General features: G+C 52.5%; 97 protein-coding genes (2 of these 97 only partly in view). 60 read left to right on the top strand and 37 right to left on the bottom strand.

Features of this window, described 5'->3' with window-relative positions; translation table 11 throughout:
- Positions 1-637: the 5' portion of a glycosyltransferase gene (locus AC2IBB_RS18670; RefSeq protein ID WP_486328267.1), read on the bottom strand. It extends 596 nt beyond the left edge of the window; the window shows 637 of its 1,233 coding nt (coding positions 1-637); the start codon lies at positions 635-637; its stop codon lies beyond the left edge, outside the window.
- Positions 638-640: 3 nt separating this feature from the next.
- Positions 641-1,363, bottom strand: coding sequence for an acyltransferase (locus tag AC2IBB_RS18665; RefSeq protein WP_486328266.1), 723 nt, complete (start codon positions 1,361-1,363; stop codon positions 641-643).
- Positions 1,364-1,649: 286 nt separating this feature from the next.
- Between AC2IBB_RS18665 and AC2IBB_RS18660 the strand changes: the two genes are divergently transcribed.
- From AC2IBB_RS18660 to AC2IBB_RS18640, 5 genes are all read left to right on the top strand, one after another.
- On the top strand, positions 1,650-3,338 hold the full coding sequence (locus AC2IBB_RS18660) for an asparagine synthase-related protein (protein WP_486328265.1): 1,689 nt from the start codon (positions 1,650-1,652) through the stop codon (positions 3,336-3,338).
- Complete coding sequence (locus tag AC2IBB_RS18655) at positions 3,335-4,549, top strand: glycosyltransferase (RefSeq protein ID WP_486328264.1); 1,215 nt, start codon at positions 3,335-3,337, stop codon at positions 4,547-4,549. Before AC2IBB_RS18660 ends, AC2IBB_RS18655 begins: the two co-directional genes overlap by 4 nt.
- 2 nt (positions 4,550-4,551) lie before the next feature.
- Positions 4,552-5,961 carry a lipopolysaccharide biosynthesis protein gene (locus AC2IBB_RS18650; protein WP_486328263.1) on the top strand — a complete coding sequence of 470 codons (1,410 nt, stop codon included), beginning with the start codon at positions 4,552-4,554 and terminating at the stop codon, positions 5,959-5,961.
- Positions 5,949-7,310 (top strand): O-antigen ligase family protein, encoded by a 1,362-nt coding sequence (locus tag AC2IBB_RS18645; RefSeq protein WP_486328262.1) that lies wholly within the window; start codon positions 5,949-5,951, stop codon positions 7,308-7,310. The genes AC2IBB_RS18650 and AC2IBB_RS18645 overlap by 13 nt, the downstream gene beginning before the upstream one ends.
- A gap of 129 nt (positions 7,311-7,439) precedes the next feature.
- Entirely contained in the window at positions 7,440-8,411 is a 972-nt protein-coding gene (locus tag AC2IBB_RS18640) for a glycosyltransferase family 2 protein (RefSeq protein ID WP_486328261.1), read from the top strand.
- 1,886 nt (positions 8,412-10,297) lie between these two features.
- Here AC2IBB_RS18640 and AC2IBB_RS18635 read toward each other — a convergent pair.
- On the bottom strand, positions 10,298-11,257 hold the full coding sequence (locus AC2IBB_RS18635) for a diguanylate cyclase (RefSeq protein ID WP_486328260.1): 960 nt from the start codon (positions 11,255-11,257) through the stop codon (positions 10,298-10,300).
- A gap of 38 nt (positions 11,258-11,295) precedes the next feature.
- Positions 11,296-12,321: a glycosyltransferase gene (locus tag AC2IBB_RS18630; protein ID WP_486328259.1), complete on the bottom strand. Its 1,026-nt coding sequence runs from the start codon at positions 12,319-12,321 to the stop codon at positions 11,296-11,298.
- 346 nt (positions 12,322-12,667) lie between these two features.
- Between AC2IBB_RS18630 and AC2IBB_RS18625 the strand changes: the two genes are divergently transcribed.
- From AC2IBB_RS18625 to AC2IBB_RS18615, 3 genes are all read left to right on the top strand, one after another.
- The gene (locus AC2IBB_RS18625; RefSeq protein WP_486328258.1) at positions 12,668-13,612 is read left to right on the top strand and encodes a hypothetical protein; all 945 of its coding nucleotides are present in this window, start codon (positions 12,668-12,670) and stop codon (positions 13,610-13,612) included.
- Between the two features lie 122 nt (positions 13,613-13,734).
- Complete coding sequence (locus AC2IBB_RS18620) at positions 13,735-14,949, top strand: EAL and HDOD domain-containing protein (protein WP_486328257.1); 1,215 nt, start codon at positions 13,735-13,737, stop codon at positions 14,947-14,949.
- A gap of 276 nt (positions 14,950-15,225) precedes the next feature.
- Positions 15,226-17,571: a S8 family serine peptidase gene (locus AC2IBB_RS18615; protein WP_486328256.1), complete on the top strand. Its 2,346-nt coding sequence runs from the start codon at positions 15,226-15,228 to the stop codon at positions 17,569-17,571.
- Between the two features lie 20 nt (positions 17,572-17,591).
- On the opposite strand, the gene AC2IBB_RS18610 is transcribed toward AC2IBB_RS18615, so the two are convergent.
- Complete coding sequence (locus AC2IBB_RS18610) at positions 17,592-17,972, bottom strand: hypothetical protein (protein WP_486328255.1); 381 nt, start codon at positions 17,970-17,972, stop codon at positions 17,592-17,594.
- A gap of 168 nt (positions 17,973-18,140) precedes the next feature.
- Here AC2IBB_RS18610 and AC2IBB_RS18605 point away from each other — a divergent pair, with 168 nt between their 5' ends.
- Both AC2IBB_RS18605 and AC2IBB_RS18600 read left to right on the top strand, forming a co-directional pair.
- Positions 18,141-18,692: an Mpo1 family 2-hydroxy fatty acid dioxygenase gene (locus AC2IBB_RS18605; RefSeq protein WP_486328254.1), complete on the top strand. Its 552-nt coding sequence runs from the start codon at positions 18,141-18,143 to the stop codon at positions 18,690-18,692.
- Between the two features lie 157 nt (positions 18,693-18,849).
- Positions 18,850-22,272, top strand: a complete 3,423-nt coding sequence (locus AC2IBB_RS18600; RefSeq protein WP_486328253.1) for a carbohydrate-binding domain-containing protein — start codon at positions 18,850-18,852, stop codon at positions 22,270-22,272.
- An 80-nt stretch (positions 22,273-22,352) separates the two neighbouring features.
- On the opposite strand, the gene AC2IBB_RS18595 is transcribed toward AC2IBB_RS18600, so the two are convergent.
- Positions 22,353-22,976: a glutathione S-transferase family protein gene (locus tag AC2IBB_RS18595; RefSeq protein ID WP_486328252.1), complete on the bottom strand. Its 624-nt coding sequence runs from the start codon at positions 22,974-22,976 to the stop codon at positions 22,353-22,355.
- A 336-nt stretch (positions 22,977-23,312) separates the two neighbouring features.
- On the opposite strand from AC2IBB_RS18595, the gene AC2IBB_RS18590 reads away from it, so the two are divergent.
- Positions 23,313-24,683: a tetratricopeptide repeat protein gene (locus AC2IBB_RS18590; RefSeq protein ID WP_486328251.1), complete on the top strand. Its 1,371-nt coding sequence runs from the start codon at positions 23,313-23,315 to the stop codon at positions 24,681-24,683.
- Between the two features lie 49 nt (positions 24,684-24,732).
- Here the strand turns inward: AC2IBB_RS18590 and AC2IBB_RS18585 are convergent, their stop codons facing one another.
- The 4 genes from AC2IBB_RS18585 to rimJ form a co-directional block, all read right to left on the bottom strand.
- Positions 24,733-25,776 carry a methyltransferase domain-containing protein gene (locus AC2IBB_RS18585; RefSeq protein WP_486328250.1) on the bottom strand — a complete coding sequence of 348 codons (1,044 nt, stop codon included), beginning with the start codon at positions 25,774-25,776 and terminating at the stop codon, positions 24,733-24,735.
- A gap of 53 nt (positions 25,777-25,829) precedes the next feature.
- Positions 25,830-26,582: a hypothetical protein gene (locus AC2IBB_RS18580; protein WP_486328249.1), complete on the bottom strand. Its 753-nt coding sequence runs from the start codon at positions 26,580-26,582 to the stop codon at positions 25,830-25,832.
- On the bottom strand, positions 26,582-27,736 hold the full coding sequence (locus AC2IBB_RS18575; protein WP_486328248.1) for a hypothetical protein: 1,155 nt from the start codon (positions 27,734-27,736) through the stop codon (positions 26,582-26,584). The genes AC2IBB_RS18580 and AC2IBB_RS18575 overlap by 1 nt, the downstream gene beginning before the upstream one ends.
- Before the next feature lie 157 nt (positions 27,737-27,893).
- Positions 27,894-28,463 (bottom strand): ribosomal protein S5-alanine N-acetyltransferase, encoded by a 570-nt coding sequence (gene rimJ / locus AC2IBB_RS18570; protein WP_216739281.1) that lies wholly within the window; start codon positions 28,461-28,463, stop codon positions 27,894-27,896.
- A gap of 188 nt (positions 28,464-28,651) precedes the next feature.
- Between rimJ and AC2IBB_RS18565 the strand changes: the two genes are divergently transcribed.
- The 6 genes from AC2IBB_RS18565 to AC2IBB_RS18540 all read left to right on the top strand — a co-directional run bounded on the left by AC2IBB_RS18565 (position 28,652) and on the right by AC2IBB_RS18540 (position 31,279).
- Complete coding sequence (locus AC2IBB_RS18565; RefSeq protein WP_486328247.1) at positions 28,652-28,927, top strand: hypothetical protein; 276 nt, start codon at positions 28,652-28,654, stop codon at positions 28,925-28,927.
- Positions 28,928-29,016: 89 nt separating this feature from the next.
- Positions 29,017-29,838: a helix-turn-helix domain-containing protein gene (locus tag AC2IBB_RS18560; protein ID WP_486328246.1), complete on the top strand. Its 822-nt coding sequence runs from the start codon at positions 29,017-29,019 to the stop codon at positions 29,836-29,838.
- Between the two features lie 80 nt (positions 29,839-29,918).
- A complete protein-coding gene (locus AC2IBB_RS18555) occupies positions 29,919-30,386 on the top strand; it encodes a hypothetical protein (protein WP_486328245.1) in 468 nt (155 codons plus the stop codon).
- Between the two features lie 99 nt (positions 30,387-30,485).
- Positions 30,486-30,668, top strand: a complete 183-nt coding sequence (locus AC2IBB_RS18550; protein ID WP_486328244.1) for a hypothetical protein — start codon at positions 30,486-30,488, stop codon at positions 30,666-30,668.
- A complete protein-coding gene (locus tag AC2IBB_RS18545; protein WP_486328243.1) occupies positions 30,665-30,847 on the top strand; it encodes a hypothetical protein in 183 nt (60 codons plus the stop codon). The genes AC2IBB_RS18550 and AC2IBB_RS18545 overlap by 4 nt, the downstream gene beginning before the upstream one ends.
- 42 nt (positions 30,848-30,889) lie before the next feature.
- Positions 30,890-31,279, top strand: a complete 390-nt coding sequence (locus AC2IBB_RS18540) for a hypothetical protein (protein ID WP_486328242.1) — start codon at positions 30,890-30,892, stop codon at positions 31,277-31,279.
- A gap of 358 nt (positions 31,280-31,637) precedes the next feature.
- Here AC2IBB_RS18540 and AC2IBB_RS18535 read toward each other — a convergent pair whose 3' ends face one another.
- Positions 31,638-32,348 (bottom strand): DNA helicase, encoded by a 711-nt coding sequence (locus tag AC2IBB_RS18535; protein WP_486328241.1) that lies wholly within the window; start codon positions 32,346-32,348, stop codon positions 31,638-31,640.
- Between the two features lie 156 nt (positions 32,349-32,504).
- Positions 32,505-33,059, bottom strand: coding sequence for an RBBP9/YdeN family alpha/beta hydrolase (locus AC2IBB_RS18530; protein WP_486328240.1), 555 nt, complete (start codon positions 33,057-33,059; stop codon positions 32,505-32,507).
- A 221-nt stretch (positions 33,060-33,280) separates the two neighbouring features.
- On the opposite strand from AC2IBB_RS18530, the gene AC2IBB_RS18525 reads away from it, so the two are divergent.
- Positions 33,281-33,889: a hypothetical protein gene (locus AC2IBB_RS18525; protein ID WP_279504445.1), complete on the top strand. Its 609-nt coding sequence runs from the start codon at positions 33,281-33,283 to the stop codon at positions 33,887-33,889.
- Positions 33,890-34,024: 135 nt separating this feature from the next.
- Here AC2IBB_RS18525 and AC2IBB_RS18520 read toward each other — a convergent pair whose 3' ends face one another.
- Positions 34,025-34,612, bottom strand: coding sequence for an IS630 family transposase (locus tag AC2IBB_RS18520; protein WP_486333967.1), 588 nt, complete (start codon positions 34,610-34,612; stop codon positions 34,025-34,027).
- Positions 34,613-34,634: 22 nt separating this feature from the next.
- Positions 34,635-35,033, bottom strand: a complete 399-nt coding sequence (locus AC2IBB_RS18515) for a helix-turn-helix domain-containing protein (protein ID WP_486328239.1) — start codon at positions 35,031-35,033, stop codon at positions 34,635-34,637.
- Positions 35,034-35,235: 202 nt separating this feature from the next.
- On the opposite strand from AC2IBB_RS18515, the gene AC2IBB_RS18510 reads away from it, so the two are divergent.
- Positions 35,236-35,655: a hypothetical protein gene (locus AC2IBB_RS18510; protein WP_486328238.1), complete on the top strand. Its 420-nt coding sequence runs from the start codon at positions 35,236-35,238 to the stop codon at positions 35,653-35,655.
- 85 nt (positions 35,656-35,740) lie between these two features.
- On the opposite strand, the gene AC2IBB_RS18505 is transcribed toward AC2IBB_RS18510, so the two are convergent.
- Positions 35,741-36,271 carry a hypothetical protein gene (locus AC2IBB_RS18505; protein WP_486328237.1) on the bottom strand — a complete coding sequence of 177 codons (531 nt, stop codon included), beginning with the start codon at positions 36,269-36,271 and terminating at the stop codon, positions 35,741-35,743.
- A gap of 136 nt (positions 36,272-36,407) precedes the next feature.
- Entirely contained in the window at positions 36,408-37,574 is a 1,167-nt protein-coding gene (locus AC2IBB_RS18500; RefSeq protein ID WP_486328236.1) for an aldo/keto reductase, read from the bottom strand.
- 277 nt (positions 37,575-37,851) lie between these two features.
- Between AC2IBB_RS18500 and AC2IBB_RS18495 the strand changes: the two genes are divergently transcribed.
- The gene (locus AC2IBB_RS18495) at positions 37,852-38,973 is read left to right on the top strand and encodes a helix-turn-helix domain-containing protein (protein WP_486328235.1); all 1,122 of its coding nucleotides are present in this window, start codon (positions 37,852-37,854) and stop codon (positions 38,971-38,973) included.
- A 16-nt stretch (positions 38,974-38,989) separates the two neighbouring features.
- Here the strand turns inward: AC2IBB_RS18495 and AC2IBB_RS18490 are convergent, their stop codons facing one another.
- From AC2IBB_RS18490 to AC2IBB_RS18475, 4 genes are all read right to left on the bottom strand, one after another.
- Positions 38,990-40,063, bottom strand: coding sequence for an alpha/beta hydrolase family protein (locus tag AC2IBB_RS18490; protein ID WP_486328234.1), 1,074 nt, complete (start codon positions 40,061-40,063; stop codon positions 38,990-38,992).
- A 170-nt stretch (positions 40,064-40,233) separates the two neighbouring features.
- Positions 40,234-40,626: a DUF2750 domain-containing protein gene (locus AC2IBB_RS18485; protein WP_486328233.1), complete on the bottom strand. Its 393-nt coding sequence runs from the start codon at positions 40,624-40,626 to the stop codon at positions 40,234-40,236.
- 157 nt (positions 40,627-40,783) lie between these two features.
- Complete coding sequence (locus tag AC2IBB_RS18480; RefSeq protein WP_486328232.1) at positions 40,784-41,767, bottom strand: hypothetical protein; 984 nt, start codon at positions 41,765-41,767, stop codon at positions 40,784-40,786.
- 206 nt (positions 41,768-41,973) lie between these two features.
- Positions 41,974-42,336, bottom strand: coding sequence for a 5-carboxymethyl-2-hydroxymuconate Delta-isomerase (locus AC2IBB_RS18475; protein ID WP_486328231.1), 363 nt, complete (start codon positions 42,334-42,336; stop codon positions 41,974-41,976).
- A gap of 290 nt (positions 42,337-42,626) precedes the next feature.
- On the opposite strand from AC2IBB_RS18475, the gene AC2IBB_RS18470 reads away from it, so the two are divergent.
- Positions 42,627-42,950, top strand: a complete 324-nt coding sequence (locus AC2IBB_RS18470; protein ID WP_486328230.1) for a hypothetical protein — start codon at positions 42,627-42,629, stop codon at positions 42,948-42,950.
- Positions 42,951-42,970: 20 nt separating this feature from the next.
- Here the strand turns inward: AC2IBB_RS18470 and AC2IBB_RS18465 are convergent, their stop codons facing one another.
- Entirely contained in the window at positions 42,971-43,315 is a 345-nt protein-coding gene (locus AC2IBB_RS18465) for a hypothetical protein (protein ID WP_486328229.1), read from the bottom strand.
- Positions 43,316-44,090: 775 nt separating this feature from the next.
- Here AC2IBB_RS18465 and AC2IBB_RS18460 point away from each other — a divergent pair.
- The 8 genes from AC2IBB_RS18460 (at position 44,091) to AC2IBB_RS18425 (ending at position 54,372) form a co-directional block, all read left to right on the top strand.
- Entirely contained in the window at positions 44,091-45,647 is a 1,557-nt protein-coding gene (locus tag AC2IBB_RS18460; protein ID WP_486328228.1) for a M28 family metallopeptidase, read from the top strand.
- A gap of 317 nt (positions 45,648-45,964) precedes the next feature.
- Entirely contained in the window at positions 45,965-46,396 is a 432-nt protein-coding gene (locus tag AC2IBB_RS18455; protein ID WP_486328227.1) for a hypothetical protein, read from the top strand.
- A gap of 120 nt (positions 46,397-46,516) precedes the next feature.
- Positions 46,517-47,797, top strand: coding sequence for a TolC family protein (locus tag AC2IBB_RS18450; RefSeq protein WP_486328226.1), 1,281 nt, complete (start codon positions 46,517-46,519; stop codon positions 47,795-47,797).
- A gap of 3 nt (positions 47,798-47,800) precedes the next feature.
- On the top strand, positions 47,801-49,333 hold the full coding sequence (locus AC2IBB_RS18445) for an efflux RND transporter periplasmic adaptor subunit (protein ID WP_486328225.1): 1,533 nt from the start codon (positions 47,801-47,803) through the stop codon (positions 49,331-49,333).
- Positions 49,330-52,464 carry an efflux RND transporter permease subunit gene (locus AC2IBB_RS18440; protein WP_486328224.1) on the top strand — a complete coding sequence of 1,045 codons (3,135 nt, stop codon included), beginning with the start codon at positions 49,330-49,332 and terminating at the stop codon, positions 52,462-52,464. The genes AC2IBB_RS18445 and AC2IBB_RS18440 overlap by 4 nt, the downstream gene beginning before the upstream one ends.
- A gap of 96 nt (positions 52,465-52,560) precedes the next feature.
- Complete coding sequence (locus AC2IBB_RS18435) at positions 52,561-53,037, top strand: cupredoxin domain-containing protein (RefSeq protein ID WP_486328223.1); 477 nt, start codon at positions 52,561-52,563, stop codon at positions 53,035-53,037.
- Between the two features lie 313 nt (positions 53,038-53,350).
- On the top strand, positions 53,351-53,908 hold the full coding sequence (locus tag AC2IBB_RS18430; protein ID WP_486328222.1) for an SMI1/KNR4 family protein: 558 nt from the start codon (positions 53,351-53,353) through the stop codon (positions 53,906-53,908).
- A complete protein-coding gene (locus tag AC2IBB_RS18425) occupies positions 53,905-54,372 on the top strand; it encodes a c-type cytochrome (protein WP_486328221.1) in 468 nt (155 codons plus the stop codon). Before AC2IBB_RS18430 ends, AC2IBB_RS18425 begins: the two co-directional genes overlap by 4 nt.
- Positions 54,373-54,459: 87 nt before the next feature.
- Here the strand turns inward: AC2IBB_RS18425 and AC2IBB_RS18420 are convergent, their stop codons facing one another.
- Positions 54,460-54,528, bottom strand: coding sequence for a hypothetical protein (locus tag AC2IBB_RS18420; protein ID WP_486333979.1), 69 nt, complete (start codon positions 54,526-54,528; stop codon positions 54,460-54,462).
- Positions 54,529-54,789: 261 nt separating this feature from the next.
- Here AC2IBB_RS18420 and AC2IBB_RS18415 point away from each other — a divergent pair, with 261 nt between their 5' ends.
- Genes AC2IBB_RS18415 through AC2IBB_RS18405 form a run of 3 tightly spaced genes read left to right on the top strand, consistent with a single transcriptional unit; the run spans position 54,790 to position 56,307 of the window.
- The gene (locus AC2IBB_RS18415; protein WP_486333978.1) at positions 54,790-55,311 is read left to right on the top strand and encodes an NUDIX hydrolase; all 522 of its coding nucleotides are present in this window, start codon (positions 54,790-54,792) and stop codon (positions 55,309-55,311) included.
- The gene (locus AC2IBB_RS18410; RefSeq protein WP_486328220.1) at positions 55,295-56,002 is read left to right on the top strand and encodes a lysozyme inhibitor LprI family protein; all 708 of its coding nucleotides are present in this window, start codon (positions 55,295-55,297) and stop codon (positions 56,000-56,002) included. The genes AC2IBB_RS18415 and AC2IBB_RS18410 overlap by 17 nt, the downstream gene beginning before the upstream one ends.
- Positions 55,999-56,307 carry a hypothetical protein gene (locus AC2IBB_RS18405; protein WP_486328219.1) on the top strand — a complete coding sequence of 103 codons (309 nt, stop codon included), beginning with the start codon at positions 55,999-56,001 and terminating at the stop codon, positions 56,305-56,307. The genes AC2IBB_RS18410 and AC2IBB_RS18405 overlap by 4 nt, the downstream gene beginning before the upstream one ends.
- A gap of 12 nt (positions 56,308-56,319) precedes the next feature.
- Here the strand turns inward: AC2IBB_RS18405 and AC2IBB_RS18400 are convergent, their stop codons facing one another.
- Positions 56,320-56,562 carry a hypothetical protein gene (locus tag AC2IBB_RS18400; protein WP_486328218.1) on the bottom strand — a complete coding sequence of 81 codons (243 nt, stop codon included), beginning with the start codon at positions 56,560-56,562 and terminating at the stop codon, positions 56,320-56,322.
- A gap of 108 nt (positions 56,563-56,670) precedes the next feature.
- Between AC2IBB_RS18400 and AC2IBB_RS18395 the strand changes: the two genes are divergently transcribed.
- The 3 genes from AC2IBB_RS18395 (at position 56,671) to AC2IBB_RS18385 (ending at position 58,471) form a co-directional block, all read left to right on the top strand.
- Positions 56,671-57,156 carry a hypothetical protein gene (locus AC2IBB_RS18395; RefSeq protein WP_486328217.1) on the top strand — a complete coding sequence of 162 codons (486 nt, stop codon included), beginning with the start codon at positions 56,671-56,673 and terminating at the stop codon, positions 57,154-57,156.
- A gap of 12 nt (positions 57,157-57,168) precedes the next feature.
- Complete coding sequence (locus AC2IBB_RS18390; RefSeq protein WP_486328216.1) at positions 57,169-57,780, top strand: protein phosphatase 2C domain-containing protein; 612 nt, start codon at positions 57,169-57,171, stop codon at positions 57,778-57,780.
- A gap of 271 nt (positions 57,781-58,051) precedes the next feature.
- On the top strand, positions 58,052-58,471 hold the full coding sequence (locus AC2IBB_RS18385; RefSeq protein WP_431685697.1) for a hypothetical protein: 420 nt from the start codon (positions 58,052-58,054) through the stop codon (positions 58,469-58,471).
- Positions 58,472-58,518: 47 nt separating this feature from the next.
- On the opposite strand, the gene AC2IBB_RS18380 is transcribed toward AC2IBB_RS18385, so the two are convergent.
- Complete coding sequence (locus tag AC2IBB_RS18380; protein ID WP_486328215.1) at positions 58,519-59,145, bottom strand: response regulator; 627 nt, start codon at positions 59,143-59,145, stop codon at positions 58,519-58,521.
- 600 nt (positions 59,146-59,745) lie between these two features.
- On the opposite strand from AC2IBB_RS18380, the gene AC2IBB_RS18375 reads away from it, so the two are divergent.
- The 3 genes from AC2IBB_RS18375 to AC2IBB_RS18365 all read left to right on the top strand — a co-directional run bounded on the left by AC2IBB_RS18375 (position 59,746) and on the right by AC2IBB_RS18365 (position 64,604).
- Complete coding sequence (locus AC2IBB_RS18375) at positions 59,746-61,026, top strand: YncE family protein (RefSeq protein WP_486328214.1); 1,281 nt, start codon at positions 59,746-59,748, stop codon at positions 61,024-61,026.
- A gap of 480 nt (positions 61,027-61,506) precedes the next feature.
- The gene (locus AC2IBB_RS18370) at positions 61,507-63,654 is read left to right on the top strand and encodes a trypsin-like serine protease (RefSeq protein WP_486328213.1); all 2,148 of its coding nucleotides are present in this window, start codon (positions 61,507-61,509) and stop codon (positions 63,652-63,654) included.
- A gap of 242 nt (positions 63,655-63,896) precedes the next feature.
- On the top strand, positions 63,897-64,604 hold the full coding sequence (locus AC2IBB_RS18365) for a Crp/Fnr family transcriptional regulator (RefSeq protein ID WP_486328212.1): 708 nt from the start codon (positions 63,897-63,899) through the stop codon (positions 64,602-64,604).
- Between the two features lie 12 nt (positions 64,605-64,616).
- Here AC2IBB_RS18365 and AC2IBB_RS18360 read toward each other — a convergent pair whose 3' ends face one another.
- Positions 64,617-65,147, bottom strand: a complete 531-nt coding sequence (locus AC2IBB_RS18360; protein WP_486328211.1) for a DUF7482 domain-containing protein — start codon at positions 65,145-65,147, stop codon at positions 64,617-64,619.
- An 87-nt stretch (positions 65,148-65,234) separates the two neighbouring features.
- The gene (locus AC2IBB_RS18355) at positions 65,235-65,696 is read right to left on the bottom strand and encodes a copper chaperone PCu(A)C (RefSeq protein WP_486328210.1); all 462 of its coding nucleotides are present in this window, start codon (positions 65,694-65,696) and stop codon (positions 65,235-65,237) included.
- A 207-nt stretch (positions 65,697-65,903) separates the two neighbouring features.
- Between AC2IBB_RS18355 and AC2IBB_RS18350 the strand changes: the two genes are divergently transcribed.
- Entirely contained in the window at positions 65,904-66,401 is a 498-nt protein-coding gene (locus AC2IBB_RS18350; RefSeq protein WP_486328209.1) for a hypothetical protein, read from the top strand.
- A gap of 129 nt (positions 66,402-66,530) precedes the next feature.
- On the opposite strand, the gene AC2IBB_RS18345 is transcribed toward AC2IBB_RS18350, so the two are convergent.
- From AC2IBB_RS18345 to AC2IBB_RS18335, 3 genes are all read right to left on the bottom strand, one after another.
- Positions 66,531-67,265, bottom strand: a complete 735-nt coding sequence (locus AC2IBB_RS18345) for a PEP-CTERM sorting domain-containing protein (protein ID WP_486328208.1) — start codon at positions 67,263-67,265, stop codon at positions 66,531-66,533.
- A gap of 440 nt (positions 67,266-67,705) precedes the next feature.
- Positions 67,706-71,041 carry an ImpA family metalloprotease gene (locus AC2IBB_RS18340; protein WP_486328207.1) on the bottom strand — a complete coding sequence of 1,112 codons (3,336 nt, stop codon included), beginning with the start codon at positions 71,039-71,041 and terminating at the stop codon, positions 67,706-67,708.
- A gap of 408 nt (positions 71,042-71,449) precedes the next feature.
- Positions 71,450-72,004 carry a CAP domain-containing protein gene (locus tag AC2IBB_RS18335; protein ID WP_486328206.1) on the bottom strand — a complete coding sequence of 185 codons (555 nt, stop codon included), beginning with the start codon at positions 72,002-72,004 and terminating at the stop codon, positions 71,450-71,452.
- A gap of 259 nt (positions 72,005-72,263) precedes the next feature.
- Between AC2IBB_RS18335 and AC2IBB_RS18330 the strand changes: the two genes are divergently transcribed.
- Positions 72,264-73,109 (top strand): MerR family transcriptional regulator, encoded by an 846-nt coding sequence (locus tag AC2IBB_RS18330; RefSeq protein ID WP_486328205.1) that lies wholly within the window; start codon positions 72,264-72,266, stop codon positions 73,107-73,109.
- Positions 73,110-73,164: 55 nt separating this feature from the next.
- On the opposite strand, the gene pntB is transcribed toward AC2IBB_RS18330, so the two are convergent.
- Positions 73,165-74,541, bottom strand: a complete 1,377-nt coding sequence (pntB, locus tag AC2IBB_RS18325) for a Re/Si-specific NAD(P)(+) transhydrogenase subunit beta (RefSeq protein ID WP_486328204.1) — start codon at positions 74,539-74,541, stop codon at positions 73,165-73,167.
- A 12-nt stretch (positions 74,542-74,553) separates the two neighbouring features.
- Entirely contained in the window at positions 74,554-76,080 is a 1,527-nt protein-coding gene (locus tag AC2IBB_RS18320; protein WP_486328203.1) for a Re/Si-specific NAD(P)(+) transhydrogenase subunit alpha, read from the bottom strand.
- 324 nt (positions 76,081-76,404) lie between these two features.
- On the opposite strand from AC2IBB_RS18320, the gene AC2IBB_RS18315 reads away from it, so the two are divergent.
- The 17 genes from AC2IBB_RS18315 (at position 76,405) to AC2IBB_RS18235 (ending at position 104,090) form a co-directional block, all read left to right on the top strand.
- Entirely contained in the window at positions 76,405-87,921 is an 11,517-nt protein-coding gene (locus tag AC2IBB_RS18315) for an Ig-like domain-containing protein (protein WP_486328202.1), read from the top strand.
- Between the two features lie 58 nt (positions 87,922-87,979).
- On the top strand, positions 87,980-88,468 hold the full coding sequence (locus AC2IBB_RS18310) for a YfbM family protein (RefSeq protein WP_486328201.1): 489 nt from the start codon (positions 87,980-87,982) through the stop codon (positions 88,466-88,468).
- A 153-nt stretch (positions 88,469-88,621) separates the two neighbouring features.
- A complete protein-coding gene (locus tag AC2IBB_RS18305) occupies positions 88,622-90,040 on the top strand; it encodes an RHS repeat-associated core domain-containing protein (protein WP_486333977.1) in 1,419 nt (472 codons plus the stop codon).
- A gap of 14 nt (positions 90,041-90,054) precedes the next feature.
- Positions 90,055-90,492 (top strand): hypothetical protein, encoded by a 438-nt coding sequence (locus AC2IBB_RS18300; protein WP_486328200.1) that lies wholly within the window; start codon positions 90,055-90,057, stop codon positions 90,490-90,492.
- 490 nt (positions 90,493-90,982) lie between these two features.
- A complete protein-coding gene (locus tag AC2IBB_RS18295) occupies positions 90,983-92,668 on the top strand; it encodes an RHS repeat domain-containing protein (protein WP_486333976.1) in 1,686 nt (561 codons plus the stop codon).
- A complete protein-coding gene (locus tag AC2IBB_RS18290) occupies positions 92,668-93,105 on the top strand; it encodes a hypothetical protein (RefSeq protein WP_486328199.1) in 438 nt (145 codons plus the stop codon). The genes AC2IBB_RS18295 and AC2IBB_RS18290 overlap by 1 nt, the downstream gene beginning before the upstream one ends.
- Positions 93,106-93,136: 31 nt before the next feature.
- On the top strand, positions 93,137-94,507 hold the full coding sequence (locus AC2IBB_RS18285; RefSeq protein ID WP_486328198.1) for an RHS repeat-associated core domain-containing protein: 1,371 nt from the start codon (positions 93,137-93,139) through the stop codon (positions 94,505-94,507).
- Positions 94,507-94,755 (top strand): EndoU domain-containing protein, encoded by a 249-nt coding sequence (locus tag AC2IBB_RS18280; protein WP_486333975.1) that lies wholly within the window; start codon positions 94,507-94,509, stop codon positions 94,753-94,755. The genes AC2IBB_RS18285 and AC2IBB_RS18280 overlap by 1 nt, the downstream gene beginning before the upstream one ends.
- Before the next feature lie 4 nt (positions 94,756-94,759).
- Positions 94,760-95,197, top strand: coding sequence for a hypothetical protein (locus AC2IBB_RS18275; protein ID WP_486328197.1), 438 nt, complete (start codon positions 94,760-94,762; stop codon positions 95,195-95,197).
- 380 nt (positions 95,198-95,577) lie between these two features.
- Positions 95,578-97,341: an RHS repeat domain-containing protein gene (locus AC2IBB_RS18270; RefSeq protein WP_486328196.1), complete on the top strand. Its 1,764-nt coding sequence runs from the start codon at positions 95,578-95,580 to the stop codon at positions 97,339-97,341.
- Positions 97,313-98,041, top strand: a complete 729-nt coding sequence (locus AC2IBB_RS18265; RefSeq protein ID WP_486328195.1) for a hypothetical protein — start codon at positions 97,313-97,315, stop codon at positions 98,039-98,041. The genes AC2IBB_RS18270 and AC2IBB_RS18265 overlap by 29 nt, the downstream gene beginning before the upstream one ends.
- A gap of 959 nt (positions 98,042-99,000) precedes the next feature.
- Positions 99,001-99,276 (top strand): hypothetical protein, encoded by a 276-nt coding sequence (locus tag AC2IBB_RS18260; RefSeq protein WP_486328194.1) that lies wholly within the window; start codon positions 99,001-99,003, stop codon positions 99,274-99,276.
- Between the two features lie 24 nt (positions 99,277-99,300).
- Complete coding sequence (locus AC2IBB_RS18255) at positions 99,301-99,789, top strand: hypothetical protein (RefSeq protein ID WP_486328193.1); 489 nt, start codon at positions 99,301-99,303, stop codon at positions 99,787-99,789.
- A gap of 303 nt (positions 99,790-100,092) precedes the next feature.
- A complete protein-coding gene (locus tag AC2IBB_RS18250) occupies positions 100,093-100,407 on the top strand; it encodes a hypothetical protein (protein ID WP_486328192.1) in 315 nt (104 codons plus the stop codon).
- A 957-nt stretch (positions 100,408-101,364) separates the two neighbouring features.
- On the top strand, positions 101,365-101,799 hold the full coding sequence (locus tag AC2IBB_RS18245; RefSeq protein WP_486328191.1) for a hypothetical protein: 435 nt from the start codon (positions 101,365-101,367) through the stop codon (positions 101,797-101,799).
- An 840-nt stretch (positions 101,800-102,639) separates the two neighbouring features.
- The gene (locus AC2IBB_RS18240; RefSeq protein ID WP_486328190.1) at positions 102,640-102,990 is read left to right on the top strand and encodes a hypothetical protein; all 351 of its coding nucleotides are present in this window, start codon (positions 102,640-102,642) and stop codon (positions 102,988-102,990) included.
- A 125-nt stretch (positions 102,991-103,115) separates the two neighbouring features.
- Positions 103,116-104,090, top strand: a complete 975-nt coding sequence (locus AC2IBB_RS18235) for an acyl-CoA desaturase (protein WP_486328189.1) — start codon at positions 103,116-103,118, stop codon at positions 104,088-104,090.
- A 64-nt stretch (positions 104,091-104,154) separates the two neighbouring features.
- Here the strand turns inward: AC2IBB_RS18235 and AC2IBB_RS18230 are convergent, their stop codons facing one another.
- On the bottom strand, positions 104,155-105,654 hold the full coding sequence (locus AC2IBB_RS18230) for a hypothetical protein (RefSeq protein ID WP_486328188.1): 1,500 nt from the start codon (positions 105,652-105,654) through the stop codon (positions 104,155-104,157).
- 317 nt (positions 105,655-105,971) lie between these two features.
- On the opposite strand from AC2IBB_RS18230, the gene AC2IBB_RS18225 reads away from it, so the two are divergent.
- The gene (locus AC2IBB_RS18225; RefSeq protein ID WP_486328187.1) at positions 105,972-106,286 is read left to right on the top strand and encodes an STAS domain-containing protein; all 315 of its coding nucleotides are present in this window, start codon (positions 105,972-105,974) and stop codon (positions 106,284-106,286) included.
- 81 nt (positions 106,287-106,367) lie between these two features.
- Here the strand turns inward: AC2IBB_RS18225 and AC2IBB_RS18220 are convergent, their stop codons facing one another.
- Together AC2IBB_RS18220 and AC2IBB_RS18215 are read right to left on the bottom strand one after the other, a co-directional pair.
- Complete coding sequence (locus AC2IBB_RS18220) at positions 106,368-106,772, bottom strand: hypothetical protein (RefSeq protein ID WP_486328186.1); 405 nt, start codon at positions 106,770-106,772, stop codon at positions 106,368-106,370.
- Positions 106,773-106,901: 129 nt separating this feature from the next.
- Positions 106,902-108,569, bottom strand: a complete 1,668-nt coding sequence (locus AC2IBB_RS18215) for a sensor domain-containing diguanylate cyclase (protein WP_486328185.1) — start codon at positions 108,567-108,569, stop codon at positions 106,902-106,904.
- Between the two features lie 323 nt (positions 108,570-108,892).
- On the opposite strand from AC2IBB_RS18215, the gene AC2IBB_RS18210 reads away from it, so the two are divergent.
- A complete protein-coding gene (locus AC2IBB_RS18210) occupies positions 108,893-112,591 on the top strand; it encodes a response regulator (protein WP_486328184.1) in 3,699 nt (1,232 codons plus the stop codon).
- Positions 112,592-112,622: 31 nt separating this feature from the next.
- Here AC2IBB_RS18210 and AC2IBB_RS18205 read toward each other — a convergent pair whose 3' ends face one another.
- Entirely contained in the window at positions 112,623-112,961 is a 339-nt protein-coding gene (locus AC2IBB_RS18205) for a hypothetical protein (protein ID WP_486328183.1), read from the bottom strand.
- Between the two features lie 400 nt (positions 112,962-113,361).
- Between AC2IBB_RS18205 and AC2IBB_RS18200 the strand changes: the two genes are divergently transcribed.
- Complete coding sequence (locus AC2IBB_RS18200; RefSeq protein ID WP_486328182.1) at positions 113,362-113,652, top strand: hypothetical protein; 291 nt, start codon at positions 113,362-113,364, stop codon at positions 113,650-113,652.
- Here the strand turns inward: AC2IBB_RS18200 and AC2IBB_RS18195 are convergent.
- Positions 113,647-114,288 carry a phytanoyl-CoA dioxygenase family protein gene (locus AC2IBB_RS18195; protein ID WP_486328181.1) on the bottom strand — a complete coding sequence of 214 codons (642 nt, stop codon included), beginning with the start codon at positions 114,286-114,288 and terminating at the stop codon, positions 113,647-113,649. The genes AC2IBB_RS18200 and AC2IBB_RS18195 overlap by 6 nt on opposite strands.
- Positions 114,289-114,292: 4 nt before the next feature.
- Positions 114,293-115,343: the 3' portion of a hypothetical protein gene (locus AC2IBB_RS18190; protein ID WP_486328180.1), read on the bottom strand. The gene runs 539 nt beyond the window's last position; 1,051 of the gene's 1,590 nt are visible here — the last part of the coding sequence; its start codon lies beyond the right edge, outside the window; it ends in the stop codon at positions 114,293-114,295.

Raw genomic sequence — 115,343 nt, 5'->3', positions numbered from 1 at the left:
GGGGTGAGCTGAACAGGCGGTAATCCACCCCGTGGGGCAGGCATTCCGTTTTGGCGGCGGCGAAGCGGCTTCCCAGGGCTTCGCTGGCGACAAAGATCTGATCCGCCTTACGCGCTAGCTCGGACTCCATCATCGCGATAGGTTTGTGGTCGACTCCGGCCAGACTGCTGAAGTCATCGCCGCAGTAATAGACGACGCCGCGTTCGCCGAGGCGTCCCACCAGGTCCGCCATTGAAGGCAGAGAGGACCACAAGATCGGCGCGCTGTCCTTGCGGATATAGGGCGCGAGCTGGCGTTTGAGCAGCGCTGCGTTCAGCTTTCTGATTACTTTCGAGGCGAACAGCGGGATCACCAGCGGGTTAATCACGCGGGAAGGGGAGCTGGAGTCCGGTGTTAGGTCTTTGTCGCCTTCTTTGCTTTGCCGGGGGGAGCCGGCGCTGAAGCGGGAAATCAGCTTACGAGCCAGGCGCAGCAAATCATGCCGGTTCAGGCGCGGGCGGCGCAGGCCGATGGAATTGACCCAGATAATCTCATAATCGTCGCTGAGGTGGCGGATCAGGTGCTGGGTGCTGCTGGGGTGGCCGCCCCAGTCTTCGCCGAAAACGATCAATTGCGGTTTGCTTACTGCGTTCATCATGGCTTATTGCTCCTCCGTCAGCGTTCGCAGCACCCGTGCGGGAACTCCGCCCGCCAGCACGTTGGGAGGGAGGTCGCGGGTGACCACGCTGCCGGCGGCCACAATGGTATTGCGACCGATGCGGACCCCCGCCATCACACTGACGCCAGTGGCGAGCCAGACGTTATCTTCCAGCACGATCGCACCGACCTGGTCGTCGGTTTCAGGCTTGCCGGCGGCGCGGGCGGCCGCGTTCAGAGGATGGCCGGGATAGCCCGCCAGGAAGGCGCGTCCGGCGATGCGCACGTTGTCTCCCAGAATGACTTCGGAGCCCACGGCGATAGTGGTCTGCCAGCCGATATCCACATTGTCGCCAACGATCAGGCGGGGCGTGTTGCAGGACGATGTCCTGCCCGAAAACGTCGCCTGACCAGAGACCCGGCAATCAGCGCCCATCCGCAGATTCAGCGCTCCGGTGACCAGAGGCATGCCGGAGTACAAATAAAGCCCCCGCGCGGGAGACTCCAGACGGGACTGAAACAGCGGCGTCCAATAAAAGATGCGCGACAGATTCTCCAGCATGCCGCTCAGGCTGCGATGGGCTAAATACAACGGCTTGTGCAGAACGCGAATGCAAGGCAATTGAAAACGGCGAACGCCGAAGTAGACGGCGCGCAGGGCCCCTGCCGCCATGGAGTCGCTGTGTTTGATGCGGGTGCGCAGGGTCGTTCCTGAAAGTGTGTTCATAGTAGACCTCCTCGGGTGATTTAGGAGGCGTCAGGCAGTTTATGGGCCAAAGCGAATTATTCTCGAAGGATCAGAATCTTAGCGCCTGGCGGGGGAAGTACGGGCGCTGCGGCGGCGCGGGCGGCATGGCGTTTTGATTTGCAAATTAAAAATACAGCGACGTCTTCGCCTCATCGCCGTGGTGGACGAAAAAGGCTAAGTAGTTGCTGCAAAAGGAGATTAGGCGATTTTTGGCTAACTGGCGCGGAAGTTGATGCCTCTCCTGGCAAAACCATGAGGAACGACTATGACCATTTGCAGCATCAGCATTCCCCTGCAACAGGGGCGCCCCATCCTTTCCCTGGAGCGTGACGCGTCCGTCATGTTCAAACGCAATGCCCACAGCGGACTGACTCATTTTTCCGGTCCCGACTTTCATCTGTTGGCGTGGGGAGATCCCGCTCATTGTGACCAGGATGCGGAAATCAGATCGAACTGTCGTCGTGGATTGTTCAAGGCCTATTGGGGCCGCTCCTGGATTTACGTAGACAGGGAGCGCAATCAAGTCGCCGGGTGCACCGATCGTCTGGGTCTTTTTCCTATTCTCTATAACCATACGTCGAGCCAGTTGACGATCGCTTCCGATCGGGGCGTCATGTTGGAATTATTGGGAGACGCCGCTCAGATCAACCCCCAGGCGCTGCTGGATTTACTGGCATTCGGACAGGTCATGGACGAACAGTCCATCATGCAGGGCGTCACCCAATTGCGCGCGTCGCGGTGCTTCCAGTTTTCCAGCGACGGACAATTGCAGTTGCGGGACTTCCCTCCCTATCGATTGCAGAAGGTGCGGTGCGCCAGCCTTAATGAGGCCATTGACGCCTTTGTCGGCGCGGTGGACAAGTGCTTTCAGTCCAGCCCGCGGATGGCGGTTTCCCTGTCTGGCGGTCTGGATTCCAGACTTATTCTGGCGGCGGCCCTGAAACTGGGGCGCAAGCCTGTGGCCTTTTGTTACGGCTCTCCCGATTCGGCGGATATGAGAATCGCCAGGGACATCGCCGAAACCCATCAGCTGCCGTTCTTCGCTGGCGATATGCGCGGCACGGATCGCTGGAGCTCCATGAAGCGCATCGCCTTGCGAGGCGGCTGTGAGGTGCCGGTGCAACACGGTCACGCTCTGGCGGATGAAGCGCTGCTGGATCAAACCCGCGGCTTCACGGTTGTTACGGGAACCGGCGCAGAGACGTTTCGGGCCTTTTATTACGACCGGGGCGCGCCGGGATACTCGCTGATGGCGGTGGACAAACTGGCGTCGCGCCTGTTGCCCTATGCGCGTCGATATATTCGTGAAGAGTTCGGCAAGCTCGCCAATCCGGTGATTCGCGCTTTTCCTGACCTGGGGGGACGTTTGGAGGAGCGCTTTCAGATGATGCTGGACCGCTATCACGATTGCGAAACTGACGCCGCGGATCTGATGGATAACGTCTATCTGGCGGAGCGGGTCGGGCGCATGGTGGTGTCCGGTCAGCAATTGCTCGACAACGATTACGAGCGCTGCCATCCGTTTCTGCATCCCAGCGTGCTTGAAACCCTGGGCGCGCTCCCGGTGCGTCTGCGTCTGGGCAGTCTGTTTCATCGCAAAGCCATCGCCAGACTGAGCCCGTCTCTGGCGGCGGTCGCCTGGGATAAAACCGGCAGACCTCTGCGCTCGGGGCTGCGCTGGCGGGAGCGTTATCCCGGTCTGGCCGCCAGACTGGGGAGCCAGCCCAGCTGGGGCAAAGCCTCCAACGGCGTTTTCGATTACAACGCCTGGCTGGATCTGGACAACGTAGAGCCCATGCGGTCGCCGCTGTTGCAGGAAGGGCTCAGTGAAGGCGATTTCAAACGTGGCGTGGACGCCTTGCTGACGGATGCTTCAGCGCTGCATGTGCGTGGTCTGAACATGGTGCTGGGGTATTTGAACCCTGGCCGCAGGACGGTGGAGGGCCGAGTATGAATGCAATCTGCAGAGGCGCGTTTGATTTGCCGGCGTCCACGCCACTGAAGCATGTGGGATATGTGTTGCCGCAATTTCCAGTGCTCACGGAAACCTTTGTGGGCGTGGAGATGCGGGCGATGCAGCGGCTGGGGCATGAGGTGACGCCCATCTCGTTGACCTATCCGCAGGATGGCTGGCAGCCCCGGGACGAGGCGCTGGCGGCCGCCGCCTTGTATGTGGGCGATTGCAGTCGCTGGCGGGGCGGGTTTTCCTGGCTGAAGAATCTCAGGGGGTGGGCGCCCAGCGCTCGTTTCGCTCTGGGGCAGGACGGGATTCGCACCCGCTCGCTGTTGCTGCAGGCGGCGCAAGTCGCGGCGTTGGCGCAGAGTCGAGGGTGTCGCCATCTGCACGCGCATTTCGCGTTGCATTCCGCTGCCGTGGCCATCGCCGCCGCTCGGCTGATGGGCGTGACCTGCTCGTTTGTCGGCCACGGTTTTGATGTCTACGTCAGTCCGGCGGATCTTGGCCACAAGCTTTCCTCTGCGGATTTCAGCGTGGCGGTATGCGGCCACATGGAGCAGTACTTCAGCTCACTGACGCGGCGCGGCGCGAAGGTCGTCAACATTCCTTGCGGCGTGGAGCTGGAGCGTTTTCCTTATCAGCACGGGGTGGGCGCCAGAGGCCGGCTGTTGTTTGTAGGCCGGTTGACGGAGAAAAAGGGACTCAGGCATCTGCTGGAAGCGCTGGCGGCGCTGCCTGCGGAGGATCGACTTAAGCTGGACATTGTCGGCGATGGCCCATTAGAGACGGCCCTGCGCGAACAGGTCGCCAGCCTGAGTTTACAGGATCGGGTGACTTTCCTCGGCGGTCGCGAGGCGGAATGGATCAGCGCCGCGATGTCGCGCTATCACGCTTTAGTGGCGCCGTTTTGCGAAGCGCCCAATGGCGACAGAGACACCGGGCCGCTGGTGTTGAAGGAAGCCATGGCGGTGGGATTGCCGGTGGTGACAACCCGGTTTATGGGGGCGGCGGAGATCGTGCAGCCGGAGTGCGGTTTTCTGGCGGCGTCGGGAGACAGTCAAAGCCTGGCGTGCGCTATTCAACGTCTGCTTGACGCGTCAGACCGATCGCTGCAGAAAATGGTGCTGAATGCGCGTCGCAGAGTGGTGGCGGAATATTCCTCCGTGCGCCAGGCCCGTTTGTTGTCGCTCGCAATACAAGAGCTTTAAACATGTCTTCGCTACTCAGGCAGGCGGTGTACTACGGACTGGGGCTGGTGCTCATGAAGGGCGTCAGTTTCGTCATGCTGCCGGTGATCACCCATTATTTGTCTCCCTACGAGTATGGCCGTCTTGATGTCCTGCTGACCCTGATGAACCTGCTTGGGCTGTTGATCGGTCTGGGAGTGGTGGACGCCATGTATCGTTTTGCCGGCATGGCCGCCAGCGAAGAGCAGCGCCGCAAAGTGATCGGTAGCGCCTACTTTCTCAGTTGTCTGGCGGGCGTTGTGGTGTTTGCGGCGTTACGGCCGGCGGCGTCCTGGTTGAATCAGTGGTTGCCCGCTTCATACAGCGATCAGGAGCTGTCGCTGTGCCTGGCGGCGCTGGCGTTGAGCGGGTTTATTTCCGTGCCGTTGGCCTGGATGCGTATGCAGGACCGGGCGGAATGGTTCTTTTGCTTCAGCGTGGGCAAGGCTTGTCTGCATGCGGCGCTGGTCTATCTGCTGCTGCGCAAGGGACTGGGGCTCGATGCGGTGCTGTGGGGAGCGCTGGTTTCCAATGCGGCGCTGGCCCTGGGCGCGCTGGCGGTGCAGGGGCGTTATGTCGCTCCCACCGCAGCGGTGGCGCTGGCGGCGCCATTACTGAAATATGGGGTTCCCCTGGTGGGAGGGGGCGTTTGCATTTTCCTGACCCAGGGGGCGGAGCGTTGGCTCCTGGCGGGTCTGGGCGGTGCGGAGGAGCTGGCGGTATATGGCGTCGCCGCTCAGTTTGCGTTAGTGGTGGCGTTAGCGATTGAGCCTTACACGCTTTGGTGGTTTCCCCGTCGCTTCCAAGTACTGGGTGGCGCCGACGGCGTCGACCTGAACGCTCATTACGCTGCGGCGGGGGCCATGATGGCGTTGTCCGTGGCGATTCTGGCGGGGTGCGCCGGTCCCTGGGCGCTGGCATGGCTGCTTCCGCCTGACTATGACATGGCGGCGCAGTTGCTGCCCTGGCTGGCGCTGGCGATGGGTTTGAAACAGTGCTCCCATATCATGAACGTCGGCTGTTATGTGGACGCCGATACGCGCCTGCCCACCGGGCTTAATGTGCTGGTAGCCGCTGTCGCGGTTCCTGTTTATGCGGTAGCGGCGGCGTACAGCGGGGTCATGGGGGTGGTGTACGCCGCCGTATTGATTTACGCCCTGCGTTTTGCCGTCTTTGTCTACGCCAGCCAGCGCCGGCTGTGGCTGAGTTATCCCTGGCGCGATCTTAGCGTCGTGATCGGCGCCGCCGGGCTCACTCCTGCGCTGATGCAGGTCGAGCAGCCGCTGGCGGCGATGTGCGTGGGCGGCGTTGGGCTGGTCCGCGCAGGGGCGACCTTGTTGCACAAACAGCGTCAGGTGAGCGCATCGATGGGGGCGGAGCCGTGCAATCCTTGAACCATCGCGGCCAATTACTGCTGGGCGTCGGTGGCGTCGCCCTGCTGTCCCTGGGGGTTTATGTGTCGCCTCATCCCATACTGGCCGGCTTGGCGCCCTTGGGGGTGCTGGCGGCGGTGGGCGTGTTTCGGGCCCCGTTTCTGGTGTGTCTCGGTTTTATTCTGTTTTCGTTCTTTCGCCTGCACGAGGCCTTTCCCGTTCTAGGGCCGTTTCGCATTCCCCAGTTGCTGGCGCTGGCCTCTCTGGCGGTGCTGAGCTGGCGCTTATTCGTTTCCAGGACCATGGAAGTTTACTGGAGTCGTGAGCTGACCCTGTTCGCCTGTTTTTTTGCGCTGACGGCCTGTGGCGTCATGCTCGCCACCAACCGGGGCGCAGCCATGGGCGCTTTTACCGGCACTTACGTGAAAATCGCCATTATGGTGCTGGCCATCGCCTGGCTGACGCGCACGTCGCGAGACTTTTCCGTCGCCGCCTGGGCTTTTATCGGCGCGGGCGTGGCGATCGCGCTGGTCGCCATTTCCAACAAGCTTAACGGCATCGGTCTGGTGGAAGGGTCCAGGGTCACCATCGGCCGCAACATCGGCTCAATGATCGGCGACCCCAACGATCTGGCCCTGGTGCTGACTTTTCCACTGAGCTTCGCCGCCAGCATGCTGCTGACTCAGGGGCAAACCCGGGGCAGGGCGTTGCTGGGAGCATGTGCGTACGGCGTTATCGTCTGGGCGATTATTTGCACCCAAAGTCGTGGCGGTTTGCTGGGCATTACCGCCGTGACCGGCGTGCTCGTATGGCGTCGGGTGCGCAATAAAATGCTGGTGATGGTGATTGGCGGGATAGCGCTGACGGTACTGGTCGCCGCTGCGGGCATTTCCGACCGCGCCTCCGGCGGTGCGGCGGAGGACGGCATCGACGAGTCCGCCATGGGACGGATATACGCCTGGCAGGCTGCATTTAATATGGCGCTGGCGCATCCATTCACCGGCGTCGGCATCGACAACTTTTACTCCAATTATTACTTCTACAGCCCTCACTGGGACGGTAAGAATCATGCGGTGCATTCGACCTGGTTTCAGGTGCTGGCGGAAACAGGATTTGTCGGTCTCGGCTGTTTCATCGTGTTGCTGGCGGGGATGTTCAGAAAGATTTTCAGCGTGTTAAGGCGTTTGAGTTATGGCTCCGCACCTGATCATACGCAGTTGATGATGGCTAACGCTCTGTTATCCGGTCTTACTGGTTTCTGTGTTTCCGGAACTTTTCTTACTCAGGGTTTTATCTGGCCGTTGTATATCCTGCTGGCCCTGACTGTGGCGGCGGGACGCGCAGTGGAGCGGCCGCGCGCGCATGGGTGAGCGAGAAGTTGAACAGATCGTTTATGAGTTGGTATGCATGCTGCAACCACCCGTTTATTCACTCCCAGACAGGTTGTTTGGTCTGGCTTTTTTGCAATCTGCGAAGCGTAACGTTATTGAGGTAGCATTATGACCACCCCTTTGCCTTTGGTTTCCGTCATCATTCCGTCTTTCAACTGCCTGAAGTATCTGCCTGAGGCCGTTAACTCCGTGCTGGAGCAGGACTACCCGAACCTGGAGCTGATCATTGTTGATGACGGCTCGACAGACGGCTCCAGAGAGTGGCTGCGTAATTTCACCCTGGGATACAACGGGGCGTTGACCGCGTTGTATGACAAAGGGTTGGGCGCAGGCGGCGCGCGCAATCTGGGCGTGAGCTACGCTAAAGGGGAACTGGTGGCGTTTCTGGACGCCGATGACTTGTGGGAGCCGGGTAAACTCGCGCGGCAGGTGGCGTATCACCAACAAACCCCGGATGCTGTGTTGAGTTTTACTGACTATGTGCATGTCCACGAAAACAACAGCGCCGTGATCTGCGGCTGTTTCGAATTCTGGCCGCATTTTCAGGAAGTCGCCATGAGCGGGCTGAAAGCCGGGGATATGGGCGAGCATGCCTACTGCACGCTGGATCGACCGACCGCGACACTGTATGTTGAAAACGTCGTCGGCACCTCTAGTGTTATGGTTTCCAGAGACGCCTTTTTTGCAGTGGGCGGCTTCGACGTCAGCTTGTTGTCCGCCAGCGACTGGGACCTGTGGCTGAAGCTGTCCACTGTAGGGGACGTCGGATTCACGCTGGCTCAGGATATGCGCTACCTCATTCGTCGCGGCGCCATTTCCCGCAGCATGGGCAAACGTCTGGCGGCGGTGAGAACGATTCTGGCCCGACATTTAGACGCCGCCCTGGAACAGGACCCTCAGTCGTTAAGGCTCGCGCAAGCGCAACTGGCGGCGGCCTATCGAGACTATCATCGCAGCCGCGGAGAATGGTGGAAAGCGGCTACTTCCGGCATGACCGCCTTCCTGAAACAACCCTCGCGCCGCCATTTCAAAGGCGTTATCAGCAGCCTGCTGGCGCACCGGGAAGTGCGTTTGCAGTAAAACGATTAATACTTAAACTAAAACCCCGTTCGCCCTGAGCCTGTCGAAGGGTGGCAGTCCCGCAGTGATCTTGAGCAAATCAATAACTCAACGGGAATAACTTCCATTTGAGTGGACTGGTTTTGGATGAAAGCTCTGGGAGGCCCTTCGACAGGCTCAGGGCGAACGGGGTGGGTTTGTTGTTTGCTTACATGTCCTCTGCTTTATGGGAAAGGCCGCAGCGATCTGACTGCCTGGATTGATAATAACCACCAAAAAAAACCGTTCGCCCTGAGCCTGTCGAAGGGCGGCCGTCTCGCAGTGACTTAGAGCAAATTACTATCCCAACCGGAAATAACGTTCATTTGAGCCGATTGGGTTGGGGACGCTCTGGAAGGCCCTTCGACAGGCTCAGGGCGAACGGGGGGTGAGTTTGTTGTTTGTGGATTGCTTACATGTCCTCTGCTTTATGGGAAAGGCCGCAGTGATCTGACTGCCTGGATTGATAACAACCACCAAAAAAACCGTTCGCCCTGAGCCTGTCGAAGGGTGGCCGTCTCGCAGTGACTTAGAGCAAATTACTATCCCAACGGGAAATAACGTTCATTTGAGCCGATTGGGTTGGGGACGCTCTGGGAGGCCCTTCGACAGGCTCAGGGCGAACGGGTTATGGTTTACTCCGAATCTTTCGTCTTTCAGATGGATGGTGGCGATTTGACTGCCAGATATATAGGCAGTGAGTTGCAAGAAGATTTATCCCGTTCGTTTGATTACGCATCGGCGCGCTTAATCTCAAAATAGGACTTATGTTTACTCTGTCATAAAGACGCACATCTGCAATTTGCAAAAGCATGGGTAGGTCGGAAAAGCGCAGCGCCTTCCGACAACGGCGTTCGAAATAGGTTCATGATATAACTTCGCAGAGTAGCGGCATTGCAATAAATTTCATGCTTTTTCTTGCCCTGGTTGTGACGCTGCGTGTCGGAAGGCGCTGCGCTTTTCCGACCTACCGAGCTAAATTAGCAAGGTGACAATACTTAAGCCCTTCGACAGGCTCAGGGCGAACGGGTTATGGTTAACTCCGAATCTTTCGTCTTTCAGATGAATGGTGGCGATTTGACTGCCAGATATATAGGCAGTGAGTTGCAAGAAGATTTATCCCGTTCGTTTGATTAAACATCGGCGCGCTTAATCTCAAAATAGGACTTATGTTTACTCTGTCATAAAGATGCACATCTGCAATTTGCAAAAGCATGGGTAGGTCGGAAAAGCGCAGCGCCTTCCGACAGCGGCGTTTGAAGTAGGCTCATGATATAACTGCGCCGAGTAGCGGTATTGCAATAAATTTCATGCTTTTTCTTGCCCTGGTTGTGACGCTACGTGTCGGAAGGCGCTGCGCTTTTCCGACCTACCGAGCTAAATTAGCAAGGTGACAATGCCTAAGCCCTTCGACAGGCTCAGGGCGAACGGGTTATGGTTAACTCCGAATCTTTCGTCTTTCAGATGGATGGTGGCGATTCGACTGCCAGATATATAGGCAGTGAGTTGCAAGAAGATTTATCCCGTTCGATTGATTAAACATCGGCGCGCTTAATCTCAAAATAGGACTTATGTTTACTCTGTCATAAAGACGCACATCTGCAATTTGCAAAAGCATGGGTAGGTCGGAAAAGCGCAGCGCCTTCCGACAGCGGCGTTTGAAATAGGCTCCTGATATAACATTTCCGAGTAGCGGCATTGCAATAAACTTCATGCTTTTTCTTGCCCTGGTTGTGTCGCTGAGTGTCAGAAGGCGCTGCGCTTTTCCGACCTACCGAGCATGCTGTTTTCCCAAGGTTAATCACTTCGATCTTCCTACAAAAAACTCACCCACCATTCATCACCACCATTTCCCGACACCCTTAAACTCAAAGAGAAACACAGTTTCGTCCTCTGTTCTTGCTCTCGTAAAGTCGCTCGTCCGCCAGTTGGAGTAACGCTTCCATCTCACAGACGTCTTTCAAGGAGCTGAGGGCGGCGACGCCGAAGCTGGCGGTGAAGCGGAGTTCGCCGTTTTCGGAGGTCATGGCGGAGCGCTCCAGGATGCCTCTTAGTTTTTCCGCTGTATGTACGCCTTTTTCCAGTTCCGTATTGGGCAGTACGATGACGAATTCTTCACCGCCGTAGCGGCATACCCAGTCGACGTTCTGGCGCAGGTTTTCAGACAGGATGCGGGCGAAGAACTTGAGGGCGCGATCGCCGATCAGGTGGCCGTGGCTGTCGTTGATGCGTTTGAAGTAGTCGATATCGGTCATGATGACGGACAGCGGCATGTGGTAGCGCTTGGATCGTTTGATCTCGCCGGGCAGCTTGGTGTACAGAAAGTGGCGATTGTAGACGTCGGTCAGCGGGTCTTGCTCCGCCATCTGCAATATCCTTTCTTTCTGCTCTTCCAGTTTACGTTGCTGCTGAATGATGCGCGCGCCGCAGTTGACCCGCGCCATCACTTCACTGGGCGAGGCGGATTTATTGATGAAGTCGTCGGCGCCGGCGCTCAGCCCTTCGACGACTTCTGCGGAAGAGTCCTTGCCCGTCAGCAGGATGATGTAGTGGTAATTTTTCTCCCAGCGGCGGATTTGCAGACAGAAATCCAGGCCCGAGAACGTAGGCATTATCCAGTCAGTAAGAATGATGGAGCAGGGATGGGTGTTCAGGATGTCCAGTCCCTCCTTTGCGCTGGCGGCCTTGAATACTTGATGGCCGGCTTCTTCCAGCAACAGAGAGAAGTACTCGCGGAAGAATGCGTCGTCGTCCACCAGTAGCACTTGCATGGCGTTCTGCTGATCCGGGCTTGTAACCCTGTTCTTCGGCGCGATTGACGAGTTCATATAGACGCCCTCAATAGAGTGGTTAATAAATAGTTTTTCTACACTGCGCAGGCCTGCTCGTAGATGCTGAGCAATTTGGGTATGCAGGCGGCGGCGCTGTAGCGGCTGGCGATGCGATTGGCGGCGGCGATGCGTACGCTGCGACGCTGATGCGACGTTCGTTCTCGCCAGTGAACAATGGCGTTGGAAAAAGCGTCGGCGGCGCCGGCGCAAATAAAACCATTTTCCCCATGATCAATCAGGTGGGGCAGGTCGCCGACGGGGGTGGAGAATACGGCGACTCCCCGTGACATCGCCTCCAGCGCCGTGTAGGGCAGACCTTCCGTATCTGAAGTAATCAACAGCGCATCGGCGCCTCCCCAGATCTTCTCTTGATCCGCCACACAGCCGTGTAAGGTCACATTGGCGGGCGCTTGCGCCCGAAGCAAAGGTTCCAGCGAGCCTGAGCCGTACATGTGAAAGTCCGCCGCAGGGAGACGGGCGGCGATGTCCAGAAACAGCGCGGGCCCTTTCTCTTTCTCCAGCCTGCCCACAAACAGAATTCGTTCGCGCCCGATCTCCGAGGGCGGATCAAGCTCTGGCGTCTCGATAAAATTGTTGACCAGTTCGCTCGCCCAAGGGCGCAGGCGCTGCTGGATCTCGCGGCTGACGCAAATGTTGGTGGACAAGCCGGCGCTGATTTTGTCGGCCAGGGTGTACAGCCAGAGTTTGCCCGCGCCCCGGTCGCCATTATGGAAGGTCGATACGCAGGGCGCTCCCGTCGCAGTGCTGGCCAGTCGTCCCATCACTCCGGCTTTATAGCCGTGGGTGTGCAATACGTCGAACTGGGCGGTTTTCAACAGTTGTATTAACTCCCTCAGGCCCCGCCGCAGCTTGACGGTGGGTACGCCACTGGCGGAGAGTCGGGCTTCCAAAGGGTGATCGCCGTAGTCCGCCATAAACGCCAACGCCACATTGACGCCGTGGGCCCGCAAGCCGGCGGCGAGGTGGGCGATATGCGTTTCTATGCCGCCGTAGCCGCGGCTGTCCAGGGCCAGCAGCACGTTTTTTGATGTCAGTGTCATGGGCTTCTCTGATTTTCCGTTATCGGTTGTATTGGCGTAACTGGTCTGACGCGCTTTGTTCAGACTCGCTATCAAATCTCAGTGTTTACACACCATCAAAATCCAAGCCAGATGCGCTAAATGAGGTGAAATGCTCTGTTTTTGAAAGGAAATTCGGTGAAATCAAGCTGTCGAAGCGAAGGCTGGACCCTAAGGGTTGGATGGCGTTTCGATAAATCCTATCCCGAATTGCATTGCAATCCGCCAACGGGATAAATCCGAAAGTGCGGAATCGCCGATTTGATGGGCCTCAGAGGGTGGGCATAAAACCTGCTGTAGTCTGGAAAACACATTAGGAAATGAAAACATGACGGAAAAGCAGAACCGCTTATGGCTGGCGGCAGGCGCATTGATGGTGGCGATGGCGTTGACGGCTGGCGCGTTCTGGCCCGTGAAGTCCTGGCCCTGGCCGCGCTTTATGGGGGAGCTGATGGATCTCGCCCACCTTCCGGCTGGGTTTATCCTCTATCTGATCACACCCTTGTTGGTCCCGCCTCTGGCCAGACGTCCGATCGCACGCATTATGCTGTTGGCGGCGCTCCTGGTTGTGTTGGAGGCGCTGCAACCATTGGTGGGGCGAAGCCGCAGTCTGGAGGATGCCCTGATGGGGATGGCGGGATTAGTGGCGGGATGGCTGTGGGGCGGCCAGCCTGGCTCTGGGTGTAAGAACCGCGCTCCTCTGTCGCTCCGGATGCTGGCGGTCAGTCTTATGCTCGGGGCGATCTGCTGGCGGGGAACCGGTTTATGGTGGCTGGCGCGGCAGAATTTCGTATTTCCGGATCTATTGGCGTTACCCTCGTCGTCATCGATGACGCTGGCGTCCTGGCGCGGGCTGGGGACGCCTAAGGTTTTGATATTGCAGGAAATGGACGAGGCGGCTGGGGAGAAAACGTTTATCCGCGCCAAGTCGGGAGAGGGGCGCTGGTTTGGCTTCGAATTCGTCAATCCTGATCGTTCCTGGAGCGGGCGTTCTCAGCTCTGTCTGGTCGCGCGCGCTCATACTGACTCTGGAAGGGGAAGGCTGGTTATCCGAATCGGCGATACGGACTCCACCAACTATATGAGCAGCGCTTCCTTCGAGCTGGATATCGATGCCGCCTGGACGCAGCGCTGCTTTGCTCTGGATGGGCTGCGTGCAGTGGATGGCCGGATTTTAAACCGGGAACGTATCCGCGAAGCGCTGATTTATATGGAGTCTGGCGCGCAAATACGTTATCTGGATTTGCACCGGGTAAGCCTGCGCCAAGCATAGAATCGGGAGAGGTTTAAGCAAGCGCTGTGATAGAAAAAACTGTTCGGACCCACGCCTTGACGGAACTGGCGTCCACTTCTACATTCCAAAGACAGCCCCCCTAGGACATAGCGCTACGTCTCATGGAACAGATACTGCTCGCACGCCAACCTATCGTCGACGCATCGCTTGAGGTGGTGGGATACGAGTTGCTTTTTCGCTCCAATGATCCCGCTTCCGGACCAATTACTGATGGAGATAAGGCGACGTCTGTCGTGTTGTTAAATGCGTTTACGGAAAAGAGCATTCAGGATGTCACTTCCGGTCATCTGGCTTTTGTTAATTTTACGGAGCAGCTATTGATGGCTCCGCCGCCTTTTCCCAAAGACCTTCTGGTGATTGAGATTCTGGAGACGGTAGAGCCCAGTAAAGAGGTTATTGACGCTGTCGGCAAGTTGTACAAGCGCGGGTACGTCATCGCACTGGATGATTACGACCTCAACAGCAAACAGGATGTATTGCTGGAGTACGCATCCATCGTGAAACTGGAGTTCCCGGCGATTGATAAGGCTGCGTTCAAGGGCTTGGTGGATAAACTTCGCAAGCGCAAGAAAGTGCGTTTACTGGCGGAGAAGATTGAAACCCATGACGACTTTGAGTTCTGCCTGAAGCAAGGGTGTGAGCTGTTTCAAGGCTATTTTTTCAGTAAGCCGGAAATTGTCACCGGTCGCAAAATGCCCCAGAGCAAGCTGGCGGTGCTGCGGTTGATCGCCATGGTGCAGAATCCGGACGCCTCGTTCGACCAGATCGTGAAAACCATCGCCAGTGATCCGCCCCTGAGCGTCAAGCTGCTGCAACTGATCAACTCTATCTCGTTCCGGCGCCCGCAACCCATTGACTCCATTCACAAGGCCGCGGTGTTGCTGGGGTTGGAGCAGCTGCGCGCCTGGGTCATGTTGCTGGCGCTGTCCGGTATCGAAGATAAACCAAAAGCGCTGATTGTCATCGCCCTCATTCGCGCCCGCATGTGCGAACAGATCGCGGCGACCATTGAACCGGATAAGCGCGACACCTATTTCACTATTGGTCTGTTTTCCACGCTGGATGCGTTTTTTGATCGCACGATCGAGGACATTCTCAGCAAACTTCCTCTCTCCAGCATGGTTATTGACGCCTTGCTCAAAGGCGAAGGTAAGGCCGGGCTGGCGCTGATCACCGTACGCCTGTATGAGCGTTGCGATATGCAAAGCATTCCCTGGGCGCAGCTGGAAGAACTGGGCCTGAACGGGCCCGCCATCAGTAAACTGTATCGCGACTGCATCGTATGGGCGGATGAGCGCTCCAGTCTGAAGACCTAGCTTCCGCTGACGTTGCAATATTGACGGCATACGGCGGATTTCGTCTTGCGCCACCTGCTTTTCTACCCAAGACAGTGTTTTCTCCCTCAGATAGACTGCCCGGTTCTGGGCGCTCACTCCTTTAAAAATAATTCGCCCACCAAGCCTGAAACGCTGATGAGAAGGTATTTGACAATATCGACGCGATGTCGCTGTGAACTTCCATGGAAGCATGGCGCCGTCTGCAATCGGATCTGAAAGGAATATCGGATTTAATTGATTGGTCGGAGATCCAATATGCGTAAATATCTTTACGGCGCCGGGGTGGCGCTGTTCCCTTGTTTATTATCGCTGCCATCCGGGGCCTGGGCGGCGTCGGAAGCGCCGCCGGTGAAGGCGGTGCTGGTGAAATACAAAAGCGACGCCCTGGCTCACCGAGTCCGGCGCGCTGCGCCGCTGGCGGGCGTTAACGCCGCTGATCCGGTCACCCGGGATGGCGCTCTGGTGCGTTACGATCTGAATGGCATGACGCCGGAAGCGGCGGTGGCGCACTTCGCTGCAGATCCCACAGTGGCCTACGCGGAGCCGGATTATCCTCTGCGTATGGACGCCAGCCCAGACGATCCCGAACTGAGCGAACAGTGGGCTTTGTTCAATGTCGACGATCGCAATAACGACATTCATGCTCTGGACGCCTGGAACCTGCAAACCGGCGACACGCACGTACTGCTGGGTATGATCGACAGCGGCGTGGATTACCGCCACGAAGACTTACAGGACAATCTGTGGAGCAACCCCCGCGAAATTCCCAACAATGGCCGTGATGACGATGGCAATGGCTATGTGGACGACATCTACGGCGTCAATGTGGTGAACCGCTCTGGCGACCCGATGGACGCCAACAAGCACGGCACTCATGTCGCGGGCATCATGGCGGCGGTGGGCGATAACGGACTGGGCGGCGTCGGCGTCAACTGGCGCGGAAGCCTGGTCACCTGCGCATTCATCGACGAAGATGGGTTTGGTTACACCTCTGACGCCATCGCCTGCATGGACTATATGGTCGACCTGAAAAGACGCGGCGAAGCGTTGGCGGCGATCAACAACAGCTGGGGCGGCGGCGCGCCCGGACAGGCGATGGAAGAGGCTATCCAACGAGTGGAAGCCGCCGGCGTGTTGATGGTGTTCTCCGCCGGCAATGACGGTCGCAATAACGATCATTATGGGCATTTTCCCTCCAACTACGACAATCCCGCCATCGTCGCCGTGGCCAGCACGGACCGGGAAGGGGAGTTATCCGGCTTTTCCAATTACGGGCTGGAGAAAGTGCATATCGCGGCGCCGGGCTCGGATATCTATTCCACCTTGCCGAATCACGCCTACGGCTCCCTCAGCGGCACCTCTATGGCGGCGCCGATGATCACCGGGACCCTGGGGTTGATGGCGGCGCATAACCCGGATTTGGACGCTCAGGGGCTGAAACAGGCGTTGCTCGACGGCGCTGATCAGGTCGCTGCGCTACAGGGCAAAATTCCCGAGGGACGCCGCCTGAATCTGGAAAAAGCCCTGCTGGCGGCGGATGATCGACCGGGCTTCCGCATCGCGCCGGAAACGGACGTGGTGGATATTCCCCAGGGCGAGATGCGTTCGTTGACAGCGCGTTTGCAGTCTTTGTTCGACTGGAGCGGCATGGCGGACCTGTCCGTCTCACAGCCCCAGGCTGGCGTTTACGTTCAGCTTCCCCGGGCGTTGCAAGCGAACGAAAGCGGCGATCTGACCTTTAGCGTCGGCGCGGAGACGCCGGTGGGGCGCTATTTCGTGGAGCTTAAAGGCGTGGAAAGCGACAAAGCGAGCCAGCCCTTCAAAAGCGCCAAGCGCATCACCGTCAATGTGCTGCCGCAAGGAACGCGGGACTTTGATTACGCCAACGGCGAAGCGACGCCGATTCCTGACCATAATTCCCGTGGGCTATGGAGCCCGATGCTGGTGTCCGAGAATCTGGAACTGTGGGACGCTGCGGTGAGTCTGGATATCTCTCATCCCTGGCGCGGCGACTTGCTGGTCAATCTGCTATCGCCGGACGGGCGGAGCTTTCGTTTGCGGGAGCGGGGCGGCCTGACGGAAGATGATCTGGTGCGCTCCTATCGACTGCCGCAGATGCGCAATATCCCCTCGCAAGGGCTGTGGTTTCTGCAAGTAATCGACGCCTCGCCGTTTCAGGAAGGCGTGCTCAATCACTGGGACATGCGCTTGCGCGGGCGTCCGCTGGTCGCCGCGGAACTGACCGAGCGCACGTTGCAGACCGAGGACGTCACTCTGCCCAAAGGCGAGACCACGGAAATCGTGCTGCCGCAGCATGCGGTGGGCAAAATTAAAGGCGTCGCCGTGGATCTGGCGATCAGCGGCGCCTGGTTGGGCGGCTATAAAGTCACTCTGCTGTCCCCGGCGGGCACGGAATACGTGCTGCACGACAAAAACGGCAGCTTCAACGACTACGATCTGCAACTGGCGGATCATTTCATCACGGACTTCCATGACGAAAACGCCGCCGGCGTCTGGAAAGTCCAGGTGGCGCGCATAGGTCTGGACGACAAAGCGCTGCTGCGCCATGGCGCCATCAAGCTCTATATCGCGCCTGACTGATGGCTGATCGCCAAGCCGCCTTAATCGGCGGCTTCGGGCTCTCCGTAATGAAACTTCATGTATTCGCAATCCCAGGAGGAATCGTTCAGGACGCGCCTGATCTGATCGCGGCTGAATACATACATGTTACCCTGATAGTTCTTTTTAAATGCTTCATGGCCCATATCGACGCTCTGCGCCAAGGCGGTTCTGAACTCCTTGGCTTTGACTGCTTCGGAAATTTTATCGCCCAACTTGGTTCGATACTCTTCGAGACTCATTGAGTCAACGTCAGGCCAATACTTGGGATTATGGACTTCGCAAAATGCCTCAGCTTCGCTCTTCAAATCCTGCGCGGACGATTCCGCGCATGCTGGCGTAGCGGCGAGCGCAGTCAAGCAGACAATCAAATAAGGTTGCATTCTTATACTCAATAATTCCTGATCGGTGAAAAAGCCGGCGTCGCCAAGGCGTGTCATCTACACGACAGAGTAGGGCTTGTCGCTCACCTATACTCCTCGTTAAACCCATAAAAATAAACCATGGACGCCTGAGTATTATCATTGGCGTCCGATAACGGGAGAAACGGGATGAAAACACTGTCCGAGCATTTGACCCAGTATGCGGCTTATCACCGTGACCGCCGCAATATCGCCACCCACTTTATCGGCATTCCCATGATAGTGCTGTCCATCGCCACGCTACTGTCGCGACCGAGCTTTGAGCTGTTTGATATGGTGATGACGCCGGCGATGATAGTAGTGGTCGCCTCGCTGGTTTTCTATCTGATGTTGGATTTTGCGTTTGCGCTGTTGATGTTGGTGTTATACGTTCTGTCGCTGTGGGGCGGCGCCGCGCTGGCTGCGCAGTCGCAGGCGGTGTGGCTGAGCGCGGGCATTGGTTTGTTTGTGGTGGGCTGGGTGTTTCAGTTCGTGGGCCACTACTACGAAGGGCGCAAGCCCGCATTTGTGGACGACCTGAGCGGCCTGATTATCGGCCCGTTGTTCGTGGCGGCGGAAGCCTGTTTCTACTTCGGTTTGCGGCGGGAGGTTCTGCTTTCCATCGAAGAAAAAGTCGGCCCGACGCTGATACGGGACATGAACGCGCCTCATACCGACAGCAAGCGTTTGCATGAATCTTGATCTGGTCGCCCATTGAGCAAAAAACTGATATTCCCCTCACAGATTTGTAACTGGTGAAGGATTAACCCAAAAAGCCCATTGCCCCAGGGCTTTTTTTTAGGCAATTTATGAAAGCGTTTTCACTAACGGAAATCATAGAATTACAAAGGGGGTAATCATGGCGTTTGTACAGGACAACAAGGAGCGGCCACGCCGTCAAGCAGCCAAAGCCGGGCTGTTTATGCTGTCGGCGCTGTCCGCGGCCATGGCGCATGCGGATGTCGGCGCGTTGCTGTGGGAAGAAAACTTTGACTCATTGAATCCTTCCGTCTGGAATGTCGATGAAGGGGACGGCTGTCCCAGCCTGTGCGGTTGGGGCAACCAGGAACTGCAGTGGTACGCCAAGGACAATCTGTCCATCGAAGAGATTCCCGCAGAACCGGGCAATCGTGCGTTGGCGATTGAAGCCCGTCGCCAGGATGTCGGCGGCAAAGCTTTTACGTCAGGCAAAATCACCACCAAAGACGCGGTCTCCGTTCGCTACGGTATGATCGAAATCCGCATGCAGGCGCCGGAAGTCGGCGTTGGCCTGTGGCCAGCGGCCTGGATGCTGGGGACCAGCACCGCCAATTGGCCGGCCAAAGGCGAAATCGATATCATGGAAATGGGCCACAGCGCGGCGGGACGCAAGAATGCCGGCCATGACGGCGCGCCCATCAATAACTACGTTGGCTCCAACCTGATTTTCTATGCGGACTCAGCCTGCGTGCCGGACAATCCGTCCTGCGCCGCCAGCACCGCCTGGAATACCGACAACGCCTATGTGGCGCCCACGCCGTTGAGCAACCGCTTCGTCACTTATCGTTTGTATTGGACCGATTCCCAGATTCGCTTCGCCATCGTGGATAACGGACAGGAGCACGATCTGTACGACAACCCGATTCCCATTGGCGGCGAGGCGGAAGAGTTTCAGGCTCCGTTCTACTTCCTGCTGAACCTGGCGGTGGGCGGAAACTTCACCGACGCACGCGACAACGGTCAGGTCTCCGCACCGCTGCCGGGAAAAATGCTGGTGGATTACATCCGCGTGTATGAGCTGGACGGCCAGGGCGAAGTCAAACTCGGCCGTCCTGGTCCAGAATCGGGAACCTTTGGCGTATTCACCGACGAGTCCGCCACCACTAACAAGCTGGAAGCGGGTTCTTCATCTGATATCTATGTATGGGACCAATCCACGTCTGGCGGCTCGGAATCGCCTTATGAAGGCGACAAAGTCATCTCCTGGAAAGCCAAGGCTAACACTTGGTTTGGCGGCGGCGTTCAGGCTCGTCAGCCCGTCAATCTGAGCAAGTTTGACGAAGGCGAACTGACGTTCCGCATCAAGATTCCCGCCGACGTTTCCTTCCGCATCGGCGTGACGGACACTCATACCAATCAGAGCTGGCTGGACTTTCCCGCTTATGAAGACAAGTACGGCCTGACCCGCAACGGCGAATGGGGGGAAGTCAGTATTCCCGTAGCGGAGTTGCGCGGCGAACTGATCGACTTGCGTTCGATTCAGTATCCCTTCGCCATCCTGAGTAAAGACGGTCAGTTGCCGGGGGCGGATTTCGCTTTCGCCATTGACGATATTCTCTGGACCGGCGGTGGCGGCCCAGTGGTGGTGGACAGCGATAACGACGGCGTCAACGACAATGAGGACATGTGTCCCGGCACGCCGGCGGGCACGCCAGTCGGCTCCGACGGTTGCCCATTGGAGCAGGACGCGGACGGCGATGGCGTGGAAGACAGCATCGACCAGTGCCCCAACACGCCAGCGGGCGCTGAAGTGGACGAGGTAGGTTGCCAGATCATCGTGACGGATAAGATCAAAGTGCAAGCTGAAGACTACAGCGCGTTCTACGACACGACTCCGGGCAACAATGGCGGCGTCTACCGTGAAGACGATGTGGACATCGAAGCGACCTCTGACGTGGACGGCGGCTACAACATCGGCTGGACCGACGCCAACGAATGGCTGGAGTACAGCGTCACGCTGGGGCAGGGGCAGTACAGTCTGGACGCGCGCGTCGCCTCCCTGGTGGGCAATGGCAAATATGCCGTATTCATTGACGGGGACCTGGTTGGTTCAAAAACCGTCGACGCCACTGGTGGCTGGCAGACGTTTGTGACTCAGGAAGTCGGCAGCTTTAGCGTCGAACGCGGGCAGCACACAGTGCGAGTTGAACTGTATGGCGGCGAGCTGAATCTTAACTGGATGGAAATTCGCTCCATGGATGTCATCGATAGCGATGGCGACGGCGTCAAGGACGAGCAGGATCTGTGCCCGGGCACGCCCGCCGGCGACGAGGTGGACGAGAACGGCTGTACGGTGGTGCGAACCGAGAATGTCGTCGTACAGGCGGAAGACTATGACGCCTATTTCGACACCACGCCTGGCAATCAGGGCGGCGCTCATCGTAATGACGACGTGGACATCGAAGTCAGTGGCGATATCGATGGCGGCCACAACGTGGGCTGGATCGCAGGGTCCGAGTGGCTGGAATACAACGTGTCGCTGGGCGCGGGCGAATATGACCTCACGGCCCGGGTCGCCTCCGCCGTGGGAGGCGGTCGCTTTCGCGTGCTGGTGGATGGCGCGGAAGTGGGAACGGGGTCCGTCGCCAACACCGGCGGCTGGCAGTCCTATCGCACGCTCCCCATCGGAACCTTCTCCATAGACCAGGGCGAACATCGTGTCCGGGTGGAGGCGAGTGCGGGCGAATTCAATCTAAACTGGCTGAATATCCTCACTCACAGTGATGCGGACAGCGACAATGACGGCGTCGCCGATAACCTCGACCAATGCCCAAACACGCCAGCGGGAACTCAGGTGGATGCTGCCGGTTGTCCAGTTGGGGGAGAAGGGGACAATGTCCGGGTAATGACGTTTAACGTCCGCACGGAACAGGCTAACGACCCCGGAGAACGCAACTGGAGCCAGCGCAAGGGCGAAGTGGTGCGCACGATTCAGCGCCAGAACCCGGACCTGCTGGGCCTGCAGGAACCCACCGGAGGACAGTATGACTTCATCAAAAACACCCTGGGCGCCAATTGGAGCGCCACCAGTTACCGTCAGATACTCTATCGCTCCGACCGCTACACCTACGTGGATGGCGGACTGATTGAATTGGTGGCGGATGTGTGGGGGCCTCGCAGCGCGGAGTGGGCGAAAATGAGACGCAACGCGGATGGCCGCGAGCTGGTGTTTATTAACACGCACTGGGGCGTGGATGGGAACTCCCAACAAGGCTCCGCCAACATTCTGAGAGACCGCCTGGGTGAAGTGAATCAGAACTGGTCGACGCCAACGGTATTGCTGGGAGACCTGAACGCCACTCCTGATAGCGGGCCGATTAATACTTTAGTTAACCAAACGCCCCTGAACAGCTTCTTCAGCGGCGGCACCTTCAACAACTGGAATGTCCAGGCCGGACCTCAGCTGGATCATGTGGTTGGAGCTGGCGTCAGCGCCGTCGGCTGTGCGCTGGAAGTATATCGTGAAGGCGACTATCCGCCTTCCGATCATTACCCCATCGCCTGCGAATTGCGCGTGCAGTAGGCGCCCTTCGTGAATACGCCCACATACGCTTTCTCAGTGTATGTGGGCGTATGCTGAGGTTAGGCGGACACTCTCTGGCCTTAGGAGGCGTCGTATTTCGCTTCCATTTCCGCCGCAGCCTGATAGCTGGCATGTTTCTCCAGCACAGCTTGATAACGCTGAATATTGGGATACTTGGCCATTGCGCCGCTGTTTTGCAGGATATCCAGAATGAAGGAGATCATGATATCCGCCCCGGTGAGCCGATTATCGACCAGATAGTCCTTGCCTTCCAAAGATCGCTCCAAGTGGCCGATCACCTTGCCGATTTCCGTCTGCGCATACCCATGCAAAAAGCGGGTTTCAGTTCCCTCTCTATCCGCAAAGAGTTTCAGCAGTAACGGCAGTATTGCCGAGCTTTCCGCAAAATGAATCCAATACAGATACTCCGTGAAGGACTTGCTGTCGCGGGCTGGCGCCAGTCGGTCAGCGGCGTAGCGTTCGATCAGGTATTCCGTAATGGCGCCGGATTCGGGAAGCACGATGTCATCCACTTCGACCACGGGAGATTTGCCCAGGGGATGAATTTGGGTCAATTCCGGCGGGGCCAGGAAAGTGGTTTTGTCCCGTTGATAGGAGAAGACGCTGTAAGGCTGTCCGATCTCCTCCAGCAGCCACATGATGCGCCGGGAGCGGGATTTGTTGAGGTGATGCAGTTTTATCATGAGTATGAAGTCCTGTTTTCTTGCGTGAATGATGAGAGGCGTTTCCTGAGGCGGATCAGCAGGGAAAAAGGGCGGCGCCTGAGCAAAAAACGCCCTTGAATGAGTCAGGCGTCGATGTTAAGTGATTGAAAAAATATGGTAAATAACCATTGGATGTTTTCGGTGTAAATTTTGTTAATCCGCGCCCGGCAGGCTTTTCTCCCTTCACTATAATTAAGGTATAGCCGGGAAAGCCTGGAGTTAGTTCTACTGAGCGTGAGGCGACGTTCCGGACCCACTGCAAAACGTCTCTGCATGGATCATCAACAAGGTCGATTTTATCGGCGGGTGCTGTCTATGAGAGATACCAGAAAAGCGTCCAAATATTTACCTTCTGTCGGTTCATGGTGTTTTTCCCTTCTTTTCAACGTTCTGTGGATTGCGAACCTGCAGGCGGTTGATTTCGATACGTTCAGGCAGGAAGCGGAGAAGGCCGGGGCGGCGTATATGGCCTATTCCGATGGGGAAGAGTTTCATCAGCTTTTTGTTGAGGGGAAAGCCAGTGAGGCGATACAGCGCTTGCAGAGCCTGACCCCTGACGAAGCCAAGTCCGTCTACGACTATTTCATTCTTGGCAATATGCTTTACCAGCTCGATCCGAACGTCAGCTACAACTATATGATTCGCGCCGAACGCCTGGAGCCGGACAACCCCATGATCCTCTACGAACGAGGTATGCATGAACATCGCAACAGTCAGTTCCAGAACGCGTTGCGCTATTACGAGAGACTAGTCAGGGCCAGACCACAGGGACTGAATCCGATCGCCTGGGCGTATATCACCCATGCTTATCTGATGCAGGGAAACGTGGAAAAAGCGCTTAACGCCTGGCGCAAATCAGACTTCAGCGAGCATCATATCGCCATAGAAAAAGGCATGTATACGCTGTTCTCCGATAGCCGTCAGGAGGCGCGCCGCGAGGCGCTCATTCGTGATGTTGAGGCGGGGGCCACGGAGAAGCTGTGTGACTTGTGGTCGCTGGATTCGAACTGGGAAATAGACTGGTGGAATCAGCGTCCGAAGGAGGATTACCTGGCGTTCGACAGAGCTTTAATCGCCAGGACGGTGATGGACGCCAACTCGCCGCAGGCCGCGCAATTGCGTCTGTGTCAGGACATCGACCGGCTCTCGAAAGCGGAGCTGCTGCAACGATTGCAGGCGCTGAAAATTTCTCCGCCGGATAATCATTTGCCTGTTTCCGCAACACTGATCCGCAAGATTTTCGCGCAATTGACCGCGTTGAAGGCGGCGACGCCCAGTCAGCTTTTCGACAGATACGGCGCGCAACTGAAAAACTACGCGGCGCAGTTTCCTCAAGAGCCTTTGTATTACGACTTGCTGGGATTCTTATACGCCAATGCGGGCAAGAGCGATGCGCTGAAAGAAGTGGACGAATACGGCTGGAAAATTCTCAAGAAGGAGAAGTTCGCCAACAGTTATGTGGTCGGTCTGGGGCGGGAAAACAAGGCGTTTATCCCCACGCTCAATGAAGCCCTGCGCGAGTTCCCCAACAGCGTCTTCCTGAATACGATCTATCTGCAATTCGGCGAAAAGAACAAGCAGACTCTGGCGCGTTATGTGGCCTCCCAGTTCAGTAATGTCAGCGGCTCGACCTATCGCTTGAGCGATTACATGGCGAGCCTGCAATACGAGATTGAGAACCTGTAGCCACACCTCAAAGGCCGGTGCGCGTCAGGTTGGACGCGCACTCAAGAGGCTAACAACAGGGAGCGTCTGCGCTGACTGTGGGCGATGCGTCATCAAAGGGAGCCGCGGTTCCGCATCCTTCAAAGATGCCATAGTGTCGGCTAAAGTCCCCGATAAACTGAAAGTGATCGGCGAATCGTGTGTCGCTCAGCATACGCCAGGTATTGCCGCAAACCGGGAAGACGCGGCCGGCTTCGATGGCGTGATGTTTATCAAGAATGAACTGGTGAGGGTGGTCTGGAAGGGTTCCTTGATAGATCACCGCCTGCCCATAGTCCTCACAAGCGGTTTCCAGCGCATCGATATTGAATAGCCTGTAGGTGGCGGAGTAAAAATTAATACTGCCGATACGCTCCGCCAGACTGTTATCAGTAATAGCCAGTGGCCTGTCCTCCACCAGACGCGGATCAGCGAAGCCGGTCTGATGCGCCAAGCGCAGAAAGTCGTTCCAATACAGCGCGCCGCCCAGGCATTCTCCATAAAGGGTGGGGTCGTCATGGAGGTCGGCTGGAACGCGTCTGTCGGCGTAAACATCCGAGAAGTAAAACTCCCCGCCGGGTTTTAACAGACGCTGCAATCCACGCAATACGGAGGCTTTATCCGGCGACAGATTAATCACGCAATTGGAGACAATCACATCAAAAGACCCAGGCTCAAGATTCAGCTCGTCCAGTTTCTCGATATAACCCTGCAAAAAGCGCACGTTATCGAATCCAAACTGCGCTGCATGCCAGGCCTGATGAGATCGGGCGACCTGCAGCTGCTCATCCGTCATATCCACGCCGACCACCTGTCCACGCGGGCCCACCAGCTGAGCCAGCGCATACACATCACGCCCGGAACCACAGCCCAGATCCAACACCCGACAGCCTTCCAACAATGGTGGGCACACCAGGCCGCAACCGTAGTACCGTGAGGACACCTCTGGATGAATCCTCGCCAACAGAGGCTTCAACCAGGCGGGAACACTGCTGACATCGCAACAGGCGGAGGTTTTCAAGTCAGAAGAACTTTGCAGTTGTTTGCCGTAGTAGTCTTTGACGAATTCGTGCATCTGTTAGTACCTTTCTATACTCAGCTTTGAGTCAACTTCGGTTTAAACTACAGCTAAGACTTCTCTAATTCCACCATCGACATTATATGGTTTACATCCTGTAGCATACGCTCACTTCTTGCGTCTTTAGAACCTTGTTCAAAGGTGAGCCAAAAACATATGGTGATATAGAAACAATCATTTAACGGGTAGGCCCAATAGTGAGTGATGTCAGGGCCAGGTATTCCCTCACCTACTAAAGAGTAGTGAAGCCAATTAGTCCCATTTATATGCTGTTTTATATAAGTTTCAGGCAAATGAACAAGTCTGTTTGAAGGAACTTCTCCTTTTGTAGTTATATTGCCCTTGAACTCTTCCCTAGCTCTCCAATTGACTCCCCTTTGGTTGCCTTCTCCAGGAGTTTCATAATAGTCCCAATAGTCCCTTTTTAGATAAGCCTCCAAGCTACCTAGGTCATTTTCTGAAATAGAGCACTGGCTATTTATGCGATTAATATCTATGTGCATAGAAAACTTGCAAAGTTGGCCGAAAGCACCTTGCAGAAAAAAACCTTTATAGCTCCACCATTGAAACTCCACTCGGGAACATAGCCGATTGTACTCTTGTTTCAGCTCATAGGATTCAAATATATCTGGATGAAGATTGATATGATCTGGTTTAGGACCAGAAGGGCGCCCGGACTGAATTCTATTAGATGGAAGCCTATAACTTAGACGATGCTCTCCAATGCTAATACATTTATCTGTTAGCTGACTAAAGTCAGGGCCTTTACCTGTTGTAACTGAGTTCAATATTTTCTTCAGCATCAGCTTAGCAAATCGCGCTCTTTGATCATTTGCTCTGCGTAGTCATCGTAGCCGCACATCTGTAAATGGCGTAGACTACATTCAAAACCCAAGTAAGGTAGCGTATGAGGACTGGTTTGTACAGGATGGCCATCTTCGTAAACTAACTTGCGGAATTTTTTACAGCGGCTTCTTGATGATTTGGTCAGGTTGTTTAACCCTGCCAAATGAGGGACGAGATCGAAAGGGCTTTCTCTGGCTAGTTCAACTATCTCAATACCAGCTTCATTAAATGCTTTCTCAGCTCGCTTCTTCTTGTTGCCTCCAGCATGTATTGCAACTTTCTGACCATCCAAGCGAACTCCCATTTTATTCACCAATTCTACTGCCCGCACAAATATAATACCGCCTTGACTATGGCAAACCCACTTAACCTTCCTATTCTTTCTTTGGCAATCAGTTAGTACAGCCGCTAACTGCTTACTAAGCTTTGATGAGCTTATTCTGTCTAGTGCGCATTCAAAAAGGTCTAACGCAACGCCCTGCGTTGGATTGTGAAAGAGAGTGTAAGTCTTTGGATGGTCATCCCAATAAGCTGTATCAAGGTGCACGCCCATTAACCACCTTGCCTTCCTAAGGTCATTCTGCATACCATTAACTGCAGCATGCTCTGTGGTAACCTCAACTTGGGCTCTGGGTTCCCCCCAGGCTCTCTCTAGCGCTCTGACGTCCTCATCAGAAGAGTGTTCATGGTAGCGTGTATCAGATACTCTGGGTACTTTGTACAGGCTCGCTACTTCATCTTTAGCAGCGGATTGGCTACCTACTATACTAGGATCAATCTCAATTGAGTTGATAACAATCTTTTCGGAGTTTACGCTGTAAATTAAGCATAAATTACCTGCTGCTGTGATCGACTCTTGCTTGGCGCGCATGGACATAGGTTTTAGTAAAAAACCTGCACTACCTCGACCATAACCACCTTCTGAAACTATTTTATTTATAGCGCGGTAAATTTCTGTCTTCTGATAATCATTAAGATTCATAAGGAAGCTGTTAGCTTCTTTGGTGATAAGAAGCTCTTTGCCGCTCAGCTTTCTACGTAGTCCCCAACGCGAAACGGGGTTTTCTAAAGGGATTAGCTGGTGGTGGTCTGGAAGGTTGCGTTCTTGCATGTGTAGTTCCTATTGGGGCAGAAAAGAAGAACCATCCTAACGATTAAATTTGGTGTTCCAATAATCCATGTGGCTTGACCAATGTGGCCTATGGGGAGAACCCTAGGCGCGAAGCTTCTCAACTAGTGTGATTAACATAGAGCATTAGAGTGCTGCGCTATTTCTCATTAATCAACGAAGTCAAAACATGATCCGTCCATTCGCCGTTTATCTTCAGATAGGATCTGGCTTTTCCTTCCACTTCAAAACCCAGGGACGCTAATAGTTTGCCGCTGCGGTGATTTTCCGGGCGATAGTTGGCCATGATGCGGTGCAGGCCGTAATGGTGAAACATGAAGTAGATCCCCGCCGACAAGGCCTCCTGCATCAATCCTTTGCCTTGTTCCTGGCCCGCGATGGCGAAGCCCAGATGGCAGGCCTGGAAGGCGCCGCGTACGATGTTGGAGAAGTTGCAGATGCCGATAACGTCGTCAGATTGTCGGGGGAACATCAGTAAACTCACTGCGTAGCCTTGCTCCATGACGCGAGCCATGTCCGTCAGTCGCTGCATTTGTCCGGAGAAAGTATAAAAATCGTCATCCCGAGCGGGCTCCCAGGGCGTCAAATGGGCTTTGTTGTGTGTGTAGTAGTCGAGCACGCCTTGGGCGTAAATAGGGGAGGCCAAGCGTAGAGAAAGACGTTCTGTCAGCAGTCCTGCGCCGGGAAATAGCTGTAATTCTGGGGGCATTCTTCTATTCCGTAGATGAAAAAGAGATAGATCGGCTGCCTAGTTTACCTAATAACGGCTGTAGAAAGCCCATGGGGAGTGTTAAATTACCGCCCTGTAAATTGCACTCGCTCAAAATCCTTATCTACGGTTACCGTGGGCCGAGCGTAGCGCTTCACATCTCAATTTTTCATAGGGAGATAACTGGCATGGTCAGACTCGCGCAGTTTGCCGGCGCAGCAATGGCGGTGATCGCAGTGGCGCTCCTGTTGATCAAAATCTTCAGCGGCGAGAATGCTGGTCTTAGCGATGAATCCATCTACTTCATGTCTCTCTTTCAGGTTTTTCTCGGTGGTCTGGTGATCTATGCGGGGCAATTGAAGATTCAGGGGAAAGAGAACGGCGATAAGATTTTCAGGGCGAGCATCGCCGCAACGCTGTTGTTTTTTGTGATGGCTTATCGCTGGTTTTTTAGCGGCGCATAAGGCGTGAGAGTTGCAACAATTCTCTATATTGCGCCGCGCTTTTTAGTAGTAATCAATTCAGGTCAGTCTTGCTGCGTTATTGGAAAACGATGATAACTTGGAAGCGCCAGCCAGAGGATGCGTTCGTATCCCGTTACATAGAGTGTTATTGGTTTCTCCGCAAAGACCAGGACGATATCGCTCATGACAGTCCCAAACTGAATCCCTGTCCAGAAGCCCATTTAATTATTGCTCTGCCGGAGCAGTTTTATACGTATAGTCTCTGCGAGCGTGAACTCTCTGGAAAAGGGACGCACCTGATGCTCCCCAACACCAGCAGTATGGTTTTGCATCAGGCGGAGCCGTTCGTCATTCTGGGAGTTAAGTTCAAGCCGGGCGCACTCTATTCCATCGCCAATGGTCTTGCCGCTATTAATGACGTTATTTCTCCACCGGGTTTTCTGGCTGAAATACCTGATCTGGTGAGAGAAGAAGCTCTCAATAACGCCGCTGACAATGCTGTAACGGTAGGCCGGAATCTGGATGCATGGTTCAAGGCGCATTCGCACTGCATCCGGGAAGATCAGCATAGCCGGCTGGTGCGAGATGCACTCATATTGCTTGCAACCACGAAAGCGTCTGAGCTTGAGGCAGGGTTGTATCGCTCTTTGCGGGCGGTGCAACGCGCCTTCGTACGGGTGACGGGGCTGACGCCGAAGCAATATCAGATCATGGTGCGACTGGATGAGCTATTGTTGTATCTATATCAGCAAAATACCGAATCCATGAGCTGGGCGGATGTGGCCGCCATATTTGGCTTTACCGATCAACCCCATCTGATTCGATACTTTAAGAAACTGATTGGCGATACGCCTCACGCGTACCGACAAACCAAAAATTTAACCATAGATGCTTATGGCGACTTTGAGTAAGTCAGGCTTTTGCGAGGCATGGCAAGTGGAAAGCATGGTTGTTCGACGCGTCTCAGTTGAACGTTCTTCAGGGCTAACAAATGAATAGCAGAATTCATACGCTGCTTATATCCGCCGACGTCAAAGGGAGTTGGGAGTATCCTCCTGATTTTAATTGGGAGTCCTCCGTCAGCGAGCTTGGGAAACATAAGGGGGCGTTGGAAAAGCTCATCTCTGCGGAGCTGGAGTTGGACACCAATGCACAGGACGCTTCATTTTTTGCAGATATCTATCAGCTGGAAACGCCGTACGCCGACAGCGGGGCGCTGCAGGTCGTGATCTATCACTTTGCTTTTCGTTTCTCCAACTATGGCGGGTTATTTACGCTTCTTAATGAGAGTGCATGCGACAGCGCCGAACAGCGACAGTTGCAAAGCTGTGTCGCCTATCTAGAAGCACAGGGATATGTCTATATACCGATGAATGAACTGGACTCCCCTTACGATGGCGTTAATGCTGGGGATATCTCGCCAATAACCTGGTGGACGCGATACTTTGATTATTTGTAGTTTTACCGGGGCTTATCGCTCCTCATCTTTTTGGGGCTCCAGCGCCAATATGGAGTATAATCGCCGCCCCAACACGCGCACGGATTATCGAGGTAGTAAATGAGCGATAGCGCATACAGCGATCTGGCGGCGGGCCAGATCGATTCGAGAAACGCAGAAAGGCGTTTCACCCGCAAAGAAGAGTTTCAAACTCAGAAAGAATGGGGCGAGCAGTACTTTGGCGAGAGAATCAACGCGCTGCTGATCACTTTTTCCATGATGCTGCTGGTGCAGTCTGGATGATCGCCGTCACGGATCTGACCCGGTATGGCGTAACAGCCGCCATAGCCCTGTCATACTGCTTACTGGCGAAAGTGTTATTCAGGAAAAAACGCGAGCTGCAACGCTTCAGAGAGGCGCAGGCGACGCGATTCATGCGCCGTAAGCAATGGCTTGAGCAGCAGGCCAAGACCGTTTCCTAGTTTGATTTGTGAGTTGACTTGAGCGGAGAGGAGACAGGGCGAATGGCTGATATTCAGATAGAAGGCGTATCACTGACGGAAATCCTCGGCTGGACAGAAGCGGAGTTTGACGCCCTGGTCCTGACCGATAAACCCCTGGTGGTTAACATCGGCTCCGCATCTGTACTGGGACAGTTCTCATACGCAGACAGAATTCTGACTGTCGAACTGGCGCAAATTGACGGCGGAGGCGAAGGCGTCTTGCCCGCCATCACCCGCATCGCGAAAAAGGCGGCGCAAATAAAAAACGCCGAACACATAGAATGCGTCGTACACGCCATCCACTGCGCCAATCCCAACCTGAAATTACGCGCTCATTTAGAACGTACCGGCTTTGAAATCAAACAGGTGGAAGGGAAGGGGGAGGCTTATTTTAAGAGGGTTTCTGTTTAGGACGTAGAACGGCGAAGAGCCCGTCGAACTTTCGATGAAGATTCGGTAGGCCCCATCATCATACTTTTCAAACTTCTGGGCAAAGACTGTTATGGACTGGATAACGGATCAAACGGATAATCCTGGCGCGGTATTGGCGATTAGCTTTCCGTTTCCCAGGTGTGATAATTGACTTGAGAGACCCGCAGAGTCTGTTACGCCAAAAATGATCAAGGCTTGTATTCGAGCGGCGTTGTCAGAGGGATGGCGTCCTGAGGAGCTGTTCGTTTCTGTATCGCCACGATCCTGCCGCACTTGTTGATTGAATCCAAAAACAAGCCGCCCATATTCGGGCGACTTGCCGTCTTACATGCGTCAGTTAGGTATATATCTGACCGTTTCTCACAAATACGGATTTATTGAATAGCCCCATGTCCAAAGGGTTAGGAAGCCTGACATCCTTGATCGTCGGTATCGCTCGCTCATCTTCATCAAAGCGTCTGTCTATTTGCGAGATGAAAACCAGGATGCACTTTTTGGCTCTGGCGTAGCTTTTCAATTCTTCGATCTGCTGCTGAAGAGGCGGTTTGTTACGATTTTGATCAAGCAGCTGCAGATAATCTACGGCGATTAGCGACCCTTCGGTAAGCCAATCCTTTGTTTGCTTTACTATGTAATCTGAGGATATCTCGTCAGACATATCCAGTTTTAGTAAAGGATGATCAGGCTCGAACTGTCGATCCAGCGTTGAGAGTTTTTCAATGAGCGCAGTTTTCGAATATTCCAATGAAAAAAAGAAGCCTTGTCGCCCCTCTTTAATGGCTTGTAATACAAGCTGCAGAGCCAGGGTTGTCTTACCCAGGCCCGGTCTGGCGCCGATCAATAGCAAGTCGCCGGGATGCAGGTAATCTAAAAGTTCTTCTGTTGTTTGGGGAATAAAGGCTTTCACCTTGGATTGCAGGAGACTCCAGGAGCTAAAGCCCTCAGCCCTGGCTATTTGATCCAAGGCTTCAGTCATGGTGAGGGACTGAGCGCGTTTCAGGGCTTTAGCTTTGCCTTTTAGAACATGTACGGGAGCGGTAAGTTTCATATTGAACCTTTAATCGCGGGTTTCTAAACATTCCCTTCTTCTGTTCCAAACCCAATTAAAGGTTAGAGGCGATGATGAACAACTCTGCACTTAAGTGCTTTCCCGACGAAGGGGGGAAGCGCGAGTCGAGCGCGCTTAAATGTTAACAGACCGCGCTTAATATTCAATGCCGTCCACAAACCCTGTCAGCAGCTCAAATCCCTCACGCCAGTCTCCCAGGTTGGAGCTGGCGTTAATGTGCCCTTTGGGACCAATATTGGTGATTGCGGCTTCCCATTGCCGGGCGCAGCGCTGTGCATAGTCGATGGCGCCATAAGGGTCGTCCTGGCTGGCGATGAGGGTTAAAGGCATAGGGGCGTTGCGCTCAAAACCCCTACGAAAACCTGTCGCCTCAGTGGGGAATACGTCGCTCATCGGGTCGGGAACCGCAACAAGAAAACCGCCCACCAGGTGCTCACAACGATGCATGCTGGCCCATTCAAGCAGCAACAAACAACCCAGACTATGCGATACCACTACAGTAGGCTGGGTGAGCTGAGCGACCGCTTCGTTCAGTTCCTGAACCCACAGGTCGCGCTGAGGCGCTTCCCATTCTGAATGCTCCAGCCAGATAGAATTAGGCAGTTTATTCGCCCACATCCTTTGCCAGTGCTGCTCGCCAGAATTGCCTATCCCCGCCAGGAAAAGCCAGCTCACCTTATCAAACTGCATATTTTCATCCTTTTATATTTTTCAATCTGCCGCGTTGAATTAATCGTTTACCATGAGGCAACCTTAGCTGAGCGAATGTAACGTTTTCGATGAGTGGTGTCACTATAAGTGAATGAATTCTTGGGGTTAGGGGTGGCATACAGAATAGTTTTCAAAAGCAAAGAGCTGCGGATTATTTTGGTATAATTGGCGGCCCTAATCAGCGAGGAACTATAGCGCCTATGTCCTATGATCAACCAGGTAAACTAATCGCGTTTCACGAAGCAAAAACAGCGCTTGAGCTTCTGGACCTGATCCGGCATCGATACCAGATGTTCGCCAATGATATAGATACGCTGAACGGTATTTTGGTGGGTTACAGTATGGCCAGAAAGGAGTTTGGCTGGTACGACTTTGCTGGCGAGTTCAGGCGTTTTTTAATGGAGAAGTATTCGCTACCAGAGGATTATCCGTTTTCCTGGGTGACTATCATCAAAGAGCAGATAGTAAATTGCGAATATCAGATTCCTGTGTTTTTTGAGTGTCTGGACGCACATCGGAAACTGGAAATACAGTTGCTCGGAGAAGCAACTTTGACGCGGGATCAGCGTTACTTCGATTTCGAGCGGATGTTGAGACATACCAGTGTCGACTACCCCAAATTACCCTTGAAACCGCCTCATGTTCTTAAGGCGGTGAAAATTCCCGGAGTCAAAGTTCACGCTTTCTTCTATGACGAGAAGGGAAGCAAGTATTATGAGCAGGCGTTCTCTGATTTTGAGCACATATTAGCCTGGGGGGAGCAATGCTTTGATATTCCTGAAGGGCAGTGGATTGTTCACCGCCAATAATAGATTTACAGGATCATTTAAAGCGACGTAGTCTCCCATTTGAATCAACGCCCAGGTGAGAAATGGAATATATAAAGGATTTAGAATCAGGCTCCTCTCCGAAAGTAAGAAAAGCTGCTGAAGCCATCTAAGTATCTAAATAAAATTAATCTTATACTCCTGCCCAAACTTTGACAGGACATCGGTGACTGACTCTTTCAGTCTCTCGAACGTCTCATGCGAACCTAGCGGCAGCCAGTTGTACTTCACCTTTCGCCACAAGATCTCTATCAGGTTTAGCTCTGGTGAATATTTCGGCAAATAGATCGGCCAGATGCCTTTATCCGCCCAATCCAACCTATGTCGGCGAAACTCCGCAGAGCGATGCATGGAGGCGTTGTCCAGAAGCACCACGGCAGGCTTAAGCGGATCTTTACTCCCCGCCAGCTTATTAAAAAGCGCTACGACTTTGGCGGAATCCACCCGCTCCTCTGTGGCATGGAATATCAGCTTCTGGCGGCGACTCATAAACCCCAGAACGTTCAGTCTCTTATTGTGTGGATAGGATTTCATTTGCGTCGGCTTCCCCACAGGGCTCCAGCCATAAGGTAAGTTGGAACGCTGACTGAAGCCTGATTCATCAAAGTAGTAAAGCTCGATTTCGCCCGCATCCTCCCAGGATTGAAGATCTTTCACAAAGCCCTGAAATTGTCGGAAGGCGTCTTCATCCCGAAGCGCGCGCAGCGAAAAGCGGAATCGCTTGAAGCTATACTTTGATTTTTTTTAAGTTCCGTTTAACGGTCTCCAGACTAGCGCTTTTTCCAGTTTCTTTCTCCAGACGTATCTGGACGTCTCGTAGTTGTTGGGGCTGCTCGTCAATCCACTTACAAACCCTTTCTTGTTCCTGCTCCGTGTAAATGGGCGGCCTTCCCGGGGAGGCGTCGCTAATGAGGCCACATATTCCCATGCTTTCCCACTGCTCAATCCAGATCGAAATGGTGTTGCGGTGGAAGTCGATAATGTCGGCAATTTTATCGATTTTATACCCCTTATTGCTGAGCAATATGGCGTGACAGCGAATACGGAAACGGGAGCTCGGGCTGTAGCGAAATCCATCGGTAAGAGTCTTTATTTCAGCGGGCTTAAGATGATTGACGTACTTCACGGTGCAAAATATGATCAGTTCGGGTGGTCGTAAGTAGCCTATTTTATTAGAAAATTTTTATTTTGCTACTTATAAGAATAAACTGCAAGGTTATTGCCCTTACTTAATCCAAGCGTTAACAAAAGAAATTGAGAAGGAAAAGGCATGGCGAACACAATGCCAACTGATCAAGGCCATAGCTGGCTCCGGTTGCACAGAAGCTTTGCCATCACTCAAGCAGCTGATAAGCGAAGAGTTTGAAAGTACTATCCTTTATAAAGAATTAGGGCTCGCCATTTTCTTGCTTGAAGGTACAGAGCGAGAGAGTCTTGAGTTCCTGTTTACGTCAATCCATAAGGGCAATATGCTTCAAATATGTGGCGCCTGTGCAGGTATATTGAAGAAAAAAGTAATCCCGACCCGAGAGGATATCCGAAGTATTCTCTCTGGAATACAACTGTTTACAGAGAACGAAGGAGCAATAATAACGCCCCGCTGCTATATTGCGGCAGTCGCTTATCTTTGGCCTCAAGAAGAAACCAGGGACTTTTTAGAGTCCTGTAAAAAGTCAACTTGGAAGGGGCTGGTAGAAATTGCCGACAATTCATTGCAAGGCAGAGAAAGCAAAATACAGCTGGTTTGAGTGGGCTCCTTCTTGAGGTTATAGACGTTGGAGTTTAAATGCTCTAGATGAGGCCCCAAAGCAGTGCCTCACCCAGTATCCCCAGTCACACCGCAGTCTTGTGCAGATTCACAATCTTCTTCTGGTAAGGCGAGTCGATGCCAACTCTGGAAATATCGTCTTTTTGAATCAGTTTATATAGCGGCGATAGTGACTTTTTGTTGCCAAGCGCATGCACTTTTAGCCAGTCGTCGTCGTGGTCAATAATTTGGCCCACATCGAATCGGGCTTCTGAGTGATGTTGATACAGGCATAGGCTTTCGCAGGCGTTGTTTAGCTCGATAAGAATATCTGGGAATATTATTCCTTCAACTTCGGGAAAGTTAATCTCTTGGGATGTGTCGATCAGGCTGGCGATCGCCTTGTGTTCTCTGTTGCCCCAGTAAACTTCGCTGACCTGGTCTGTCTCAAAAATGGCGATGCCTTCGTAGTCGCCATCGTTTGAAAACAGGCTCATTATGATGACGTCTTCCGTCGCAGTATGGATGAAGCCGGTTAACTCTTCATCGTGGCAATTTCTTTCTATCGAAACCAATTCTTGGTTTTCTTTTAGGGCGTTGAGTTCTTTTATGAGCATAATGATTCCGAGGGCATGAGTGTTGCTCGTATTATAGGGGGAGGGTGAATTAATGCCACTGAATGCTTGTAAAACCGCCCTCGGAAGCGGATTGACTATAATGAGATGCGCTTAATTGCGTATCTGTAGGAGCCGCTCAGGTAGAGCCAGTATTCATCATTCGTTGAAATCCGCCATCATTGATAAAGTTGCTTGCCTCGACACGTTTGCAGTTTCCGCTTGATTCAAAAAGCATATTCACCAGTTCTTCTACGGTATGGCTTTTTGCCCCTAAAGCAACACGTGTTCCTAACTGGTCGTCGGTAAACGCGGTTAGCGCTTCGTTCTTGGCGCTGGCGTACTCTCCAGGTGAGCTGAAAATTTCTTTGTCCCAATCATGCTGGGCAGAGAGTTGTGCGAGTTTTGTCGCTAGCTCGCCGCTAATACTTGTAAATGGGGTTGCTTCAACATTATTTAGCTCAGATATCTTCGTTTCCAGAGCCGCCAATGGATTATCCGCAGTATATAGTAGTTCCTCATTCGCTAACCCGAAGTTGTCTCTGATTCTTTGATCGTCTGAGCTGCTCAATATAGGCTCTGCCGCGGAAATGCTTTGCTTGATGTGTGTAATCAGAGCGCATACATGAATACTTTGAAAGTCATCTCCCATTAGCTCCTTGGCTGCGCTGGCGACGTTATATACAAAAACAGGTTTCCCTTCGGCTTCTAACCTATCAATAAGAGCACCGGCATTAGGTCCAATGAGTGACTGTGCATTGACCTCAAAACTATCCTTGGCATGGAAATCTTCTGGGTGGCCAACCCTGGGCTCGCCCATCCCAACGTTATGAATCTTTCCATCATTTTTGAGGGAGGATAATGTATTCATATAGGCATTCAGATCATTGGGGGAGAGCTGCTCTGGATTATGTACTAATGCTTGATCTATATAACCCCCTAGTTTATTGGATACTTCGCTGAGGTGTTCTCCCAGTTTGGATGTGTCTGTTCCCACCACTTTATATATGATGTTGAATTCTTTTCTGGGAATATCGCTTTTCGCCATGGCGGAGGCTAAGTGCTCTAGGGCATTGCCGTAGGTATCGCCCGCGTCGAAGGTCCTGTAACCTGCAGAGATTGCGCTTGCAATATGGGCTTCATTCTTACCATTCAAACCGAAGATAACATTATTTTCACTGCCTATTTGACCTTGCTTAGGTTCCGGCCGCGAGGGTTGGTTTCCTCCTACCGGTTGGGCCGCTTGATTGGCCATCGTCTGTTGAATACTGAAATTTCCGGTCGTATGTCCTTGTAATCTATCCATCAAATGCCCCTTACTGTTGTGGTATTTAAGAGTTGGCTATCAGCAAAGGCTGCAAGGAATCCCTTTGGCTGCATTACCTCTACACTGTGAGTAACAATTTTCCAGAACCAGTTGCATCAAGTTCACGACGATGATTTTACGTACAGATAAAGGGTTTACAGAAAGCCTGATATTCCGGTTGTTGTGAAATCCCGTCTCACCCCCTAGCATAGGCCTCGGTTGTTGGGGCCTTGCGTCTCACTTTTTCGTTTCTTGTTGATATCGGATTTTCAGCGCCATGATGCCCGCTATTCCTCTTCCTTTTGTGATTGCGCTATTGCTGACGATTCTGCTGTTTCAGCTTATTCGTCAAAACGAGCCGTCGTTGCGTCCAGCGATTATCTTTACGGCGGCTTGTACGGCAATGGTGATCATAGGGGGGCTACGTTGGACCTTGGACGTTCGCTTTATACGTTTCCTTCAGCCTGTCATGGCCTCCATGCTGCCCGCGATCGCCTGGTATTGTTTTACCGGAGTAGAGGCTTCCACGCGTAAAAAATATTGGCTGCATCTGGCGCCAGTCGGCGTGGTGACGGTGTTCTCTTTCACTTGGGCGTATTGGTTTCCGCCCATAGACCTGCTGTTGGCGGGGTTGTATTTCGTCTACGGAGCAGCCTTGATACGCATGGCGTCTCGTGGACCGGATGCGTTGCCAGTCATCCGTTTCAGCGAGACGCTGCAAGCGCTTAAAGCCACAAAAATTGCGGGCTGTACGCTGATTATCTCCGCAGTGAGCGATGTGCTGATCGCCGGGGACTTTGATGTTTACCAGGGCGCCCACGCCGCGACGATTGTCGCCATCGTACAGTTGCTGCTGTTGCCGGTGATTGTTTATGGCGTCGTGACTTTCGGCAGGAGTATTCCTGAGGGTGAGGGCGCGGCGGTCAGTTCGATAGCCGAGAGCGGGAGTGTTTCCGTAGCGTCAGCAAAAGACGTGGACAAGGTTGTTGAATGCGCTCAACCGACACAGGTCGCTGAGGCGGCGGAGTCCTCTGAGACGAGTAAAGAGCCCAGCGCCGATGATCATGAAGTTATCCAGAGCCTGAATCAGATCATGCGTCAGCAACAGCTATATCGCGATCCAGACCTGAACCTTAACCGTTTGGCGCGACGCATGGGGATTCCATCCCGGCGGATATCCGCCGCGATCAACCGGGTGTATGGTCGTAACGTCTCCCAAATTGTTAATGAATTCCGTATCGACGAAGCCAAGCGGCTGTTGCAGGAGACGGACCTTCCCGTCACCGGCATCTTTTTTGAAGCCGGTTTTCAGACCAAATCAAACTTTAACCGCGAATTCCAGCGGGTCGCTGGCATGACGCCGAGCGACTATCGCCGCTCCGTTTCATCTGAAGAATAGACGCGTTTTTTTATATTTATAGCGCTGCGTTTTTTGCGGTAAAAGCTTGCGCCAGGAAGTCGATAACCTGACTGGCGACCTGCTGATGAATCTCCTCTCTGCTGCGGCCATCGCCGTCCTTGCAGATAATGCCATCGCCGGGGGCCTCTTCTTCCAATAAGGCGATTGCACCGAGCTTGCAGCGCTGCATAAAACTGAAGTGGGCGGCGTCGGGAATTTCGACGTATTGGGTCTGCGCGGGAGGTAGGTGGGTGGCCAAATAACCCGATTCCATCCTGGCGGGTAAGTCGCCGATATCTACGCCCGCCCCGAATATCAGCACGGGTATTGGCGCCGCCGCCAGACTGGCGGGCGTAAAGCCGCGGGCGAGGCCCAGGTCCAGTGAGACCACCGCCCGCACCCGATGATCCAGCATGCTGGCTTCAAGAGACGCTTTGGCCGCGCCCTCAGAGTTCAAGCCCAACTCATTGCTCAACCCGCAAACCCGGGGATTGGGATGCGCCAAGCACTCTGCAGCGAAATGCGCTTGGTCGAAACGCGCGCCCGCCAGCGCCATAACGGTCCATCCGCCAAGCGAGTGACCGATGGCGGCGATGTTGTCCCCATTAATTTCTCCCGCCAGCTTCGGGTTGTCCAATATGAAATCAATCACCCGACTGAGATCACGAGGACGCTCCCACAATCTCGCCGCTTCTTTTGGGCGTCTGTCAAAAGTGGTCGTGCCCGGGTGATCCGGTGCGGCGACCACATAACCCTGAGCAGCCAACTCCGCCGCCAGCCAGTTCAGGTTGCGCCAGTTGCCGCCATACCCATGGGACAGCACCACCAGCGGATGGACGCCTTGCATTGGTTTCGCGTCGGGAATCGCTGGCGCGCCGAAAAAGGCCCGGTTCTCGCCAATGGATATCGTCGATGTCCCTGTTGCTTCGGATGTTTCCACTGCCTGCGTCGGGTACCAGATGCTGACATGCAAAGGTCGATTCGCAGAGGCGTCCGCCACCTGCGTTTCACGAAAACCAATAGGCTCGGCGAAGAGATTTGCGCTGGCGAGCAGGGCTAAAAAGAGGCTAAAAAATACGGGGCTGTGCATGATTGGGTCTCGTTCATTCAAGAAGCCTTTATTAAGCGCGAGAAGAGCGTATGGCGAGACCTAAAACAGGATCGAGGACGTGAAATGTTTGCTGTATCTGGCTTTGCGGCGGGTATTGGACTTAAAAGCAGAGCCCCTTGGAGGGGCTCGGGAGGACGGTGAAACGGGTCTTACATCTGATTGGACAGCTCGTTCTTCAACTCGTCCCTCAGTTCTTCTGGCGGCATGATCCAGCTTGAATCATCCATCAGAGCGGGGAAGACATTAACGTGTAGGCCATCCTGTTGCAGACCGGGAATCCATTTGTTCATGAAGTGGGGCAGCGCGATGCTTTTGGGCGTCAACTTTTCACCCAGGTCATTGGCGTACTCTCTGGCGAACTCCTCAGCGGGCCAGATCGGCAAGTATTCAAAATCATCTTCTTCCGAAAACAGCTTCAAAAACTGGTTGTCGTCATTGATAAGAATCCAGACTTCTTTGCTATCCACCATGATCATCAGTGAATAGTCGTACCTTTCATCGCAGCCTAGCTGCAGTATTTGCTCAATCTGATCTTGATTCATGCACTTTCTCAATTAATCAACGGAATACTGGCGCCAAAGTGGCGGGCCTGCTGCGCGCAGACCTATTCCGCCTAGGATACATCGGTGTGAAACGGATTGCGCTGTAAATGTTTGGATATCGTTTACTCATACCTCTGCGGCCTAGTATTAGTATCGGCTAGGCAGCCGGAATAACATGCAGGGGTACGATCGGCCGCCGTTCTGGCGACACGAAATATTTGAGTCGCGACCACCAATCCATCTGAAACGCCTCAAATCGTGATGGCGTGAATAACGACTCATAAAAGATATGGTTCTCCAGGCGTGTGGTGTTGGCCTGCAAGTCCCAGGCGACCAGGACAACAGACTTTTTCGCAGACCAGATAGAATCAAACGCAAGCAACACCTCACCGCTGGGCAGTAGACCTAGAGCACGACTTTCGTGATGAACGGGCATCTGGGAGAGCGGGGCGTTCGGGTCAAAGTTGAATGATGGATCGGCGGACACTATTCGTTTCATGTCTTCCTCAGTTGGGCTCTTGCGCTCCGCGATAATTTGCCCACTGGCGTTGATGATTTGATAAGCGTCGCCGTCATTTTTTGGCTTTTTGAAAAACAGAGTTGGCGATATACGATCTATCCCTCGCGTATCCAGAGCGTTGTATGAGGCAGGCTCAGCACTGCTGTCTGCGTCAGGAACTCCGTCTGGCTGTTCTGAACTTCCGCGTCTGCATCGTCGCGCTGTTGACCAGGAATAGGGTTCGATTTCTAGCTGTAAAGTGCGATAAAGACAGACAAGATAGTCAGGGTCTTGTGCTTGCCTTGACATAATGTAGCCCGCGGTAAGGGTGTGGTCGCTTGTGATATTCGCATAGTCGAGGGCTAGTTTATCCGGCTCAAGGCCAAACAGTGTGAGCGCCTTAGAGTTCAGGTCGTAATCCAACAGAAAACCGGGACGCTCAATGGTTCTGTTATCGCCAAGGATATACCAGATTCTTTTACCCTCAATGAGCATGTGAACGCGGGACTTGGTCATATCTGCATACGATATCTTCAACAAGGTCGTTTCTGAACCAAACAAATACTGTAAAAAACATAATATGAATAGAATTGAGGCGATTCCCAAGAAAGTCAGCGTCGATAATATGATGTTTGTTTTCATTAATTATTGTTCTCTAAAAATAACGACGGCTTGAACGTAATCTCATAGTTTAGGCGAGAACTGCAAGGCTGGCGAAGTATGGGGATTAAAGTACGAGGGAAGAGAGGGCGCAAATTGAAAATGGAGCGCGGTTTATTGATCCGCCCTTCGACAGGCTCAGGGCGAACGGGCGGGAGTTCATCGGTAACTAGCCGCCCTGCCGATAACTACGCCAGCGCCTTAAAATAGTTTTCCCGATGGATATCCAACAGTTCAACGCACAACTGGCAACCACCGTTTGTCAGTTCTTTTTGATACGCCTCGCGAAGCGCCTGCAGACACAAATCGCCGACCAACTGCTTCAACTCCTGACTCCTGCCAGCAAGCAGCGCAACCTTCAGATGAACGAAAGACTTACCGATATCGCCATCGCCGATCAAATAATCGGTGGTTTCATGCGCCCGCGATTTGATGTCATTCAACGAAAACTCACCCGTGCTCATCATTCCCGTGTGAATGGCGCTGAACAACCGCTGAAAATCAGCAGCGCCACGCAAGTTAGAGGTATATTCCAAAGTCAAATGCGGCATATTTACTTCACCTTATAGGCTAACGATTACATCAGACGCTCAAATAGAAACAGCATGAGCAGCCCAAAACAGTGGATGGGGACAAGTGCAGAGTCAGGCGCATTATGCGCCGAAAAAATATCGGTGAGAACTTTACAGCGAGTCGTAGCCAAATTCTAATATCTGCTCGTAACGCCTTATCTTCAGGTAGGTTGGAAAAGCGCAGCGCCTTCCAACATGATCAAAGCTTGAACCTCACCTGACAGGAAATCTTACTATGTGAGGTTGCCTGCGATTTATGGAGTCACTCTATGAGCGTAAAGATATACGCAATCGTCCCGCCAATTATAGTGGCGACCGTCTTTAGTGTTTGGTGCTGGCTAGCATGGACCTATTTTCCTAGCGTAGATCACTTAAATCAGCTCGACTACGATGGCTTCGTCTCGGAATTTGGAGACCCAGCGATGGTTATGGAGCAAAAGTTTATTGCATGGGAGAAGAGGCAGGGCCTGGTCAAGGCAGTAGTGTTTATATCTCATGAAAGGAAGGTTGCTGGGGAGAAGAATCTTTCAGTTGAAAAGTGCCTGTACCTGGATGTATTTGGAAGGTCATATCGACTGTTTAGGGAAGAATAGCGGGAGATAAGTGCGATTTTCTAGTCATCCAACAGCCCCTGCTGCTCCCGCTCAGTGTATTCACGAGATCTTTCGGAAATAAAGGCGGCGCTCCTGATTTCGTTGGTTACTTTGGCTAGCCTATAGGCTTTGCTGAGGAGGTGACGATCACTACTCCAGTCGCCCTCATCGTAGGCGACAATGGAAATGACTTCTTCCAGCTGAATCCGGGCTTGATCGAAATGCGCTTTCAGTGCAGAAACAGCCTCTTCTTTAGTACTGGCGGGAACAACAGTACGGCCGAATTTATACATCGAACCATCGTCACTGAGACTGCATCCTTCCAGCGCTGTAACCTTGGTGTCTATGACCCAGAAAATCTTCATCGATACTCTACTCTAATCTATCTTTCCCCACGGCAGGTCTTACGACTCGTCGCCCCCATCGCTTGCACTATTCCGCCTGTCATTAGCGAACTTCGAGCGCCTTTCTAAACCCCCGTTCGCCCTGAGCCTGTCGAAGGGCTTCCCAGAGCGTTATTCAAATTCTTACCAGCCCGTGTTGAAAACAATCAGGCTTTTACTTTAGTGGCCAACTAATTTCCGTGTCCACTTGTGTTGAGTAGGTGGCATCATTAAGAGCCCTTCGACAGGCTCAGGGCGAACGGGGAACAGGTAGAGTCTGTACGAGGATTGTTGGCCGGTAATGTTAACCGTTTTTAAGTGGCCCTATAGCCACCGTATTACAAAAGGCTGAAGCGGTGTTTTGCACGATTAAACTTCCTCCATTCACAAGTCTGCATCACTCACTTTTCCCAATACCCACCACGCCTCCTATATTTTCTTCTTAGCCTCCCGCGACATTTTGTCACACCCTTGCAAGCCCACGGTTATCAGCTTAATCCATGTTTCTTACCTCAAATTTCGAATTTAGGTTGTAGGGCCTATTGTGAAAATGACGATCCGTTACTAGAGTGTTTTTTGATCAGTGGTCGCGGGCTTACCGGCCGGCAGGTCACTGGCGTGAGCAACCGGGCACAACCCGGGCTCTATAACTACTAAATAGGCCTAATAAAACGTTTGCTTTTCCTTGCGGCGGCGCACTGACCGTGGTTGACCGGCTGTAGTGGTAGGAATGGCTTCTAAGTAATGGAGATACTTAATGAACAAGTACCTACGACTGACCGTTCCGGCTATGCTGGCGGCGTCGCAACTCGCTCTTGCAGATGATGTGTGGATCACCACGGACGCCGATGGCTTCTCGGCCATTAAGCGGCATTTTCCGGAGGTGGTCGAGGCGAACCGGGCGAGAACTTTTACCGCTAATGGGGTGTCTGCGTTTCTGGTGAGTGAAAAACAGATTCCGAGAATTTCAGCGATGATGCACCACGAATTAAATCGCTGTGGTGGATTTATCGCTCATTCTTCTGAACAGTCCGCTCAGAGTGCGGCGTTATACGATCCTTTGATGGCGCCGACGATTGCGCCGCAGCTGGTGGATTACAGCATCGACAATGCGGAAGTGGTGGCGGCCATGCAAGGCAAGGTGAAGGAGCCGGATATCCGCTCCACCATTCAGAGCCTGGCTAACTTCACCAACCGTTACTACACCACGCAAACCGGCTTGCAGGGCGCGCAGTGGATTAAAGACAAGTGGCAGACGCTGGCGGGTTCACGCAGCGATGTCACGGTGGAGTTTTACAACCATAGCTGGCGTCAGCCTTCCGTCATCATGACGATTCAGGGTAAAACCAAGCCCAATGAAATCGTAGTGCTCGGCGGACATCAGGACTCCATCGCCGGCTTCAGCACCGGAGAAGGCACCCGCGCTCCCGGGGCGGATGACGACGCGTCCGGCATCGCGACGCTGACCTCCGTCATCAAAGCTGCCATGGAATCAGGCTACAAGCCGGACCGCACCGTCTCTTTCATGGCCTATGCGGCGGAGGAAGTCGGCTTGCGCGGCTCGCAGGCGATCGCACAGTCATACCGCAGCCAGGGTAAAAACGTGGTGGGCGTATTGCAGTTGGATATGACCAACTACAAAGGCTCCAGCGGCGATATTTATATCATGCAGGACTACACCAACTCCGGGCAAAACGATTTCCTGGCGGATCTGGTGAGCACCTATCAACCGACAGTCACCCTGGGCTATAGCGAATGTGGCTACGGCTGCTCCGACCATGCTTCATGGACCAACCAGGGCTATGCGGCGTCTTTCCCGTTTGAGTCCACGTTCAATGGCTCCAATCCCCATATCCACACCGCTCAGGACACCCTCGACAAGAGCGGCGGCAACGCTGACCATGCGGTGAACTTCGGTAAACTGGCCGCGGCGTATGTGGCGGAGCTGGCGAAGGGTAACTTCAGCGATGATCCAGGGCCCGACCCCGATCCAGATCCTGAAGATCCAGTGACTGAGGACTTCAGCGGCAGCGTCGGCCGTAGTCAGGCTGACAATCATGGGCCGTTCAAAGTGGAGCCGGGTACGGACTTCAGCGCGGTGATGACCGGCACTAACGATGCTGACCTGTACGTGCGCTTCGGCGCAGCGCCCACTACCCGGAACTACGATTGCCGCCCTTATAAAGGCGGCTCCAGTGAAACCTGCGATCTCAAAGTTCCGGCAGGGCAGGAGGAAGCCTATGTGATGGTGCGTGGTTACAGCAGCGCAACTTCCACCTATAACCTGAAAGTGACCTATACTCCTTTGAAGTAACCTGACCCCAGCGACGGCGCCATGCCGTCTGACCGCGGAGGTTGTCTCTCCGCGGTCACTTTTTCCACATATTCCCGCCTTAAACCCAACCGGGTTTGTTCGCCACCTGTATGGGAAATTGAGAACTGTGTTCAGCTTGATGATTTTTGAATTAACTTTGCTTCATAAATCAAGTTTTTAAGTTGACATAAGAGCGCACATAAAGAGTAACATTAGCCTCAGTTTGTCCATGTGACTCTCAGAACAAAGCTAGTAACCGAATAGTTAGTACGAAGTTAGAAACAGTACGAAGTTAGAAAGAGATCCATTCTTACCCCATGCTGAGCCGTTTCCCGCAACAATATCGCTGGTTGATAAAGCCATTGCTGGCCCTGTGGCTGCTTTGCGCCAGCTTTGTCGCCTGTGCGGGCGCGATGGCTCCGGTCCCGGGAGCGTCCCAGGATGCATCGCAGATGCAGAGCGGACACGAACACCATGGCGGCGCCATGCAAGTGGCCGCTCAAGACGACGTCCAGGCGGCGCAGGCTTCAGGGACGATGGCCTCCATGGATTGTTGCGACGAGCATGAGTCCGCCACTGGCGCTCAGGCTTCGCAACTGCTGAAACTAATACTGGCGGCGACCATTTTCATTTTCTGGCTGGTGTTGATCGCACGCGTAGTGCGGGTGTGCCGCGCTCGCTATCGAGAACACAAGCTCGATACCAAACCTCCCTCTCTGCAAGACACCCACTGCACCTATCTTAAATAGCATCCATACTCAACTGAGCTCGTAGTCGGCGTCGTTCCGCGCATACGCGCGCGCCGGCTCTGGAACTGCGACCGGCTGTCGCCGCGTCGCACGGCATGATCATTGAGATTGGAGCTTCCCATGAAGCCGTTGCAAAACCTGTTTCTATCCAGCCTGCTGTTGGGTTGGTGCGTCGCCGCGTCCGCGCAGAGTCTGACTTTGTCGCAGGCGGAAACCCTGGCGGTGCAAAGAGACGCGGACATCGCGCGTCTGCAACAGTTATCCCTGGCCAGCGAAGACATGGCGGTGGCGGACGGACAATTGCCGGACCCAAGCCTGTCCTTCGGCGCCTTGAACCTGCCTACGGACACCTTCGCCACTGACCAGGAACCCATGACGCAGTTCCGCGTGGGGCTGGGACAAAAGTTTCCAGCTGGGGACACCCTGGCCTTGTCCCGCCGCCGCGGCGAACAGAGCGCCGTCGCCCAACGCTGGATGGCTCGGGATCGCGCCCATCAGGTGCTTCGTGAAGTGCGTCTGGCGTGGCTGGAGTCGCTGTATTGGCGGCAGGCTCAGGATGTTTACCGACAGGACGAAGGGTTGTTTCGGCAACTACAGGAGGTCACGCAATCCCTGTATAGCGTCGGCCGCAGCAAACAACAGGATGTTCTGCGGGCGGACCTGGAGCTGAGTCAGCTCAACGACCGTTTGATCAATGCTCGCCAGAAAGAAGACGAAGCGCGGGCGCGGCTGGCGCGCTGGGTGGGTCCGGAAGCGATAAGCAGAGAACTGAACGCGGCGCTGCCGGATCTAAATGCGCCTCAGGTCGGCGCGCTAGAAAGCGCATTGCTGGCGCATCCGGCGGTGAAAGCGCTGGATGCTGAAGTGAGTGTGTCCACTACCAATGCGGCGCTGGCGCAGCAGTCCTACAAGCCCTCCTGGGGCGTGGATGTCGGCTACGCCTGGCGTGATGGTGAAAATATGGATGGCTCCGCGCGCGCGGACTTTTTCTCCGCCGCGGTAAGCGTTCAACTCCCCTTATTCACCGGACAGCGACAGGATCGCCGTGTTGCCGCCGCCACGCGCAATCAGGAAGCGAGCCGCAGTCGACGTCTGGAAATGTTGCGCATGATGGATGCGGAGGCGCAGGTGGCGTTCAGCCGCTGGCGGCAGGCGCAGGAGCGCGGTCAGTTGTACGCGCGGCAGATTACGCCCCAGGCGCTTAGCCAGGCTGATTCGGCTTTATCTTCCTATCAGTCTGACACGGCGGACTTTGCGGAAGTGATGCGCGCTTATCTGGCCGTACAAAAGCTCAGGCTGGAACAGTTGCGCATTGATATCGACGGCCGCGCGGCGTTGGCCAGACTCGATTACTTCTTCGCCGCGGAATCCCCCATCGATAGCCTGTCTTTCAAGGAGTAACCCATGCGCTTAGTGATCAGCATAATTTTTATCGTCGCCGCTTTTGTCGCCGGATGGTTCGCCAGTCGGCATCCGGCGCTGATGGGGCTAATGGGAGAGATGGACATGGCCGCCGCAGAAGCGGGAGGGGAGAAGCAACCGTTGTATTGGGTGGCCCCCATGGACCCTAACTACCGCCGTGATAAACCCGGCAAGTCCCCCATGGGCATGGACCTTGTGCCCGTCTATGAAGAAGACGCTCAGGGCCAGAACGATGACGGCGGCGTCACCATCAACCCGACCATGGAGCATAACCTCGGCGTGCGCGTCGCTAAGGTGGAGCAGGGGCTTTTGACGCTGCCGATTCATACGGTGGGTTACGTGGCTTTTGATGAAGACCGGCTGACCCATGTGCACAGCCGGGTGGAAGGCTGGATTGAAGCGCTGAATGTGAAGTCCAGCGGCGACCCGGTCAGCAAGGGACAAAAGCTCTATGAAATCTATTCTCCTGCGCTGGTGAATGCGCAGGAAGAGTATTTGGCGGCGTTGCGCAGCGCCAACCATATTCTGCTAAAAGCGTCGCGGGAGCGCCTGTTATCGCTGGGCTTGAACAGTGCGCAGATTAATCGCCTGGAAAAACGCCGCTCGGTGGATCAACGCATCAGCGTGTTCGCGGAGCAGAGCGGCGTGGTGGACGCGTTGATGGTGAGGGAAGGCATGTTCATCAAACCGGCGACGGAAATCATGTCGATTGGCGGCCTGGAGCAAGTGTGGGTGATCGCGGAGGTGTTTGAGCGGCAGGCGGGCTGGGTGAAAGCCGGACAGCCGGTCGTCATGCAAGTGGCGGCGGCGCCGGGACGCGTCTGGGAAGGCAAGGTCGACTACCTGTACCCGGTGCTGGACGCCAAGACTCGGACTCTGCGCGTGCGCCTGCGTTTTCCGAATCCTGACCTGACCCTGAAACCCAATATGTTTGCGGGCCTGACCTTGCAGGCGAAAGTGGATGATCAGGCTCTGTCCATTCCCCGTGAGGCGGTGATACGCACTGGCAGCCATGATCGTGTGGTGCTGGCGGAAGGCGCCGGCCGTTATCGTCCTGCGTTTGTGAAACTGGGAGTGGAAGCGGACGACCGCGTGCAGGTGCTGGAAGGACTGAAGGCGGGAGATCAAGTGGTGATCTCGGGACAGTTCCTGATCGACTCGGAGTCCAAAGTTGATGTCGCGCTGGCGGCGCTTGAATCCTCCAGCCGAAGTGCGCAACAGGATGCTGCGCCAAGTACGGTGTGGGCGACAGGAACCATCAACAGCGTGATGGCGGGCCACGGTATGTTGAATATCTCTCACGACCCGGTGAAGACCTGGAACTGGCCTTCTATGGATATGGATTTCACGGCGGTTGAAGGATTGCCATTGGATGATGTCGCGCCCGGTCAGCGCGTACGTTTTGAAATCACCCGCAGCAGTCCTTCGGATTTTCGGATAACGGCGTTGGATATTATCTCCGCCGCGCCATCGATTGACGCACAGGAAGCGATGCAAACGGAGGGCGCGCAATGATCGCCGCCATCATACGCTGGTCGGTCGCTAACCGTTTCTTCGTATTGCTGGCGACTTTTATTCTGGTGGGCTGGGGCCTACACGCCTTGCGCAACACGCCTATCGACGCCATCCCTGATTTGTCCGACGTGCAGGTAATTATCAAAACCTCCTACCCCGGGCAGGCGCCGCAGGTGGTGCAGGATCAGGTGACCTATCCGCTGACGACGGCCATGCTGTCGGTGCCGGGCGCGCAGACAGTGCGGGGCTTTTCGTTCTTTGGGGATTCATACGTCTATGTGATATTCAAGGACGGGACGGACCTGTATTGGGCGCGCTCACGGGTACTGGAGTATCTGAGTCAGGTCTCGGGACAGCTGCCCGCCGCGGCCAAGCCTCAGCTGGGGCCGGACGCTACCGGTGTGGGCTGGGTGTACGCCTACGCATTGACGGATCGCAATGGCGGTCACGATATCGGGCAATTGCGCGCCATTCAGGACTGGTTCCTGAAGTTCGAGCTGCAAACGGTTCCCGGCGTGTCGGAAGTGGCGACCGTAGGCGGCATGGTCAAGCAGTATCAGGTGCAAGTGGACCCGAATCGTCTGCGCGCTTACGGCGTGCCTCTGGCGCACATCAAGGCGGCGATTCAGAAGGGGAATCGGGAGAGCGGCGCCTCGGTCATTGAGATGGCGGAAGCGGAGTACATGGTGCGGGTGACCGGCTATATCCAGGGGATCGACGAGCTGAAAAAAATTCCCTTGGGGCTGAACGCGAACGGCACGCCATTATTGCTGGAAGACGTGGCGGACATCGTGATCGGTCCGCAGATGCGGCGCGGCATTGCTGAGCTGAACGGCGAGGGAGAAGTAGTTGGCGGCGTCATCGTCATGCGTTTTGGTGAGAACGCGCAAAAGACCATTGAGGGCGTCAAAGCGCGGCTGGAGGAGCTTAAAAAGGGGTTGCCCGAGGGCGTGGAGGTCATTCCCACATATGACCGTTCGCATCTGATCGAACGAGCAGTGAATAATCTCTATGAGAAGCTGCTGGAAGAGTTTGTCGTGGTGACCGTGATCTGCGCCCTGTTTCTGTTTCACCTGCGCTCATCACTGGTGATTATCGTCAGTTTGCCCATTGGTATTCTGGCGGCGTTCATCGTCATGCAGTATCAGGGCGTCAATGCAAACATCATGTCTCTGGGGGGCATCGCCATTGCTATCGGAGCGATGGTGGACGGCGCTATTGTCATGGTGGAGAACGTGCACAAGCATATGGAGCGCACGCCTCTCACCGCTGAGAACCGCTGGCGGGTGATCGCGGATGCGGCCTCGGAAGTGGGACCGCCGCTGTTCTTCTCATTGCTGATCATCACCATGAGTTTCCTGCCGGTGTTCACCCTGGAAGCGCAGGAAGGCAAGTTGTTCGCCCCGCTGGCGTTCACCAAAACTTACGCCATGGCCGCGGCGGCCGGACTGGCGATCACTCTGGTTCCTGTGTTGATGGGGTATTTCATCCGCGGCAAGGTGACGCCTGAGCATAAAAACCCGCTCAATCGCTTGCTGACGGCGCTGTATCGACCCGTCATCAAAGGCGTTCTGAAACATCCGTTGCTGGTGATTCTGTTTAGTGTCGCCCTCCTTGCGGTGGGCCTGTGGCCGGTGAACAAGCTGGGCGCGGAGTTCATGCCGCCGCTGGATGAAGGCGATCTGATGTACATGCCCACTACCTACGCTGGCGTGTCCATCGAAGAGGCGAGGGAGGTGCTGCAGCGCACTGACAAGCTGATTCGCACGGTGCCGGAAGTAGTCTCCGTGTTCGGCAAGATCGGTCGGGCGGATACCGCTACGGACCCCGCGCCGCTCACCATGATTGAGACCTTCATTCAGTTGAAACCGCGAGAGGTATGGCGCGCCGACATGACGCCGGACAGCCTGCGCAAAGAGTTGGATGGACTGGTGAAGCTACCCGGCCTCACCAACGCCTGGGTTATGCCAATCAAGACGCGTATCGATATGCTGTCCACGGGCATCAAAACCCCGGTGGGCGTGAAAGTCTCCGGCCCGGACCTGAAGGAAATAGAGAAGATCGGCAAGCGCCTGGAGCTGGTATTGCCGAAGGTGGCGGGAACGGCCTCTGTCTACTCAGAACGGGTGGCGGGCGGGCGCTATGTCAAAGTGGATATCCGTCGCGCCGACGCCGCGCGCTATGGCTTGTCAGTGGCGGACATTCAGGATGTCACCAGCGCGGCGGTGGGGGGCATGAATGTGACGGAAACGGTGGAAGGGCTGGAGCGTTTTCCGGTAAATATCCGTTATCCGCAGGCTTACCGGGACTCCGTGGAGCAGTTGAAGCTGCTACCTGTTGTCACTGCCTCAGGGCAACGCATCGCCCTTGCGGATGTGGCGGACATCTACATCGATGACGGCCCTCCGGCGATCAAAAGCGAAAACGCCCGCCTGAACGGCTGGACTCTGGTGGATATCGAAGGCCGCGACCTGGGGTCCTATGTGGCGGAGGCGCAGAAAGTGGTGGCGGAGCAGGTGGATGTGCCCCCAGGGTATTCCATCGCCTGGTCCGGCCAGTATGAGTACATGTTGCGAGCCAAGGAAAAACTGACTTTGGTCGTGCCGCTGACTTTGATGATTATCGTGGTGTTGCTGTACATGAACTTCCGCAACTTCATTGAGGTACTGATCATTATGGGCACGCTGCCGTTTGCGCTGGTGGGCGGAGTGTGGCTGCTGTATCTGCTCAATTACAACCTGTCCGTGGCGGTGGGCGTAGGCTTTATCGCCCTGGCTGGCGTAGCTGTTGAGATTGGCGTGTTGATGCTGGTGTATTTGAACCAGTCTTTCGCCGCCATGCTGGAAAAAGCGAAGCAAGAGGGACGGGCGTTGCATCGCAATGACCTGCTGAATGCAGTGATGCAGGGCGCAGGCTTGCGGGTCAGGCCAATTATGATGACCGTCGCCGCTATCGTGGTGGGCCTGATTCCTATCATGTTGGGTGACGGAACTGGTTCGGAGGTGATGCAGCGTATTGCCGGCCCCATGATCGGCGGTATGTTGAGCACGCTGGTTTTGGCGTTGCTGGTGATTCCCGCTTTGTATTATCTGTGGAAACGAGCCGGTTTGCCCTCGGAAAGGACGGCATGAGCTTTGACATCCTGATGGCGTTATTAACCGCTGTGGCGATTTAGCCACGCAGTAAGCTGTGTCTTTTTAAGTAAAACGAAACAAGAAGAGAGAAGCATGTTATTAAAAAACTGGATGTTCGGCGCTCTGATGATGAGCGCCAGTGTGACGGTCGCTGCTTCCGGCGGCCATGACCATTCTCACCATCACGAATCGAAAGCGTCTCCAGCCGGCGCCCCTGGCGACGCCGCCAAGGTAACTCGCACTATCGAGATAAAAGCCACCGACGCTATGAAATTCGAACCAGGAACTATCGAAGTCAAAGCGGGAGAAACCGTGAAGCTGGCGATAACCAACGTTGGTCAGTTACGACATGAGTTCTCCATGGGGACGCAAGAAGAGCATCGCGCCCACGGCGAAATGATGCGCGCCATGCCGGATATGAAACACGACGACGGCGCCTCTGTTTCCCTGGAACCCGGTGAAAGCCGCGAAATCGTCTGGACCTTCGCCAGCGCCGGCGCCTTCGAAATGGCCTGCAACTTACCCGGCCACTATGAAGCGGGCATGCACGGCGACGTGACGGTGAAATAACCGCTGTCGCGATAGATCGCCACGAAGCTGCGCAGGGACGCGTGGCTTAAGTTCTCATAGTCGAGTCTGTCGCGGCGAAAAATGATAAGCTGAAATTCGTTGTTTTTACGCAGGCTTCAGCGCCACAAATATAATGCATACACTGGAAATATATAGCGCCCCAAATTCTAGAGACAAAGGAGCGACTTTGGATGGGGGCCCTTAGAGCAAGGCTTAAGCCAGAGTGAGTGGATGAAAAGAACAAGCCCTTTTTACTTCGACAAGACGGCTTATATCTCCGCCTTGCGGGGTTATTCGATGCGATGAGGTGGTGATGTATAGCCTGGAAAAGCTGGCCAAAGTGAACGATATGGTGAGCGGATATGTCTGTCACGAAGAAAAGCCAACTCTGGACAGCATTAACCGGATCAATGAACACTTTGGATTCTCGTTGCCCCAGGGGCTGACAGATTTCGCAATACTATCGGCTAAATTTGGCAGTTTCTTCGCCAGCCTGGGGGAAGACTACTACAACCACTACCATATCATCAGAATAAACAGGATATTTCGCAGGTTGCGCAGAAGGGCGCATGGCGATAAATGGCGGGCCGCCAAACCAAAGCCGTATATAGTGATTAATCATGGTCATGATCGATGTTGCGACTGTATTGATACAAGCGATTGGAACGAGGCGATACAGGAGTATCGAATAGTATTTTGGTATCCCGGCGCCAAGGAAGTCGAATATAGGTATGACAGTTTTCTGCACTACATTAACCATCATGTTATGGCGCGCGCGAATTACCACTTAAATAACATCAATAGCTCTGGAAATATTCGCACGCCTTCGCGAGAAGTTGCAGAGCGGCTCAAGAGGGTATTGGAGTTATGACCTTAAACATGAAAGTAGTGCAGCGTCGAGCGGCATACCGTCGGTTCGCTATGGCGATATGGCTGGGCTTAACGCTGATATTATCGGCCTGCACGCAACCCCAAACAGACACCGGCCGTTGGTACACAAAAGCTCAGGCTGAAACAGGAAAAACCTTATTTGAAGCCAATTGCGGGGTATGTCATGGGCGTCGCGCCCAAGGGCTGGCGGAAGACTGGAAGAAGCCGGACGCCAGCGGGCATTATCCGCCTCCGCCGCTGAACGGAACGGCGCACGCGTGGCACCATCCCATGGAAACCCTGTTAGCGACGATCGAAAACGGCGGCGCGCCGGTGGGCGGCGTGATGCCGGCCTTTAGCGATAAGTTCAGTCAGGAGCAGAAACTGGCGTTGGTCGCCTATTTTCAAAGTTTGTGGCCGGATGATATCTACCGGCAATGGAAAGAGATCGACGACCGTAATTAATCCGCTGCAGATCATAAATAAACACGCCGCATGCAGGGGCGCGGCTGAGCTGATCTGCTGCAACCACCGCCATTGAGCATTAATGTCTCAGGCTTCCTTGCCGCCGTAATACCCATCCCATTTACTACTACACCATTCTGACGCATTGCCTGACATGTCATTCAACTCTAGTGGGTTGGGCGGAAGCAGGGACTATGTAATGGCCGGGTGTTCACTACCGGTGCAGGAGAGAGATCGATGGACCTAATTAAATCACTGGAATTCATATATTTAAACTAAGGGCATACAGCGTTGCGACCCGTTACAATGCCGCCCGCAGGAGTTGAAGGCATATAATTTTGGAGATTGATTTTTGGTCGAATTCCAGTCAGTCTCAAGCGACTTAATACTCATTACGAGAGGTGTAGTTCAGTGGATATTAAGTACTGCAGTCAATGTGGAGGTTCGGTGAGTCTGGCCACACCCGCCGGAGATAGTCATTCCCGTCATATCTGCGATCAGTGCGGATATGTTCATTATCAAAATCCCAAAGTCGTAACGGGTTGTCTGGTGTATCAGGGCGACAAAGTGCTGTTATGCAAGCGGGCCATTGAGCCACGGCTGGGGATGTGGACCGTGCCGGCGGGATTTATGGAGAATGGGGAAAGCACTCGGGACGCCGCAAAGCGGGAGACCATGGAGGAATCCGGCGCTATCGTGGCGATGCAGGATCTGTTTCTGGTGGCGAATCTGCCGCACGCCAATCAGGTGTATATGCTGTATCTGGCGGAGTTGAAGGATACCTGCCCTCATGGCCCCGAGACCTCTGAAGCGCAGCTGTTTGGAAAAGATGACCTGCCGTGGGAAGAAGTCGGTTTCTATACCGTGAAATATGGATTAATGCGATTTTTTGAAGACTTGGGAAAAGGTAAATTCAGCTTACATGAAATTGATTTCTAAGCTGCGCCGTTATGGGACCGCCCTCGGCGTGGCGATATTGGCGCTTGATGGCTCTGTCAGCGCCGCGGCCAGTTTTGATTGCGCTCAAGCGTCGTCCAGCGTTGAAACGCTGATATGCGAAGACGAAAACCTGTCTAACCTGGATGAAAAGCTGGCCGCTGATTATAAGCAGGCCAGAGAGTCGCAGTTCGGTAAAGAGATAAAATTCAGCCAGACACTGTGGTTGAAAGAGACGCGCAACCTGTGTGTAGACGCAGACTGCTTGCGCAACGCCTATGAGCGACGCATAGAGCTGCTGGGCAAGTTAAGCGGCATGCGGGGCTTGTTCCGCGCCAGATATGAGCGCCAACGGATGGGCGATGTGGATGCGCCGCAGGTTCCTGACTATCTGGAGGTCAACAGCGATAACGGCGGAGTGCTGCAGTTCGCCTACGAGTCCAATCATGCGAATGGTCACAGTTGTAACGTCGAAGGCGAAGCATTGCAGGCGAAAAGCGGCGTCTACGAATATCGTGACCTGGATGTGGGCCAATGTGTCTTCCGCATTTATCTGCAAGATGAGTCCTTGGTGTTCGAGGATGTCGACGGCGCCTGCCGGACTTATTACTGCGGCGCCAGAGGCTTTATTGCGAAAGATCGTTTCGACATTGATTCGCCGAAAGCGTTGCAGGTTTTGAGTGGTGAGAAATGATAGATTTCAGTGGTCGGGATGAACCCGCTCAGGATGTCATGGCGCATTATGCTCTGCGATTTGGCAACCCCTTTATCGTGGACCTTTCACAAAGCGCCGCATCGGTGGTGACGCCGGGGCAGGCAACTGAACTGGCGGAATTCTTCTGGTGGATGCTGGACCAGTCCATTGCTGATGGCGAGAGTGGAAAACTCTACGATGCTAACGTCCCATTTTGGGTGGAAAGGCTGATGACGATCATCAGTGGTTATTTGACCGTCCAGGGCTTTGAAAAGGAGTGGGACTTAGTGTGCGATCGGGCTTGAAACGGCCAAGTCCTAGAACTTAAAGTCCGTCGCCTTAATGTTCACCCAATCGCCTTCGTCACTGGTGAAGGCGAACTCGGGTATTGTAATTTCAAGGCTTTGAGAGTCTACAGCAAATAGCTCTTCCGACATGGGCCTCTTTATGGCGATTACATGCTTGCCATCTTCTGTTCCAGCGTACCACCAGGACTCTGCTGAATTATTGATGCTATCTTCGAGTTTAGCTTCCAGACTTTGCTTATCTATAGGTTTCATTTCAGTGTTACATCCTGTGATCATTGTTAGTACTGACAATATTAACAGGGCTTTTCTTACCATGAGCTTAATCCAGCATTTTTGAGAATCTTGGGCTTGGTTTTACTTGTGGAATCTTTGGCCTCCAAAAGGGTGATGTTTGTTCCCTGCTCGCGCGGCGTTTCAAAGCTGAGGCTCATGGTACAAAAAGCTACAAGCAAATGTGATCTGGCGGATGGGATAGGCGATAGGATCATTATATATCAAGGTCGCAAGTCAACCTGCCTCAACTCTCACGCCATAAGCCTTCATCGCGCTTTCAAACTGCTGTTCAACGTTTACCTCCGGAAAAAGCAGGTAGCTTGGGGCGAGGATGTTGGTGGACTTGGAGATGTTGATTTCAAAGATATTTTTGATGGGAAAGTTCTCTCCCGCCAAGGTTTTATGTTGGTTCAGATAGTCATTTCATTCTGGGGCGGCAGGTTCGATTACCCGTGCATCGCCTTCTATTTTGCAGCCTCTTTGCTCAAAGACATCGATATAGCTGATGCAAACTCTGGGATTAGCGCGGATATTGCGTTTTCAATCATATTTCCATGTATAAGGTCATCATAAAAAATGCTTCGCATGACCATTTCTCATTACCTTGAACCGCAGTCTAACATCGGGCAGGACGCCTTATGGTTTAAAGAAGAGAGCGGTTGCGTTTGGTTTTGTATTGCTGATGGCGCGGGCGGTATAGCGGGCGGCGGCGAGGCTTCTCGATATGTGGCTGAAGGGCTGGATGAGTGGATTACCAAAACGCGCAACCCGTCGCCAGATGAGTTTGAAGATCTGTTAAGGCGGCTAGATCGGGAGTTAGCCCCTGTGCCCCGGTTGGGTGAGACCACTGCTGTAGTATGCCGAGTGGCGGATGGCGAAGTCGTAAGCGCCAGTGTGGGCGACTCGCAATGCTGGCTGTTTAATCCTGAATTTGCATATGAATTGACGCAACTGCAACATCGCAAGCCTTTATTAGGATGTGGTGAAGCGGTTCCTATCGGCTTTGGTCCGATGATTCTCCAGGGAGCATTGGTAGTCGGTAGCGACGGTTTTTTCAATTACGCCTCGCTGGCGCAAATCAAACTGTTGGCGAACTTCGCCAGTAACGCGACAGCATCGCAGTTCGCTGATTTGGCGCGCAATAAAAGTGGAGCATTGGCGGATGATTTATCGATTATTGTGATCCGCCAGTCGTAAATGTCAGCCTTCTATAAACCAGGCTCAATTCGTTATCTCAGCGGCCCGTTAAAGCGCCCAAATAAAGTGATAGTTACTCCGAAGAAGCTACTTATCTGATTAATACTTAGAGCGTTTTCCTTACATTGAATACAGTATTTACTCGAAATACAAGGTCTGACTCACAGGGTAAAGTTCAAGTCGCGCCATTTAATTCAAAAAGCACTTGTAGCTTAAAGGGAGTGAATTAAATGTTAGATCGACACTTTAACTGCTAAAGGAGTAGTTTCTTATGAAAAAATTATTTGCAATGATTGCTATGACTTTTTTGTCTTCATCCGCGATGGCGGACATGTCTGGAAAATGGACCTTGGCTTATGATTACGGGTGCGATGGCACTAATAAGGCGTCAGTTTTAACGTTTACGGAAGAATCCAGCGACGCCTCTGAAAGTAAAGGCGTGTTCGCAACTTCAGGGGGGGGATCAGGCCGGTATTTGGAGAAGAAAGTTAAACTTGATCATGTTCTTATTTTTCAATATAAGAGTAATAACACATACAATACGGTCTATGCAGCTAAAAATACAGGTGTAAATAATTTCACTGGGGTTATGCAAAATACTGGAAACGATGCGGGTAGCAACACTGGTTGTTTTTATATATCTAGGCTTGGAAGTGTAAATGGCATGGAGTTAGAGCCAGAGTCCGAATAGAATCCTTAAAAATAGCAGCCTAAATCAGGCTGCTTCTTTTGGATACTTTATATATCTAATCCTTCTTTAATAGCGTATCGCACTAAATCAGTAGCTCGGTGCAGCCCCAGTTTTCTCATGAGTCGCGTTCTGTGCGTGTCGACTGTTCTTGGTGAAATATGTAACTCTTTGGCAATTTCTTTATTAGAAAGTCCATTGGAAATATAGTGAATTATCTCCGTTTCTCTCGTGGTTAAGCCTTCATGGGACCGGTTTAACCGATAAACGGCCAGTTCGCTATTCTGTTCTATAGAAAGGTATATTTTGCCTTGTGAAACCAGCTCGATAGCGCTCAAAAGATGCTCAAACGCTTCGTCTTTAAGCAAATAGCCTGATGCTCCTTGAGACATCGCGTGGTCGATGGTTTTGATTTCTTTATGCATGGTAAGAAAAATAACTCGGGTGTTGAGCCCTTCCGCCAAAATATTGGACATAACCTCAAGTCCACTCATTCCCGGCATGGAAATATCTAAAATGGCAAGGTCCGGTTGAATAGTCTTAATAAATGCCAATGCTTCAGTTCCATTATTACAGTCCTTTGCTATTTCTATTTTTGGGTTGTCGCCAATAAGTGAAATTAAGCCTTGTCGAAATACCTGGTGATCGTCGGCTATTAGAATTTTTAGGGTTTTCATGGTTTGAATTAAGTCGCTGAATATAGTTAATCAAAGGTTTCGGCGTTATGTCTTTGTCCATTCAGTCCAATCTATGTGCAATGACCTTGATTATCCTCAAGCAATAAACCGTTGATGCTTGAATATTATTGTCGGATTTGGGCTGGGCGGAGATCGGGAGTGACGGATTCACGGGCGAGGATGAATGATGAAATAAGAAATGGCGTGATTGGCCGACATGTTAGCATTGCGTTTCCCTTCGCATAAATGATGACACTGTTGATTGAAATCCCGGAAATAATATGAATTAGCAGGAGTTAATAGTCAAACGTCAGATAAGGCAAATAGTAATCCGCTACTGAGCAGGCGGAGGGCAGTCGCCAATCGGCGCCAATCGCTTCTGAAGCATACCCTTCAACGGAAAAGTCGGAAAGGCGACAGTATCGCTTTGTTGAGTGCAGTTAGTGTTAGTCGGGTTGAGCTTATTTGAACCTTGTTCATATCTCAGGCGGCGCTTGTTTTCGCTGTCTGGGAAAAGCTCTTTTACACCATTCATAGCTGGAGAAGTGAGTCGTACCAGAAAAGACCTAATAAAGCATACAAGATCAAGGAGCTGAAGCGATGCGGAAGAATAAAACGGGTCTGATCAGGGCGCGCGGCGCCAACGGAAAAATTCAAGGATTTGGCTGGGCGAGGCGGCTCAAGAAACTGGCGCAAGGCGTGACCGCCGTTGTATTAGCGATGGGCGCTTCAGGCATGGCGATTGCTGAAACGCCGACGGCTGCGCTGGAAATGCGGGAAGTGTTGTTGGTGGGTAATGCGCAAAGCGGTACGGTGAGCTTTATCGATCCGCACACCTTTCTCAACCTGGGCTCAGTGAACGTAACTGAGGATAAAGAAGACCGCATCAGCGAGATGGGTATTCTGAAGCTGCTGTACGATGCGTTTATCAACGAAAATGGCGGCGAGCGTAATGTGGACGATGTCTTCTTGTCACCTGACGGAACGGTGTTGTATGTATCGAGGGGGTACTTGGGAGATGTGGCGGCCTTTGACTTGACCGCACCCGGGCATCGCATGCTTTGGCGGCATCCGGTGCCTGGCTTTCATGCGGATCATGCAGCGTTGTCGCCGGACGGTGGAACCTTGGTCGTATCAGACTCCACGTCAAAGAAAGCTTTCCTTATTGATGCCGTCACTGGCCGCCGCACTGGTGAATTCGCCACCGGCGACTTCCCGCATCAAAATGACTTTTCTCCGGATGGCAAGCGCATCTATAACACCAGTATTGGCAATGTCTTGCTGCCCCATGCGCTGAATTTCATGAAAGGGGAGCGCTCATTGCGCATAGTGGATGCGGAGTCGCTGCAACTGCTGCGCACGATCAAGTTCCCGCAAGGGGTGCGTCCTAATGTGTTTACGCCGGACGAAAAGACGTTATACGCACAACTATCCTACATGCGCGGCTTCGTTAAAGTGGATCTGGAGCAGGGCGCGATTACCCATTCCGTGGAGTTGCCGGCCAGCGCGTTCGGAAAAGCCAACTACCCGAATTACGATGACTTTCCGAAAAATTCCGCGCACCACGGGCTGGCGCTGTCTGGCGATGGCAAGAAGCTTTGTCTGGCGGGAACCATTGATAACTATGTGGCTATCGTCTCGACAGAAACGCTTGCCACTGATCGTATCATGGATGGGTATGATCTCCCGTACTGGGCCACTACCAGCTCTGATGGTTCATACTGCTTCGTTTCCAACAGCGTGGAGGGCACGGTTGGCGTGTTTGACTACGCTACTACGCAAGAAGCCGCCCGCATTCCCGTCGGTGAGTTTCCGCAACGCTCCCGCATGGGGAAAACCCCGCAGTCTGTGTTGAACAGCTTGGACCCAGTTCAAGGGTAGTCCGGCTTCCATATCAAAAGACGCCGCGACCAATGCGGCGTCTCTACAAACATTGTCCTGACAATTGTTCGCAACGAGCAAATTTTGCTTTGCCGTCAATTACATATCGCGTCAAACCCGATACACAATCACATAGTTGCATATCCCTTTTTCTTGTCGGATTTCGCCGCTTATTCGTTGCATTAGAGTCTAGTCTCATTTGTATCGACCCTGGCTGAAACCCTTGTCGTTTCTAGACTTGGCGAAAGTCTCTCAGGCATGCCGGGTAGGCCCTGGTTCCTAGCATATCTGACCGAATTGTAGGCCACTTTGTGAGCGTGTTAGCTTGGTCAGGCTGGGCGCCGATTTGGCTTGCTGTTGCGGGAGTGTCTTTGTGTCCCGAAATTGGCGTTCAGAATCAAGCAGGTAGCCGTTGTCAGAATAATCTAGAAGAGGCCGCCTGATGTTATTAACTATAATCGCCAATGAACTGAAAGAACTATGAAACCGTTTCAAAAGAACCTGCTGGCAGGGATGATTGCCGGCCTCACCTTTAGCGGCGCGAGCTACGCAAACCCAGGCGCGCCGCAAGATCTTAGCGAATATCGCAATTTGACGCCCAAGATCGTTGGTGGCGAAGACGCCGCCGAGGGCGAATTTCCCTTTATGGTGTATCTGCAATATAACGGAGGCCAATGGTGCGGCGCGTCAGTGATAGACGATTACTACGTGCTCACCGCAGCGCACTGTACCGCTGGCATTTCCGCAGAAAGCTTCAAAGCCGTTATCGGCCTGCACGACCAGAACGATATGCGTGATGCGCAGAAAATTCAGGTCGTGGAGGTGATCAACCATCCTGAGTTCAATGAACAGACTCTGGAAAACGACATCGCTCTGCTGAAGCTGTCGGAGAAAGTGGATGAGAAATATACCCGCATTACTCTGGGTGACTCCACAGACATAATGCCCGGCAGCGATGTGACCGTGATCGGCTGGGGTGCGCTGCGCGAAGGCGGCGGCTCGCCTGATATTCTGCAAAAAGTGGACGTGCCAGTGGTCTCGCTTGAAGAATGTCGTATGGCTTACGGTGACGGCGCCATTTATGACTATAGCCTGTGCGCGGGCTTGGAGCAGGGCGGAAAAGACTCTTGTCAGGGCGATTCCGGCGGGCCTTTGTTTGTCAATCAGGCAGGCGAATTCCGCCAGCTGGGTGTCGTAAGCTGGGGCGATGGCTGTGCCAGGCCCGGGAAATACGGCGTTTACACATCCGTACCAAGTTTTAAGGAGTGGGTAGCTTCTTATGTGGGCGGCGATACGCCTGATCCCGGCGACCCGGATGATCCAGACGGCCCTGATGACGGCGATGATGGCGACGACGATAACGTGTTGGGGAACGGCAAGCCGATTGACGGCTTATACGGCGTTTCCGACAGCAAGGTTTATTACACCATCGAAGTCCCCGAAGGGGCTCAGAACCTTAGCATCAAGATTGAAGGCGGACGCGGCGATGTCGACCTCTATGTCCGCGCGGAAGAAGAACCGACTCTGACTGAGTATGACTGTCGTCCCTATAAAAACGGCAATGATGAGGTTTGTGACGATCTGGTGGTAAGACCGGGTGTTTATCACGTTATGTTGCATGGTTACCTGCGTTATACCGGGGTCACACTGACAGCGACTTATGATGGTGATTCCACCGATCCAACCGATCCAACCGATCCAACCGATCCAACCGATCCAACCGATCCAACTGATCCAACTGATCCAACTGATCCAACCGATCCAACCGATCCAACTGATCCAACTGATCCAACTGATCCAACTGATCCAACTGATCCAACTGATCCAACTGATCCAACTGATCCAACTGATCCAACTGATCCAACTGATCCAACTGATCCAACTGATCCAACTGATCCAACTGATCCAACTGATCCAACTGATCCAACTGATCCAACTGATCCAACTGATCCAACTGATCCAACTGATCCAACTGATCCAACTGATCCAACCGATCCAACTGATCCAACCGATCCAACCGATCCAACCGATCCAACCGATCCAACCGATCCAACCGATCCAACCGATCCAGACGATCCTGGTTTTCCTACAGATCCAAATGACCCCAATGACCCTAACGAGCCAGGTGAACCCACAGATCCTACAGACCCAACCGACCCGACGGACCCAACTGATCCAACAGATCCTGCTAATCCAGAGGACTGCGAGTTGACCGAGTCGCAAAAAGCGTTGTTGGAAGCGCATAACCAGGCGCGTAGCGAGGGGCGTAACTGTGGTTCAGCCTATTTTCCTGCTGCAGAGCCGCTAGTCTGGAACTGTAAGCTGGGCGCTGCGGCGACCAAGCACACTGAAGATATGGTGAACAACAACTTCTTCAGTCATACCGGTTCAGATGGTTCACAAGTGGGCGACCGCACCCGCGCTGAAGGATATGACTCCTGGCGTGTAGGCGAGAACATCGCCGCGGGCTACGAGTCTACACAGCAGGTAATGACCGGCTGGCTGAAAAGCCCAGGTCATTGCTCCAATATCATGGGAGCGGAGTACACCGAAATGGGCGCGAAGAAAGTAAGCACGTCCTCGGCCAGTTACCCGCATTACTGGACCTCCGTGTTCGGCGGAGAGTAAGTCCAGCCTTCACCCCGCGCCGCCTGGACCCTCCTGCGGCGCGGTCTTTTTCAGCTTGCCCGCGCTTTTTATTTCACACAGCGTTACTCCACTTAATCATCCGCAATACTCCAGACCATCGCCTGCGAACGCACCCATCGCGTAACACAGCGGACGCGCAATTCTTGAAGAAGTTTTGTAAGATCGATGCAGAGGCGCTTCGATATGGTTCGCCATAACTCCATAACAACAAGAAATATTCTATGCCCGCCAAACAGCCCACTCATGACCATTACGACCTTTTAAACCGGGGAGCCTGGTTTCGCGCAATTCCCGAAGATTTAAAATCGCACCTGCTGAATCTGGCGCAGCAAAAAGGATTGCGGGCTGGCGAGTTCCTGTTCAATCGGGGCGATAAGCCGGCTGGTATTTACGCTGTGGTGAAAGGTTCCTTGAGGGTCACTGGCGTCAACGAGAACGGTAAAGAGGCGATCCTGGCGTTTGTTGAGCCCCCCAACTGGTTTGGCGAAATCGCTTTGTTCGACAAGCTGGATCGCACTCATAGCGCTTTGGCGGAAACCCCGGCGACCTTGCTGCATTTGCCGCAGAAGGGACTTGAAACTCTGTTGGCGAATAACCCGCATTATTGGCGCGATTTCGGCGTGTTGCTCTGCTATAAACTGAGGCTGGCGTTTCGAGCGGTGGAAGACGCCACATTGCTGCCCGCGCCACTGCGCCTGACGCGAAGATTGGTGGTAATGGCGGAGGGTTATGGCGATTTCAGCGGGCAGGCGCGGCGTGTGATTCATATTCAGCAGGAACAATTGGGAATGATGCTGGGCGTGTCCAGACAGACCGTGAACCAGATACTCAAGGAGCTTGAGCAGAAAGGGCTTATCGCCACATCCTATGGCGAAATTCAGATTCTAGATATGGGCGCGCTGAAAGCCCAGGCGGGAATAATGGAATAGAGTGTGTGTCATTCACCAGTCGTTGCGGCCAACAGGTTCGCCTTCATAACGCACCACGGGGCAGTTCACGACGATGTCCGTCCGGCGAATCTCCAGATGGCCCTTGCTTTCCGCTACAAATACTTGCTCTTCGGATTTGAGTTCAACAGGCGTTACGCCAGATTTCCAGGTGACCTCATACATCAACCATAAGGGACTGTATTGTGTGTTGACGCTTTTTGACCCCGAAGGCTCCGGCGCTGAGGGAAATATACTGGGCTGTTCAAAATTACTGACACGGTAGACTCTTTCAAGCACTGTACGGACTTGGGGTGGTTTGGGGTAATCCGGAATGGCGTCTTTCAGGCGGGGAGCATAATTGGCCTGCATCATTTTGGCCATCTGCTGGTCGGAGACATCTGTTGTGACGTAGTAAACGCGTTCGCCTTCATACCATGCAGGATGCGCCTGCAGCTCAACAAGAGGCCCATGCGCCTGATAGTAGCCCTGACTCGCGCATCCTGGCAGAACGAAGATGAAAGCCCATATAGCGAGGCGTTGCATGACCAGCTCCCTTGTTCGCATTCCTATCCAGTGTAGACAATGATGCGATCACACGTCGTCTGTTTGACGAGAAGAGCGGGACCGGATTTAAGGTCCTTCGTATGAAATAGGCTTCACTTCAAACTCGACAGAGACAGCTTCGCCATCAGCGAGGTTAAGTGTAACGTTGACATGATCGCCAGGATTCAGCGGGCGTTTACGTTGCATCAGCATGAGATGCATACCGCCAGGGGTAAAGGACAGAGTCCCGCCGGCTTTCAGCTCAAGACCTTCCCCCATGTGCTGCATGCTCATCTGGCCGCTATCATTAATCGTTTGATGCATCATGACCTGACCGAAGTCCGCGCTTTCCGCACTGGCGATGACGACGGACTGGTCCGACAGGTTAGTGAGTGTGACGTAACCCGCCATGGGAATGGTTCCCGGTGTAAAACGAATCCAGGCGTTGTTTGTATCAAGAGTCCTGGGGCTGTCATTCTGCGCGCAAACGAAGGGCGTCAGTAAAATCAGAGAGGTGGCGAGCAGGGCTCGGAACAGGCTTGTTTTCATCTTTATTGGAAACTTTCAGGTGCGATCACGGGAATAGAGGCCAATATATCCAGGACACTCAGATGGAAGCACAGCCTAACATAGCTCGCCTGCAGGGAAAACGTAGCTGCGGCGGAGAGTTATGCGTCAAATTGTCGCTGGACAATTTCTAATCCGAAGGGCACACTGCGCGGCCATGTCCTTCCCATTGTCAACGCGAATGAGGTTTTGAAGTTGCGGTTCCAGCGTTATTGGGTGCGAGGCGTAGCATTGCTCGCCTTGGTTTTGCTTCTGGCGGCCTTAGGTTTACTGCGGCAATGGCTTCCAGGCGTGGCGTCCTTCGATATCGATCAGTTCAAGAATATTCAATATTTGACGGTTCCCAGCTGTTCGCCAGGGCAAGGCGAGTGCTGGCTCCAGGTCAGCGATAACGATGGCGGCGTCCGTTTTTCCTTTGGCGATGAACCGATTCAACCCGCACGGGCATTTCCCATTCATATCCAATTGCAGGGTATGGAAGCGGAACAAATCAGAGTGGACTTTGAAGGCGCTGATATGTACATGGGGCTGAATCAGACGAAACTGGCGCGTATGGCTGATGGAAGCTATCAGGGGGAGGGGTACTTGCCGGTATGCATCACGGGTCGTATGCCATGGCGGGCCACCATTTTTATCGCAAGGGAAAACAATACGCTGGCGTTGATATCAGAGTTCGTAACGGAGTAAGTAAACGTCCCTGTTTGGTTGTAGTCGGGAGTGGTGTAATAAGAGTGTAAAAAATCTCTACACTCTTTCGCTGCGCCTTACACCTGTCACCCTGTTCTTATCGAGTTGTTATATAAATCTAATTTCTAATCAGGCTTTGGTGCGACGGGAGAGGCTCAAGCTGATCAATCCCAGTCCCAGCATCGCCAGTGTGCCCGGTTCAGGAACACTTAAGCCACCTTCTATGACATCGTTCGCGCAGGTTGCGGCCCAACGCAGTCCTAACGAAGTGGACTTGCTAAGATCGGTGATGCCCAGATCCGCCAGAGTCAAAGTGTATGAAATAACGCCTAAAGTACCAACGGTGTTACTTACGCCACTCAGGTCTACGCTTGAGAGTCCGCCAACTAAAGTTGCTTTGGCTGTATTTACAGTAACTTCCTGATTTTTTCTGACGCTGCTGCTTGTGCCTGAACTAACGAGCTGGTCCATGTAATCGACCATGGACAGACTATAAAGATCGCCAGAGGCTGTATTCAGCGCGTATTCCCATTTTTCACCATTAGTGATGTCGTCGTCTTTGTAACGATCTGCTGCGTTACCGAAGGGGCTCCATCCATCTACACTGATAAATAGGTCGCCGTATTTGTGCCCGTATGTATCCGCCCCTTCGAAGAAATTCGTGAACACGGATACATAGAGATTGTCGCTGTCGTAGGACACTTCCATCCGGTCGACTTGATAAACGGCAGGGTCGCCGAAGACATCGGCATTGTATGAAAGACCGGCTCCGTTGTATCCGTCATTGATGGTAACGGCATGTGCGCTGACTGCGGCTACGCTCAATGACAGCGCGGTAAGGGCGTGTTTTATTCTTGAGGTCATAACCAACTCCTTTTCTTTTAATTTGGGGTAAGTAGGTCTGTGTACATCACCGCTTTCTCAGGCATTGGCTGTGCCAAAACCAAATTAACCTTAGTTTTCAATGTGACAGGCATTCAACAAATAGTCCGTATTATCTAATCCGTAAAATTTACTGACAGTGAGGGCGTGGAGTCTGAGAATGCAGACATATGAAAGAACTTAACGAATGTCTTGTATATTGTTGATAATAATTAAGTAAACGGGGTTTTATGAAAGACTTTCGTACTTTTACATGTCAGCGGGGCCGGACAGATAAAACGGATTTCTTAAGGTGAACACTGTAAATTTTCTGACAACTGTGTGTTATTTCGGACACTTATATTGGCTTGTCCTAAAAGAAAAGCGGCGCTTAGCGCCGCTTTTTGATCACCTTACAATTACCACGTTGGTGGGGAAGATTTTTACAGACTGGGCCAGGTTTGCACGCCGTCTACTAAGATGCTCGGCTTATCCAGGCCATAACAGAACTGGTCGCCGCCAGAGACATAGTATTTCCTCGGAGCAACAGGCAGGCTGAAGGACGCGACCTGGGAAGAGGCCTTATCACTGAACGGCAGCGCCCACATCGTCAGGTAATCGCGGAAATCCAGTCCGGTCGCGTAAGAAACCGCGATCGTCATCCAGTCGTTACTGTTGATGTTTTTTGCTTCCGCCAGGCTGTATTGAGAGAAGCCAAGGTTGCTTTTCGCTGCTGACCAAGCCTCTTCGCTAGCTAAAGCTGCGTTGAAGTTACGGTCGAGGATATGCAGTCTGGGTAACAGGTTCCATCCATCATTCAGTTTGCCTTCGCCCTGAGCGGTCATCATCATCTGGATGGTGATGCCGGCGCCGTTGGACCATCCGGTTAAAGTCTGGCTTTGTACATAGGCCTGGGGGTCGGATTTGCTGACAGAGTCGCGCAGCACGTTGAACATGCTTTCAAAAGGCAGGGACTGACAGCTTGGGCTGCCGCCGGTATCCAGGTAATAGTGTGACTTCGAGTAGTAGGAGTAGGGGTTGGTGCTGGCATGTCCATCCCAGCCGCGGAAACGGAAGCGGCCGCGCTCCAGGCCATGTCCCAGCTCGTGAATATCGCCGTGTCCGATAGGGCTGAATTCCCAGTAGGCGTCATAGGGGTTGCCGGAACAGCCATAACCGCAGGTAGCCTGATCCGCGTTCATGTGCTTCACGATATCGATGTGCTCGATATCCAGGTTATGTGAGGAGGCGAAGTCGTGAATTTCCGCCACGACATCAATGCCGGGTCCTTTGAAGCCCGCCAGAACGTGGGGGAAGTTATGAATGTAACGCATCGTCCCCGCCGCCAGAGCTGCACCGGTCTTCCAGTTTTCGTCTTGCATGGACTTGCGCATTTTGTCCAGTTTGGAGTGCACCTCGAAGCCGGGCGTCACCAGTTCAGCCCAGTCATAATCGCCCTGGGCCAGGGCCTGTTCAAAGCTGGCGTTGTCTTCTTCGCCGTTCCAGAAGGGATGCTCGCCAACATTCTCAAAGCGGAAAGAAACGTTTTTGCCGTTGCTCCCAAACTCAATTTGCACCGGGCCGCCGTAGGTGGAGGTGAAGGTAATGCTCTCGCCTGACTTTATACTGAACTTCGGCGTCTGCAGGAATTTCGGACGGGTATAGCCGTTCTTCTCAAACTGATGGGTGGCGCCGGAACGCTGTGTGTTGACAAAGATGGAGGTGGCCACGTCAGCGCTGTCCAGGCGAGTCACCTTGATTGTGTGGCCAGGCAGAGCGTAAACGCCGGCAGCGCGGAAATAACGCTTACTTTCCATGTCTATGGTCTTGGTGACGGGGGAGACATGGTCGAAGTTGCTGCGGCTAAAGTTCCCCATGTCCTTTTGCGCAGGATTCAGTGCGCGGTAGTTGTAGACCGAGTAGTCCGCGTACAGTGATTTCAGGAACGCATTATCTTCCGTCGTAATCTTGTCCATAGGATAGGTGGCGCTGGCGCGGTAGTGGTCGCCCAACAACGCTAGCAACTTCTGGTAGCGTTTACCTTCGTTGGCGAAGATATCCGTTTTGCTCTTGTCCAGGTTGGACATGATGCTGCGCACCTCGTCAGCGCCGTCAAAGAAACCGGCATTCAGGCCGCTGACGGCGGAGCAGTTCTCGCCATCGCAGGCGGACCAGTCGAAAGCGTAGTCTTCGCTTTCAAAGTGGGTCAGCATGGTTTTTACTTGCGCAACGCTCTCTGGGATTTCGCCCATATCGCCGGTGGAGTCATACCCGCTCAGATACAGTCTTTTCCAGTAGTTGTCCTCTTGGTAGGACACGTCAAACAGTGTGAAAAGCTGGCCGCCCAGGCTGGTTAAGTTACCGTCCCAATGTAGATACAGCACCGGCGTTCCCTTGGCCATGGCGGCGGCTACCGTAGCAGTGACGACGTCAACATCCGCCTCTGCGCTTTTTTGGGAAATAATCAGCAGGTCGGGATTGTCATTGAGGCAGTTAGCCAGCTTGGCGCCATCACAATCTCCTTGTGCGTTGTAGCTGACGTTCTCGTCGTAGCGTTGATCCAGCCACTTGCGCACGCCGCTGGCGTCATGAAACCAGTAGCTTTCATCCATCTGCGCCATGACCAGTTTCAGAGGCTGGGCGTCGAAGTTATTTCTACCGGTCAGCCACGCGATGGCGTTCTGCATGAACTGATGCATTTGCTCATTGGCGCTGCCGCGATCGCGCATGGGGTTGCCGCCTAGAACCAGGTAACGGGCGTCGCCTTCGCCGATGACGCCAAAACCGCGGTTATAAACGGCTTTTCCTTCGTTGGCGGCATTGGATATTAAAATCGCTTCGTTCTCGCCGAATGTTGCTGTTAACTGCGCCGCGTCATGAGTGGGGTCCCAATCAATGGCGGTGAGGCTATCGCCTTTGGCGGTTCCATCGGTATTCAGTTGGAATAGATCGACGCGGGCTTGATCGTAGCGGCTGCGGTTGTTCTCTATGGTTTGTAACGCGGCGGACGCCAGATCGCGGCTGTTCTCGACAACCATTGCATTGCCTGTGCGAATAGCCTGCTCTACGGGGTTGAAGGTGACTTCCAGATCAAACTTCAAGTCGGCGCTTTTTTTTCCGTCGGATACGCGAATGACAATGCCTTTCGCCATGCCCAGGGCATCTGCGCTGGGTGAGCCCGTAACTTTGCCGGTGTTAGTGTTGATGCTCATCCAGGATGGGCCGTTCACTAACTGAAATGTAAGGGTATCGCCGTCTATATCGTTAACAGTGGGGGTGAAGCTGAAGGGCTCGCCTTCTTTGGCTAATGGGCTGGGAGTCCCGGAAATAGTGGGGGCCTGGTTGGTGTCGCTGCCTGAGCTATCGTCGTCAGAGTCGTCGCTACCTGTGTCGTCATCACTGCCTGTATCGTCCCCACTGGAACTATCGTCAGAGGCGTCATCTCCGTCGCTGGTATCGTCGCTGTCGCTGCTGGCGTCGTCGTCATCGCCGCCTGCGCCTCCATCAACAGAGTCACCGCCACTGGAGTCGCCGCCCGTTGCGCTGTCTCCATCAGACTCGCCGTCGTTGGCGTCACCGGTACTATTGGAGTCGTCGCTATTAGTGTCGCCGTTTCCGGTATCGCTTCCGCCGGAGGTTGTTCCGCCGTCAACTTCTGATCCGTTGTTGTCGCCGCTGTTATTACCGCCGATCTTGGCGTCGTCGTCAGACCCGCAGCCGGTCAAAGCGATGGCGCTTACCAGGAGTATCGATCCGGCTAAAGGATGAAACCGCAACATCTTATTTCCTCGTTTTCTACATTGGCGTTGATCAAAAAGCCCGCAATATTACGTTGGTGTATAAACGCGAGCTATAAGCGGCGTGACAACAATTATAAAATGTGAAGTCACTCCAGTTTATATGTAATTATTTGTGTACTTATGTGTTATTGAATTACTGTCTTAAATCAAACTTAACAAACTATTCGTAAACGAATGATAATGAAGCGATGCCTGAAATATCGCATTTAAAAACAGATGATTAGAGAGATATAAATAGAGAGATTAAGAGGATAAAACATATCCATTAGTGGTTCATTAAGCCAAAAACATTAAATTAAATTAGTGCTTTTGGCCTAATTATTAATATGCTTCGCCGAAAAACTGTTTCGTTATGAATTTACTGTGACGACGTTGGCGTGATGAATGTTATCTCTGTCCGAAAACCGCCGTCCAATAAGAAGGGTAGTCCGCGCCGGATGCGTCGACTTTGGCGGCCCCCATTTCTGTGTAACCTTTGCTCATGATATTGGCGCAGTGACCTGGACTGTCCAGCCAGCCTTTCATGACCTGCGAGACGGAACCGTATCCGGCGGCGATGTTTTCTCCTACGCGTTGATAGAAGTACCCTTGTGATTTTACGCGCGCGCCTACGCTGAGGCCGTTTGAGCCGGTGTGATTGAAGAAGTTGTTGTCCGCCATATCTTTGCTGTGGGCGCCGGCGGCTGCGGCGAGTTTGCAATTCCAGGTCAGTGGAGGAGCTTTGCCGTAATTTTCATCGCCGCAGGAACGCGCTTGCGCGCGGGCCTCGTTGTGCGCCTTGAGCAATTGCTTGTCCAAGTCCGTCATCTGGCAATCGGAAGGGGTAGTGGTTCCGCCGTCGTCAGCGACGTTATCTCCGCCGCTCCCGCCAGAGCCGCCGCAACCAGCCAGAGATACGGCTCCGGTCAGCAACAGAATGCGAGTGATGTTGTTTAAATGCATTTGGAATTCCTCCAATAAATCATCTTTGCTTTGACGGACGGAGATACGGCGCTTATTGCTCTATAAATCAATAAAATAAAGCATCTACTTAAAGCTATCATTAAGCCAAATAGGGTGTTTTATTAGTGCTTTGGGATGAGGGCGATTTGATATATAAAAGCTAAGGGGGGATTTGTTGTTTGTGGGCCAGGCTTGACCTTCCCCTTGGGGCAAGCTTCACGCTGTATGCGAGCATTCATTGACGGAGTTGAGAAATCACATGCTGACGATAGGGCAGATGGCCCGTTTATTCGATGTCACCACCAAGACGCTGCGTCATTACGAAAGCGCCGGCGTATTTTGTCCTGCGATTTACGGTCGCGAAAATGGCTATCGCTATTACACGCCGTCGCAAATTGACGAGCTGCAGCGCATTTTATGGCTGCGCGACATGGGTGTGCCGCTGGAAAACATTCGCAGCCTAAAGGAGCTGGGCGCTTTAAGCGACGAACATGTTTTGCGTAATAAACTGTGCGGACACGCCACGGCGTTGGAGCAGGAGATTGAAGACAAACGGAAACTTCTCAATGAATTGCTGATTTACCTGAAGCAACCCATCGTGGAGAACATAAATATGAAATCAACGCAAGGCGCGGCGGTGGCGCCGCAAGTCAAAGCGCTTCCTGCATTCACCCTTATTGGTATGGAGTACCGCAGCAGCGACGTCAGAGACTCTATCCCTATGTTGTGGGGGCGTTATTTGCCCAGGGAGGATGAGATTCGCGGCAGAGTTAATCATGAAGTGTCTTACGGGCTGTGCCTGCCGCTGGAGGACGGTGAGTTTCGTTATATTGCGGGCGTAGAAGTCAAGAAGGGAACGCCAGTTCCAGAGGGTATGGTTTCGGTCACGGTAGCGGCGGCTCGCTATGCGGTGCTGACTCACACGGGGCCCGTGGCGGGGCTTAATGCGACATTTCGCAAAGCCTGTTCCCGCGATTTGCCGGACAGCGGACTGGAAAGGGTCGATGGCCCGGACTTTGAGCTGTACGACAGGCGTTTCATGGGCCCCGACAGCCCGGAGTCCCAGGTGGATATTTACCTGTCCATCGCCGAGTCGCGTTTTTAAGCGATCGAACTCAGCAGGTCTCAACATGGCGACCTGCTGAGTTCCGTCATCTACATCAAATAGCTTTTAAAATGGCGTCGACGCTGGCTTTGGCGTCGCCGAACAACATAAAAGCGTTATCGCGGAAAAACAGCGGATTCTGAACGCCGGCATAGCCTGCGTTCATGCTGCGTTTGAATACGATAACGTTTTTTGCTTTCCACACTTCCAGTACCGGCATGCCCGCCAGAGGGCTGCCAGGGTTTTCCGAAGCGGCGGGATTCACGGTGTCATTGGCGCCGATCACCAGCACGGTGTCCGTTTCCGGAAAATCCTGATTGATCTCATCCATGCCCAGAACGATGTCGTAGGGCACTTTCGCCTCCGCCAGCAATACGTTCATATGACCGGGAAGACGTCCCGCCACGGGATGAATGCCGAAACGCACTTCCACGCCATGCTCACGCAACTTTTGGGTGATCTCATAAATTGGATGCTGCGCCTGCGCCACCGCCATACCGTATCCGGGAGTGATGATCACCGAGTGCGAGCCTTTCAGCATGTCCGCCACGCCTTCCGCATTAATCTCCTGAGGATCGCCATACTCCGCATCAGCGTCTTCAGGCGCGGGATCATTACCGAAACCGCCCGCGATGACGCTGATGAAAGAACGGTTCATCGCCTTACACATGATGTAGGAGAGAATCGCCCCTGAAGAGCCTACCAAGGCGCCAGTGATGATCAGCAGGTCGTTGGACAGCATGAAACCCGCCGCCGCCGCGGCCCACCCTGAATAGGAGTTGAGCATGGAGATGACGACCGGCATGTCCGCGCCGCCGATGGATGACACCAGATGCCAGCCGATAAACAGGGCGATCAATGTCATCAGCAGCAGACTGAAACCGCTGCCGCCAGCCTTGACGAAATACAGCATGAGCAAGAAGGAAACGACGCCCGCGCCCAGATTGATCTTATGGCGATGAGGCAGCATGAGGGCTTTGGAGCTGACAGAACCTCGCAGCTTGCCGAACGCGACGATTGAGCCGGTAAAGGTGATTGCGCCAATAAAAACGCCCAGAAAGATCTCAGTCAGATGAATGCTTAACAGCGCGCCGCTCAGCGGTCCATGCTCCAGGTAGCTGTTGTAGCCCACCAGAACTGCGGCGAGACCGACAAAGCTGTGCAGGATCGCCACCAGCTCCGGCATTTGCGTCATTTCCACTTTCAAGGCGACTTTAACGCCAATCACGGCGCCGACGGCCATGGCCAGGATGATCAGCCAGACTGAAGATACTTGTGGACTGGCGATAGTCGCCAGCAACGCCAGCGCCATGCCAATAATGCCGTAGAGGTTGCCGGTTTTTGCAGTCTCCTGCTTGCTGAGACCCGCCAGACTGAGAATGAACAGCACGGCGGAAATGATATAGGAGGCGGTGATTACACTGTATGACATGAGTCGCTCCTCCTATTTCCGAAACATTTTCAGCATGCGTTGGGTGACGACAAATCCCCCGACGATGTTGATGGTTGCGATCAGCGTCGCTACGGCGGCCAGAAAGGTCACTAACAGGCTGTCGCTGCTGATTTGCAGTAACGCGCCGACGACGATAATGCCGCTGATGGCGTTGGTGACGCTCATCAGTGGCGTGTGCAGCGCATGGGTGACGCTCCAGACGACGTGGTAACCCACAATGCAGGCGAGCACGAAAACGGTGAAGTGAGATAGAAACTCCGACGGCGCGGCGCTGGCGATCCACAGCAGCGCCAGGGCTCCTGCGGCCTGCAGGCCGTGTTTGAAGGAGCTCGACATCGGCTGGGACTTGGGCGGAGGCGGGGCGGAGGCCGCCTTCGGCTGTTGCGGCGCGGCGCTGACTTTGATCGGAGGCGGCGGCCAGGTAATTTCGCCGTCTTTCACGACTGTGACACCGCGAATGACTTCGTCCTCAAAATTGATGTCGACGGCTCCGTCTTTGTTCTTGCACAGCAGCTTCATCAGATTGACCAGATTATTGCTGTACAACAGGCTGGCCTGAGTGGGGAGTCGCGAGGGAAGGTCGACATAGCCGACGATTTTGACTTCATGAATCTCCGCCATCTCTCCAGGTTGGGTGAGTTCACAGTTGCCGCCGTTGGGCGCCGCCAAATCGACGATCACACTGCCCGGGCGCATGGCTTTCACCATCTCCTCAGTGATGAGTTTAGGCGCCGGTTTACCGGGTATCATGGCGGTGGTGATGATGATATCCACGTCCTTCGCCTGTTCCAGAAACAGCTTCATTTCCGCTTCAATGAACGCCTTGCTCATGACCTTGGCGTAGCCGTCGCCGCTGGAGCTTTCTTCTTCCATGTCCACTTCCAGAAACTCCGCGCCCATGCTTTGAATCTGCTCCTTCACTTCCGGGCGTGTATCGAAGGCGCGCACAATGGCGCCAAGACTCCCCGCCGTACCAATCGCCGCCAATCCCGCAACGCCGGCGCCGATGACCAGAATCTTGGCGGGTTGCACTTTGCCGGCGGCGGTGATTTGTCCGGTGAAAAAACGACCGAAGTGGTGAGACGCTTCTACCACCGCTCTGTAACCGGCGATGTTGGCCATTGAGCTTAACGCGTCCATGGACTGGGCGCGGGAGATGCGGGGGACGGAATCCATCGCCAGTACGGTGATGTTACGTTGCGCCAGTTTCTGTAGTAATTCCCCGTGTTGGGAGGGCCAGATAAATCCGATGAGGGTGGCGCCGGATTTCAGTAGTTCGACTTCCTCGTCATTGGGCTCGTTGACTCTGAGGACAATATCCGCTCCCCAGGCTTCTTCTCTTGTAACGATCTTGGCGCCGACTTCCTCATACATCCCGTTGCCGAAACTGGACAGCCAGCCGGCGTCGGCCTCAACCGACACCGAAAACCCCAGTTTGATCAACTCCTCAACCGATTTGGGCGTCGCCGCCACACGCTTTTCATGAGGTCTACTCTCTTTGGGTATGCCTATTTGCATCGTCTTCCTCACTTTGTTGTTATTTCAATCCTTAGTCTGGATAACTCACAAGTGGTTATGGGTTAACCATAAGTTGTTCATTGTATACCCTTATTTTGGGATTGATGAGCGAATCTTGGGCTCCGTAAATTTCCTGGAGCTGGGAAAATTGTGTCTGGCGATTCGCTCATCCGATTGGATTATATTTTGTAAAAAGTTAAAAAAAGTTTAACTGGTGACTATTTAAGTCGTTTTATATCCGTATAATCGCGCCGTCGCTCGGTTTGCCCCCTAGTCAGGGCGTTGTGAACCGCCCCACGATCAGGATGTAATCAGGATAGTTAAATGACTAAGTATGTCGCCTCCTTTCTCTCGACCGTCTTTCTCGGTCTGTTCAGCTTTCAGGTTTCCGCCAAAGACTTTGGACCCGCACAGCGCTATAACGCCTTGGTGTTCGATGAGTTCCTGGCATTGTCTTCCGATGTGGAAGGTCGTCTCGCTGCTGGCGGCGACATCTCCCTGAATAACTACAGCGTAGGCGATAAGCTGAATGCGTCTGAGGCGGGCGACGTATTAATCGCCGGGGGCGATATCAAGTTTCCCAGTGGGCGCGTTTACTACGGCAATGTGATCGCCGCCGGCTCCGTCAAAGACATTGGCGATGCTGTGCGACATGGCATGGCCCAAGGCGCCAAGATCAAGGGCGGAGCGACGCCCTCCGTCGACTTTCCAAGTGCGCAGGCCTATTTAGAGCAGCTGTCGCAAGATCTATCCAAGTTGAAAGCCAATGGCAAGGTAGAGTCCAAGTGGGGCGGGCTTTATCTGACGGCGGCGTGCGACAGTCATCTGCAAGTCTTCCAGATTTCCGGCGAACAGGTTTTCCCAGCGCATACCTTTGAAGTGGATCTTTCCTGCGCGCCGGCCGACGCGACTTATATCTTTAATATTGATGGCCAGCAAACCGGCATGTCCGGCATGAGCCTGCAGTCTTTGGCGAACGTCGCCGACAAAGTCGTTTTCAATTTCTTTGAAGCGCAGGTACTGGAGCTTCAGTCTATCGGTGTGGAAGGTTCTGTTTTGGCGCCGCAAGCTGTGGTGATTGAGCCCCAGGGCGTACTTCGCGGCCATCTGTTCGCCAAGGCCTGGTACGGGGAGATGCAGATCAACTGGGTTCCTTTTACAGGGCGTTTGCCTGAGACCACTCCCCCTAAGCCGGAGCAATGCCAGCTTTATCCCATCACGTTTGATTATGGCTCGTTGCCCTCCAGAGTTGGAGAAACAGTGACCCTGTATCCCGGTATGGATCAAGGGAATTTCATCTGGCTGTCCTGGACTGGCGGCGTCAAGCAGAGCGATCTGGTGAACTCTCTCACCTCCGCTAACGCCGATACCTATATCAATCCGCTGGATGCGCAGGACCGCATTCTGAACCGCATGGACTGGATCAGCGCCGTGCCTGGCGTGAAGAACAGCAAGGCCGTACGCACCGCCATGGACGGATTGCTGAATAAAGAGATTATCGTACCGGTATGGGGCGATCTGCAGGGCGGCGGCGCTAACCGGATTTACCAGGCGGCGACCTTCGCCAAAATAGCGATCACGGGATACAAGCTCAACGGTAAAGGCTATCTCACGTTCAAGTATCTGGGCGAGGAGAACTGTGGTGAAGCGACGGTTGAGCCACCCGTTGCACAGGATCAGGACGTCAGCACGAAAGAAGATCAGTCGATCGATTTTACGCTGAAGGCGACGGGAGACATCTCCAGCGAAGCGGAGTTTGTTATCACTCAGGCCCCGCAACATGGGACTATCGCACAACAGGGCGAAGCGATTACCTATACTCCTAGCGCCGATTTCTATGGGCAGGACAGTTTGCGCTTCAAGCTGGTTGACGGCGACGTTGAATCCAATGAAGCCACCGTCAATATTGCAGTTGTTCCAGTGAATGATGCGCCTTCCGCTAACGATCAAGCGCTGACGGTTGCGGAAGATCAGACTCTGGCGATTGTGCTGACTGCGCAGGACAACGATGCGGACGCACTGACTTTCACCTTGGAAAGTCAACCTGTTAATGGCGTTCTAACGGGCGATGCGCCAACACTGACTTATACGCCTAAAGCCAACTTCCATGGTGACGATGCCTTTATCTTTACCGTCAGCGACGGTCAGGGCCAGTCTGAACAGGCTACAATTTCCATCACCGTCACACCTGTTAACGATCTTCCTGTCGCGCAATCACTCGAACTGACGCTGGATGAAGACGACTTTATCGATCTGACCTTGCAAGCCGCTGACATTGACAGCGACAGCCTGACGTTCTCCGTACTTGAAGGCCCGACCCACGGCACGCTGAGCGGCGAAGCGCCTACGCTGCGCTATACGCCAAGCGCCAATTTCAATGGCGTTGATTCTTTCACATACCGTGTTAATGATGGTTTGTCTGACTCCGCCGTCGCGACAGTGACGCTGACAGTACGCCCCGTGAATGACGCGCCAGTGCTGACCAGCGAACCGCTCACCGTTACGCCGGAAGGGCTGACATACGTCTACACGGCAAACGCGACCGACCCGGACGGCGACGCTTTGGCGTTTCATCTGGATCAAGCCCCGCAAGGCATGACCATCGATACCGCCAGCGGCCAGATCAGCTGGACGCCGCCGCAAGACTATGTGCAGTCCGTTACAGAACTGAACAGCCAGTGTTACGTCACCCATATCGGCGACGTCAGCACGGACAGCAATGGTTCAACCGCTGGCGCCCAAGTTAATCATCCCGATCTGCGCCTGGGCGCTATCGCGCTGAAAGCAGGGGCGGACCATGTGTATCAAGTTAGCGTAGCCCTATCGAACCGTGGCCTGGCGGACGTCAGCGCGCCGGTGGATGTGTCCTTTTATGTAGGCGCGCCGGAGAACGGCGATCTGTTGGGAACGCAGCGTCTGACCCATCTGGCCAGCGGAGAAACCGCTCGTCTCAGTCTGGGCGTGTACGACTACCTGCTGACCGACGATATTTATGTAACCATGGCGGTCAGCCAAGTGGTGGAAGAGTGCGACATTCGCAATAACCAGGCGCGCGCCGCCCTGGTTTCGTTGCGCGTATCCGATGCCAGCGACCTTTCGGACACGCGTCTGTTTGCCATCAATGTGGAAGACCGCAATGCCGACCCTGTCATCACTAGCGAAACGGAGTTGCAACATCAGGCCGGTCAGACGCTCAACTTCCAAGTTAAAACCACCGATGCGGACATCGGCGACGCTCACCACTTTACACTGGTGTCCGGTCCTGAAGGCCTGAGCATTGACCCACGGACCGGCCGTTTGATCGCCAACATTGGCGACCTGGCTGCAGGCGATTATCACATCGTCGTGCAAGTGGAAGATCTTCGCGGCGCTACAACTCAACAAACGCTGACCTTGTCCATTGCTAAGAACTTGCCGCCGCAGATTGTGAGTGCGCCTGTATTAACCGCCAGTACGACACTGCAGTACGCCTATGATGTAGAGGCGACAGACCCTAATGAAGGCGACAAACTTACCTACGCCTTAGTCAATCAGCCTGCTGGAATGAGCATTCAGCCCAAGTCTGGTCTTATTACCTGGCTCGGTGATGAGCGCTACGTGGATAACCGCGCGGATGATAATGGTTACTGCGCAGCAGACCCACAAGACTTGCGAACGCTTGATCCGGTTATTAAGTGGTCCTGGCCACTGGACGGCGAGTCCATACCTCATGACGAATATAACCAGGTCATGCATACCCCTCTTGCCGTACCGCTCTATGACACAAATGGCGATGGCAAGCTGAATGATAAAGATGATATCGCTATTATTTTCCAGTCTTTCAGGAAATCTGGTTACCAAAACGCGGGATTTCTGCGCGCCATTTGGGCCAAAGACGGGACGCATATTTGGACCTCAGAATCCGTCAGGCCCTATCCGCTAAGGTCAATGGCCGCGGCGGATCTGGATGGCGATGGGACGACGGAAATTGTCATCATAGATGTTGCCGGTAAGCTGAGTGCAGTCTCACATGAAGGTGAGTTGGAATGGCGGGCGGATACGCTGGAGCAAGCCCAGTGGGGCGGACCTTCCATTGCGGATTTGGACCAGGACGGTTCGCCGGATATTATTCTGGGGCGCGCGCTATATGATAACCAAGGCAATCTTAAATGGCTGGGTAAAGCGCGCTCTGGCCGCAATCCCCAGGGGGAGAACCATAGCGGTCCGCTCACCTATGCGGCGGACATCGACCTGGACGGCGATATGGAGCTGATCGCAGGCCCTACCATCTATGACCACACTGGCAAACGTATTATCACCAACGACGAGGGAACGTCAGCGTTAGGAAACTTCGATAGCGATGATTTCCCTGAAATCGTTAACGTTTATGACGGCTATCTCTCTCTGTATAACCATGATGGCAGTGTCATCTGGAAAGATAAGAAAATTGAGGGCGGCGGATACGGCGGCCCACCGGTTGTAGCCGATCTGGATGGCGACGGCGTTCCTGAAATCGGCGTCGCCGGCAAGACCCGCTACGCGGTCTACAACGCCAATGGCGACATTGTCTGGAGCCAGCCTACCTGGGACCAGTCCTCTGGCGTAACCGCGTCTTCCGCTTTTGACTTCAATGATGACGGACGCATGGAGATTGTGTATGGGGATGAGTATTACTTGCGCGTCTATGACGGCGTCAGTGGCGATGTCATTTACGAAATTGAAAATGTCAGTGTGACCGCACACGAATATCCTGTTATTGCGGATATTGATCACGATGACCATGCGGAAATTATTGCCGTCAGCAATAGCTTCTTTGATGTGACCAACAAAGGGTTGCATGTCATTGAAGACGCCACGGATTCATGGGTGGGGACGCGCAGCATCTGGAACCAGCATGCGTACAACGTTAATAACATCAATAATGATCTAAGCGTTCCTGTGCATCCCACAAAAAGCTGGTTGGATCATAACAGCTTCCGGGCCAATGTATTTCCAGATCAGCCCGGCGTAGGCCAAGCGGATTTGACGGTATACGGATTGCGACTGGATGGCGGCGCTATCTCTGTGACGGTCAAAAACCGTGGTCGCAAACCCGTAAATACCGCTTTCAATGTTAACCTGTACCATCTTGCGCCTGGCGGCGACAAAGAGCTGCTTGGTTCGCAGACTATTGCAAAATTAAGCGCCAGTGAGGCGCTGAACCTGAGCTTCCCAGCGAATATAGACGGATTAACCGGCGACTTGTTGGCGGAAGTCGTTACAGACGGCAGTTTTCCTGAGTGTTTGACTAACAATAATCAAGTGTACGCAGCGATTATTCGGGCGTCTGTGTCAGATGAAGCCGGCTTGTCTGATTCCCAGGTCTACGCACTGTCTTTGCAGAAAGAGAACTCTGCTCCTGTCATTGTCAGCGCCACCATTATTGAGGCGACGGCCGGGGTCTATACGGATATGCAGGTCAGTGTCCAGGACGTGGACAGCGGCGATAGTCATACCTTTGAATTGATTGATCCGCCGGGCAATGTGTCGATTGGGCGCTATTCAGGCTTGCTGAAAGTTAAGAATCCAATAGAAGGCAGCTACTCTTTCCGAGTCCGCGCCACCGATTTATCCGGCGCCAAGGCTGAACAGGTTGTCTCCCTGGTTGTCTCCAGTCCCGATAACCTGGCGCCCGAGTTTACCTCTACACCAGTCACATCCGCCAAACATGGTTTCAAATACGAGTATCAAGCTCAGGCGGTTGATCCAGAAGGCGATGAGGTGATTTACGTTTTAAGCCGGAAACAGGACGGCATGACCATCGATAGTCATACTGGTTTGGTGCAATGGACGCCCGAAGAACGGCACATTGGCGTAAAGTCAGCGGAAATCAGCGCGATCGATGCAAAGGGCGCGGTGCGTAAGCAATACTTTGTAATTGATGTTAACTGGGGGTATCTGCTCAACCACGCGCCTCGCATTGTGTCCTCGCCGAATGGCTCTGTATACGTTGGCCAGCAATATGAATATCAGGTTGTTGTCGATGATGCAGACTCAGATACCGAGTTCGATTATCGCCTGTTGGCTTCCGAAGAGGGCATGACTATCTCCGATACAGGGCTATTCACGTGGCGTCCTTCTGCGGAGTGGGCCGGTAAGACCGCGCGCGCTGAGATTGAAGTGCATGATCGTAAGGGCGGTTACGCAACGCAGAGCCTGAACTTGCCCGTCAACCAAGGGGCGAATCACGCGCCGGCGATTACCAGTGCGCCCCCTTTGAGCGCGGCGGCGAACGATAGTTATGTCTATGTTATTAGAGTGGTGGACCAAGATGGCGATGCGGTTACTCTGAGCTTGAGTCAGTCGCCTAATGGCATGACTCTGGCTGATGGCGTGATTACTTGGACGCCCTCTCTGGCGCAGGCAGGTCAGGCTCACGAAGTCGTTCTGCGCGCTGAAGACACCCGAGGAGCGGCCTTTCTGCAGACGTTTGGGGTGGTCGTGATTGACCCCTTGGCGCCGAATACTGCGCCGGTCATTGATAGTATCCCTGCTTCTCCTGCTCGCATTGGAGTGGAATACCTTTACGAGGTAACCGCTCGCGATGCGGATGGCGATACGCTGATTTATCAGTTGGAAAATGCGCCAGCCGGCATGACAATTAATGAGTTGGGAGCCATTCGCTGGTCGGCCTCAGCAGAGCAGCAAGGCCAATACCAGATCACGGTGATCGTTAGCGATAGCCGGGCGCGCGCTGTGCAGCGCTTTACGTTGCAGGCGGTTGCGGCGAATGATGCGAATGCGTATCCCGTTATCGTCAGTCGTCCCTTCGATCAGGCGTCGGTTGACCGGGAGTACAGCTATCAGATACAAGCGACGGACGCGGATGGCGATACCCTTTCATATGGCTTAATGTCCGGGCCTGTCGGCATGTCTGTCGCCGTCGACGGCGCGCTGCGCTGGACGCCGGGCGCTGATCAGGTTGGCATCCAGGATGTGGTTGTCTATGCGGAAGATGGCGCCGGACGATCATTGCAAAGTTATAGCATTAACGTCACTCAGAAAGTTAAGCCCCTGACGGCGACGGTCGTTGTCTCCCCCGAATTCGTTAATCCTGGCGATACCCTTTCCATCAACGTGTTTGTGGATGGCGGTCAAAGCGCCCCGACCATCGCCTTGTGGCTGGATGGGCTGGAGACGTCGATAGGCGAATTCGGTCAAGTGATTGTTAACGCAGAGACTATTGGCGTACATACCATCGAAGTTGGCGTGACGGATGGCGTGGATACGGTGATTGAAACCGCGCGCTACGCGGTCCGCGACGTCGCTGACGAGAACGCGCCCATGGTGAGTTTAAGCGCGCCTACTCAGGATGCGACCATCACTGCGCCAACGGATGTGATTGGCTCAGTGCAGGATGCGAATCTGGCGCTTTATAAAGTCATGCTTTCGCCACGGGCACAGCAGGCCTGGCAAGTGATTGCTCAAGGCGGTGAAAATGTAAGCGAGGCAAAAATCGCCACCTTTGATCCCTCGTTGCTGCTTAACGGTCAGTACGATGTTGTGTTGTACGCTGAAGACGTAAACGGCTTGAGCGCCACCGCCAATACAGTGATCGCTGTAGAGGGCGACCTGAAGGTCGGCAACTTCTCTATCACTCTGGAAGACCTGAATATTCCTGTGGCGGGTATGCCTGTTCGGGTGACGCGAACCTACGACAGCCGCCGTCGCTCTGAGGCGTTGGACTTTGGTTATGGCTGGAGTCTGGGCTATCAGGATGTGAAGATTGAGGAATCACGCACTCTGGGCGGCCTCTGGGCGTTAAATCAATACAAGCGCGGTCCATTCAGTCTGATTCTCGACTTCTGCGTTGAGCCGCTGGGCGCGCCGACGGTGACGGTGACGCTGCCGGACGGCGATGTTGAGCGCTTTGAAGTCTCCGCTTCTCCTCGTTGTAATACCTATACGGCAATGGAGGATGTTGAGCTGGCGTTTAAGCCGGTTGGCGATACGGCGTCCACGTTGGAAGCGTTGGATGATGCGTCTGGCCGCTATGTGAATGGCAAGCTGGTGGATAATGACACATTTTCCCGCGCTCTGGACCCCAGCCGCTACCTGCTAACCACTCAGGCCGGCTACAAATATTACCTGAAGCAAGGCGTTGGCATAGAAAAAGTGGTCGATCCCAATGGCCACACCCTGACTTACACTAACGATGGGATTTTCCACTCCAGCGGTAAGGCGGTGCGTTTTACTCGTGATAGCCAAGGTCGCATTGTCAGCATGACCGATCCTAATGGAAACGAGCTGACTTATACCTATGACTTCAACGGTGATCTGGAAGCCAGCACCGACCCCATGGCGGCGCAGACCAGCTATACCTACAACCGCTCTCACGGTTTGCTGGATATCATTGATCCGCTGGGCCGTACGATAGTCAAAAACATCTATGACGATGCAGGTCGTCTGATGGCGCAGGAAGACTCCGAAGGCAACCGTACTGAGTTTGACCATGATATCGAAGGACGTCAGTCCGTCGTGACGGATCGTAACGGCAATACGACCTTCCTGTATTACGATGATCACGGCAATGTCACCTCCAAGGTCGACGCGGAAGACCATACCTGGTCCTATGCCTATGATGATCACGGCAACCAGTTAAGTGAGACAAACCCTCTTGGTTATGTCAGTTCCGCGACATTTGATGAGCGCAATAACCAACTGACGCAAACGGATGAACTGGGCAATACGGCTTCGTTCACCTACAACACCCGCGGCCAGGAACTCACGATTACCGACGCGAGCGGGGACGCTTTTACTAACGTCTACGACTCTATCGGCAACATGTTGTCGGTCACGGACCCGCTGGGGAATGTCGCTGAAAATACACTGAATCGAGACGGTCTGGTGGAGAAGACCAAGGATGCCCTGGGCAATGAAACCCAGTACACCTATGACAAGGACGGGAACAAGCTTACCGAGGTTAATGCGCTGGAGCAGCGCACTATCTACACCTATGACGACAACGGCAATGTCCTGTCGGAAACCCGCAAGCGTACGGTGGATGGCGTCAAGGTTGATGAAACCACTCGTTACGTCTACGACGCGCGTAACCGGGTTATCGAGACCCAGTATGCTGACGGCTCTACCACGCAAACCGAGTATGATCTCGCGGGCAATCAAATCGCCACCATCGATGCGCAGGGGCGTCGCACAGATTACGAGTACGACGTCTATGGCCGTCTGTTGGCGATGACTTATCCGGATGGAACTTCGGAGAGCAAAACCTACGACGTGGAAGGCAATGTCCTGACGGAAACCGATCGTCTGGGGCGGGTCACTGGCTTTACCTATGACAAACTGAATCGCGTTGTTCGTACTGAGCTGGCGGATGGCTCGTTCACCAGCGTGACCTATGACGCCGCCGGACAGGTTGAGTCCGAGACGGACGCCAAAGGTAACGTCACTCACTACGAATATGACGCGGCAGGTCGTCGCACCGCCGTGATCAACGCCCTGAATCAGCGCCATAGCTTCGTCTACGACGCGGACGGTAACCTGATCAGTGAAACGGATGCGAATGGCCATACGACGACGTATGAGTACAACATCCTGGATCAACGGGTTAAAACCCTGTTCCATGACGGCTCAAGCCTGCAGGAAACCTTCGACGCTCTTAGTCGCCGTCTGAGCAGTATCGATCAAGCCGGTCGAGTGACCCAGTACGGTTATGACAAGCTGGGCCGTCTGATTGCGGTGACGGATGCGCTGAATAACGTCACTTCCTTCACCTATGATCAGGCCGGCAATAAGCTGACGCAGAAGGATGCGGAAGGTCGCACAACGCGCTGGACCTATGACGCCATGGGCCGTGTGCTGACGCGGACGCTGCCGATGGGACAGGTGGAGTCCTTCAGCTATGACGACGCTGGCAGGTTGCTCAGCCATACCGACTTTAATGGTCAGACGACCGTCTATACCTACAATGTGAACGATCAGGTGAGCCGCATCGACTACGCAGACGGCGAGGTCGAAACCTTTACCTATAACGCCATTGGCGCTCGTCTCACTGCGACGAATTCCCTGGGAACGACGAGTTATCAATACGACGCATTGAACCGATTGGTGGAAGAGACTCAGCCGACTGGCGCGGTGCTTAGCTACAGCTATGACAAGGCGGGCAATAAAACCTCCGCCACCGTCACCTATCAGGGGAAAGCGGAAACGACGACCTACCTGTACGATGCGTTAAACCGCCTGAGCAAAGTGATCGATCCTCAAGGCGGCGAAACCCTGTACGCCTACGATGCGGTGGGCAACCGTGAGAGCGTGATGCAAGCCAACGGCCAAACCACCACCTATGTCTACGACGCCTTGAACCGACTGACGCGTCAGACCACGACGGATGCGGCGGGCAATGTCATCGCCGACTACCGTTACACCCTGCACAGCACGGGGAGACGGGAGCAAATCGAAGAGCTGCACAACGGCCGGGTGTCGACCTATACCTACGACGCCCTGTATCGCCTGACGCATGACGCCATCAGCGATCCAGTTAATGGCGACTACAACGCGGAATACCGCTTCGACAAGGTCGGCAACCGCATCTACAGCATCATCGACGGCGTGCACACCGCCTACAGCTATGACGACAATGACCGCCTGACGCAACAGGGCGGCGTCACCTACGCGTATGACGCCAACGGCAATACGCTGACGGAAACCGAAGACGGTCTGGTCACGGCGCGTTACACCTACAGCGCGAAGAACAAACTCCTCGCGGTAACCAAAGCGGGCGAGACCACCAGCTTCGGTTATAACCCAGACGGCATTCGCACCCGGAAAGCGGGAAGCGGCGCCACCACCGACTTTATCGTCGACCAGAACCGCGACTACGCTCAAGTGCTGCAAGAAGTCGTCAACGGCGCGAAACAAGTCAGCTACGTCTACGGCGACGACCTGCTAAGCCAGGCAAGAGCCGGCGACGTCAGCTACTATGTCTACGACGGCCAAGGCTCCGTCCGCTCTTTAACAAACCAGACCGGCGCTCAAACCGACAACTACCACTACGACGCCTTCGGCATCCTGCTGCACAGCGAAGGAGACACCCCAAACAGCTACCTGTATACCGGAGAGCAGTACGATGCGTCATTGGATCAGTACTACCTGAGGGCGAGGTATTACGACCAGAACCTGGGGCGGTTTACGCAGATGGATACGTGGGCAGGTAATCATCGTTTCCCTATGACATTAAATAAGTATATTTATGTTTTAAGCGACCCTCTGTTTTACTCTGACCCAACAGGATATGTTCCAAGCCCCTATGAGTCTAACTTCGGACAGGCGGTAGATGATTATGTATGTGATGAGTATCGTGCATGGGCTATGTCGCCTACAACGAAATGTGACGCTCCTATGGTTCATAATTACTTTGGCGATTTTCTGAAACCAGATATATTGGATATACAAAATAAGCGATATGCTGAAGTTAAGCCACTGTCAATAAGCGGAATTGCAAGTGGGACTGCGCAAATGAAAGCTTATGACTCAGCATATGGAAAGTTTGGCCTGTCAAGAGAGATAGGATTTTTTCCCGCACCAACAAGTGTGCAGGGCACTGAAGTTTACTTCTTTAACAGTGACGGGGTTATCTTTTATACCGACGATGATGATGAGAGGAGCAATATGCGAGGTGTGCCATTAACTTCAATGAGTAGAAAATATCGAGCATATTGGACAGGTAGAAGATCAATGTACAGGAACTTGAGATCTCCTCTTTCTACATATGATAAAGTTGTACTGAGTGGGGTTGGTGCTGCTATGGCATTGCAAGGTGCAAGGTTCGTGATTATGGCTGTTCCTCCAATGATGCTTAGGTTCTAAAAGTGAATTTGATAATGCACTCTATTAATTATTAAATGGTTTTATAGGGAGGAATGAGATGGGAATGGTGTTGTATTTTAAAGAGATTTCAAGAGATGAATATGTTGGGTTGAGTGAAGGGAATATAAATGTTGAGGACTTTTTATTCCCAGAAGATATCGAAGACCCATTCGTTGGACAGTTTTGCTTAGGTAAAATATGGCATGTCCTCCATTATATTATAAGTGGTGATCCTAGTGGCCATGCCGAGTATTCGTCAATGGCAATTATGGGAGGGAGGCCTGTTGGCCCTAACTTGGGCTATGGTCAGGCACGCATAATTGATGTGTGCGAAGTAAAAGAAATTAGTGAAGTGCTTGAAATGATCGATTTTAGTATGAAATTACAGAGCCTTAAGCGGGAGGAGAGCGATATTAAACAGATCTATCATGGTGAAATTCTGAAAAATGATGGGATAGGTGAGATAATTAAATACTTTGATAAACTTAAAGCTTTTTACTCAAAAGCTTCTGGGAATGATAGTGCGCTACTTATATATTTAGCATGATAAGAGCTACTATTAACTAGGCATCGATATAGGTATTCTATGCCGCATATTTGATGCTTGGGTGATTAAAGTATTTTTTCATCCTTGCAGGTTTGTTTTGCAACATGCACATATGTGATCGGAATTTCTTTTTGAGCCCCCCTTTCTTTCGCGCTGGTTTACCATTATGAACTCCGGCTTTCAAGGCACAATGTCGAAGGTGCACGTACCGCCTACAGCTATGACGACAATGACCGCCTGACGCAACAGGGCGGCGTCACCTACGCCTATGACGCCAACGGCAATACGCTGACGGAAACCGAAGACGGTCTGGTCACGGCGCGTTACACCTACAGCGCGAAGAACAAACTCCTCGCGGTAACCAAAGCGGGCGAGACCACCAGCTTCGGTTATAACCCGGACGGCATTCGCACCCGGAAAGCGGGAAGCGGCGCAACCACCGACTTTATCGTCGACCAGAACCGCGATTACGCCCAGGTGCTGCAAGAAGTCGTCAACGGCGCCAAACAAGTCAGCTACGTCTACGGTGACGATCTGCTAAGCCAGGCAAGAGCCGGCGACGTCAGCTACTATGTCTACGACGGCCAAGGCTCCGTCCGTTCTTTAACAAGCCAGACCGGCGTGCAAACCGACAGCTACCACTACGACGCCTTCGGCATCCTGCTGCACAGCGAAGGAGACACCCCGAACAGCTACCTGTACACCGGAGAGCAGTACGATGCGTCATTGGATCAGTACTACCTAAGGGCGAGGTATTACGACCAGAACCAGGGGCGGTTTACGCAGATGGATACTTGGATGGGGATTAACTCTGATCTTGTTACGTTGCATAAGTATCTTTATGCGAATGCTGATCCGGGGAATATGGTTGATCCGACAGGTAATTTCTCGATGGCGGAATTAGGTGCTGCTTATAGTGGGGGGGCTATATTGGCTAATTCTGCTGTAGGTGCGGTTTTGGGAGGTATAGATGCGTATTTAGGTAATGAAAGTATAGTTGGGGGTGTTGCTACCGGCGCTATTGCAGGAGGGGTTTTGGGGCCGCTAGCATGGTTTGAGAAGCTCAGGAAACCACTAGCAACGACGTTTACTGCATTGGGTTTTCTTGGTGCGGCCAATTCTGCGGCCAATGGAAACTATACACAGGCTGCTTTTAGAGGTCTCACTTCTATCCTTGGCGCGTATATATTTCTTAAAACTTCTATAGTCCCCTCGCGAGTAAGGGCCCCATCAATAACTGATGGGCAAGTATATTCCGGAGTATATTATTCAAGGACAGGGGAAATTGTAATGCGTCCTAGTAGTACGCAACGGCCAGTTCCTAGCGGGGCAGTGCCGAATCGAGGAGGGCATGGTATGATCGCGCGCGACGAATTTCCAAATGCAAACGCTGATGAGCTATTCGGGTTCACAGCATTCGCCAGGGGGGGCAGCGTGTTGCGAATGGAGTTCTTTTCAAGAAGTGTTAATGGCTTGAACAATAGTTTTAATGGAAATACTGTGCCAGAAGGGCTGCAAACAACTATAGGAAGTGCTGTCGGATTGGCTACTAATACAACGGTTGTATACTAGGTTGGAAATAAGTTATGAAAGTCGGTAAGTATGAGCTACCAAAAGAAATTGACTCTTTGATTGAGTCTGGAATATGGCCATTGACTGATGATCAAGAGTTTGCTCAGCACGAAAAAATGCTAATAGAGAAAAGTATGCTGTCGAGAGTGATCATTGATGAGGCAAAGATTTATTTCTATAAACCTCCATTCCTAAATGCAAAAAAAAGGATTGAGTATGGAGATGATATAGTTTTATCTAAGTTTGACAGCAACGAAAATATTGACCCAGAGAAGCTAATTATACTTGGTGATTTCGGTGCTGGTAGTGACTCTTTTTGGGGGGTGTATTATAAAGATGAGCTGTCTGCACCCATTGTGATTAAAGAAAAATGGAATGAGAATGGAAAACGGCTGGGATGGGTGGAACTATTTTCTAATTTTTCCGAGCTTTGTGAATTGTTAGAAAAATGATTTCTCACGATGTATGCAGGTTAAGGAGCTCTGGGTCGGAGAGTATTCAAAAATTCTGTGATGTGCACGTAACGAACTCACTAACTCTTTCGTAATTGGCTTGGCCTTGACCCAAACCACCAAGTGACGGCCGTCGTTGTCAGAAATAACATCTGCGCGATGGCCTCTTTGTATAGGACCATTAAATCGACCGGGCTTAGCGCGCCAACACCACCGAGATGGCGGCTAATATTCAAGGTGACAAACGTCGCTAGAACAAGCAGATAGACAGTAATCAGCGGCCGCATCAGGCCCCGGATAGCATCGACAAACCACATCCTATAAGTTTGGCTCTGCTCTGATCCGGCTGGTGGAACAGTCGCAGCCGACTGGCGCGGTGCTCAGCTACGGCTATGACAAGGCGGGCAATAAAACCTCCGCCACTCTCACCTATCAGGGTAAAGCGGAAACGACCACGTATCTGTACGATGCGTTAAACCGTCTGAGCAAAGTGATCGATCCTCAATGCGGCGAGACCCTGTACGCCTACGATGCGGTGGGCAACCGTGAGAACGTGACGCAAGCCAACGGCCAAACCACCGCCTATGTCTACGACGCCCTGAACCGACTGACGCGTCAGACCACGACGGATGCGGCGGACAATGTCATCGCCGACTACCGTTACACCCTGCATAGCACGGGGAGACGGGAACAAATCGAAGAGCTGCATAACGGCCGGGTGTCGACCTATACCTATGACGCTCTGTATCGTCTGACGCATGACGTCATCAGTGATCCAGTCAATGGCGACTACAGCGCGGAATACCGCTTCGACAACGTCGGCAACCGCACCTACAGCATCATCGACGGCGTGCACACCGCCTACAGCTATGACGACAATGACCGCCTGACGCAACAGGGCGGCGTCACCTACGCCTATGACGCCAACGGTAATACGCTGACTGAAACCGAAGACGGTCTGGTAACCGCTCGTTACACTTACAGCGCGAAGAACAAACTCCTCGCGGTAACCAAAGCGGGCGAGACCACTAACTTCGGTTATAACCCGGACGGCATTCGCACCCGGAAAGCGGCAAGCGGCACCACCACCGACTTTATCGTCGACCAGAACCGCGACTACGCCCAGGTGCTGCAAGAAGTCGTCAACGGCGCCAAGCAAGTCAGCTACGTTTACGGCGACGACCTGCTAAGCCAGGCAAGAGCTGGCGACGTCGGCTACTATGTCTACGACGGTCAAGGCTCCGTCCGCTCTTTGACAAACCAGACTGGTGTTCAAACCGACAGCTACCACTACGACGCCTTCGGCATCCTGCTGCACAGCGAAGGAGACACTCCAAACAGCTACCTGTACACCGGAGAGCAGTACGATGCGTCCCTGGATCAGTATTACTTAAGGGCGAGGTATTACGACCAGAACCAGGGGCGGTTTACGCAGATGGATAAATACCAAGGTAGGAAAGGAGCCCCCCTAACATTACACAAGTATTTATACTCGCATGGTGACTCAGTTAATGGTACTGATCCATCCGGGTATATGACATTAATGGATGTATCTGCCTCGCATAATCTCTTAGGTTCTATGATCGGACGTAGCATCTCAGTAATCAATGCCATCGATAAGCTTCAAGGAGCGATTGGGGTTGCGCAAAGTGTGGCGCAAGCCTTTAGTCTTCTTGCTGATCCCTTTGGGATGAATCAATTAAGCAGTTACCTAGATACATCTAATAAGCAGTTCGAAGGAGTATTAGATTCTGACGCAGCAGAGCATACAGCAGCAGTGTTGAAGAGAAACGCAGGAAAGCTAGCGAGATCAGTTGCTACTCATAAATACAAGACCTTAGGTCGATACCTTAAAGACAAAAAATCTTCTGTGGTATTTTATTTGCCTACGCCGAGCGTTAACCCAGGGCCCTCGCAGATGCTACCTGCGCCATTAAAATTGCGCTTTCCTGGCTTTGGCAGTAAACCGGTTAAATTGGCAGTAGGTGGCCATGCAACTCGATATTTTGGTGTCGGATTTACTAGCGGTAGTTCTGCAAAAGCTTCTTTGGCAAATCAGCGACAATTATTTAGAGTGGATTGGAAGATTGTTGGAAAACATAGTCCTGGGGATGGTAAGAATGCTGACTACTGGGTCGATGATGGTTTGGAATTTCATGTGCCGAGGGAACCATAGTGAAGAAATTAACTTGGGACGACTGCAAAGCTAGAATACGAATATACAATGGCGCTATTGCATTCTCCATAAACTATTGGCGAAATGCATTAGATTTTGATGAAGAGATATTTGGGAGATTGAAGGATGCCTTTGTATTTGAAGGCCCCTTAGACGAAGAAAACGCTTCTGTTGGTTTTTTTTATTTGACCCCAGAGAATAGAAGTGAAATTTATATTGAAAGGCTTATGAGAAATGATTTGGTAAAGCTATTTGTTGCTGGCGCTAATGACGTTTTTTACCAATGTATTCCTGAGTCATTGATGGTAGAGTTGGGCGAAATTGGTGAGTTTTCATCGAGTGCTATTCAAGCGGCAAAAACCATCAAGGGTTTTGAATGGCTTATTCTCAGTGATGGTAATGAGCATGATGAGCCGTTTTATTTGTTTGAATCATAAGTAACACGATACGTTAAACCGTCTGAGCAAAGTGATCGATCCTCAGGGCGGCGAAACCCTGTACGCCTACGATGCGGTGGGCAACCGTGAGAACGTGACGCAAGCCAACGGCCAAACCACCGCCTATGTCTACGACGCCCTGAACCGACTGACGCGTCAGACCACGACGGATGCGGCGGACAATGTCGTCACCGACTACCGTTACATCCTGCACAGCACGGGGAGACGGGAGCAAATCGAAGAGCTGCACAACGGCCGGGTGTCGACCTATACCTATGACGCTCTGTATCGCCTGACGCATGACGCCATCAGCGATCCAGTCAATGGCGACTACAATGCGGAATACCGCTTCGACAACGTCGGCAACCGCATCTACAGCATCATCGACGGCGTGCATACCGCTTACAGCTACGATGACAATGATCGCCTGACGCAACAGGGCGGCGTCACCTACACGTATGACGCCAACGGCAATACGCTGACGGAAACCGAAGACGGTCTGGTCACCGCTCGTTACACTTACAGCGCGAAGAACAAACTCCTCGCGGTAACCAAAGCGGGCGAGACCACTAACTTCGGTTATAACCCGGACGGCATTCGCACACGAAAAGCGGGAAGCGGCGCCACCACCGACTTTATCGTCGACCAGAACCGCGATTACGCCCAGGTGCTGCAAGAAGTCGTCAACGGCGCTAAACAGGTCAGCTATGTGTACGGCGACGATCTGCTAAGCCAGGCAAGAGCCGGCGACGTCAGCTACTATGTCTACGACGGCCAAGGCTCCGTCCGTTCTTTAACAAGCCAGACCGGCGTGCAAACCGACAGCTACCACTACGACGCCTTCGGCATCCTGCTGCACAGCGAAGGAGACACCCCGAACAGCTACCTGTACACCGGAGAGCAATACGATGCATCCCTGGATCAGTACTACCTAAGGGCGAGGTATTACGACCAGAACCAGGGGCGGTTTACGCAGATGGATACTTGGATGGGAGTTAACTCCGATCCTGTTACGTTACATAAGTATCTTTATGCGAATGCTGATCCGGGGAATATGGTTGACCCGACAGGTAACTTTAGTATCGGGTCATTGATGACCGGGATTCGAGCATCGGGAGCTATGGCGGCAAGAAGCTATGCAGGGATAAGGAATATATTTAGTCTGGTGGTGAAGAAACGAGGAAACGCACTGATAGGTTTAGGCTTGCTAGTATCTAAAAGTAAGTCTCTTTTAAAAATATTGGCTAGCAAAATTTGTGGTAAATCGAACTGTAAAGTGCCTATATTAGATATAAAGCACATCTTTTATGGAGAGATAAAGAAGCGTACAGCCAAAGGTTTTCATAGCATAGCTATAGTTTCTCGCTCTCCAGGCGTTGGAAGTTCACATGTTAAACGGTAATTTGGAAAAATGCTAATGGTGTTTATAAAGCATGGGTAAACGTTTCTGATACCCAAACTGGCCGATATCGTGAAAAGAAGTCCACAATGTTTCCAGATACGTGGAGTGAGTCATACGTTGGTGCATCATTGTATGGGGCTTGGATCGCGAATAGAGGGAAAAAAGAAGGTACATTGAATTTAGGGTTTATTAAGATTCAGTATTATGTTAAGGATGGGAAATGGCTGCAGGGCTACCCTTTAAGGTGATGTGATGACAGTAAAAGAATACGAAGTTCGCAGCGAAGAGGAAAATATTGGAAATATTCTTCTGATCGAGAGTACTAAGATATATACCTCCAAAGATGATGCAATTAAAGATTTATGGATTATAGCTCAAGGATACAGAAGTGATACTGAGCGATTGAAAATGGAATTAGATTATGGAAAAGAGCTTCCTAGATTTTTAATGGAGCCCATTTCCACAGAGGATGTCATTGAGAGGGTTCGCGAGATACTATATCGCTTCGAAAATGGAAATTCCGTGATTGAATATCTACCAGCAGAGGCTAAGTCTGAAATAAAGGTTTTTTTACACAAGAAACTGTCAAATAAAACAGTTTTTGTTTTAGAAGACGATTATGATGAGTACACAATAGTGTCGTGGGGAAAAGAGTACAGCTTTATGTTTTGCTGGAATGACGTTGTCTGATGGAAAGTTTGTGTTGATGAGATGTGGAAATTAGTGTCAATCAAGTCACGGATTGGTGTGAGCGTCTAATCGGAGACTGTTCAAAATCCTGTGGGGGGGCGTAACGAGTTTACTGCCCTCTCGTACTTGGCTTGGCCTTGACCCAAACCACCAAGTGACCGCCGTGGTTGTCAGAAATAACATCTGCGCGATGGCCTCTTTGTAAAGGACCATTAAATCGACCGGGCTAAACGCGCCAACACCACCGAGATGGCGGCTAATATTTAGAGTGACAAACGTCGCCAGAATAAGCAGATAGACAGTAATCAGCGGTCGCATCAGGCCCCGGATCGCGTCCACAAACCACATCCCATAAGTTTGGCTCTGCTCTGAACCGGCTGGTGGAACAGTCGCAGCCGACTGGCGCGGTGCTCAGCTACAGCTATGACAAGGCGGGCAATAAAACCTCCGCCACCGTCACCCATCAGGGTAAAGCGGAAACGACTACGTATCTGTACGATGCGTTAAACCGTCTGAGCAAAGTGATCGATCCTCAAGGCGGCGAAACCCTGTACGCCTACGATGCGGTGGGCAACCGTGAGAGCGTGATGCAAGCCAACGGCCAAACCACCACCTATGTCTACGACGCCTTGAACCGACTGACGCGTCAGACCACGACGGATGCGGCGGGCAATGTCGTCACCGACTACCGTTACACCCTGCACAGCACGGGGAGACGGGAGCAAATCGAAGAGCTGCACAACGGCCGGGTGTCGACCTATACCTACGACGCCCTGTATCGCCTGACGCATGACGCCATCAGCGATCCAGTTAATGGCGACTACAACGCGGAATACCGCTTCGACAAGGTCGGCAACCGCATCTACAGCATCATCGACGGCGTGCACACCGCCTACAGCTATGACGACAATGACCGCCTGACGCAACAGGGCGGCGTCACCTACGCGTATGACGCCAACGGCAATACGCTGACGGAAACCGAAGACGGTCTGGTCAGCGCTCGTTACACCTACAGCGCGAAGAACAAACTCCTCGCGGTAACCAAAGCGGGCGAAACCACCAGCTTCGGCTATAACCTGGATGGCATTCGCACTCGGAAAGCGGGAAGCGGCGCAACCACCGACTTTATCGTCGACCAGAACCGCGACTACGCTCAAGTGCTGCAAGAAGTCGTCAATGGCGCCAAACAAGTCAGCTACGTCTACGGCGACGACCTGCTAAGCCAAGCAAGAGCCGGCGACGTCAGCTACTATGTCTACGACGGCCAAGGCTCCGTCCGCTCTTTAACAAACCAGACCGGCGCTCAAACCGACAGCTACCACTACGACGCCTTCGGCATCCTGCTGCACAGCGAAGGAGACACCCCAAACAGCTACCTGTACACCGGAGAGCAATACGATGCATCCCTGGATCAGTACTACCTAAGGGCGAGGTATTACGACCAGAACCAGGGGCGGTTTACGCAGATGGATACTTGGATGGGAGTTAACTCCGATCCTGTTACGTTACATAAGTATCTTTATGCGAATGCTGATCCGGGGAATATGGTTGATCCTAGTGGCCATATGTCTTTTGGAGAAATTAGCGCTGGTTTTAATGCAATGGCGGCAAGGGCTGCGACTTCAGCTCATATGCTTTCTATACATCTGTATATGCGGATTACATTTTTAACTCCGTCGGCTATTATTGCATTGCAAAAAGCAGGAGATGGTCTGATAAAAAATTATCCGCTTATAAATCAGGCATTTAATGTAATAATGTCACGCATAAATCCAGCCACTATTAACATGTGGACTAATGGTTCGAAAGGAGCGAGAGCTCACTACTTTAACGAAATGCTTAAGAACCCAAATAGGTTCATAGAGATTGCCAATAGATTAGGAGAGGCTACATTTCGAATGGGAGCCCCTGGCTTTGAAAGATTTACCCGCATAGCTCAGGAAATATCGATGGGGTCCACTAGATTTGGTCAGTCATTTGTAAACTCTAGTGGTACAATTACTTTCGTTAGAACAAAAATTATTGATGGGACTGCCAACACTGTTGGTGCAAAGGACATTGGTGTGATGGTTGTTCGTAGTGGAAATGGACTGATTCAATCTATGAGAGATGTTTATGGGCAAACGTTTATCACTCAGTTTTAAGAATGAAGATGTTAAGGTGTATGACGAATGGTGTCGTGACTATGTGTGCATAATTGCACCGTTGACGCCTGCTGAATATTTGCATTCAAACATGAGTATGCCGCAGTTTGGTGATATTATTGACACCTTAAATATGTGGTATTTTGCCTTTAAAAGGAAAATTCTAAATGGAAGTGAATTGGTTGGTTATAGTGGCCGAAATATAGATACAAGGATGTGCAATATAGCTTTAATTCTCTCGCTTGGAAGAGCTCAAACATATTTGGATGTTGGCTGCGAGAAGGCTGAAGAGGAAGAGGAAATAAGAGCGCTTTTTGAAAGCTTTGCAATTTTTGTTAACAGTAACAGGGCGCTAGTATCCTGTTCCTACCTAAATGAAGTTGAGAATGAAATTTGTGAAAACTTGCAGGAATGGAGTGACTTTGTTGAATGTGTTGAGACAGGTAGGCATTTTACAATAGATAAGTGGGAGTATGTTGAACGAGTGAATTGTCGATCTGAATTGAAACGATTTACTCAATTTGGCTCATGCTACCTTGTTATGGATGAAAGCTTAGAAAGGATGCGACAGATTGATGAGCGCTATAAAAATTACATTTCAGAAAAAGAGGGAATTATTTCTGGGAATGGGGAGATTTTATATCCTAAAAATGAGTACTGGTGGTACTACAGTTGCCCGAAATTCGTAGAAGTAGAGTAGGACAATTGAGGGCGTTATTTCTATAGTAAAATTTAAGCGCCTGCTAATTGTTAGCCAGGTATCGATATGAACATTCTATTCCGCATATTTGATGCCTAGTTAAAGATTATTTTCGCAAACTACTCGGCCTTGATCCAAACCACCAAGTAACGGCCGTCGTTGTCAGAAATAACATTTGCGCGATGGCCTCTTTGTACAGGATCATTAAATCGACCGGGGTAAGCGCGCCAACACTACCAAGATGGCGGCTAATATTTAGGGCGACAAACGTCACCAAAACGGTAATCACCGGTCGCATCAGAACCCGGATAGTATTCACAAACCAGACGCTGTAGTTTTCTACCCTTAAGCCCGCCCTTGAGCACGGCAATCTCCGCGATAGAAACTTTTGAAATGCCAAAGAAATTGCTCAAGCACTAAGGGCAAAATGTTGGCGTCGAACATGAGATGAGCTATGTTCAGATGGGATACGGGGAGGCGAGAGTGAATATTACGCTCTAACAAAGCTCCTTTTATGAATGTGTGTAAGATTACTACAACTAGGCCTAGATATATTCTATGCATCCTAAGAGACTAAGGCATGTTATTCATAAAATGAAAGGGCGCTCTATTTCTAGAGACTTGATTGATGAAATAAGAGATAACGCATCGGAAGTTTTTAATGCTCTGATTCTCGGTGTGTAAAATAAGGAGTTTACAGAAAACCAAGTGATGCATTCCCTGGATATTATGAGGGATCTCCTCCGCAATAAGTGTTTCGGTCGACAAAATGAGTTAATTTTGGCTGCTATGAGTGTTTTGACGCCAGGGAAGTACTAGCGGGAGTGCTTTGAACTTTATGGGATTGGTAGTTAATAAGTTTTGTGTTGAATTTGTACTTCCGGTAGACACCTATTTAAGCAAGAATTGCTTCGGTGACTCTGGTATTTCACTTGATGAAGTCCCGAAAAGGCGTCTGAATGAATATTTTTGAACTTGTAAAATTGATTGAAAAAAGGCCAGGGATGTATATAGAGAGCCAATCTTCTACTGAGCTGGATTATTTTCTTAGAGGATTTATGGTGGCTTCGCAGGTCAATGATAATGATTCAACTGCTACCGATACATATTACGAATTCAATAAGTGGGTTTGTGGAAAGCTATGTATAAGCGCTAATGTTTCATGGAGAAGAGCTGTGGCGTTTCAAGAACCAAATGAATATTTCGCATTCAAGTCTCTTCGAGTTATGGAATGAATTGTTAGATAAACGGCAGACCATATGATTCTTGAAGATAGGCCTAAACAATGGCCGGAAGATGACTGTTTAGATAATTTCTGGATTATGTTATCGATAATATGTTCTACTAAGAGTGATATAGAAGATGTTTTGCCTGGTCGAATTCCAAGTAAGGATAGCCCTTACTTGGAAGATGGCAGATACAACCCTCTTATATCATTCCTGTCTTTGGTGTCAACATCAGGTGGTTGGTGGTGGGTAGACTTACCAGAAGTAGAAGACGAGATTCACGCGCTAACAGATTTTATTAACGCTGGATACTCTAAACATGACTCTTGGGAATTGCATTCAGTAGAAGGATTGAGTTCAAAATGGTGGGAAGAACTTAAAAACCTTGCGGAGAAAGTTCTTCAAAAAGGAGTTGGAGGCAGTAGAGCCAAATTGCCAAAAAAATTTGATCCATGTGATTATAATGAATTTGAATCATGCCAGTATGATATCGACTATGAATCTTTAGATCCTAAGTATTAGGGAGCCACCTCTGAATAACTCCCAGAATTAGTTATAATACGGCAGCCCAACTCAGCAGGAGTACTTTTCATGGATCAGATGACTTTCTCCGAAGCCGAATACTAAGGAACCTCTGAAAAATGTTGGCGAGGCCGCCAATACAAGGAAGCAGTCGGCGAAAAAGCACAGTTTACCGTGAATAAACGAGTATTTTGAGACGACCATTTGCGTCACAATGGCAACACAGGTAGTTTTTCAAAGGTTGCCTAGTATAGTGGAAGCATATACATGAAACTCACGGAAGTAATATGAGTAATATTTATAATGCCTGAAAGCGTGTTAAATTTTGTTTTAATAGTGGTTTATGGAGTTAAGCTTATTTCTGCTGCTGTGGATATCTGTGTTTTTCCATGGCTTGCTCTATTATGGAGGAGGTTGTACTTACATGAAAAATCCAAAGGGGGGTATGGTATTGGTTATTTTTATATCCTTTTTTGTGATGATGAGAAGTTAAGTGAGTATGGTAGGGGCAAAAGGAAAACCTTGATGCTTCTTGCTAAGTTTGTACTGTTTTTTTCTGCGGCTCTTATCTTGTCGTTAGGTTTTGAAGGAGAGCTCCATAGAGTTGGGCTTTTGTGATTTGTCAATACGTTTATATAAAGTTGAATCGCCCCGAGTTTGTCCCTTCAAAGATTGGTTGCACTCCTGAGGCATTACGCTCATGGGTCAACAAAATGGAAGTAGATACAGGTAAGCGCCCCGGAACCACCAGCGAAGTACGCCGCCGCTTTTTTTATACGGCAAGCTCTTCCGACTGCTCAGCCAACTGACGCTTCAGGCAGGCGTTTTGCTGCGCCAGCTGCTGCTCTGTTTTCTCACGCTCCTGTGTCAGCTTCGCCTTGCTACGCCAGTTTTAAAGTTGTGACTCTTGCAAACCCAGTTGCTTTGCAGCGGCGCCCACGCCGATACGTTGAACCAACGTCAGAGCTTCCGCCTTGTACTCGTCGGAATAACGTTAGCGAGATTTGGAGTTTGATGTTTTCTGTTTGGTCATAGTTCACCTCTGTAGCGTAGTGTACTTGCTTAACAAGGTGTCTATCATTGGTGGGTAGGATCTGGGAGAATTCAAAATGGAAGCTGTATGTCAGATCTCGGGCAATGGCTACAAAGTTGTTGATACATTAGAGGATATTCTGGATTTATGGACCACTAGAACTCCCATATGCGTTGGAATCTGCTAGCCATGAAGAGTACTAAAGTTGTGACCGTTACAGTCGTGCTAGGGCCTAGCCCCATTCCTAAGGAAGCAGAGTACTATTTTATTTGTAGGTATAGTGAAGTGGCAATTACGCCCTCGAAAGATGCAACTATTGAGATATCTTTTAAGCTTAACTGTGAACTATGCTCTGATTTAAAGTCAGGTCTAGTCTGCGCCATAGAACATAACATGTCATTATTTGAAGTAAACTGCTATGGATGGGATTTCAGGGCGGCTCCTCCATAAATGAAATTTTGCTAGATAGAGTTGCGTGCTCTTAAGATGTAGTGAGAATGTTGATGTTGGTAGAAAAAATTCTCATTTAAAGAGGGGCTCTAATGGGTAATACTAATTCAGGCGTTGCTCGTAAGTTTGATGTGCTTGTATCGGAGCGCGAAGCTGAATGGGTTTCTTCTTCTGCTGGTGAAAAATTTGGCCGATACATTGATAATCTGCCTTGGAGAGCGAATAGAGTTGACTTTAATATCATAGATGGACGGTTTATAAGTTTGAATTTATATCACGCCAGTGATGATGCGATTCTCCAGTTTTTAAACAAATCCGCATTGTCAAAGTATCCATTTATGGCCTTTTATTACCTGGATAACTATCCTTTGCTGATTTCTAGGTTTGATGTTGTAAAGCGTAGATTTTTAGAGTTTTTGACGTATCCTTGCGATGCAACGGATTTTGGCTTCTTTGATATAGAAAAAGCCTCGTTCGGTGATTTCATGGTAATAGCTTCGTGGCAAGCCTTAGCAACTCATAGATAATAGGTGTATTATTCTGTATATTCTTCACTTCACTTAGTTTACGTGAAATACACTTATACCAAGCACCAGTTTGAAGTCGAGAGAGAATATATGAGTAGAATGCGCTTCGCCATACAATTATGTGCGCATATTTTTATTATATTCGGCTTTGTCTGTAATGTTTGGGACTTTCCCTCTTCCCGGTAAAGATGTCAATATGGAACAAGAGCCCCTGATTTTTTGGAGCGCTGTTATAGCCGCACTTGTAGGCATTACTAGGCTTATTAAGGAAAAGGCCGTTATAAAGGAGAGTGAAGGGGGATAAGTTTTTGTTAAGTATAGGATGATGGGTGGTGGTCTACATTATACTTCATAGGATGTTCTGCTTAGCCTGAATGCAGTTTCAGGATGGAAAATTTTAAGGTGCTATAGGGTTGCTATGTGGATATACAGGAGGGTAATGATATGAATACTGGCGTAGAGTGCCCATCATGTCAGAGGCATATTAACTTTCCTGTATTATATGGTCATGTGAGGCTTAAGCTCATCTGTGGTAGTTGTGGCGCTAGATATATCTATGAAAGGGCTGCTATGCTTAATCTATACAGGCTACTATCGTTAGCTGCCTTGGTGGCGATAATTTTAAGTTCCTGTGCTTACTTTCTAGATGGTTATGAAAGACTGTCTACGTTTCTTGGGGTGGCTCTCACTATCATAACGGGAAGTTTTTTGAATTTGTATTTTTATAATTATGCTGCCATGAATAAAGTCCTTAAGAAATACTAGTGGTGGAAAGTCATAGGTTAGGCTAATTTAGAAAATTGATGGTTTTTAACATCGGTTTTAGACTGAGTCTCCATTATGAAAGTAGCGTTTCACTTCGGAAAATATAGAGTCGCCATGGTCTCTGTCGACAGTGGTTATGAAGCATTGCGAGATATTTTAGAAGATAATCGAAACACTGACGCTTGCGATGGGCTATTGGCTCAGGCTGAAGAGTGCGCTTGTGAAAGAAGTACTTGGAAGATGAGTTTTAATTCATGTCATCTGATTCTTCAAGGAAACAGAGTGTATCTGGAGAGTGAGTGGGATGAATCTATCGTCGACATGAAAGTGAGTTCTTTTATCGCTCTCGTGCGGCGGTGGCGATGTTTTATCAGTAATAAGAAAAAACTCAAGAGTATGGAGTTCGATATCGATTTACTTGGTTGATGTCTATTTTGAAGTGGCGGTGAGCATGTTTTACGTAAGTATTCGAAATGCCTCAGGCATTTTCGTTAGAGGCGGGTTACACTATCAATCCCAGTAGATTTTTGTACCCCAAAAACGAGCCAAATATGCAAACAAACCACGGCGTCCCGAGAATTCAAGAAACGACTAATTGTTGCCCGGATACGGGTGAGGTGGTGTGGGCGCCTTTGAAGTCCTTTTGGTATTTGGGGCATTTGTTGATTGCGCTTATTGGTGGGTATTTGACGTTTTCGCTGGATGCGTTGTTGGTGTTTGTTGTGTTTACTGCGGCGACGCTTTGTCTGGGGCATTCCCTGGGGATGCATCGGCGGTTGATTCATGGGAGTTATGAGTGTCCGAAGTGGATGGAGTATTTCTTCGTGCATCTCGGGGTGCTGGTGGGCATGGCGGGACCGTTGGGAATGGTGTATCAGCATGACCTGCGGGACTGGGCGCAGAGGAAAACCAAGTGCCATTCGTACCTTCGCCATGGAACAGGTTTTTTGAGGGACGGGTGGCGGCAGCTGAATTGTGATTTGCGTCTGGAGCGTCCCCCCGAGTTTTCTCCTGAGAGCGCCATCAAAGACGATCCGGTCTACCGATTTATGGAAAGAACCTGGATGTGGCAGCAGTTGCCCTGGGCGCTTTTATTGTATTGGCTCGGAGACATTAGCTGGGTGATTTGGGGCATTTCTGCGCGTGTCGCCGTGTCTGTGACGGGGCATTGGCTGATAGGTTACTTTGCGCATAACAGCGGCGAGCGGGACTGGCATGTTAATGGCGCTGCGGTTCAAGGGCATAACGTGCGCTTTGCAGGACTGCTGACGATGGGAGAGTCCTGGCATAACAACCATCACGCTTTCCCTGGCTCCGCCATGCTGGGGATTTATAAGGGACAGTCTGATCCCGGTTGGTGGGTGTTAAACCGGCTTATGAATATCGGGTTGGTGTGGAACGTAAGGTTACCGGAACATTTGCCCGTCAGGCCAGAGCTAAGCCCATTAACGCCTGAGAGGGCGGGGAAAGCGTTGCTGAAAACCCCTTCGTCCTGCCCGATACTGGCGTGTATCGCGAAATCATAACTCGTTCTCTTAAACTCCGCCCTGCGTGTGAGAAGCGCAGGGCGGGGCTGATCAGGTCCCTTCTCTAAGGCGTCGCAAATCCATCCTTTGAAATAATCAGGTCGTCATAATCAATCGTGAACGACTCTGTTCCCGCCTGGGACCAGCCAAAGACGCCCAGCTTTTGAATATAGGGACTATTGCTGTAATGGCGGTTGAACACGCCTTTGGCGTCCACGTAGACCTTGCCGTCAATCTCCAGGTAGATCTCTCCATCCGCTTTTTCGTTGGCGGCGGTGGTTCCGCTGTTGTACTTGAAGTGCATTTTGAATTCATGCCAGGCGTCGCCCCAGTCTGCGGATGCGAAGATGTTGTTCTGAGGCGTGGACACGGTGGCGGTTCCATAGCTGCGGCCGATCAGTCTGGGCAATTCGCCGGAAAGGACAATAATGTTCTGCGTATCATTGGTGATGGTTGAGCCGTCGCCGAAGCCGATGGAGTAAAAGGCGCCGTTATCAATGCCTGTGTAGTCCAACCCGTAAGTGACATTGGCGTAGCCGCCGCCGGATTTTTCCCCGAAGATCTTCAGAAATTTCAGGCCGTGCCTGGCGTCAGGCATGCGCGCTTTGAACTGCACGTAAACTTCACTGATCTGTTCATCCAGCAATGTCTTGTTAAACCAGATATAACTCTCGCCAGCAGGGGCGGGATACTGTCCGCTGGCGTACCCGTTTGAGAAATCCAATAGTCCGCCCTGCTGGGTTCCTATGGTCCAGCCGGAAGGCTGTTGCAGGTCGTTAAAGTCCTCGTGCGCCAACACAGTCGACAGGGGCGCCAGCTCTGCGTTTTTCAGGATGATATTGCTGAACTGGCTGTTGGCCGCAGGGTTGTCGACGTCGTGATCATTGATAAAGACCATGCGAGTGAACTCGCCGGTAAAGTGTTCTCCCACGGGAATGACCACGTGCTCTTTTTGTAAGCCGGAGTACTGGTAGGCATTGGCGATGCCCCATGATTCTTTGCCGTAGATGCGGAATGTCGTGGAAGGGCTGGGCGTATCATCGGTATCAAAGCCAATTCCGTGGATTTCGCCTTCTGAGCTGCTTTGGAAGTCAAACTCCAATACGGTCTCGGGTTTGATAATGATTTTCTGCTTGAACATTCTCCAGCGGTTACCGCTCAGAGACAGCTGTTCACCATTGGCGCTGACTTCTGCGTCGCCGGTTTTGTCCTCATCGCCGTGACTGGCGAAGGCATAATTTCTCAGGTCCAGACTTGGCGCAGCGTCAGCTGCGTCATCCTGATTGTCGTCAACGGTATCGCCTGTGTCGTCGGTATCGCCTGTGTCATCAGTGTCATCCTGCGACGAATCATCGCCCTGGCTGGTTCCACTGTCCTGGCCGCTGTGGTCAGGGGAGGTTGAACCCGAACCGCTGCTGCAGGCGGCGAGCAGTGTAAAAGCGGAGGCCAATACAAGAAGCCGCAGAGCTGCCGAGCCTGCGGCCTCGGTTGGTTCATGCCGGCTGGCGCGCCGCACGGCCTTCAAGGAAGGCGGGCGAGTGATTAAGGGGCTGAGAAATTTCATGGGGGTACTCCACCAGTCAGGTAAGCAGTAGAACGTCAGATAAGGGATAAAAAAGCTGCTTTCCGTCGTTAAAAAAGGGAAGTTATACATGGACATAGCGCCACGAACAAATGACTGGAGCGCTGTTTTTCTGTTTTGTGAACGCGGTCGGTTCGAGCAGACGAATTATTATTAACATGGAACTCTTCAAAGAACCCCGTGCGTGAAATCCGCCGTCATCTTCTGATTGAACTATATTTACTATGTTCGCCTGATGCTCAGACAGATAGAGGAGCTTATTTGTCTGCTTGGTTAAACATTACAGGGAAAGACGGGTCATGACCGTAGATACCAAATCCTTCACTGACGGTTCCGTCACCATCACGATTCGCGGCCAGTTTAATTTTGGTCTGGTCAACCAGTTCAGAAAAGCCTACGAATCGCACCCGCAGGCTCGAAGTTTCTGCGTCGACATGCGGCAAACGGTCCGCATAGACAGTTCGGCCTTGGGCATGTTGCTGAATATGCGACGGCATTTGGGGGGCGACAGCGCCAAAATAAGAATTATTAATTGTTCCAATGAGATCAGGAAGATTTTCGAAATAGCGAAGTTCGAAAAGTCATTCGTTATAGAGTCTGACACAGGTTCCTGATAGAGAACTATTCCCCTCATTGGCTTTGACTGCTCGCGATATCGTCTCCCTGAGCGCTTGACGATAAATAAACGCCACCTTTTACGCAGAGCGCAGCGGCTGTCTATTACAGGCCCAGAGGCCGAGCGCTCCTACAGGAATCAGCAACGTCCATTGCGGCAGGGTCACCAGCATCTTGCTCCCGGAAAACAGCAGCGCGACGGCAATGAAGATCAGCCCGAAACCCAGCCACAGATATGAGATGAATTTTGGCAGGAGCATAAGTGAAGCATCTCTTGTTCTCGCTCGTGACGCGATAAAGAAAGCGACGGCCGAAAGGACCAGTGTCATGGAGACCAGATGCCAGCAGGCGTAAAGCAGCAGAGTAATTTCCTCCGGTAAACCGGATGTCAGTAATGGGGTCTGGATTTCCGGCGTTCCGACAAAGATATGGATCGCAGCGGTGAAGGCGGCGAGCAGGGCGGCGACAAACAGGGTTCGGTTCATTTTCACTCCTGTGATGATGGGAGGCCTGAGTCCGCTCATTCTTTTAAAATTTTCATTATTAATCAATGAATAATAGCGGACAGCTTATCCATCAAAGGCGCCATTGGAAGCAAATGGCGGCGGACGGAGTTACTTCTTTCGACTTTTTATATCGACAATCACGTTAGGGCCTGAGGCATACACAACGCGGTTCCTTCCTGCTCGTTTGGCTTGATAAAGCGCTTCATCCGCTTTTTTGAGGATATCCTTGGGGTGGGGGATATCGTTGCGGCATTCAGCCACGCCAAAACTACAGGTGACCTGAAACGAGACGCCTTCATGCTGAAACTCCAGCAGCGAAATATCGGCGCGAAGCCGGTCAATAAATGTCTTCACGCCAGCATCCAGCTGTTCGGGCAGTATGATGCAAAATTCTTCTCCGCCGATCCTGGCGACTAAGTCGGAACTTCGTAAAGACTGTCTCAGAAACGAGGATAACCTCATGAGCACTTCATCTCCCGCCGCATGGCCTTTGCTGTCGTTGATTTTTTTAAAGAAATCGATATCCATCAGCACCAGGGTTAATCCAGAGCCATAACGTTTTGCGCGACTGAACTCATAGTTCAAGCGATTCTGAAAGAAACGTCTGTTGTAGAGTCCGGTTAAAGAGTCGCGGGAGGCGATTTCTCTGAGTTCGATATTTTCCTTATCGAGTTCTTTGGTTCGTTCCGAGACCTGGCTTTCAATATTGTCCCTAAGCTCGCTGATCGACTTGGACATGCGGTTGAATGAGCCCGTGAGGCGCTTCACCTCGAACAAGCTTGCGGGGAGCGTGCTCTCAAAGGGGCCTCCATCGGCGCCGCTTTCCACGTGTTTGATGAGGCCCTCGATAGGTCTTGCGACGTACAGACTGACGGCGGCGCCCAAACCAATTGAAAAGACGACGATCATGGCTTCTATGAAGAACAATCTGCGTTTTTCTTCCGCCACGATCGCCGCCGCCTCCGAATCGTCCAACTCTGTGACCAGGCCCCAGCCGAGCCGCGGCAGATATCGGGTGGAAGCGATGACAGGCGTTCCCGCCAGATTTGCGGCTTTGCGCATGATGAGCTCATTGCCCTGCAGGGCTTCAATAATTGGCGAGTTCTTCGGGCCTGATGGAATGACTCGATAGGAAACGCGCGCTTCTTCCTGATTCAGAGACTCTATCAGCAGGAATTTTTCATGGTCCCGCAACGCGAACATCCACTTCTCGCTCGCGCCGAGGCCTCGGCTTTGTTCGTGAAGAATGCTGCTTAGACTGTAATCGACTTTTAGAGCGCCGATCAGCGTTTCCTTGAATATCAGGCGCATGATGACGGATACCAGGGCGGCGTTATCTTCCTGATTAAAGAAAATGAAGATCTCGCCATTGGCGGAGGCTGGCGCTCTCAACCGCCTGGTGGCGTTTGCCGTGCTGGAGACCGGTTGATATTCGTTATCGTAAACGGTGATGCTTCTAATGCTTTCACGACCTGACTTGGCGTCCTCGATTATGTTCTTGATGGTTCTGGCTTCGCTCTGACTCCCTGCTTCATTCCAGTTGTTCAGACTGATGCGCATTTGAGTTCGGCTGGAGATGAGAGCAGTGCTTTCAACAAGGCGTTCTACTGAGCCCAGCAAGCGATTCTTGTGGGCCAGAGAGATTTCAGACAGCCGGGACTCGATTTTGGCGTGATACTGCTCTGTGGTGAACCTGTTCAGGTACTGTAGTGTGAACACGAGGGGCAATGAAGCGACTAAAGCAAACGCGACTATCAACAAATACTTGAGCTTCATTAGCCAGTCCTAGCCAAGAATTCCATTGGGGGGATATTAAAAGACTAGTTAAGCCCTGGAAAACGCGCAAACTCACTAACGCTGGGACACCACTCGCGGGTTAATAAATAAAAGCGCGCGCAAGATTTCGCTCCTACTTACACTTGGTAACAAATTGTTTCGGCATCTCTACTAGACTTGTATTAGCGCCAAAGTGCGGTGAAGTTGGGAGCATCGTCGCGCCGCCCATAGTTATGCAGGCTGGCAAGGGTAGGGAAGGAATGGTGAAGCGTTGGATTTACTCTGCGTCACATTTTGGCTTAAAGGCGTTAATACTTGCGTTTATGGTTTTTCTGCTACTCGCGTCTCCCGTCCATTGGCTGGCTTATTCCGTTGAAGAAAGAAGAGTGCTGGAACAACAGCAGAGCGCATTATATGAGCAGGTGCGTCATCGAGTTGAATTTCTGGACGAGGAGATCGATGAGTTTAAGCGATATGCGCGTTTTCTGGCGCAAACCCCGCCTGTTCCCGGCATTATTCGCGCCGCCGCCAACGGCGGCTATGATCCAAAAGAAGAAAATTCCATCAACACATGGAAAGAGCGTCTTAAGACCATATTCTCCAAATTCATAGAAACCAGTGGGGAAATAACGCAAATCCGCCTGATCGGCGTAGCTAACGGAGGGCGTGAGCTGGTCCGCGTTGACAACCGCAATGATCAAATCATACCTGCGCCGGAAGGTCAGATGCAGAAAAAGGGCGGCAGGGAATACTTTCTCGCCACTGTCCAGCGCGCCGAGAATGAGGTGTATGTTTCGGACTTTAACCTGAACCGGGAGTACGGTGAAATAGAGCGTCCTATTGTGCCTACGCTGCGCGTTTCCACGCCGGTGTATGCCGAACAGGGCGAATTGTTTGGCATCGTGGTCATCAATGTGGATGCGAGCCTCCTTATCGCGGACCTGAGTAGTGGGCTGCCGGAAGAACTCACCGCTTTTCTGTTGAACGAAAAGGATGACTTTTTAATGCATCCTGATGAAAGCCGGACCTTTGGTTTTGATTTGGGAAAGCGCCACACCTGGCAGGATGAATACGTCAAGGTAGGGAACCGTCTCGGGCTGGACGCCTATAGCGCCGGGGACGCTACTTTCTACACCGCCAAGCGAACGCTCGCGCTTGATTCTTTGGCGCCATTAAGGCGCGTGACGCTGATAATCAGTTTGCCGCAAACCTACATTACTGAAAGGGCTGGGCAAGCTGGCGTCTTTGCATTGAAAATGCTCGCCGGCGTAATTGGCGTCATGGCGGTGATTCTGTATTTCTATCTGTTGCTGATGCAGCACCGGTGGCGAGCGACTCTTGGGCAGGCCAGGCTGGCTGCGATTGTTAACAGCTCCAGCGAAGCGATCATCGGCCTGGACTTGAACGGGCGTGTGACTGACTGGAACAAGTCTGCGGAGACTATGTTTGGTTTTAAAGAGAAAGAAGCGCAGGGAAGGCCTCTGACTGAGTTGATAGTGCCTCCCCAGGAGCGTCAGGAAGCTCTCTCTACTTTACAGATGATCAGGGAAGGGAAGCCGGTGCGCAGCATTAACACGCAACGACGCTGTAAAGGCGGCGGTCTGCTGGACGGGGCGGTGGCGGCGTCCCCTATTAAAGGGGAGAAGGGAAGCGTTATTGGCTTCGCCTATACAATCCGGGACATCTCTGAACAAGTGGCTATCCAAAATGAGGTGTATAAGCTCAACCTCAGTCTGGAGCAGAAGGTCAGACAAAGAACAGCGGAATTGACTGTCGCTAAGGAGGATGCGGAAAAGGCGTCCAAGGCGAAAACGGACTTTGTGGCGAACATGAGCCACGAAATCCGCACGCCGATGAATGCGATCATTGGCATGCTGCAACTGTTGCAGATGACCCCATTGAACAGCCAGCAAACGGATTACGTGGAAAAGACCAACGGCGCGGCGCGCTCTTTGCTGTCTATTCTGAATGATATTTTAGACTTTTCCAAAGTCGAGGCGGGCAAACTCAAACTGGACCCTCACCCCTTCAATCTGGACAAACTGCTGAGCGACATCAGCGCCATTATGTCCGCGAATCTGGGGGATAAAGAACTGGAGTTATTGTTTGAAATCGACCCGCAGGCGCCCTTGAACCTGATCGGCGATAGCCTGCGCCTGAAGCAGGTGTTGCTGAACCTGCTGAGCAACGCTATCAAATTCACCAATGAAGGCGAAATTACGCTGTCGCTTCGGCTGGAAAGACGAAGAAAGGGCAGCGCAACTCTCTCCTTCGGCGTAAAAGATACTGGCATCGGCATCTCCAAAGAGCAACAAAAGATCATTTTTGATGGCTTTTCCCAGGCGGAAACCAGCACCACGAGGAAATATGGCGGAACCGGACTGGGATTGGCGATTTGCCGCCAACTGGTTGGCTTAATGGGAGGGGAAATTCAGCTGGAGAGTCAGGTTGGATGCGGCGCTGTGTTTTCATTCGTCCTTGAGTTGCAAGTGGATGAGACCCAGAACGCAACGCTGCCCTCTGCTTATCCATTATCGAAAAAATTCCGTGATCTGAATGTACTGGTGGTTGATGATAACAAATACGCCCAGGCCGCAATTTCCAGGATCGCCCAGTCGTTTGGCTGGCAGGTGACTATTGCGTCTTCCGCGGCGCTGGCGTTTGTAATGTTGCAACCGGCGGAGGAGGAGGCGGTCGACTTTGATGTAATATTTATGGACTACTGCATGTCCGGCATGGATGGGATGAAAGCCAGCCGTCGCGTTCGCGGCATGACCCTGGTCGGCAAGCGGCCGCTGATTATCCTGATGACGGCCCATGGCAAGGATGTGCTTGATAAAGTGGGGCTGAATTACAAGTCGATCCTGGACGGCATATTGGTAAAGCCAATAACGGCGTCCATGCTGCTCGACTCAGTCGTCAGCGCTCAGGCTGCGCAGACGCTTGACTGTCATATGGAGACGCCCGCCGAAAGCGAGTCGGTGAGTAAGCCTCTGCTTGGGTTACGTTTATTGTTGGTTGAAGACAACATTACCAACCAGCAGGTCGCCAACGAGGTGTTAAGTCGCATGGGGGCGGAAGTTGACATTGTCGACACCGGCCGCTGGGCGGTGGCGGCGGTGCAGAAAACGTTTCCCCCGTACGATCTGGTGTTGATGGATATTCAGATGCCGGACATGGATGGCTACTCGGCCTGTCGGGAAATCCGTAACCGGCTTGGTGAAAAGCGGCTGCCGATTGTCGCCATGACGGCGAACGCCATGGCGTCTGATCGAGAGTGCTGCCTGATGGCGGGTATGAATGACCATATCGGCAAACCGTTCGACATCAAAGAGCTGGTGGCGACCATCCTGCGTCATACGAGGGGAGAGGAAGTGTTTCAGGCGGAACCCAAAGTGGATGGCGCTCCCTGGCAGGACCTGATCGACGCGGGATTGCGCATCGGGCTGGATGTCAGTGCGGCCTTGAAGCGATTTGGCTCCAACCTGGGGGCTTTTCGTATGGCGGTAAACTGTTTCAGCCTTGAGTTGACCAAGGTTCGCGACTTTCTATCCGATAACACCCTGCTGAGCAAAGCGCCGGCCGAGCTTTCCCGGGTTCTGCACACGTTTCGCGGCATCGCCGCGACGGTGGGGGCGGAGGATCTGGCGAGGCTGACGCAGCAGGTGGAGCGGGAAGCGCTCAACGGCGGATTCAGCAGTGGCTCCCTGGGGCGTCTGAAAGGGGAGCTGGATGTCATGAGCGACGCGGTTGAAGATATTCAGAAGATCCTGAATCAACAGCTGCCGCCCGTTGACGACGCTGACATTCCCTCAGCCAGGATTTTGCGTAAAGAGATTATGAAACTGGCGAAACTGGTTGAAAGCTCAGACATGAGCGCAATGACGCATTTTGAAGAGTTGAGAGGTAAATATCAGCGTCGCTATCCCGATTATTTCAGCAAGCTGGATGCGCATATGAGCCAACTGGATTTCATCGCGGCGCTGGGAGATTGCGACGATCTGCTAAGGTCAATCGGATAGCCGCCTGCTGGCGACTTGCCTGCGCGGCTGGTTAATTTCGCAGATCGTTGACCTGAAACAGCTGAAGGTATTGGGTCGCCCATTTCTTGAATAAGCTGTTTTGAGGATAGCGGTCCTGCTGCAAGCGGTCTTCGACAAATTGCTGCATTTGGGCGGCGTCTGAATTACGGGACGCAACGTCGTACCAGCGTCTGATCTCCACGGCTTTCTTGGCGATGGAGAACTCATGACGTTTTCCTGAGTCTTCCACGATTCGACCGATGGAGATGTCGAGAATCGCGCCAAGGCGAATGGCGCTTTTCTGGGCATGATTAATAGAGTCGTTGGAGCCCTGCAGGCCAGCGGTTAAAATCGAATAGTTGATGTACAAGGGATGTTTTCCTCCTACTTCTGCGCCACACAATATGCGTCTGTCTTTCATGCTGTCTACAATATACCCTTGTTACCACTCTGAATATTCGTACCGTTACGCAAAAATGCACGTTGATATCCGTAACGCTACTGAGGCTTTGCGGTCGCATCCAGAGCCTTAGCTTCATTCATTTTTTACTTCTCCGTAGAACTACTGAATATCCGGGAAGAAGTTCCGTAGCGTCACGCATTACTCCTCCGCTCATAATCGCCTAAATTAAAAACCCGAGATACTCAACTCTGAACAAGTCTGGCGCGCCAGCGTCATCCGTTTTGCGCCAGACTCTTTTTTGCACCTTTTCAATCTTTAATAATGGCGGTTTCAAAAGAGCCGCGGCCATTATTTTTTGAGGTCTGCTATGATCAATGCCCCATTGATTGATGAAACCTGGAGCAAAATTGGCGTTACCTGCCAGTTGCAAGAGGCGTTAACCTGCATCAACGGAAAGATGCGTCAGCTCTCCGACCTGGAGCGCGATCAGGCTTTGCCGGAAGAGATACTGCGCCAGATCAGAATATGCAAGAACTGGATGGACAATCTTAAGCGCCACCTTGGCGGCGACGATCATATCACTCACCACTGCCTGACCACGGATGAGCTTAAACTACTGGAGAAAATGGTCGTAAAGCTGAACCTCAGCGATTCATAACTCAACGTTTTCGGCTGACTGACGGTCAGCCAGAATATCGGCCCAGGGCGATAAGACCCTGTCAGGCGCCTTCGCTTTGAACCTGAAATCGCAACTGACCCGGGTATGGTTGGTCTGGTTTGGGAAGGTGCCATGTTTCAACAAGCCTCCATCCCAAAGCAGAGCTTCCCCATATTTCAGGTTAAGAGGCTGATATTGACCGCTGTCGTAACGGGTTTCGCACCAGACTGTAGCGGTTTCGAAGACATCGGTGAACGGCAAATAGCAATTGATCTGGTCCATGCGGCCGGTTACGTCCGCATCACGATGAAAGTCGCTCACACAACCGGTTCCCGCCAGGTGTACGCGCATTTTCGGGTGGGCTGAGTAGCTTATTTTCCCTCCGTAGCGAGGCGCCAGCACATGCGCGATCCAGGCGTGATACAGCTTATAGAACAGGGCGTCGTCCGGCAGGCGCTGCATCAGTTTGCGCAGCGCCATGTTGTCCTGGTAATGCAGTTGTTCCCGGCTAATCCGCCGCCGCCACGTCACATGCAGCTGATCCAGCCGCCGCACTTTGAAGACATAATGCGACAACACTTTCTGGAACGGATACTGCTCCGTATCGTAGGTCACCGTCAGGGCGCGGCTGAGCATCGGTTCAAAACTCCAGGGTGCTTTCGCTACTAAGGGTCTGGCCGCGGAACTTGGCGGTTATCTTCATCGCGCCGCTGACTTTCCCGGCGCTGACGGCGACGCCGCTGACATCCATGGCGTAGGTCTTGGCGACGGTCTTGCCGTCCGCGGCGTAAAGCGTTACGGCGACGGAGGTTGGCTTATCGTCAGTGACATTGGTGATCACGGTTTTAAGCAGTGAGCCATCGCTGCGAGTAATGGTTTTTTTATAGGCGGTGGTTTGTCCCTCCGCGTTTTTCATTGTGCTGGTGTGGGTCTGGTACTGCGGCGCTGAAGGTTGCGTCGGCATCGCCATCAGTTCTTCTGCGTGGGCGGTTGCGCTGGCCGGCGCAGGCGAGCTGAAGGTTTTAATGGTTTCGATGGAGCTGGAGTCCTTCAGATTGGTCGTGGTGATTTTGGCGTGGCCGCCGATGGGTTTGCGGCGATAGTTAAACTGCGCGTTGGCGTAGTCTGTTTCGATCAGAAACAGGGGCGTTTGCGTGTCCGGGTCCAGAGTGCGGCTCTGAATCTTGGTGGGCGCGCCGCTGGCGTTGTAACTGGCGTCCGTCATGGACATCAGCTTCTCCGCTGCGTTGTATTCCCGGGTGTGAACCGTGCTGTTGATAGCTCGCAGTTCATTGTCGAAAGTCGCGCCTTCGTACGATGAAACCACTTTGCTGAGGACCTGATTGTTAGCGTAGTTTTGCGTGACGGTATTCGACGGGACGCCGTTTTGATAGGTCACCACCGTTTTGTTTTGTAAGACCCCGTTGGGGTCGCTGATGCTGTAATGGGCTTCGCCGCCGTCGATTTCATTACGGGCGTTGAACTGGGTGTTTTGAAACTCCGTCAAAACCTGGGATTTCATTGCGGCGGATGCCGGGTCGAAATTTTTGGTGTGAATCTGGTCTATGCCGCCGCTGGCGTTCATGAACACATTGGATTGCGAGTTTTCCGCGCGCGCGGCGTTCTTGGATGAGACGGAGAAGTATCCGCCGACAATATGGTCGCCGACGAACTTGGTGTTGCTGTAATCA

Source organism: Hahella sp. NS-SX17, assembly GCF_057367735.1.
This window is presented reverse-complemented; position numbering and strand designations above follow the sequence as displayed.

Bases quoted from the DNA above. Each gene is read 5' to 3' on its own strand.
- AC2IBB_RS18665 (WP_486328266.1), bottom strand. From the start codon at position 1,363: ATGAACACACTTTCAGGAACGACCCTGCGCACCCGCATCAAACACAGC.
- AC2IBB_RS18610 (WP_486328255.1), bottom strand. From the start codon at position 17,972: ATGCAACCTTATTTGATTGTCTGCTTGACTGCGCTCGCCGCTACGCCA.
- AC2IBB_RS18265 (WP_486328195.1), top strand. From the start codon at position 97,313: ATGGGCAAACGTTTATCACTCAGTTTTAAGAATGAAGATGTTAAGGTG.
- AC2IBB_RS18380 (WP_486328215.1), bottom strand. From the start codon at position 59,145: ATGAAAACCCTAAAAATTCTAATAGCCGACGATCACCAGGTATTTCGA.
- AC2IBB_RS18450 (WP_486328226.1), top strand. From the start codon at position 46,517: ATGAAGCCGTTGCAAAACCTGTTTCTATCCAGCCTGCTGTTGGGTTGG.
- AC2IBB_RS18550 (WP_486328244.1), top strand. From the start codon at position 30,486: ATGAGCGATAGCGCATACAGCGATCTGGCGGCGGGCCAGATCGATTCG.
- AC2IBB_RS18425 (WP_486328221.1), top strand. From the start codon at position 53,905: ATGACCTTAAACATGAAAGTAGTGCAGCGTCGAGCGGCATACCGTCGG.
- AC2IBB_RS18355 (WP_486328210.1), bottom strand. From the start codon at position 65,696: ATGAAAACAAGCCTGTTCCGAGCCCTGCTCGCCACCTCTCTGATTTTA.
- AC2IBB_RS18375 (WP_486328214.1), top strand. From the start codon at position 59,746: ATGCGGAAGAATAAAACGGGTCTGATCAGGGCGCGCGGCGCCAACGGA.
- AC2IBB_RS18455 (WP_486328227.1), top strand. From the start codon at position 45,965: ATGCTGAGCCGTTTCCCGCAACAATATCGCTGGTTGATAAAGCCATTG.
- AC2IBB_RS18590 (WP_486328251.1), top strand. From the start codon at position 23,313: ATGAGAGATACCAGAAAAGCGTCCAAATATTTACCTTCTGTCGGTTCA.
- AC2IBB_RS18410 (WP_486328220.1), top strand. From the start codon at position 55,295: ATGAAATTGATTTCTAAGCTGCGCCGTTATGGGACCGCCCTCGGCGTG.
- AC2IBB_RS18490 (WP_486328234.1), bottom strand. From the start codon at position 40,063: ATGCACAGCCCCGTATTTTTTAGCCTCTTTTTAGCCCTGCTCGCCAGC.
- AC2IBB_RS18495 (WP_486328235.1), top strand. From the start codon at position 37,852: ATGATGCCCGCTATTCCTCTTCCTTTTGTGATTGCGCTATTGCTGACG.
- AC2IBB_RS18585 (WP_486328250.1), bottom strand. From the start codon at position 25,776: ATGCACGAATTCGTCAAAGACTACTACGGCAAACAACTGCAAAGTTCT.
- AC2IBB_RS18250 (WP_486328192.1), top strand. From the start codon at position 100,093: ATGCCTGAAAGCGTGTTAAATTTTGTTTTAATAGTGGTTTATGGAGTT.
- AC2IBB_RS18260 (WP_486328194.1), top strand. From the start codon at position 99,001: ATGAATATTTTTGAACTTGTAAAATTGATTGAAAAAAGGCCAGGGATG.
- AC2IBB_RS18525 (WP_279504445.1), top strand. From the start codon at position 33,281: ATGTCCTATGATCAACCAGGTAAACTAATCGCGTTTCACGAAGCAAAA.
- AC2IBB_RS18245 (WP_486328191.1), top strand. From the start codon at position 101,365: ATGGGTAATACTAATTCAGGCGTTGCTCGTAAGTTTGATGTGCTTGTA.
- AC2IBB_RS18215 (WP_486328185.1), bottom strand. From the start codon at position 108,569: ATGAAGCTCAAGTATTTGTTGATAGTCGCGTTTGCTTTAGTCGCTTCA.
- AC2IBB_RS18560 (WP_486328246.1), top strand. From the start codon at position 29,017: ATGATAACTTGGAAGCGCCAGCCAGAGGATGCGTTCGTATCCCGTTAC.
- AC2IBB_RS18555 (WP_486328245.1), top strand. From the start codon at position 29,919: ATGAATAGCAGAATTCATACGCTGCTTATATCCGCCGACGTCAAAGGG.
- AC2IBB_RS18240 (WP_486328190.1), top strand. From the start codon at position 102,640: ATGAAAGTAGCGTTTCACTTCGGAAAATATAGAGTCGCCATGGTCTCT.
- AC2IBB_RS18500 (WP_486328236.1), bottom strand. From the start codon at position 37,574: ATGGATAGATTACAAGGACATACGACCGGAAATTTCAGTATTCAACAG.
- AC2IBB_RS18615 (WP_486328256.1), top strand. From the start codon at position 15,226: ATGCGTAAATATCTTTACGGCGCCGGGGTGGCGCTGTTCCCTTGTTTA.
- AC2IBB_RS18530 (WP_486328240.1), bottom strand. From the start codon at position 33,059: ATGCAGTTTGATAAGGTGAGCTGGCTTTTCCTGGCGGGGATAGGCAAT.
- AC2IBB_RS18635 (WP_486328260.1), bottom strand. From the start codon at position 11,257: ATGAACTCGTCAATCGCGCCGAAGAACAGGGTTACAAGCCCGGATCAG.
- pntB (WP_486328204.1), bottom strand. From the start codon at position 74,541: ATGTCATACAGTGTAATCACCGCCTCCTATATCATTTCCGCCGTGCTG.
- AC2IBB_RS18310 (WP_486328201.1), top strand. From the start codon at position 87,980: ATGGGAATGGTGTTGTATTTTAAAGAGATTTCAAGAGATGAATATGTT.
- rimJ (WP_216739281.1), bottom strand. From the start codon at position 28,463: ATGCCCCCAGAATTACAGCTATTTCCCGGCGCAGGACTGCTGACAGAA.
- AC2IBB_RS18330 (WP_486328205.1), top strand. From the start codon at position 72,264: ATGCTGACGATAGGGCAGATGGCCCGTTTATTCGATGTCACCACCAAG.
- AC2IBB_RS18200 (WP_486328182.1), top strand. From the start codon at position 113,362: ATGATCAATGCCCCATTGATTGATGAAACCTGGAGCAAAATTGGCGTT.
- AC2IBB_RS18400 (WP_486328218.1), bottom strand. From the start codon at position 56,562: ATGAAACCTATAGATAAGCAAAGTCTGGAAGCTAAACTCGAAGATAGC.
- AC2IBB_RS18235 (WP_486328189.1), top strand. From the start codon at position 103,116: ATGCAAACAAACCACGGCGTCCCGAGAATTCAAGAAACGACTAATTGT.
- AC2IBB_RS18545 (WP_486328243.1), top strand. From the start codon at position 30,665: ATGATCGCCGTCACGGATCTGACCCGGTATGGCGTAACAGCCGCCATA.
- AC2IBB_RS18345 (WP_486328208.1), bottom strand. From the start codon at position 67,265: ATGACCTCAAGAATAAAACACGCCCTTACCGCGCTGTCATTGAGCGTA.
- AC2IBB_RS18230 (WP_486328188.1), bottom strand. From the start codon at position 105,654: ATGAAATTTCTCAGCCCCTTAATCACTCGCCCGCCTTCCTTGAAGGCC.
- AC2IBB_RS18505 (WP_486328237.1), bottom strand. From the start codon at position 36,271: ATGCTCATAAAAGAACTCAACGCCCTAAAAGAAAACCAAGAATTGGTT.
- AC2IBB_RS18605 (WP_486328254.1), top strand. From the start codon at position 18,141: ATGAAAACACTGTCCGAGCATTTGACCCAGTATGCGGCTTATCACCGT.
- AC2IBB_RS18655 (WP_486328264.1), top strand. From the start codon at position 3,335: ATGAATGCAATCTGCAGAGGCGCGTTTGATTTGCCGGCGTCCACGCCA.
- AC2IBB_RS18340 (WP_486328207.1), bottom strand. From the start codon at position 71,041: ATGTTGCGGTTTCATCCTTTAGCCGGATCGATACTCCTGGTAAGCGCC.
- AC2IBB_RS18315 (WP_486328202.1), top strand. From the start codon at position 76,405: ATGACTAAGTATGTCGCCTCCTTTCTCTCGACCGTCTTTCTCGGTCTG.
- AC2IBB_RS18300 (WP_486328200.1), top strand. From the start codon at position 90,055: ATGAAAGTCGGTAAGTATGAGCTACCAAAAGAAATTGACTCTTTGATT.
- AC2IBB_RS18460 (WP_486328228.1), top strand. From the start codon at position 44,091: ATGAACAAGTACCTACGACTGACCGTTCCGGCTATGCTGGCGGCGTCG.
- AC2IBB_RS18540 (WP_486328242.1), top strand. From the start codon at position 30,890: ATGGCTGATATTCAGATAGAAGGCGTATCACTGACGGAAATCCTCGGC.
- AC2IBB_RS18535 (WP_486328241.1), bottom strand. From the start codon at position 32,348: ATGAAACTTACCGCTCCCGTACATGTTCTAAAAGGCAAAGCTAAAGCC.
- AC2IBB_RS18565 (WP_486328247.1), top strand. From the start codon at position 28,652: ATGGTCAGACTCGCGCAGTTTGCCGGCGCAGCAATGGCGGTGATCGCA.
- AC2IBB_RS18210 (WP_486328184.1), top strand. From the start codon at position 108,893: ATGGTTTTTCTGCTACTCGCGTCTCCCGTCCATTGGCTGGCTTATTCC.
- AC2IBB_RS18480 (WP_486328232.1), bottom strand. From the start codon at position 41,767: ATGAAAACAAACATCATATTATCGACGCTGACTTTCTTGGGAATCGCC.
- AC2IBB_RS18195 (WP_486328181.1), bottom strand. From the start codon at position 114,288: ATGCTCAGCCGCGCCCTGACGGTGACCTACGATACGGAGCAGTATCCG.
- AC2IBB_RS18625 (WP_486328258.1), top strand. From the start codon at position 12,668: ATGACGGAAAAGCAGAACCGCTTATGGCTGGCGGCAGGCGCATTGATG.
- AC2IBB_RS18660 (WP_486328265.1), top strand. From the start codon at position 1,650: ATGACCATTTGCAGCATCAGCATTCCCCTGCAACAGGGGCGCCCCATC.
- AC2IBB_RS18430 (WP_486328222.1), top strand. From the start codon at position 53,351: ATGTATAGCCTGGAAAAGCTGGCCAAAGTGAACGATATGGTGAGCGGA.
- AC2IBB_RS18220 (WP_486328186.1), bottom strand. From the start codon at position 106,772: ATGAACCGAACCCTGTTTGTCGCCGCCCTGCTCGCCGCCTTCACCGCT.
- AC2IBB_RS18630 (WP_486328259.1), bottom strand. From the start codon at position 12,321: ATGACACTGACATCAAAAAACGTGCTGCTGGCCCTGGACAGCCGCGGC.
- AC2IBB_RS18640 (WP_486328261.1), top strand. From the start codon at position 7,440: ATGACCACCCCTTTGCCTTTGGTTTCCGTCATCATTCCGTCTTTCAAC.
- AC2IBB_RS18365 (WP_486328212.1), top strand. From the start codon at position 63,897: ATGCCCGCCAAACAGCCCACTCATGACCATTACGACCTTTTAAACCGG.
- AC2IBB_RS18335 (WP_486328206.1), bottom strand. From the start codon at position 72,004: ATGCATTTAAACAACATCACTCGCATTCTGTTGCTGACCGGAGCCGTA.
- AC2IBB_RS18405 (WP_486328219.1), top strand. From the start codon at position 55,999: ATGATAGATTTCAGTGGTCGGGATGAACCCGCTCAGGATGTCATGGCG.
- AC2IBB_RS18225 (WP_486328187.1), top strand. From the start codon at position 105,972: ATGACCGTAGATACCAAATCCTTCACTGACGGTTCCGTCACCATCACG.
- AC2IBB_RS18470 (WP_486328230.1), top strand. From the start codon at position 42,627: ATGAGCGTAAAGATATACGCAATCGTCCCGCCAATTATAGTGGCGACC.
- AC2IBB_RS18580 (WP_486328249.1), bottom strand. From the start codon at position 26,582: ATGCTGAAGAAAATATTGAACTCAGTTACAACAGGTAAAGGCCCTGAC.
- AC2IBB_RS18435 (WP_486328223.1), top strand. From the start codon at position 52,561: ATGTTATTAAAAAACTGGATGTTCGGCGCTCTGATGATGAGCGCCAGT.
- AC2IBB_RS18650 (WP_486328263.1), top strand. From the start codon at position 4,552: ATGTCTTCGCTACTCAGGCAGGCGGTGTACTACGGACTGGGGCTGGTG.
- AC2IBB_RS18595 (WP_486328252.1), bottom strand. From the start codon at position 22,976: ATGATAAAACTGCATCACCTCAACAAATCCCGCTCCCGGCGCATCATG.
- AC2IBB_RS18320 (WP_486328203.1), bottom strand. From the start codon at position 76,080: ATGCAAATAGGCATACCCAAAGAGAGTAGACCTCATGAAAAGCGTGTG.
- AC2IBB_RS18620 (WP_486328257.1), top strand. From the start codon at position 13,735: ATGGAACAGATACTGCTCGCACGCCAACCTATCGTCGACGCATCGCTT.
- AC2IBB_RS18385 (WP_431685697.1), top strand. From the start codon at position 58,052: ATGAAAAAATTATTTGCAATGATTGCTATGACTTTTTTGTCTTCATCC.
- AC2IBB_RS18360 (WP_486328211.1), bottom strand. From the start codon at position 65,147: ATGCAACGCCTCGCTATATGGGCTTTCATCTTCGTTCTGCCAGGATGC.
- AC2IBB_RS18390 (WP_486328216.1), top strand. From the start codon at position 57,169: ATGACCATTTCTCATTACCTTGAACCGCAGTCTAACATCGGGCAGGAC.
- AC2IBB_RS18575 (WP_486328248.1), bottom strand. From the start codon at position 27,736: ATGCAAGAACGCAACCTTCCAGACCACCACCAGCTAATCCCTTTAGAA.
- AC2IBB_RS18275 (WP_486328197.1), top strand. From the start codon at position 94,760: ATGACAGTAAAAGAATACGAAGTTCGCAGCGAAGAGGAAAATATTGGA.
- AC2IBB_RS18445 (WP_486328225.1), top strand. From the start codon at position 47,801: ATGCGCTTAGTGATCAGCATAATTTTTATCGTCGCCGCTTTTGTCGCC.
- AC2IBB_RS18600 (WP_486328253.1), top strand. From the start codon at position 18,850: ATGGCGTTTGTACAGGACAACAAGGAGCGGCCACGCCGTCAAGCAGCC.
- AC2IBB_RS18255 (WP_486328193.1), top strand. From the start codon at position 99,301: ATGATTCTTGAAGATAGGCCTAAACAATGGCCGGAAGATGACTGTTTA.
- AC2IBB_RS18465 (WP_486328229.1), bottom strand. From the start codon at position 43,315: ATGAAGATTTTCTGGGTCATAGACACCAAGGTTACAGCGCTGGAAGGA.
- AC2IBB_RS18440 (WP_486328224.1), top strand. From the start codon at position 49,330: ATGATCGCCGCCATCATACGCTGGTCGGTCGCTAACCGTTTCTTCGTA.
- AC2IBB_RS18475 (WP_486328231.1), bottom strand. From the start codon at position 42,336: ATGCCGCATTTGACTTTGGAATATACCTCTAACTTGCGTGGCGCTGCT.
- AC2IBB_RS18370 (WP_486328213.1), top strand. From the start codon at position 61,507: ATGAAACCGTTTCAAAAGAACCTGCTGGCAGGGATGATTGCCGGCCTC.
- AC2IBB_RS18485 (WP_486328233.1), bottom strand. From the start codon at position 40,626: ATGAATCAAGATCAGATTGAGCAAATACTGCAGCTAGGCTGCGATGAA.